Origin of the sequence: Flavobacterium sp. (genome assembly GCF_044369455.1) — a bacterium.
Taxonomy (GTDB): domain Bacteria; phylum Bacteroidota; class Bacteroidia; order Flavobacteriales; family Flavobacteriaceae; genus Flavobacterium.
Genome location: NZ_JBIPLW010000001.1, coordinates 230687 through 346029, shown reverse-complemented (window position 1 = coordinate 346029; position 115343 = coordinate 230687). Strand labels below are relative to the sequence as shown.

Below are 115343 nucleotides of genomic sequence, written 5' to 3'. Positions count from 1 at the left end.
TAAACCATATTGGTATTGTGCTCCGTTTTTTCTAATCCAAACTCTTGCATTAGTTGTTGCTCCAGTAGCATCAGTAAATACAGCAAAGTAAGTATTTGCTAAATCTGTTGTAACATTTGCTAAATCACTAGCCGTCACAATAAATGAAGCGTAGACATATCCTGTATTAGTGCTTGTGAATAAAGTTCGTGACTCAGCACCTTGTCCTACAAAAGTAATTGAATTTCCTGTTGCAGTAATTCCAGGGTATGACATACTGCCTGAAGCAATTAAAATATTATCACCTGTATTAACAGCAGTCCATTTTTGCTCTCCATTTAATGAGTTTCCTATTGTATAAGGAAAAGATTCACTGAAAGGTAATGGATTAACAGGTTTACAAACAGGAGCAGCTACAAGTTTTGTAAAACCACATGTGCCAGTAACCGTTAAAGTGACGTTTACACCTTCAGTAATACCAGAAATTGTAATATTTCCAGTGGCAGTTGTAGATGGGTTGTCTCCACCAACAGTTCCAAAATTAGAGGATAAATTATAAGTCCCTGTATTTCCACCTGTATAAGGTATTGTAGCAGTGTAAGTGTCAATTCCTAAAGTAATAGCATCACAAGCAACAGTCTCAGTATTTAAAGTTAGCGCACAAGGTGTAGCGCCAAACCAAGTTGAATATACCAAAATCCCATCAACTATGATATTTTGAGTAGCTGAGTATTGACGTAAATAAACGGCAGCAACGTTAGCAACTCCAGAAGCAGAAGTAGAATGTTCAGGTGCACCTGCTGCAGCTTCGGTTGCTGGAACTCCAGCCGATTTAACCCAAATGCTCGCAGCGCCAGTTGTCGAAACATCATATTTAACAATTATTAAATACGTTGTGTTTAAATCAAAATCTGTTGGAACAGTAGCATAAGAAGCTGTACCTGTATTAGAAATACCAAAATTAATTTTACCAGCGTTTGCGGATGGCTTTACAAAAACTCTTGCGGTAAAGTTTGTACCATTTCCTAAATGTGTAAAATATCCCGCATCTCCAGAAACTACATTTACTAAAAATGAATAATATAAAGTTCCTGTGGTTACTGGTGCTGTGAATAGTTTATTGACATCTTCTCCATTATTATCAAGTTGTGCAGCATTTCCAACAACAGCAGCTGAAACACCCGTTAATCCTGAATAGCCAGTATATGTTAATCCATTTGATGTTCCAACGTCAGGTGAATTAGAATTAGCTCCACTATGAGCAGTCCATCCATTTGCAGTTAAAAGTGAATTATCAGCATAATTTAAGTTATCGGAGAAAACTTGTCCAAAAGACACTGTAGTTAACGCCAAAAGTAATAAAGAGTAAATTTTTTTCATTTTTTTAAATTTAATTAGCGTACAAAGATAAGCACAAATTTCGGTTGCGAAAAAAAAGAATGTAAAAAAATGATTAATTGAAGATTAATTTTCAAAAAGTTTAACTATCTGACAATTAGTTTTCTAGTGGCGGTAGTATCGCCTTCGGTAATTTTGATGATGTATACTCCAGGAGGTATAGAAGCGATGTTTAGTTCTCGAGAAGAAATGGTTGTTTGTAATACTTTTTTACCCAACACATCAAATATCAACACTTCTTTGTCTAAGCTTGTTTTAGAGGTGATGTAAATTTTACCATTACTAACCGGGTTAGGATAAAACCCTAAACTTTCGCCTTGCGGTTTTCCGTCTTGGGCAAACCCAGTAAACGAAAAAGCAAGAAAAAATAGAATACTATAAAAGTAGTTTTTAGCCATGACTTCAATTTGGTTGTTACAAATATATAAAAAACATTTCAAATAGTATACCAAAAAAAAACTCCTTCTTTTTGAGAAGGAGTTTTTTGAGAATTATATTCAATTATTGAATAAGATTTACACCATCTACTGTTGCCCAAGCACCATTTGTAAGTGCTGCTCCAGTAGCAGCATTGCTTATAGTATAGTTTTCGGACATAAAGTTAACAACTACAGTACCAGCGCCAGCAGCTTGAGAAGTACCATCGTTTATTTTTACATTGAACAGTTTTATTTTTCCACCATTCACTTGGTTAGTATTCGTATTGTTATCTTGAATACGAACAGCTGTAGAATTTGCAGTAGTATAACCAGAGATTACGATATTAGTAAATTCACCATTACCTTCTTTTTTGAATTGAATAGCATCGTACTCAGCTGCAGAAGAACCACCTTCCGTTTGTGTTCCTGTATTTCTTTTTAAAGTAATATTTGAAACTTTAGGAAAATAAGCATTATTGTTATTTGATGACTCTATCTCCATACCGAAGTTTCCTGTACCTGTTTGAAAAGCATACCAGTTAGTATTGTTTTCACCTCTCCATCCGTCTTGCCAGTCAAAAGAGTCATCGAAATTACCATAAGAAATTAAGTTTCTAGCACTTACGGTTCCACCATAAAATTCATAACCATCATCAGCACCTTTATAAGACACTAAGTTTTCAAGTATGGTTCCTGAACCAACTGAGTAAAAAGAGAATCCATTCATCTCACTTGTACCGTCTGTAATTTTTTTACCTGCATACTCTACTCTAACATAGCGAAGTGTACCTCCATTGTGTGCAGGATTAGTTCCTCCGTAAGATAATGCTAATCCATCTTCAGAAGTCTTTGTTGCAACACCACCAGCTCCGTTAATTGGAGCGTCACCATACATAATAATTCCTCCCCAAGAACCTGGTACTTTTGAAGTTTCTGTAAATACCACAGGAGACGAAGAAGTTCCGTTTATAATTAGTTTACCACCATTTTTAACAACTAAAGCATCAACACCACTTGTTTGATTTGCGGTGATAGTAGATCCAGCATCAAATGTTACAGTTACACCACTTTCAATTGTAACAATTCCATTTAATGTGTAGTTTCCAAAAGCAAAAGTTCTATTAGTCGTAATTGAACCTGTAATTTCTCCTTCTACAGGTTGCAAAGTAGAATCATCATCACTTGAACAACCGGTAAATAATGTGCCTAAAAGTACAAGCGTACCAAAAATTTTTTTCATTTTGTTTAGTTTTAAATTTCTTGGACAAAAATACGTTTGTCAAATTTTGTAATGGTTATGACACTGTTAATATAGTGTTAGTAATTGATTATTAATTTGTAAACAAAAAGTTTACTAATTGTAAATAAAAAAACCAATCACAAGGATTGGTTTTAATTAGAACTTTTTATTTAAAAAGTGTATCCTATATTAAGTGAAAAACCAGTTCCTCGTCTAAATGTTAGTAAATCTAATGATGGCTCGTTTATCGCAATTTTACTTTCATCTCCAAGTGATCTTCTGTATAAAGGGTTTAAAATATTATCGATACCAAATTTCACATCCCATTTTTTTGCTATTTTACTACCCCAAACCAAATCTAGTTTATTAAAAGGTTTTTCGTAGATATGGTCAAGACCTGCTATTCCAACAGCATAAATTCTTTCGCCAAAAACGCTGTATACAAGTGTTACAGTATTTTTCCATTTTTCATTAAAATCAAATTCATATTTTAAATCCGAATTGATTAACCAATTGGAAGCACCTTGCAATTGTCTTTGTTCGAATGTGTCAAAATACCCTTGACGATTTTTATCCACTTTGGCATTGGTATACATTAATGACGTGTTGAATCCGAAAGAGAATCCATCTAGGTTTTCATTCAATCTAGAAAGCTGTAGCAATAACTCTAATTCCGCTCCAAATAAGGTAGCACTTTCATTATTGAAATAGGTAATTATTTGACCACTACCAGTAGCAGCAGCTTCAATAGTTCTTTCTATTGGTTTGTCAATAAACTTTGTAAATAGTGTTGCGGCAAATAATTCTTTGTTAGTTGGGAAAATCTCAAACTTAATATCAGCATTATAATTTTCAGAGTTTACTAAATTTTGATTTCCTCTTTCTGTAGTTCCATCAGCATTTACATATTGAATAGGAATTGCTTCCATCAAAACAGGTCTTGTGATTGTTTTTCCAACTGCCATTCTAATATTGCTTTTTTCACTCAACTTGTATTTGGCATTCACAGAAGGTAAGATATCTAATTTATTATATTCCTGTTTTCTGAAAGGAGAATTAATTGGGTCTGTAATAGGTCTGAATTTTAATTCGCGAATAGTGTTTTCAGTTCTGATACCAATGTTAGTTTCAAATTTTTCGCTTATTGGCAGAAAAAGATTGCTATAACCAGCTACTACATTTTGAAATATTTTTGTTTTATAATCGGCATTAGATTCTTCTCTAAATGAAAAAACATTGTTTGACAAGTCATTTTCAAGAGCTGTATCAATAAAATTTAAAGTTATGTTTTGAGGACTTGCTGAAGTGTTTGGTCTACCAAAAATGAAACGATAGGTAGTTGCCAAGTCTTCTGCATATCCATTAAAACCAATTGACAATTTGTTTTTTTGTTCTTTCTTTCCAAATTTAAGAGAATATTCTGCTAAACCAGATAAGAAGTAATTCCCTTCAACTTTTAAGAACTGACGAATTAAATGATTTCCACCATAACTAGTTTGTATGGTAGTATCGTTAATTAGCGTTCCATTAATAAATTTTCTATCAGGTTGCTCGAAAGTTGTTTTTGAAAATGAAATACCAGCCTTTACAGAATGTTTGTCGTCTGCAGTAATTTTGTAACTGCCATAAGTTTGAAAATTCAAATAATCAGATTGTTCATATTGGTTAAGTCTAATTATTTCATTCGGATTTTGAACATTTGTTCGCGTATAACCAACTTGGTCTTGAATTAAGTTTTCTGTAGAACGAAGAAACAAAGCATTTGAAGACAATTTTAAACGATCTGTTTTGTATTGTAATCCAATTAAAGTAGAACTCTGAGTTTGAAATTTATTTTGAGTTCTTTTCAAATCATTGTCATATATTCCTTGGTTTCCTTGTGTAAATATTCTATCAACACCTTCTCTAATTTGGTATCTATTTTCAAAATTAGAAGAAAAAATATAGTTTAATTTAGCATTGTTTTTTCCAATAGTAAATTTACCTGTATGGGTAATTCCAAAGCTAGTATTTAATGGAGCTGAATATTCGGTAACATTAAAATTTGAATTGAAATCATTATTTATTTGTCCTGTTGGTATATTTCCAAAAGCACTCGGTAAATCCCTATTGTTTCCTCCAAAGCCAAAGAAGTTTTTTGCATCCGACGCATCCGACGCCATTGCAAAGTTTGATAAATTATTGTTTGTAGTTAAACCTGTTCCAAAATTAATTTTGGTTTGACTTTGATTTCCTTGAGATGTATTGATATTAACTGTTCCACCAGCAAAATCTCCATAAATATCGGGATTAAATGTTTTGAAAACATCCATAAATCCAACAATGTCAGTTGGAAACAAATTTAATGGGATTATTTTTTTAAATGGACTGTTAGAAGGAATTGCCATGCCATTTAATAGTAAATTATTGTATCGATCTTCTAATCCACGAATAAATAATCCACGATCTTCTACTTTTGTAAATCCAGTGATTTTAGTTAATCCTTCTTCTACATCACTAACTCCTTTACGTGACATTTCCTGAGCACCAATACTTTGCTTAATTTCAACTGCGTTTTTTTGCTCCATTAAAAGTGCCGTTTCTTTTTCTCTACTTACTGTATTTTGAATAACCACATCTTTTAACTGATAGCTACCTGAGCCTAGCGCTTTATTAATAGTTACCGTTTCACCAGCTTTTACTTCCACTTTTTCCTCTATGTTTTCGTATCCTAAAAAGCTAAACTGAATAGTATAGGTTCCTGCTTCAACTGAAATAGAATATTTTCCTTTGTCGTCAGTAGTTACTCCAATAGTAGTACCTTTCAATACAACATTAGCAAAAGGTAAAGATTCATTGTTTAAATCTTTATCGGTTAAGGTTCCAGTAATTGTTCCTTTGTTTAGCTTCGCTCCGTTCGACTGCGTCTCGGGTTGAGCATAACCAAGAACCGTTAATAGTAAAAAAGTAACAATTAATTTAAGTTTCATTTTGTCTTGTTTAATTTTGGTGCAAAGGAACCAACACAATGTAAAGAGCATGTTACTTTAGTATTACCATTTCGTTCATTTAGCATTATCAAAATGTTAACAAATTAAATAACAGTTAAGTCCCGTTTAAAAAAACAATTCATTTTGTATTATCTTTACATTTACATTCACAAAATAATTGTGTCCGTTATGAAAAAAAAAGACATTAAAATTTTATTAGTTGATGATGAGCAAGATATCCTCGAAATCGTAGGGTATAATCTTTCTCAGGAAGGGTATCAAATTGTAACCGCTTCCAACGGTAAAGAGGCCATAGCAAAAGCCAAAAAAGAATTACCTCAACTCATCATTATGGATGTAATGATGCCCGAAATGGACGGAATGGAAGCTTGCGAAAACATTCGAAAACTGCCGGAATTAAGTAATGTTATCATTGCTTTTTTAACAGCAAGAAGTGAAGACTATTCACAAGTAGCTGGTTTTGATGCTGGTGCCGATGATTATATTACAAAACCCATCAAACCAAAATTATTAGTAAGCAAAGTAAAAGCCTTACTTCGTCGTTTGAAAAGTGACGAACATACATCGGAAACACTTAATGTTGGGGGCATTGAAATCAATAGAGAAGAATATAAAATCATCAAAGATAATCAAGCAATTGTTCTTCCACGCAAAGAGTTTGAGCTATTCTATCTCTTAGCTTCAAAGCCGGGAAAAGTTTTCAAACGAGAAGAGATTCTTGATAAAGTTTGGGGTAACGAAGTCATTGTTGGTGGTAGAACCATTGATGTGCACATCAGAAAACTTCGAGAAAAAATTGGAGATGATTTGTTTAAAACCATCAAAGGGGTAGGCTATAAATTAGAAGTATAAATGAAAATAAAATTTAAGAAAACCTATACGTTTGCTTTAGTTTCAACGGCTTATATTACTATTTTTTCCTCAGGTTTTCTTTCGATTTTGTTGTGGTTTTTTAATGAATTTTCTTTTCCAATTGTATTGGTTTTTGCAATTTGCAATGCTACCTTTTCATTCTTTGTTATTCAATATCGTGTAGAAAGATTCATTTATCGTAGAGTAAAAAAAATATACGATGATGTATCATTGCTCGAATCAACATCGTTTCGTAGTCAACCTATTACTACCGACATGGAAACGTTAACCAAACAGGTTAAAAAGTTCGCCACCGATAAAAAACTCGAAATAGAAACCCTAAAAGTCCGTGAAGAATACAGAAGAGAATTTCTTGGCAATGTTTCACACGAACTAAAAACACCCTTGTTTACAGTACAAGGCTATCTCTCTACACTAATTGATGGCGCCATTAATGACAAAAGTGTTCGTAAAAAATATTTGGAGCGCGCCGAAAAAGGCGTAGAACGATTGATTTATATTGTTGAAGATTTAGACATGATTTCCAAACTGGAAATGGGCGATGTGAATCTAGAACTGTCCAAATTCAATATTACTGAATTAATTCAAAGCGTTTTCGATTTACTAGAAATGACGGCCGACAAAAAGAATATAATCTTGATGTTTGACAGACGATATAGTAGACCAATATATGTTTTTGCCGATCAGGAAAAAATTCAGCAAGTACTTTCCAACCTCATAATGAATTCCATAAAATACGGAAAAGAAAATGGCACAACCGAAATCACTGTTGAGGATTTAGTAAACGATAAAATCATTGTTAGGATAAGAGATAATGGAGAAGGAATAGAAAGACAAAATATCCCTCGACTATTTGAACGCTTTTTTAGAGTGGACAAAAGTGGTTCAAGAAATGAAGGAGGTTCTGGGCTTGGATTATCTATAGTAAAGCACATTATTGAAGCTCACGGAGAAAAAATCTATATTGAAAGCGAATTCGGAAAAGGTTCTGAATTTTCATTCACCCTCGAAAAGAATGAATAATTGCTTCCAGTGAATTTCTTTTTTTAGTTGAGGCAAACCTTGGTATAATTTGGCATCTTTCAAATCTGCAATTTCAAAATTTTCCTGTTTAGCAAAAGGTGCAAAACCATTTCTTTTGAATCTTTTTGCCAAATATTCTTGCTCAAATTGTCCCGGTGTTGGTATAAAAAATGCTTTTTTTCCTAATTTCGCCAAATCCATTACGGTGGTGTATCCTGAACGACAAAGCACCATAGTGCTTTCATTAAATGCAGTTTCTATTTCATTTGATATCATGAAATTGTAATAAGTTACCTTACCTTCATGTTCTATTTTTTGCTCTGGTTCAATAATGCCTTTGATAAAAATTACGTTCCCTTGAAATTGTAGGACTTCTTTTTTAAGCTTTTCTTCTAATAAAGTTCTTTGTGGTTCAGGCCCTGATAGGACTACCATTAAATCATATTTTATCGGAAGGTTCTTTCGCTCCAATCGGCTTAATGGACCAATGTAGGTAAAGTTTAAATTATTTTTCTTCAAATGCCCTAGTTTGCCCGTAAGATTAGGCATTCTTTCAATATCGGGTATCCAGCATTCTGTAAATTTTTTGATAAAATATTGGTGTAGTTTACTCGAAATCCAAGTTGTTTTACCCGATAAAACATTCAATTGATGAGTAATAAAAACACTCGGAACTTTTTTGCTATAAACACCCAAACGATTGTCGGAAATGATACCATTTAAGTTATATTCTGTAATCCATTTTTTGACCATTTTCTTTTCGGTAAAAATGGCGTCGATCATTTTTGGACTATTTTTAATCAGTTTCCATTTGAAATCACTGCCATTTTTGGAGTACTCAATTTCATATGAAGGTAATGTTAACGATTGAAGATGCGGAAATTCTTTCTGAAGGATTTGCAAGGCAACACCATCAGATGCCAAAATTGGTGTGAACCCATTTTTCTCCAACTCCCGAATAATCGGAATACAACGAGTGGCGTGGCCCAAACCCCAATTTAAAGGAGCTACGAGAATATTTTTTGTTGAATTTTTCAAGAGTTGAAATTACGGTTTTATAATTGCAAAGTAAAAAAGATTTTGAATAGTGTATATTTCCTTAATTTTACCAAAAAATTAAGTTTGTGGGAAGTAAGAATAAATTAAAACGCTTTAAGGAAAACGAAACTTTTGAAAATGTTTTTCAACCAACAAGAGAAGAGGTTGTAGGTCGTGATTTTCCTTTGTTAGGAAAATGGAATAATGAATTTTTTAAAAATGATAATCCAATCATAATTGAACTAGGTTGTGGTAAAGGCGAATATTCCCTTGGGTTAGCCGAACGTTATCCTAACAAAAACTTTGTTGGTATTGATATCAAAGGGGCGAGATTTTGGCGTGGAGCTAAAACGGCAGTCGATTTAGAAATGAATAATGTAGCTTTTGTTCGAACTCAAATCGAATTGATTAATTTCATTTTTGCCGAAAACGAAGTAGATGAGATTTGGATTACGTTTCCTGATCCTCAAATCAAATACAAACGAACGAAGCATAGAATGACCAACTCAGAATTTCTAAAGCTTTATAAAAAAATATTGAAACCAAACGGTATTGTAAACCTGAAAACCGACAGTGAATTTATGCATGGATATACTTTAGGATTATTGCATGGTGAAGGCCACGAAGTGTTGTATGCCAATCATAATGTCTATAAAAATGAAGGCGCACCAAACGAGGTAACGGCAATTCAGACTTTTTACGAAAATCAATATTTGGAAATCAACAAAGCAATTACGTATATTCGCTTTAAAATCAAATAGATGTCTTATTTTTTGCCTCTTGTATTAGGTTTTTTCATAGCTTTTTTGGCGGTTATTCCTCCGGGTTTAATCAATATGACTGCAGCCAAAGTGAGTACACAAGATGGTAAAAATGAAGCGTTACGTTTTGTTTTCGGCGCTTCTATAATCATATTTTTTCAAACTTTTATCGCGGTACTATTTGCTCGATTTATAAGTAATCATGAGGAAATAGTAGCAACGCTCCAGGAAATAGGAATTTTTATCTTTACGCTTCTTAGTTTCTATTTTTTCTGGATTGCCGAAAAACCCAAAAAAATTAAAGCTGATGCGAAAGTTAAAGGTAAATCCAATCGCTTCTTATTAGGAATGCTTTTGTCAACACTGAATTTATTACCGATTCCGTTTTATGTATTTGCAAGCATGAGTTTACAAGCATCAGGTTATTTTAGTTTTGATAAAATTCCGGTGGCTGAATTTGTAATTGGTGTCGTTTTAGGGTCGTTTACGGTCTTCTACACCTACATTGTAGCATTTAAAAAGATTGAAAAAAAGACCGAATTCCTTATGAGAAATATAAATATCATCATTGGTTCGGTAACTTCTTTTATGGCGTTTGTGACCCTTTTTAAATTGCTGTATAACTAATGGAAACCAATTTTTTCGAAAGAGTGTATACTGTAGTTCGACAAATTCCAGAAGGAAAAGTAACGTCTTACGGCGCCATAGCCAAAGCATTAGGAACTGCACGTTCGGCTCGAATGGTAGGTTGGGCAATGAATGCCTCTCATAATATGGATAATGTTCCTGCGCACCGAGTGGTAAATAGGAAAGGATTGCTATCGGGCAAACATCATTTTGATGGTACCAACTTGATGCAACAGTTATTAGAAAATGAGGGAATCAAGGTTGTCAATAATCAAATCGTCGATTTTGAGAAACATTTTTGGCAGCCAGAGATTAGTGGTCAGTAGGTAGTTTGTAATTATTTCGTAATTTTTAAAAAATTTACAAATAACTATAAAAAATCATTCTTTTTTATTAACAAAACTTTTGGCTTTTGCCTTTTCACTATTAACTTTTTCAAAGTATCTTTGCAATCTATATTCAGTTTAAATAAAAGTAGTTTTGGTACAATAAACCATTAACTACAAACCACAAACAAAAAATGAAATTAGATAGAAAAGAAATTCTTTCAGCATTGGAAACCATCACCATTGCGGGCGAAGGAAAAAACATGGTGGAAAGCGGCGTAGTTAAAAACGTACTGATTTTTGGCAACGAAGTTACTGTAGATTTACTCATTGCTACACCAGCCATGCACATTAAAAAACGCGCTGAAGACGATATCAAAAAACTAATCCACTCCAACTTTTCACCTGATGTTGTTGTAAAAGTAAACATCAAAGTAGAAGCTCACGCCAATCCTAATGAAATCAAAGGGAAAGCCATTCCAGGAATTAGTAATATTATTGCTGTAGCTTCAGGAAAAGGTGGCGTTGGGAAATCGACAGTAACAGCAAACTTAGCGGTTACCTTAGCAAAAATGGGTTTCAAAGTCGGAATCCTAGATGCCGATATTTACGGTCCATCTATGCCCATTATGTTTGATGTCGAAAATGAAAAGCCAATTTCTGTTGAAGTTAATGGCAAATCTAAAATGAAACCGGTTGTAAGTTATGAAATCAAAATTCTGTCTATCGGATTTTTTACAGCTCCAAGTCAAGCTGTAATTTGGCGTGGACCAATGGCTTCCAAAGCATTGAACCAAATGATTTTTGATGCTGATTGGGGTGAATTGGATTTTATGTTAATTGATTTACCACCAGGAACAGGCGATATCCATTTATCCATCATGCAATCGTTACCAATAACAGGAGCAGTTGTAGTAAGTACGCCACAAGCGGTAGCTTTGGCCGATGCAAAAAAAGGTGTTTCCATGTTTTTATCAGATGCTATTAATGTTCCTGTTCTTGGAATTATAGAAAATATGGCATACTTCACTCCAGAAGAATTACCAAATAACAAATATTACATTTTCGGAAAAGAAGGGGCAAAAAATTTAGCTGAAGATTTACAAGTGCCGTTTTTAGGTGAAGTTCCATTAGTGCAAAGCATTCGCGAAGCTGGAGATTATGGTCGACCAGCAGCTTTGCAAACGGCATCGGTAATTGAAAAAGTATTTGAAGAAATTACTCGAAATGTGGTTCAAGAAACAGTAAACAGAAACGAAAGTTTACCACCAACAGAAGCAATCAAAATTACAACCATGGCAGGATGTTCCGCTGTGAAAAAATAGTATTCAGTTTACAGTGACAGTTTACAGTTTCCACTGTTTTCTGTGACTGAAAACTGCGACTGAAAACTAAAATAAAGATATGACAAACGAAGAATTAACTCTAAACATAGAAAAAGCATTGAGCGAAATCAGACCCTTTCTGAATTCTGATGGTGGAGATATTAGTTTGGTTTCTATAGAAGACGAAAAACATGTAAAAGTCCGTCTTCAAGGCGCCTGCACATCCTGTAGTTTGAGCATGAGTACGATGAAGGCAGGAGTTGAAACAACTATAAAAAGATACGCACCACAAATCGAAACGGTTGAGAATATTGCCTAATTTTATGATTTAAGAACTTTTAAACTCTTAAACCCTAAACCTTTAAACTTTTCTGAATGTTAGAAACAGATATACTAATAATCGGTGCCGGACCAACAGGACTTTTCACAGTTTTTGAAGCGGGATTATTAAAATTAAAATGCCACATCATAGATGCTTTGCCTCAGCCAGGTGGACAATTGTCGGAGCTCTATCCTAAAAAACCCATCTACGATATTCCGGGTCTTCCGGATGTTTTAGCAGGCGATTTGGTCAACAATTTAATGGAACAAATCAAGCAGTTTCAACCCGGTTTTACACTTTCTGAAACGGCTGAAACCATAGATAAGTTAGAGGACGGAACCTTTATAGTATCTACAAATAAAGGAACAAAACACCACGCCAAAGCCATTGCAATTGCCGGCGGACTGGGAACTTTTGAACCCAGAAAACCCGAAATTCCAAATATTGCTTTTTATGAAGAAAAAGGAGTTGAGTATTTTGTAAAAGATCCCGAATTTTTCAGAGATAAAAAAATAGTTATTGCTGGTGGCGGTGATTCCGCTTTGGATTGGAGTATTTTTTTAGCCGATGTAGCTTCAAAAGTTACCTTAATTCACAGAAGAAACGAATTTCGTGGCGCATTGGACTCAGTTGAAAAACTTCAGGAATATAAAAAATTAGGTTACGTAAATTTAATTACACCAGCAGAAGTTGTTTCGCTTCACGGGGAAGACCATTTGAATGCAATTACTATAAGCAAAGATGGTAATCAAGAAACCATTGAAACAGATTATTTTATTCCACTTTTTGGATTGACGCCTAAACTTGGTGCAATTGCAAATTGGGGTTTGGAAATTGAAAAAAATGCGATAAAAGTCAATAATGCATTAGATTACCAAACCAATATTCCGGGTATTTACGCCATTGGCGATGTAAATACTTATCCAGGAAAGTTGAAACTGATTTTGTGTGGTTTTCACGAAGCAACATTAATGTGTCAAAGTGTGTATCAACGATTAAACCCGGGAAAGAAATATGTGTTAAAATACACCACCGTTTCAGGAGTTGACGGCTTTGATGGTACAAGAAAAGAAGCGGAAAAAGCGGTAGTTAAATCGATAGAATAATGGTACAAGATATTACCATTAAAATTACAGACCGCGAGGGAGTAATTCACCAAGTTCAAGCACCAACCGACATGAACTTAAACCTCATGGAAGTTATTAGAATGTATGAATTAGCCGAAGAAGGAACCATCGGGATTTGCGGCGGAATGGCACTATGTGCTTCCTGCCAATGCTATGTGTTGAATGATGTTTTAAAAACGGAACGCAACGATGATGAAGAAGCGATGCTATCGGAAGCGTATCACGTTAAAGAAAATTCTCGCTTGGGTTGTCAAATTCCAATAACAACTGCAATTGATGGATTGGAAATTGAATTGGCACCAGAATAATGCATTAATTTGATTTGTTTTTTAATTAATTTTTTTTTAATAATTTGATAATCATAAAGTAATATAAAAAAATTATTGAATGAATACTTTAGCCAAAATAAATCAATTTCAGTGAAAATTTCATTTAATAATTTTCGTTATTTTAGGGTTCAAATATTTTTAGCGTTTTCAACAATCCTTGTGTTGATGATAATTTGGTTTATGGTTTATGCCTATATTGATGGTAGAATAGGCAGATTAAATGATTTTACTGATAAGACGTATAATGTATCCAAAGACTTCAGTACAAATATTAAAAACTTCCAGTCTTTTTTATTAACAGGATATAAAGAAAAAGACTTTTATATTGATAAAAACCAAAAAGATATTGACTTGTATATCAATAATTTAAGAAAACAAAAAGTAATAGTCACAGAAATTCTTAAAGAGTCGAGAATATTAAACATTGACATAAATCAACCAATGACAAAACTATCAACTGATATTGATAGTCTTTATAAAAGTGTAATTAAATTTAAAGAAATTGCATTAGTTCGAGGTTTCAAAGATTATGGATATGAAGGAAAAATGAGAGATAAGGCACACTTATTAGAAAACAAATCTTCATTAGACAAAATTATTTTACTTCAACTTCGTAGACATGAAAAAGATTACTTATTAAGAGCGGAGGAAATATATTTTCTTGATTTTGACAAACTCATAACAAATACCATTAAACAAAAACAAGACGACTCTTATACTAAACAACTACTTAATGATTATAATAATGATTTCAGAGAATTAGTAAAAAAGAGTTCAGAATTAGGACTAACTTCAAATGAAGGGTTATATGGTAAAATCAATTATTGGAATGTTTATGTTGAGGGTTGTTTTGTTCAAATAATTAATCTCTCGAAAAGTAAAGTAAATGAAGTGAAAAACACCTTATTTTATTTTCAAATTTTTCAAACTATTTTAATTGCAATTATTCTAATCTTTTTAAGTATTTATATTTCAAATTATTTCACAAAAGATATTGAATTGTTAACCACAGACATTTCAAATTATATTAAATCAAATTTTAAAGATAAGTCAATTAGTACTTCAAAAAAATCAACAATTAGGGAAGTAGACTTTCTTTTAAAAAGTTATATTGTTTTAAAAGAAAAATTGACTGATAATATTGAATTTCTTGAACAAGCTACAGATAGAGCAAACAAAAGTGCAACTTTTAAAACACAGTTTTTAGCAAACATGAGTCACGAAATAAGATCGCCACTTAATGGAGTTATTGGAATGTTAAATATGCTTAAAACCAAGTCGTTATCAAATAAACAATTAGAATATGTTGAAATTGCTGAACACAGTGCAGATCATCTTTTGGGGCTTGTAAATATGATTTTAGACCATTCTAAAATGGAAGCCGGAAAAATGAAATTAGAGCAATATCCAATAAATCTTAAAAAAGAGCTTAGCAAATTAATTAGACTATTTGAATATAGAATTAAGGATAAAAATATTGAATTGCATTTTATTTTTGATGATGGAATAGTAAGTAACGTATTGGCAGATAATTTGCGATTACAACAAGTCCTTATAAATCTATTAGACAATGCAATAAAGTTTACACCTAAAGGAGATGTTAGACTCGAAGTAAAATTATTGAATATTGTTGATGATGTTCAATATTTAGGTTTTAATGTAATGGACTCGGGTATAGGGATTGATGCAAATAAAACCGAGCAACTGCTATTAGCATTTGAACAAGAGGATTTGTCAATAACAAGAAAGTATGGAGGAACTGGATTAGGATTAACAATCTCTAACCAACTAATACAATTAATGGGAGGAACTAAGTTGAATATTATGACGTTAAAAAATGGTGGATCAAGTTTTAATTTTGAAATACCATTTATGTTAAATTTTAATGAAGTTTATCTTGAAAATGCTGAAAATAATATGGATAGCAAACAACATATAATCATTAGTAGAACTTTAATTGTTGAAGATAATATTATTAATCAAAAAGTTTTAAATAAACTTTTAGAAAAAATAAATATAAAATCAGATATCGCAAATAATGGTAAAGAAGCTGTTTTGCTTTATCAAGAAAATGATTATGATATGATTTTTATGGATTTGCACATGCCCGAAATGGATGGTTTTGAGGCCACAGCTAAAATAAAATCATCATTAAAATATCAAAAACTTTCAACTCCAATTATTGCTGTTACTGCTAGCGCATTTGATGAAGATAAAGTAAAAGCAATTTCAAATGGGATGGATGATTTTATTACAAAACCTATTGTATCAAAAAATCTTGAAGAGACTATAATAAAGCAACTAAACCTTAAAGCAATTCAATAAATTTCTAATTTCATTTTAGCCTTAGGCAAAATCCGTTCCACAAACTTTGTATAAGCAATGGTTGAAGGATGCAGACCATCTGAAGCGACTAAATATGGCTGTTGCAAACCCAATCGTGTAATATCGGTAATGTTGATAAAAGTTATATTGTTCGCAAGACAATAGTTTTGAGCAAATGCGTTATAATTATCTAATTGACTTGAAATAGTTGCATTTCCATTTCCAAAAGGCGTATACGCATAATCTGGAATCGATACTACAATGACATTTTCTTTTTTTCCTTTGGCTTTTTGAATGGCAATACTTACTAACTCAGGAAATTCTTGTTCATACACACTAAACGGTTGGTTTTGATACTGATTATTGACCCCAATTAAAAGGGTAACCAAATCAAAATCGTTTGTTGGATTTTGAGTGGCTATAGCCGTCTTCAAATGGGTAGTGGTCCAACCCGTTTGCGCAATAACTTGGGTTTGAAACGTATCGTTTGCAGTAATGTGTTTTTTTATACTATCCTGCAATTGTATCGGAAAGCGACAGGTTTGGCATACACTTTCTCCAATAGTGTAACTGTCTCCTAGAGCAAGGTATTTATAGTTTTTAGGCTGAATGATTTCAGTACCAGAATCGTTCTCTGAACTACAACTCACAACCAGCAAAGCAAAAAGAATAAAAGCTATTTTAAATAGAACTTTCATAGTTAAGCTAATGCTAAGCTAGCTTCGATTTTTTCTTCAATGGCATCCCAAAGTCCAATTCTTTTTTCGAGTGCTAAAATCGAAACTTCTTCAACATCACTCCATTTTTGAATATCGTCTTGACAAAGTTCGGTAATCATTTGCATCGCCATCGGACCATGTTCGTCTGCATCCAATTCGATGTGTCTTTCGAAATAATAAATTAATTTTGACAAATCCGTCTCCGGAAAGTTCTGCTGGAAATTCCTCAAAATTTCGGTAAACATATTCGGAATCAAATCTTCTCTTCCAAAAGTAAATGCCGCTGCAATTTTATGGGTTTTTCCTTCTTCGATAACTCGGAAAGTAAAGTCTAGGAATGCTTTTATTTTCGGATGTAAATTACTTTGTTTAATAGCAATAAAAATATTTTTCGTATCAATAACAGCGTGAAGAAAATCGTCTAATTCACGAGTTTGTGCTCCGCAACTTTCCATCGCTTCCACATACATTTCAAAATGGCTCAAACGCTTTCCGTCCAACGTCAAATCGCTTTCCTCTGCCAAAACAATTTCGTTTATTAAATATCTTGTTTCTGGATTTTTTGAGGCAAACCAAGGCGTCGTCGTGCAGGTCAATTTACTTTGCAATGCTTTCAATAAAGACATAAAATCCCAAACAGCATAGACATGGCATTCCAAAAATTGATGTAAGTCTTCAATGTTTTTTACTTTTTCGTAAAGTGTATGTTGAAGTAATTGTTCTTTTTGCGCTTGGATTTTGTGGTTGATGATGGAAATATTCATAGCGTGTTTTTTTTCTATATACGGTAAAAAAAATTTTAAAGATTTGAAACAGTGTAAAAGTAAAAATGCTTCCCTTAAATGAGAAGCATTTTGTATCAATTTTATCTATTGTTTAATCTTATTTAAAAGCGGGTATTCCAGTAATGTCAGCTCCAGTAATTAACAAATGAATATCGTGTGTGCCTTCATAGGTCAATACTGATTCTAAATTCATCATATGTCTCATGATTGAATACTCGCCTGTAATTCCCATTCCTCCCAGCATTTGACGTGCTTCGCGAGCAATTTCAACAGCCATCATTACATTGTTGCGTTTTGCCATCGAGATTTGAGCAGTAGTCGCTTTTCCTTCATTACGCAAAACTCCCAAACGCCATGTCAATAATTGCGCTTTGGTAATTTCCGTAATCATTTCGGCTAGTTTCTTTTGTTGTAATTGAAACGAAGCAATTGGTTTGTCAAACTGAATACGCTCTTTTGCATAACGCAAAGCAGTGTCATAACAATCCATCGCAGCACCAATTGCACCCCAAGCAATTCCATATCGAGCAGAGTCCAAACATTGCATTGGTGCGCCTAATCCCGATTTTCCTGGCATCAAATTTTCTTTGGGAACGTTCACGTTATTAAAAACTAATTCTCCAGTGGCCGAAGCACGAAGCGACCATTTATTATGGGTTTCTGGAGTAGTAAATCCATCCATTCCGCGCTCTACAATTAAACCGTGAATTCTTCCTTCTTCATTTTTTGCCCAAACCACGGCAACATCTGCGAAAGGCGCATTCGAAATCCACATTTTCGCACCATTCAACAAATAATGATCGCCCATATCTTTAAAGTTAGTAGTCATGCCGCCTGGATTAGAGCCATGATCGGGTTCGGTCAAACCAAAGCATCCCATGAATTCACCAGTGGCTAGTTTTGGCAAGTATTTTTTGCGTTGTTCTTCGGTTCCGAATTTCCAAATAGGATACATTACCAAAGAAGATTGAACAGAAGATGTTGAGCGAACACCCGAATCACCTCTTTCAATTTCTTGCATGATTAAACCATACGAAATTTGGTCTAAACCAGCTCCACCATATTCTTCTGGAATATAAGGGCCAAAACCACCAATTTCGCCCAAACCTTTGATGATTTGTTTCGGAAATTCAGCACGTTGTGCATAGTCTTCAATAATTGGAGAAACTTCACGTTTCACCCAAGCACGAGCCGAATCACGAACTAATTTGTGTTCTTCGGTTAGTAAATCATCTAAATTATAATAATCTGGAGCTTGAAATAAGTCTGGTTTCATAAGAATGTATAGTGTATAATGTAAACTGTATAGTGTTTTACGAAAACGTTTGCAAAGCTAAAGAATCTTAACCAAAATTCCCATGAACAATTGTTATTTTTATGTCAAACTGTCCCGAAGCTTCGGGAGTCGAAGTTTTGAAGCAATCTCCAGCTATTCGTTTCAATCTTTTTCTTTTTGAAAAAAAGAAAAAGGATTTTCTCTACTATCTGGGCTAGGGTTTTGGTTTAACTATTTCAGTTTGTCAAATTCTGTTTTTTTATTCAGTAAAAATTCAAGTACAGTTAGCTCATCATTGCTTTCGATTGCTGTTTTTGATTTGGGATCACTTTCACAATACGCAAGAAATCTAGAAGTTTCTTCAGGTTTTAACTTCAATGTTTTGGAAAAGAACGATGGATTAAAGTTGGTAAGAGCATATTCCTTAAATCCCATTGGTTCTTCTTTTGCATTTTTTTTCGAATTTTTGCCCTTAAATAATTTTCCAATCATTTTTCCAATTTGTATAAAATCCATTGCATTTACCATTTCGCCGGTATAAACACCATCAACCTTAGGTCTTGCGGCATCTTTTTGAATTTTAGCTATCTTCAAATTATTATAAGAGACATCTATACTTTTTATGGCATTAACCCGTTCAATGTCGACTTCCTCTAGTGCAATAGGTTTTTCGATTAATTTGATTGACACAACTTCTTTTTCAAAATCCTCTTGGGTGAGTTTGTATTTTTGATCTGCAAAGTTATCAGAGAGTAAAACAAGGACGTCATTAATTTTGGCTTCAATCTGAAATTCACCAACAGAATTGGTTTGCGTTATTTTTTTGGTTGTAAAATTAATTATCTCAACATTCCTCTGATAACTGTCAAGATAAGAGACTTTTCCATAAATGAGTCTTGAAGTTTGAGAATAGGAAAGATAGGAAAGGAATAAAAAAGTGACTAAAGTAAATTTCGACATAGGCGTCAGGTAACGTTAGATATTTAGAAATCTAAAAGTAAACAAACCTAGGAGCTTATAATCAGAAGAGATTGTTAAATGTTTTTATAAAATGTTAAGCCTACATCTTCAAATAAAAATCTTTGGTCAAAGCGATGTAATCGTCGGTATATTCCTGACGATTAATTTCGATCACCAGTTCGCTGGCTTCTAAAACTGACAATTCATAGCGTTTGAAAGCCAATAAACTTCGAACGATTGGAGTAGTTTTCGATCCTTTTACGCGAGTCACTTTCACAGGAAAAAGTTCCACTTCAGCACACAAATCAATTAAGCGCTTTTCTTCTTTAAAAGGAATAATCACAGCAAATATTCCGTTTTCTGAGAGAAGGAGTTGTGCTGCCTCCACCAATTCTTCAAAAGGCAAAGCGTCTTGAAATCGTGCTACATCGCGTTGTTTGTTTTCGGTTTTGAAATCTTCGGAATAAAACGGAGGGTTGGAAATAATCAAATCGTATTCTTCATCTTCCATTTCGTCAACAAATTCATCTAAAGCGGCATGATAACAATAGAGTCGGTCGCTCCATGGAGAACTTTCAAAATTCTCAACACATTGTTCAAAGGCATTTTCGTCAATTTCAATAGCGTCGATTTGTTCAGCATTACTTCGTTGTGCCAACATCAAAGACAAAATGCCAGTTCCAGCACCAATATCCAAAACCGAAAAAGGTCCCGAAGCTTCGGGATTATCAATTGGACACCAAGCACCAAGTAACAAACTATCGGTGCCAATTTTCATAGCGCAACGGTCTTGGTTGACGTTAAATTGTTTGAATTGAAATGTTGACAAAACAATATTTTTTAAATTTAAACCATTAAGAAATTAAGAAAATTAAGGATTCATGAACCTTAACTATCTTAATGGTTCAAAAAATAAATTTATAAATACATTTCAACAAGCCCTTCTGGCAAATCCATAATCACCTTTTTATTCTTTCGGTCTATTTCGACTAAGAAATGGTCAATCATTGGAATAAGCAGTTCGACATTTCCGTTTAAAACCTCAAATAGAGGTTGGGCAGTCGTGTCATTTATAGACACAATTTTTCCGAAAATCCCCAAACGCTTGTCTTCAATTTCAAAACCAATGACTTCATGAAAATAAAATTTGTTGCCCGTAAGTTTTGGCAACATGCTAAGCGGAAGGTAAACTTCGCAGTTCATGATGCTATCGGCTTCTTCTTCGGTGTCTACATCTTCAAATTGCACGCGAAGAAAATCATTTTTGTGCAGTGAACTAGTTGAAATAAAAAATGGAACCAGATTGTTGTTGAATTCAACAAATACTGATTCCATATTTTCATATAATTCGGGTTCGTCGGTATCTAAATAGAGCAGCACTTCCCCTTTGAAACTAAATTTTTTAGCAATTTTACCAAGATAGAAACAATCTTCCTTACGCATAATTGCTTGAAGTATTATGCTTCAGTTTGCGTTGCCTGTTCGCTATCGCTCGAGTCTTCGCTAGCTTCTTCAGCAGCAAGAGCTTCAGGAGCTTCTTCTGTTGCAACTTCAGCAACAACTTCTTCTGTAGCTACTTCAGCAGCAGTCTCTTCAACAGCTGGAGCTTCTTCAGCAACAACTTCTTCTGTAGCTACTTCACCTGCAGTCTCTTCAACAGTAACTTCAGCAACTTCAGCTACAGCTTCTGGAGCTTCATCAGCTACAGTTTCTTCAACAGCAACTTCTTCGTCTACTTTTGCAGCTTCAACAGCGGCAGCAGCACGTTTGTCATTAGCCGCTTTTTCAGCTTTTAAAGCTTTTACTTTAGCAGCTTCTTGCGCTTTTGACAAGCCTTCTTTTTTAGTGTCCACTTTTCCAGCTTTTTCTTCTAACCATTTAGCCAATTTTGCATCAGCTTGCTCTTGCGTTAAAGCTCCTTTACGAACGCCACCATCAAGGTGATGTTTCATCAAAGCACCTTTGTAAGAAAGGATAGCTCTTGCAGTATCTGTTGGTTGTGCTCCATTGTGCAACCATTGAACCGCTTGGTCTAGGTTTAAATCAATAGTGGCAGGATTGGTGTTTGGATTGTAAGTTCCTAATTTTTCAAGGTATCTACCATCTCTTTTTGATCTAGCATCTGCTGCTACGATCCAGTAAAAAGGTTTTTGTTTTTTACCGTGTCTTTGTAATCTAATTTTTACTGACATAATCTTTTTGATTAATTTGAGGTACTCGACCTCGATTATTTTAAGGGTGCAAAGATAGCTTTTTTTTGAAAAGAAACTAATCCAAATGAAAGTTTTTGATTATTAAACAGTTCTCCATTCATCGTTTTATATTAATTTTTTTATTTTTCATTGACTTTTTGTTTTAAAAAGTTATTTTTGTAAACAAATACGATTAAAAGATGAAAAGATTTTTGCCCCTACTACTACTTGTTTTAGCTTTTCCTTCTTGCCAAGAAGATGTGCGATTTAGTAATCCTGGTTTTCAAGCGCTTAAAGATGATGTTTTTTGGAGAGCCAATGATGCTAGAGCTTACATTTCCGAGACTGGTAAACTTACGATAGAAGCACTTACTGAATATGAGGTGCTTACGTTAAATACGGCTAGCGCTAATGTTGGAACTTATATCTTAGGAACCACCAACGCAAACAACACTGCATCCTATTCTTCAAACTTTGAAGGTGTAGAATTAGAATACGCAACAATTGCTGTTCCAGGTCCAGTTGCTGCTGTAGGTATTGTAAATGGAGGGACAGGCTATGTTAGCGCAAGTTCTGTTATAACAACTGGAGGTACAGGAAGCGGTTTAACAGTTAATATCACTGTTAATGTCTCTGGCGTTGTAACTGCAATTACACTCTCCTCAAAAGGGAGTGGTTATATGGCGGGTGATTTAATTACAGTTGCGGGTGGAAATGTTAACTGTAAATTTAGAGTGACTAATGTTCAAAACAGTAATGGGGAAATTCAAATAACCGAATATGACAATGTGAACTTTACGGTTTCAGGTAAATTTAAATTCAACGCAGCCAATGCAAATAACAGTCCTTTTGGTGGGCCAATTTTGAATTTCCAATATGGTGAATTTTATAAAATCCCAATATTTCCTTCAATATAATAACATAGATTTCAAAATACCTAAAGCCATCCTCGGATGGTTTTTTTGTTAACAATATAATAAAGTCCAAATTTATAACGGTTTACATTTTTTTTAACGTACATTTGTAGTCGAATTTTAAATAAATAATATGAACATTTTTGTTGGAAGTCTTCCGTTTAGTATTGACGACGCAGATTTAAGAGAGTCTTTTGAGGCTTATGGAACGGTTAATTCCGTAAAAATTATTACTGATAAATTTACTGGAAGAAGTAAAGGATTTGGTTTTGTAGAAATGGAAAATGACACAGAAGCTGAAAAAGCAATTCAGGAACTAAATGGTGCTACTGTTGAAGGTCGTACCATTGTGGTAAATAAATCTGAGCCAAAACCAGAAGGAGAAAGAAGAACGTATAATAACAACCGTTCAGGCGGTGGTGGTTATAACGGTGGTGGTAATTCTCGTGGTGGTGGAGATAGAGGAAGATACTAATCGGATAATCTAGATATACAATTTTAAAGCCATCTCAATTGAGGTGGCTTTTTCTTTTTTGTTGATAACTAAAGTTCATTTTCTGATGGCTAAAATGTAAATTTGGAAAATCCCAATAGTCAAATTCCAATCTCCAAATTGAGGTTCTGAAAATCCTTTCTTTTGGGATTTGGGATTTAATTTTTTGAAATTTTTAAAGTATGTATTTAATTTTTGATACCGAAACAACCGGATTGCCAAGAAATTGGGCAGCACCAATTACAGATACTACAAATTGGCCAAGATGTGTTCAAATCGCTTGGCAGTTGCACGATGCATTGGGAAATCTTATTGAGCATCAGGATTATTTAGTAAAACCAGAAGGATTTAACGTTCCGTATGATGCTGAAAGGATACATGGAATTTCTACCGAATTAGCTCAAGAACAAGGAATAGATTTACAAGAAGTTTTAGAAAAGTTCAATATTGCTTTGGCAAAAGCCAAATTCATTGTCGGTCAAAATGTTGGCTTTGATGTGAATATTATGGGTTGCGAGTTTCATAGAATGGGAATGCAATCTCCTATGAGTGCTATGCCTGTTTTAGACACCTGTACCGAAGTCACAGCATCTTTATTAAAACTGTCAGGGGGCCGTGGAGGAAAATTCAAATTGCCTACACTAACCGAATTACATCATTATCTTTTTGGTGTACCCTTTACAGAAGCACATAATGCCACTGCCGATGTTGAGGCAACGAGTCGTTGTTTTTTGGAATTAATTAATAGAGAAATTTTTACCAAGGAAGAATTAGATGTTACGGCTGATTATTTCAATAAATTTAGAGCGCATAATCCCCAAGAAATTCAACGTATTGGTCTGAAGCACATCAATCTTAAGAAAGCATCAGAAGAAATTAAGAAACAATTTCAAAAGAAAGAGGAAGTTGCAATTCCAACTCATGAAGAGAAACAAGTTCATCATACTTTAGCTGCTGTCGATTTTGTTCATCTACATAATCATACCCAATTTTCAGTATTGCAATCGACCATTAGCGTTGCCGATTTAGTGAAAGCGGCCGTTGCCAATAAAATGCCTGCAGTTGCCATGACCGATCATGCCAATTTGATGGGTGCCTTTCATTTTGTTCGCGATATTTTATACCATAATAAATCGGCTCAAGCCAAAAATAAAATAGCAGAAGAAAACGGAGAAACTCCAACAGAAACTATTATAAAACCTATTGTTGGCTGTGAGTTTTACGTTTGTGATGATTTAAAAGACAAATCAAGAAAGGACAATGGCTACCAAATTGTTTTTCTTGCCAAAACAAAAAAAGGCTATCATAATCTCGCTAAATTATCTTCCATTGCTTATACCGAAGGATTTTATTATGTGCCAAGAATTGATAAAAAAGCCATTCAGCAATATAAAGAAGACATCATTGTTTTGTCTGGTAATTTATACGGAGAAGTTCCAAGTAAAATTTTAAATATTGGTGAAATCCAAGCCGAAGAAGCGTTGCTTTGGTGGAAACAGGAATTTGGAACTGATTTTTATCTCGAGCTAATGCGACACAAGCAAGAAGATGAAAATAGAGTAAATGCTTCATTGATTTCATTGGCAAAAAAGCATCAAGTGAAAACCGTGGCAACCAATAATGTTTTCTACATCAATAAAGAAGATGCAAATGCTCATGATATTTTGTTGTGTGTGCGAGATGGCGAAAAACAAGCTACTCCAATAGGTCGCGGCCGAGGATATCGTTACGGATTGGATAATCAAGAGTATTATTTCAAGTCGGCAGATGACATGAAAAAATTATTTCACGACGTACCAGATGCCATAGCAAATACCGAAGAAATTGTCAATAAAATTGAAATTTTTGATTTGTCACGTGAAGTTTTGTTGCCAAAATTTGATATACCTTCTGAATTTTTAGATGCAGAAGACGAAGTTGATAAAGGAAAACGAGGCGAGAATGCTTTTTTAAAGTACCTAACGTATGAAGGAGCAAAGAGAAGATATGCTGAAATTACTACTGACCCGAGCGATAGCGAACGGGCGAAGCAAATTAGGGAACGAATCGATTTTGAGTTGCTTACAATAGAAAACTCAGGGTATCCAGGGTATTTTTTAATCGTTCAGGATTTCATTGCAGAGGCCCGAAAAATGGGAGTCTCTGTTGGTCCAGGACGTGGTTCTGCTGCGGGTTCAGTGGTGGCCTATTGCCTTGGGATTACCAACATAGACCCACTATTATACAATTTACTTTTTGAGCGTTTTCTAAATCCAGACAGGGTTTCTCTTCCTGATATCGATATCGATTTTGATGACGAAGGAAGAAGTAAAGTAATGGATTATGTAATTCAGAAATACGGTTCCAAACAAGTAGCACAAATCATCACATATGGAACCATGGCTACCAAATCGAGTATTCGTGACACGGCCAGAGTTATGGATTTGCCGCTTTTTGAAGCGGATAAAGTGGCTAAATTAATTCCGGGGTTAATGCCATCCAAATGGAATTTAGCCCGACTTTTATCCGAAGATGAAGCGATAATCAAAAAAGCATTACGTCCTGAGGAATTTGAAAGAGTAAAAGAATTAATTTCACTTTCAAAAGAAGGAAATTTATGTGCCGAAACTATAAATCAAGCAAAATTTTTAGAAGGAAATCTAAGAAACACTGGAATTCACGCCTGCGGTGTTATCATCACACCTAGTGATATTACCAATTTTGTCCCGGTTGCCACGGCCAAAGATTCCGATTTGTTTGTTACCCAATTTGACAACTCAGTCGTAGAAAGTGCCGGATTATTAAAAATGGATTTCTTAGGGTTAAAAACCCTAACATTAATAAAAGATACCGTAAAATTAGTAAAATACAGAACCGGAAAAGACCTCAATCCAGATGAATTTCCTTTAGATGATATAAAAACTTTTGAGCTTTTTCAGCGTGGCGAAACGGTCGGGATTTTTCAGTATGAAAGTGCTGGAATGCAGAAATATTTGAAAGAATTGAAGCCAACCGTTTTTGGCGATTTAATTGCCATGAATGCCTTATATCGTCCGGGACCAATTGCATATATTCCGAGTTTTATCAAACGGAAAAATGGAGAAGAAGCTATTACTTACGATATAGAAGCTTGCGAAGAATTGCTCAAAGAGACCTATGGAATTACGGTTTACCAAGAGCAGGTAATGCTTTTATCTCAAAAATTAGCTGATTTCTCCAAAGGTGATGCCGATGTTTTGCGCAAAGCGATGGGGAAAAAGCAGAAAGATGTTTTGGACAAAATGAAACCAAAATTCATTTCACAAGCAGAAGCCAAAGGACATGTAGCTGAAAAATTAGAAAAAATATGGAAAGACTGGGAAGCCTTCGCTGAGTATGCGTTTAACAAATCGCACTCCACATGCTACGCTTGGATTGCCTATCAAACCGCCTATTTAAAAGCCAATTATCCGGCAGAATATATGGCGGCAGTTTTATCAAACAACATGAGTGATATCAAACAAATTTCATTCTTTATGGAAGAATGCAAACGAATGGGATTAGAAGTTTTGGGTCCAGATGTGAATGAGTCATTTTATAAATTTACAGTAAATGATAACTATGCTGTTCGTTTCGGAATGGGCGCTGTTAAAGGTGTTGGAGCGAATGCAGTGGATACCATTGTTCAAAATAGAAATGACGAAAACTACAAATCGATATTTGATTTAGCTAAGAAAATTGATTTGCGTGCTGCCAATAAAAAAGCGTTTGAAAGTTTGGCATTGGCTGGTGGATTTGATTGTTTTCACAACACACATCGCGCACAATATTTCCACATTGAAGGTGAGGGAATTACGTTTTTAGAAAAAGCCATCCGTTATGGTTCTAAGTTTCAGGAGAATGAAAATTCTTCTCAAGTAAGTTTATTTGGCGATGCTAGTGAAGTTCAAATTGCCGAGCCAATTGTGCCTCCATGCGAAGAATGGAGCACGATGGAGAAATTAGCAAAAGAAAAAGAAGTGGTTGGTATTTATATTTCGGGTCATCCGTTAGACGATTACCGTTTTGAAATGAAATATTTCTGCAATAATAAATTAGAAAATCTCAAAAATCTCGAAAATTACATTGGGAAGACTCTAACTTTCGCCGGAATCGTAACCAATGTACAATACAGAACCGCTAAAAACGGAAAAGATTGGGCCATGTTCACTATAGAAGGCTATGATGAGAGTCATGAATTTCGAATTTTTGATGAAGAATATTTGAAATACCGACATTTTTTAATCAATAATCAATTTGTTTATTTTAAAGTGACCATAAAAGAGGGCTGGGTAAATCGGGAAACCGGAAAGAAATCAGATCCAAGAATTCAATTTGTAGATGTAAAACAATTGCAGGATGTGTTGCCTCAATTTGCCAAAAAGCTAAGTATTCAAATAGATATTAAAGAGTTGCATAAACAAAGTATTGAACTTCTGAATGCTGTTTTCCAGTCAAATAAAGGCGACAATACCGTAACTTTTGAAATTATGGAATACGATAAAATCGAAAAAAACCCCGAAATAGCAGTTCCAAAAATTGAAGATGTAGATTCGGAAAACTTTTATTTAGAAAGTCTTGAAGATGTTGAAATTGAAATTCCAGTTATAGAAATTGAAAAACAAACGATTACCAGAGTGACCCTTCCAAGCCGAAAACTAAAGATCAGTATTTCAAAAAACCTCCTCCAAGATTTGGAAAAAATGGGATTGAATTTTAAACTGAATTAATTTTGTCGTCTTTTTTAATGATTAAAAGAATCAATGCATAGATAAATGAAGGCGCTGCTACTCTCATTGCTGAATGGTTAATCGTCAGTATCCAAAAGACAAAAAAGCACACTTGGAAAACATTCTGATTGTTTTGGCCAAAGTTTTTTATGTTTTTTATGAATAAGATTACGGGCGTTATGATTACGATAAAAAGCAATATCATCCCTAAAATTCCCTGTTCGGCCAGTGTACGGGTTATTTCGCTATGAGAATTTATTGTTTTTCTTGATGCATGTCTTCTTATTTCCTTTCCTTTCCCTACGCCAACACCCAAAACCGGATTTTTTTCGAAAAGATAAATCTCGCTCCATGCAATGTCACTTCTGCCATTTATCTCTTCAGATTTTTGAAGTCCGTTAGGGTTTTGGTCCAGATACCGCATCCACAGAAGTCCATCAGTCTGAAAGGAAGTCAACCAAAAAACACTTATCAAAAGACATAAAAAGGCCGCTATTTTAACCTTGAATCCATTATATTGATGAAAGTTAATTAACAAGGCAAAAATAAAAATTAGGATAAGTGCCAGTCCCGTAATTGTTCCGCCTCTTGAAAAAGTAAGTAAGGTTCGATAGTAAATATAAATAAACAATAAGGTGTTTATAATTATAATTTTCCGTGAGGACTGAACCAAAAAAAGTCTTGTTGTAAAAACAAACATCCCCAATCCAAGTATGGTTGCAGTCTGATTTGGAGTATGGCCTCCTGATAAAATGTAATTGGATTCTGTAGAACCAATAATAAAATTATTCAGAGGGCATTTGAAAAAAAGATAAGCACTATACGAGATTACCGGCAGCCCAATACACAACAAAATAGTATTAATATTATTGAAAGTGATTTTCCTTTTATAAGTATATAATGAACATATCCCAAGGCATAATGAGCCTGAAATATTAAATAGGATGGTTGTTCGTATATTGAATTTTAAATTATCAATGGCAGTAATAACTCCGGGAACCAATAGCAAAAGATAAACCCAATAAGGGTTAGTCTTTTTTGGGATACGGTCATAAAGGAAGCCTATGATAATAAAAAACATTACAAAATATTTCCCATATTCATAGAACGGATTTCCGGCGGTGTTCCTCAAGAAAACTTCGCTTCCCAGAATGTAAGCTGCCGAAAACAATGCTTCGTTGTTTTTGTTTTTATTTGAAATGACAAAATACAAACCGACAACAACAATTACAACAGCATAAATTTTAGCAAAAAAAGGGAAAACAAAAATGAGGGCTCCAATGCCTAAATGTGCTATTATTATACTTATGTAATTTTTGTCGCGCATAAAAATAAGTAATGGACAAAAATAGAATTTAAAACAAAAGAAAGTTTTATTAATAGAAAATTAAATCAATAATCAGATTTTTAAATGAATGCATAGTCAAATCTGATTTTTTTTAACATAACCTTCTGAAATAAAATGCCTAATTTTGGCATCAAGTAAATACAATAATTTAAAAACATAAAATATGGCATTAGCAATTACCGATGCTACTTTTGATGAGGTAGTATTAAAATCAAATAAACCAGTAGTAGTAGATTTTTGGGCAGCTTGGTGTGGACCTTGCAGAATGGTTGGCCCGGTTATAGATGAAGTAGCAACTGAGTACGACGGAAAAGCCGTTGTTGGCAAAGTTGATGTAGATGCTAATCAAGAATTTGCGGCCAAATATGGTGTACGTAATATTCCAACAGTATTGATTTTCCAAAACGGAGAAGTCGTGGGGCGTCAAGTTGGCGTAGCTCCAAAGAAAACCTACACGGATGCAATCGATGCTTTGTTGTAATCAATAATCGCACAATACTTTAAAAGCCCAATCTCTTCATAAACGAGATTGGTTTTTTTTTAGGAGCAGCACATTTTCTTTTTTTAGGAAATCATCACCCGCTGTCCGCGCTACATGCCTGCCTGTTGGCAGTCAGGGTAGCTTGCTCCCATCGGGGCTAGATGACACCTTCATTTTTTTATAGATTTATATAAACTTCGTAAACCTTCAAAACTTTCTTTATATTTGGACTATGAAGATTGAAGAACAAAAAGAACTCGTTTCCGGATTTAAACATCTTGAATTGCTAGCCAATCAAGTGGTAGAAGGTTTTATTTCGGGCATGCACAAGTCTCCATTTCATGGATTTTCGGCAGAATTTGCCGAACACAAAATATACAATTCTGGCGAAAGCACCAAGCATATCGATTGGAAATTATATGCCAAAACGGATAGATTGTATTCCAAAAAATATGAAGAAGAAACCAATCTTCGATGTCATTTAATCATTGACAATTCCTCCTCAATGCATTATCCAAAACTACAAAGGGACGAACCTTTTTACCACAATAAAATTGGATTTTCGGTGTTGGCTTCTGCTGTTTTGATGAATTTATTAAAAAAACAACGCGATGCCGTTGGGTTAAGTATATATTCAGATATTTATGAGTATTATGCTCCCGAAAAAGGAAGCGACCGACATCATCGGATGATATTAAATAAACTGGAGGAACTTTTAGAAAAACCTAAAGTGTCTAAAAGTACCGATACAGTTACTTTTTTGCACCAAATAGCAGAGAAAATTCACCGCCGTTCCATGATTGTTTTGTTCACCGATATGTTTCATCCTGATGCTTCGGGAGGTAAAAATGAAGCGCTTTTTAACGCTTTACAACATCTAAAACACAACAAACACAAAGTGGTAGTGTTTCATGTTATTGATAAAAAAACCGAAATCAATTTCAATTTTGACAATGCGCCAAGAAAATTTATCGATTTAGAAACGGGTGAACAAATCAATATTTTTGCAGATACGATCAAAGAAGAGTATGAAAATAAGGTGAATGATTATTTCAAATCGTTAGCCATGACTTGTGCTCAAAACAAAATTAGGTATGTGCCAGTAGCCGTTGAAGACAGTTTTGAAACCATTTTGACTACCTATTTGGTTGAGAAACAAATGTTTGGTTAGAATTGTTTTTTAGACATTTATTTTTTAAAAAAATAGTTGCAGATTTCAAAAACGGTTGTATATTTGCAACCGCAATAACGCAGAGGTTTGGTAGTTCAGTTGGTTAGAATACATGCCTGTCACGCATGGGGTCGCGGGTTCGAGTCCCGTCCAGACCGCTTAATCCCGAAGCTTCGGGAGTGAAAAGGTTTTCAGAAATGAAAACCTTTTTTGCCCAAAATAAGAACTTAAAAAATTCTGTTTTTGGCTCCCAAAAAAGTATCAGAAATGCATTCAGTCAGGAAGTGAGTCATTCAAAATTAGTTGTGTTGTTTTGCTACGACTTTGTAACTCGTAGCGCGGTTTAGTAGTCTCGTCATAATGACGAGATGAAAAGCTAGGTTTAGTAGTTAGACCGATGAAAAGCTTTCTCGTTTTACAACGAGATGGCTTTTTTGCTTTTATGAGTCTTTATTTATAAAAATCTATGTTTTACACTTACATCATTTTTTCGGCAACCGTAAACGTTTATTACAAAGGATATACTTCAGATATTAAAAACCGAATAGAGTACCATAATTCTGGGAAAAGTCCATACACTTCTAAATCCAACGATTGGCACTTGGTTTTTTTTGTTGAATTTAAAACTAAGAAAGAAGCACTAATTGAAGAAAAGAGAATCAAGAAATTAAATAGAACTTCTCTCGAAAAACTTATTTCAGGATTTAAGACTTAATGTAGCACGGTTTAGTAGTCTCGTTCCAAAAGACGAGATGAAAAGCTTTCTCGTTTTACAACGAGATGGCTTTTTTGATTTAATTAGCTCATTACTCTTTCTAACATATTTAAAATTTGTACATTGCATTGCATTTTTGAAAGATAAAATCAAATTTGTACAACTGTCAATCAACCAAACCAATATTTAAAATGAATAAACTATTACTGTTTCTCGCTTTATTTTTTTCAACGTCTATTTTATTAGCTCAAAATTTTAATCAACCATCACAATTTAATAATGTTTGTGATGATAACAATGATGGATTTGCTTCCTTTTATTTAGATGGAGTTTCATTTGAAATTTTAGCTAATTTGAATTCTCAAAGTTATGTGATTACGCATCATGAAACACTAACTGAGGCACAAACTGGGACAAATGCATTATCTAGTTCTTATTTTAATATAATACCAACTACTCAAACTATTTTCGCTAGAATAGTTACTGTTGCTTCAGGACAAGTTACCATTATGCCTTATAATTTGAATGTAAATCCAATACCAGCAGCACCAACGCAAACAATTACAGCATGCTCAAACACTTTTCAATGTTGGGATTTAACCTCTGTTGTAGCTTCAATTACTCAAGGAATGACTGGATTGCCTGTCAGCTTTTATGAAACGGAATTTGATGCACAAGCAGGAATTAATCCAATTGTAAATCCGAGTTGTTATGCCAGTATTGCCTTACCAGCTAATCAACCACCTGTTTTTTATAGAGCAGAGAATGCCGTAACAGGTTGTTTTTCTATAGGAATTATAGAATTAATTACAATAGATTGCGGAGGTTCTACCTGTTCACCTCCAACAAATTTAACAACCTCCACTATAACTGAAACTACAGCTACTTTAGCTTGGACTAATTCAGATTCAATCACTCAATCTTCTATTTATATTGCTCCTGCTGGAAGTCCTCCACCGACAAACGATAATGCTGCCATTTTTGCACAAGGAAGTCCATATACTGTTGTTGGTTTGACCTGTGGTACGCAATATGATGTTTATATTCGAACGTATTGTAATTCTGTAAATTTAAGTTCATGGGTTCAAACTACTTTTTCCACAATGGCTTGTGTACCTCAAGCGGGTCAGCCAGTTGATTTAAGACAGTGTATAAATGAAAGTGGCTCAGCTTGTTTTGATATTTCTTCGAACACTGTTTTCATCATGAATACCTTAAATCCAACCGAATATACAATTACTTATCACAACTCGCAATCAGATGCTCAAAATGATGTTAATCCTATAACTCCTATAACGTCTTTCTGTGCTGCTACATCACAGGCAGTATTTGCCCGATTGGAAAATAATGCTACTCAAACTTTTCAAATATTGGGTTTCTCGCTTATTGTTGATACGTTTTCTAGTGTAGTAACCCCATTAAACAATATGCAGCAATGTGATGACAATAATGATGGTGTAGTTACTTTTGATTTAACCACTGTTCAGGCACAAATAAATACAACCAATACTTTAGAGTATTATCCGAGTTTGGCTAACGCTCAAAATCAAGTAGTGCCATTTAATAATCCTTCGGTTTTAAATATTGGAGTCCAAAATCAGTTCACAGCTGTTTTTGTTCGGGAAATTGTTCCTAATGGTTGTGACAATATTTATAGTTTCCAATTACAAGTTTTTGCCAATTGCAATATTGCATATACGTGTTCGCAAGCCAATTCCCTTTGTAATGCACTCGGAACAGTTTTTAATAATACTACAAATATACCGTCAACAGGAGCTTACGGTTGTTTGTTTACTACACCAAATCCAACGTGGTTTTACCTTCCAATAAGTCAGGCCGGAACGATAAATTTGTTAATTGAACAAGGGACAAGCCCAAATGTTAGCGCTCCTAATTTAGATGCTGATTTTGTGATTTTCGGACCGTTTACTGATCCAGTTACTCCGTGCAACGGACAATTAACAGCTAACAATATTATAGCCTGTAGTTATTCGGCTGCAGCTGTAGAAAATGCAATTATTACCAACGCACAACCCGGACAGTTTTATTTGTTAATGGTGACCAATTTTAGTAACCAATCGGGTTATATTAAAATATCAGAAGTATCTGGGTCTACCGGCGCAATTGATTGTTCTGGATTGAAATTGAATGCTTTTTTAGATGCCAATAGTAACGGAACACAAGACAACGGCGAGCAAAACTTCCCGTTAGGACAATTTACTTATGAAGTCAATAACAATGGAAATGTTCACAATATAGTTTCTCCAACCGGAATCTATACTATTTATGATACTAATGGTTCTAATTCTTATGATTTGAGTTATGCGATTGATCCAAATTACACCGCGTCGTATGGTATTACAACTCCCTCGTACAGCAATGTGAATGTAGTAATCGGCGGCGGAATACAACTCTATAATTTCCCAATAACCATAACACAACCGTATAACGATTTAGCCGTTAGTATTATTCCGGTAAATGCGCCAAGACCAGGATTCACTTATCAAAATAAAGTTGTGTATACTAATAACGGAAACCAAACCATAGCATCTGGAACAGTTACTTTTAATCATGATCCTTTGGTTTCAATCTTTGCGAATACACAAACCGGAACACTACCAATTACCAATGGATTTACCTACGGGTTTACAAATTTATTACCTTTTGAGTCAAGAGAAATGACGGTGTCTATGCAAATACCAACCATACCAACAGTAAACATTGGCGGATTGTTGACTAATACAGCGTCAATTGTTCCGCTTACTGGTGATGTAGTTCCGACAAATAATTCTACAAACAATACACAAATTATTATAGGAGCCTATGACCCGAATGATAAAATGGAAGCGCATGGAGGAAAAATTTTATATTCGACTTTTAACTCAAACGATTACTTAACATATACTATTCGTTTTGAAAATACAGGAACTGCTAATGCCGAAAATGTGAGAGTTAACGATGTATTAGATGCTGGTTTGGACAAGAGTACTATTAGAATGATAAGTGCCAGTCATCCTTATATAATGGATAGAGTGGACCGTGCAGTGAATTGGATTTTTAACGATATCCAGTTACCGCCATCAGTTTCAGATACAAACATCGGAAAAGGATACATAACTTTCCAAATAAAACCAATGCCAGGGTATGCTGTAGGTGATATTATACCTAATACCGCCTCAATTTATTTCGACTTTAATCCGCCAATTATTACCAATACGTTTACTACGGAATTTGTGCAACAATTGGGTGTAGGAGAATTCGAAAATGCCGATTTTGTTTTCTATCCGAATCCGGTTTCCGATATCGTAACGATTCAAGTGAAAAATGAGGGAACTATTGCCAATATTGCTGTTTACGATGTTTTGGGTAAAATGATTATGGCTCAAAAACCCTTCAATGCTTTATCAATCCAAACGCTCGATTTGTCTTCGGTTTCCAAAGGCATCTATCTTTTAGAAGTGACTACTGATACCAACCTGAAAGTAATGAAGAAATTGATAGTGGAATAAATTGAAAATTTTAAAATAACAAAGCCTTCTTCCGAGAAGGCTTTTCTTTTTTGGGCAAACTCTAGCTTCGTGAATATAATTTCTTATTTTTGAAACTATTAATTCGATTGAACCTTACATGAAAAAAGCGCTCGCTTTATTTTTACTAACCTTTTGTTTTTCCTGCCAATACTTGGAGAAGAAAGTACCTTCTGAACAAGAGTTACTCGACCAACAAATAAAAGAAATCAATTGGAATGAAGTTGATGAATATCCATCGGTTGCCGACTGTGAGAAACTGGCTGATGTTGCCCAACGCAAGCACTGTTTTTTCGAGTTTTTAACGGCAACGATTCAACAAAAATTGGCTGTGGATACACTTTCTTCCATGTTCCCAAAACTAGATACGATTGAAGTGAAAGTAACTGTTTTGCCAAATTCTGAAATGGAGTTTGAACCCCAATTCCCAAAAGATTCAGTAGCCTACGACACTATAAAAATAGATAGTATTCTTCATGCTCGCTTGGTGGATTTCCCAAAAGTGAATCCTGCGATTAAACGAGGTATTCCTGTAAAAACGCAATTTGTGTTGCCTGTTATTATTAAATCGGAGTAATTATTTTCTAAACGTTCTCCCTTTCCACCTAAAGCTTCCAAACAACGAATATATTCCAACCAAACTCGAGAATAAAGGATAAATAATGCTGCTTGAAATCGGCACAAAAAACTTTCCATTTCTTAAATATGAATTCGATTTATTAAGCAAAATATAATCAACAAGATATTTTACTAAAAAAATGATTAGGAACAGCCAATCAATATTCCCGCATAGTGTAAAACAAAAGCCAACAACCAAACTTATGTTCATCAGCAATACCATAACTGCCAAAAATTTAGCATAAGTACTACTGTAACTACTTGTTTTGCTAGCCCAACGAACACGCTGCATAAAGAGTTTAAACAAGTCGTTTTCGGGTTTTGTAGTAACGATGAAGTCATTATTTTTTAAATAGTGCACTTTTTCTAAATTGGCGCTAACTGCCTTTTGCAATAGCAAAACATCATCGCCGCTAGCTTTGTCATTAATTCCCCCAAAACCACCTATTTCAGCAAAGAAATTTTTGGTATAGGCAAAATTGGCACCATTACACATAAAGGGTTTTCCAATGCCAAAACTCCCAATAGTGGTTCCCTGCAAACTCATTAAATCCAACTGTTGAAAATGATGAAACCAATTGTTTTTAGTTTTATACATCACAGCACCGACAACCATTTCAGGATGGTTAGTCTGAATATAATTATCTAAAGTAAGCAACCAATTATTATTCACAATACAATCGGCATCCGTGGTAACAATCCAATCGTGTTTGGCTATGGGAATAGCTCTTGTCAAGGCATCTTTTTTAGGTGAATAGGAAAGATGAAGATTTTCTAAAAGTGTGGTGTCATATGACTCATGCGCCATTCGCCATTGGTTATAAACCCGAACAGAATTATCGTTAGAAAAATCATCCACCAACACAAATTGAATCAAATGTTTCGGATAGTGTAGTTGCGAAAGCGATGCTAAAAGTTTAGGCAAATCCTTTTCTTCATTTCTAAACGGAACTATAATCGTGAAAGCTGTTTTCGGTTGTGAATCAGTTACTTCAAAATAGTTTACTTTTTTAAAGCCCCAAATTAACTGGGCGATAAAAGCAGTATAAATAAATAAAATAACTACGAATACAATTGAAATTATTCCCATTTTGGTTTGAATTTAAGTACATAATAACTTCCAATAACAACTGGCAAAACCACATTTAAAAACCACATCAAGGTGGATATGAACACCACAATCCATTCGTTTACGCCTAATTTATCGAAGAAAAAAACCGCCACACTTCCTTTTACAGCAAAGTCTAAAAACTGAAAACTCGGCAAAGACGAAGCCAAAAAATAAACCGTCGCAATGGTTGCCATCATCGTTACATAAGGTAAATCTACATCAAAAGCGAGAAATAAAAAATAGTATTGATGCGAAAAAACCAAGTAACGGCAAACAGCTAGCAGATTATTTTTCTGATGAATTCGTTTGGGAATTTCGTTGATTTTGTGGATTAGTTTTTCTATAGAATATCCTTTTACTTTTATGTTTTTGGAGAGAAAAGAAAAAAGAATAATTAAAGTAGACAAACCGACAATAGCCAAAGCCCATTTCCAATAGCCATTAATAAAAAGGCCAATAGTTCCAAAAATGATAGTTAGAATCATTTGAATTCCGTTGCAGATGAGGTTCAAGAAAATGATTTTTTTAGTTTTCTTTTTATCGAAATACAATGCTTTTCCGGCGTATTCGCCTAACCCATTTGGCGTAAAAATCCCAGCCGTTAATGCTCCGAGAACTTGCTTCGTCGATTCGCCAAGTGAAATGGGTTTTAAAAAAGAAACCAGATTATGCCATTTTAAAATTTCTAAATACCGATTGGCAACACTGAAGGAAAGCAAAAATAAAGCTCCAGAAAACGATTGGTTATCATAAAGCAAACTGTGGAATTTTACCCAATCGAGTTTGTCATTATTGGCTAATTGATCGTAGATGAAATAAAAAGCAGCAGTTACAATCAAAAGTTTGATAATAAAAACGCCGAATTGCTTAGCTTTGTGTGAAATTGTAATCATTGTTGCAAAGAAACAAAACTTTGAACTTGAAACTCGAAACCTGAAACAAAAAACTTTTGGCAAACGAACGCATCATATTAGGAATTGACCCAGGAACCACCATTATGGGATTTGGGTTGATCAAGGTAGTCAACAAAAAAATGGAATTCATTCAGTTGAACGAATTGATTTTGAGTAAATATGATGACCATTACACCAAGCTTAAAGTTATTTTTGAACGTACGATTGAACTTATCGATACCCATCATCCTGACGAAATAGCTATTGAAGCACCATTTTTTGGGAAGAATGTACAATCAATGCTCAAACTTGGACGAGCACAAGGCGTGGCTATGGCAGCTGGTTTATCACGCCAAATTCCAATTACCGAATACGAACCTAAAAAAATAAAAATGGCAATCACCGGAAACGGAAATGCCAGCAAAGAACAAGTGGCAAAAATGCTCCAGCAGCTTTTAGGTTTGAAAGAATTACCAAAGAATTTAGATTCCACCGATGGTTTGGCAGCAGCAGTTTGTCATTTTTTCAATTCCGGTAAAACCGTTGGCGAAAAAAGTTATACGGGTTGGGATGCTTTTGTGAAACAGAATGAAGAGCGAATAAAGAAGTAGTGTTCAGTGCTCAGTTTTTTAGTGTTCAGTTTAAAAATTTACGTATGAGATTTCAAGATTTATTAGCTTATAAAAAAGGGTTTGAGGTTGCCATGGAAATTTTTGAACTAACTAAAAGTTTTCCAAAGGAAGAAACATATTCATTGACAGACCAAATTAGAAGAAGTTCAAGAAGCGTCACTATTACTATTTCTGAAGCTTATAGAAAAAGAGAATATCCAAAGTATTTTCATAGTAAGTTAACTGATGCCGATGCTGAAAACTCCGAAACACAAGGTTGGTTAGAATATTCTTTAGCATGCAATTATATTACAAATGAAATGTATCAACAAATAGTTGAAAAGTCTGAAGAAGTAGGTAGATTGATAAATTATATGATATTAAATCCTGAAAAATTTGGTTCTAAAAATCACTAATATCAAACTGAATACTAATAACTGAAAACTGAACACTTCAAAATGAGCGGCATCTATATCCACATCCCTTTCTGCAAGCAAGCCTGTCATTATTGCGACTTCCATTTTTCGACTTCATTAAAGAAAAAAGATGAGATGGTTTTGGCTTTGGCCAAAGAAATTGCGTTGCGTAAAAGTGAATTTCAAGATGATGCAGTTGAAACCATTTATTTTGGTGGCGGAACGCCATCGATATTGCAGATTGCAGATATTCGATTGTTGATTGATGAAGTGTATCGAAATTACAAAGTTGTTGATAATCCCGAAATAACCCTAGAAGCCAACCCCGATGATTTAACCCCAATCTTGTCATTCCGAGGAACGAGGAATCTCTTTAAAGAATTTAAAGCAATAGGCGTTAACCGTCTTTCTATCGGAATTCAATCTTTTTTTGAAGACGATTTAAAGCTGATGAACCGAGCACACAATTCAGAAGAGGCAAAGAGTTGTTTAGAAATCGCCTCACAATATTTTGATAATATTTCGATCGATTTGATATATGGTATACCCAATATGAGCAACGAAAAATGGCTGCACAATATTGAAACCGCTTTGTCTTTCAATATTCCACATATCTCCAGTTATGCCTTGACCGTAGAACCCAAAACAGCATTGCATACTTTTATCCAAAAAGGAATTATTCCGCAGCTGGATGATGAGGTGGCACAAGAACATTTTCATTTACTGGTGGATAAACTAGAAGAAAATGGGTTTATCCATTATGAATTGTCCAATTTTGGGAAAGAAAACTATTTTTCTAAAAACAATTCGAGTTATTGGTTGGGGAAAAAATACATCGGAATTGGTCCGTCAGCGCATAGCTATAGCGGAATTTCTAGAAGTTGGAATGTGTCAAATAATGTACTTTATTTGAAATCAATTTCTGAAAACACATTACCATCTGAAACAGAAACCTTAACTAAAACCGACCGTTATAACGAATATGTAATGACAGGTTTGCGCACTATTTGGGGTATTTCTTTAAACCGAATTGAAACCGAATTTGGGAAGACCTATTTGGATTATTTAAACCAACAGGCAGCAAAATACATCGAAGATCATTTGCTTTTTGTGGATGAAAACATTTTGAGGACAACCAAAAGTGGGAAGTTTTTGAGTGATGGAATTGCATCAGACTTATTTTTGTTAAATTTGGAATGATTTAACATTAAGAAGTTAAGATTAATTAAGGTTTTCATTAAGTCTTAACTAAGCTTAATGTGAATTTCTTAATTCCTTAATGGTTAAAATTTGAAAGCAATAATTAATAACATCGAAATCGACTTATCAAAACCTATTGATATATCCATTCCGTAAATGCTAAGTTTTTGAGTGATGGAATTGCATCAGACTTATTTTTGTTAAATTTGGAATGAAATAGGAACGCTGATAGAACGGATGCAAGCACCGCTGATAAAATCTGTTAAAATCCGCGTTATAATATCAGTAAAATCCGCGTTCAATTATGCTAGCTTTCATAGATAATAAATTCAAAATTGACTTATCAAAACCTCTTGATATTTCTATTCCATTAACAAATACTGATGCAAATCCGATTGCCTGGTATATAGAAAAACCTGAAATCGAGCCAGTAAAATTTGGAGATTGGATTGGAAAAGTATCCGAAGGAAGCTCGACCAATTTTAACAATATTTTCTTTAATCCTCATGGGCATGGAACGCATACAGAATGTTTGGGGCACATTACACGGGAATTTTATTCTATAAATCAATGTTTGAAACAGTTTTTCTTTTTCTCTGAATTGATTTCCATTACACCAGAAAACATAAATGGCGATTTAGTAATAACAAAAGATCAAATTCAACATCATTTTGTCATTTCGACGAAGGAGAAATCACATAATCAAATCCAAAATCCAGAAGCAATTATAATCCGAACACTACCAAATCTTGAAGAAAAAAAACATAAAAATTATTCTAAAACCAATCCTCCTTATTTGGCTGAAGCTGCTGCAATATTCATTCGAGAGATTGGAATTAAACATTTATTAATCGATTTGCCCAGTGTGGATAGGGAAGAAGACGAAGGGAAATTATTGGCACACAAAGCGTTTTGGAATGTGAAAGATGTAAATAATCTCAATACTGATGCTAGACTAGATTGCACGATTACCGAATTGATTTTTGTAGATGATACTATTCAAGACGGGAGTTATGTTTTAAACTTACAAATGGCGTCGTTTGAAAATGATGCTTCGCCTAGTAAACCAATTCTTTATAGTGTTCACTGTTCAGAAAATAGTGTTCAGTAAAATAGCTGACAACTTGAAACTTAACTTGAACTTGAAAACGTATTAACTGATTACTAAAAACTGACCACTGACCACTAATGATAACCGTTTCTACCGATAAAACCAAATTGGATGTTCCATTTATTCAAAACTTTTTGAAGGATATTTATTGGGCAGCGGGAAGAACAATGGATGAAGTACAAACCACCATTGACGCTTCATTTTGCTTCGGAATTTATTTAGATGACGAACAAATTGGTTTTGCCAGAGTAGTTACGGATTATGTGGTTTTTGCCTATTTGATGGATGTGTTTATTGATGAAAATCATCGCGGTAAAGGATATTCTTCTTTATTGATTAAAGCTATGATGAACGAACCCCAATTGCAACAAGTCAAAATTTGGCGTTTGGCAACATCAGATGCCCATTTTTTATATGAGAAATTCGGATTTACACCGTTAGCTCATCCTGAAAAAATGATGGAAAAAGTTATCAAAATTTCATAAATCAAAAATCGTTAATCAACAATCTTTAATTGTCATGAACATCCAACAACTTTATGAATTTTGTCTTTCCAAAAAAGCGGTGACCGAACATTTTCCGTTTGATGAAGACACTTTGGTCTTTAAAGTGGGTGGAAAAATGTTTTGTCTGACTTCAATTAAAGAATGGGAAAACGGAACACCGTCTTTAAATCTGAAATGCGACCCCGAAAGAGCAGAGGAATTACGTGCCCAATATGAAGCGATAAAACCGGGTTATCACATGAGTAAAATTCATTGGAATACAGTCGATTTTAAAAGTGATGTTCCCGATAAAATGATGTGTGAGTTAATCAATCATTCTTATGATATAGTATTTAAAAGTTTGACCAAAAAGTTACGAGACGAAATTAATAGATCAACAGATTAAACACGAAGACACAAAGGTTCTACACGAAGTTCACTAAGAAAAAGAAACTCAATACTTTATAATATTGGGTTTTCTTTGTGCTCATTGTGCCTTCTTTGTGTGCTTTGTGGTTAAAAAATCACATTGATTTTCGCTGCTTTTCTACAAAACCATCGGCCTGAAGTTTAAGTAATTCGGTGGCGCCTTTTTTCTTATAGTTGTATAACTCCTTATCATCTCTGATGTCAGCATAGACTTTATCATAAATTTCGGCATCGGTTTTCTTCTGCAATTCGCTTTGATACCGGTTTTGAGAAATCACATTTTTGATGCCCATTTCTAAATCTTCTTGCTTGAAATCATATTCTCCTTTTGGCGATAATAATTTGGCAATGATGGGTGAAGTTTCAATCGCTAAAAATAGCAACATTATAAATAAAGAAGGAAGCGATGGCAATTTCCCAAGCGCATTGATTCGCGCCATTAATCCATCAAAACCGTCAATAATAGGTTGGGTTTCGCTCACTTTTTTATCCAAATCGGTTTGCAACGTTTTGGCTCTTGCTTCTTTTTCGGCTATGATTTTGGTATTGTTTATTTTCAACGAATCCAGTTGTTTGACAGCCAAATCATGAGCCATTCGTTTCTCTTTATAAATCGGACCTTTCCCCATTTTTTTAGTTCCTGCCGATCCTTCCGCTTCGGTGATGTAAGATTGGTATAAATCGGCAACCTCTTTTTCTTTTTTAGCAATGCCCGATTTCAAACTGTCCATTTCCGCTTTGTTTTTATCGACATCCGTTTTGAAATAATTCGCCACCTGATTTTTATTGGCAATCGCCATTTCGTTTTTCACCTTTAGTAAAACCGTATTGATTTCTTTTTCAAAGATTTTAATCTCCAATGGTTTTGAAATTACAATTGCAATGATAACCGCCAAAACAATACGTGGAGATGCCTGAATCAATTCGTCTAGAAAACTGTCTCGTTTCTTTATGGTTGAAACGATAAATCGGTCTAAGTTGAAAATTAAAAATCCCCAAACTAATCCAAAAGCAATAGCAATATAGTGATTGTCAAAAACGGTATAAAGCGCATAACTACCAGCAATAAAAGCCATAACTGCTGTAAAAAACACAGTGGCGCCAATGCCAGCGTATTTGTTTTGTTCGCCGTTGGAACAAGAGTTCACAATGTCACTATCGGCACCAGAACAAAGGAGGAAAAAACGTTTTAACATGATGATTGATTTTTTTGATGATGATGATACAAATATAACGCCAAAAGATAAAGTTTATTGTAAGGTGTTCAAAATTAGTCTACTATAATTATTCTTTTGTTTTTAATTTACTTACCTTTGTATTATAAATTTTCCTTTATGAAACAATTATATTTTCTTATGCTGCTCGTTTTCACATTATTTGCCAACGGACAGATAATCAATTTTCCAGATCCTAATTTTAAAGCTAAATTGATGCAACCTTATGTGGCTGTTGACAATAATTATAATGATGTATATCTTGATGCCAATAACGATGGTGAAATTGAAGTGAGTGAAGTAATCAATGTGTGGCAATTGGATGTTTCCAATGCTAATATTTCTGATTTAACTGGAATTAATTACTTTGTAAGTTTAAAAAACTTATATTGTAACAATAATTTGTTGACGACCTTAACTCTTAGTCCTTCTATTACTTTAAATTCGCTCGATGTTAGCCATAATGACTTGACAACTATTGATGTATCATTTCAATTGAATGGAGATGGAAATATACTGGCATCCTACAACAATCTTACTTCGTTTATCATTCCTCCCGGGTATCATGAAAGTGTTGACCTAAGTCACAATCAATTGACCAATTTGACCTTTAATAACACTTATATGGATTTTCTTAATTTAAGCTATAACAATTTGTCATCTATGCAGGTAATTGGTAGCACAGGAGGATATTTTTATACAAACATCAGCAATAATCAATTTACCACTTTAGATCTTTCAAATTTTGGCAGTTTCGATACAAACAGCTCCGTGCTTAATATTTCAGGAAACAACAATCTGAATAGTATTGTTTTTGGTCCTTATCAGCCAATGGAAGTGTATTACTCAGCTTTAAACAGTACACATTTGGATTTGGGTAATTATAATAATTTACCTGATTGCGCGGGAATACGTCCGAGAGTAAGTATTAGTGGCTCACCCAATCTTACAAATATTCGTTTCAAGAATGGATTTAATTATTATGATGTTACTTGTGATGAAGGAGGATTTATATTCCAAATTTCGGGTTTGAATCTGAGTATAACGGGTTGCCCTGCTCTATCGCATCTATGTGTTGACGAAGGAGAGCGAGATTTCTTTCAGACACGGATCAATCAACTGGGGCTTCAAAATCAGGTACAAGTTAATTCTTATTGTAGCTTCACGCCAGGCGGTACATTTTATACAGTAAATGGGTCAACACAATTTGATTCTAACGGCAATGGTTGTGATGCTGGCGATTTTGCCATACCCAACCAACAATTCACTATAAGTAACGGAACGGAAACAGGCACCATCATTTCTGATGCTTCAGGAAATTATGTATTGAATGTTGGTCAAGGGACACATACCATTACACCGATTATTCAAAACCCTACAGGATTTATAGTTTCGCCATCTAATTCAGTGGTTAATTTCCCATCACAAAATAGCCCAATAACACAAAATTTTTGTATAGCAGCGGGAACACCATTGCATGATTTTGAAATCACATTAATTCCACTTAACCCGGCAGTTCCGGGTTTTGACTCAAATTATAAAATAGTATATAAGAATACCGGAAACACTATTGATAGCGGAACGATAATCCTGAATTTTCCCGATGCTGTTTTGGATTTTGTTTCAGCTTCAATATTGCCAATAACCAATTCAGGCGGAACTTTGAATTGGTCGTTTGACAATTTAATGCCTTTTGAAATCAGAACCATAATCCTCACATTTAATCTGAACCAACCAATGGAAACGCCACCGTTGAATGGTGGCGATGTGCTGCATTTTACAACATCAATTGCTGAAAGCGGAGTGGTTCAACCTTTTCCAAACAACCATTTATTGAATCAAACGTTGGTGAATTCCTTTGACCCGAATGATAAAATCTGTTTGGAAGGCGAAACATTAGGCACTGATTTTATTGGGGGTTATGTTTCCTATAAAATCCGATTTGAAAATACAGGAACATTTCCGGCACAAAATATTGTGGTAAAAGATATTATTGATATGAGTAAATTTGACATAACAACCTTAACAGCTGTCATCGGAAGTCATAATTTTTATACGAGAATCGCAGGAAATAAAGTGGAGTTCATTTTTGAAAATATAAATTTACCTTTTGATGATGCCAGCAATGATGGTTATGTTGTTTTCAAAATAAAACTATTACCATCTGTGACACAGGGAATAAATTTTTCAAATCAAGCGAGTATTTATTTTGATTATAATTTTCCAATCATCACTAATACTACCAATTCTGTAATTGAAAATCTAGGTGTTACTTATTTTGATTTTGAAAATCAATTCAAAATTTTCCCTGTGCCTACAACAAATGTATTACAATTAATATCAAAAGATAATTTAGAAATATCTGACATTGAATTATATAATAGCATGGGGCAAATTATTCAAAAGGCGATAGGTAATCAACAAAGTATTGATGTTTCTAATTTGTCTAAGGGGAGTTATTATTTGAAAATTAAAACAGAAAATTTGACTTTTGTTAAACAATTTTTAAAAGATTAGTCAATAAAAAAAGTCTAAAACTGAAAGGTTTTTATATTATTTGAGATAATTATTTTCTTGCGTTAGGGATTGAAGAGGAAATCCTGACATTGCGAATCAATTATGGCTAGATGGATTGCTTCGTTCCTCGCAATGACAGATTGAAACGGAAAGCCCGACCTCGTTGCTAATCATAACTTCTTTAAAGCAATATATTTGCGCAACGAGGGAACGCCCAAAAAAATCCGTTCACTCAATTAAGAATAAACGGATTTTGAGACTTTGCGACTTTGCAAGAATTTCTATTTACTCAACTCCACAAAATACTTATAGAACAACGGAATGGTTTCAATTCCTTTTAAGTAATTAAAAATTCCGAAATGTTCATTAGGTGAGTGAATGGCATCCGAATCCAAGCCAAATCCCATCAGAATAGTTTTTGATTTCAATTCTTTTTCGAACAACGCCACGATAGGAATACTTCCCCCAGAACGAACCGGAATAGCGGGAACTCCAAAAGTTTCGGTATATGCTTTATTTGCTGCTTTGTATCCAATACTATCAATTGGCGTTACATATCCTTGTCCGCCATGATGTGGTGTCACTTTTACTTTCACCGATTTTGGACCAATACTTTCAAAGTGTTTTTTAAACAATTCAGTAATTTCATTCCAATCTTGGTTTGGGACTAATCGCATCGAAATTTTTGCATACGCTTTGCTGGCAATGACGGTTTTGGCACCTTCGCCAGTATAACCGCCCCAAATTCCGTTGACGTCTAAAGTTGGACGAATAGCGTTTCTTTCATTGGTTACATAACCCGTTTCACCATAAACATCATCGATATCTAAGGCCTTTTTATAATGGTCTAAAGAAAAAGGTGCTTTGGCCATTTCGGCTCTTTCGGCAGCGGTTAATTCTTCTACTTTATCATAAAATCCGGGAATGGTAATGTGATTGTTTTCATCATGAAGGGAAGCAATCATCTTCGTCAACACATTGATTGGATTGGCAACGGCACCGCCATATAATCCGGAGTGTAAATCGCGATTGGGACCAGTAACTTCCACTTCAACATAGCTTAAACCACGCAAACCAGTGGTAATGCTTGGTTGTTGGTTGGATATCATTCCCGTATCGGAAATCAAAATCACATCACAGCTTAATTTTTCTTGATTGTTTTCTACAAACCAGCTCAAACTTTTGGAACCTACTTCTTCTTCGCCTTCAATCATGAATTTCACATTGCAAGGCAAGCAGTTGTTAGCAATCATATATTCAAAAGCTTTGACATGCATATACATTTGTCCTTTGTCATCGCAAGCACCACGTGCAAAAATGGCGCCTTCAGGATGAATTTCGGTAACTTTAATAACGGGTTCAAATGGTGGCGAAGTCCACAGTTCTAGTGGATCTGGCGGTTGCACGTCATAATGTCCGTAAACCAAAACAGTAGGCAGATTTTTGTCGATGATGTGCTCTCCAAACACAATTGGATAACCCGGTGTTTCGCATATTTCTACAACGCTACAGCCTGCTTTTTCTAAACTAGATTTTACGGCATCGGCGGTGTTAATTACATCTTGAGCATAAACGCTATCCGCACTTACGGAAGGAATTTTTAATAATTCGATTAATTCATTGATAAAACGTTCCTTATTTTGTTGAACGTAGTTTTTTATAGTGTCCATTGTAGTTGTTAATTAATACCGTCAAATATACGAATTGAAATTCCAATATTTAAAATTCCAAATTCCAATTTAAGATAGCTAAAGATGTTTTTTTGGAATTTGGGATTTGTCCTTTGGAATTTCAAAATAATAACTATATTTGCACTCACATTTGCTGGCGCCAGTTCGCTAGCGCTCGTGTTGCGGGTATGGTGAAATTGGTAGACATGCCAGACTTAGGATCTGGTGCCGCAAGGCGTGTAGGTTCGAGTCCTATTACCCGCACAAAAGTTTCAACATAAGTTGGAACTTTTTTTTTGTGTAGGTTCTCCCGAAGCTTCGGGAATGTCCCTACTACAGATACCTTTTCTGCATTACCATCCTAAAATTTACTCTAATTAGCACTAATCTATAATTTAAAAAAAAATCGAGGTTTATCAGGAAAAGTAAGGTTTCATCAGAAATTCAAATCAATATTTTGGACTAGATCCTATTTTTGATTCGTAATTTAAAAATAGTTCTTTATGAAAAACCTTAGTTTAATTTATTTTTTATTTTTGGCTTTTATCTCCTATGGCCAAAATAAGTTCAATGTTTCAGGATATGTTGGAGATGCGAAGACTGGTGAAAAATTATATGGTGTAAATGTATACACTGATAATAAAGCGTTTACGGTAACTAACGAGTATGGTTTTTATTCCTTTTCATTAGAAGAAGGTAAACATACAATTTATGTAAGTTATATTGGTTATAAAACTATTGAAAAAAAAATTGAAATAAAATCTAACATTAAAATTGATTTTAAATTAGAAGACGACTCATTTAGTCTAAATGAAGTAGTTGTAAAATCATCTAAAATTGACTACAAAGTAAAAAGTGCTGAAATGAGTGTTAATACACTGAAAGCGGCAACAATAAAAAAATTACCTGCAATTTTAGGAGAACCTGATGTACTTAAATCTATTCAATTACTTCCAGGGGTTTCAAGTGTCAACGAGGCATCATCAGGTTTTAATGTAAGAGGAGGAAGTGCAGATCAAAACTTAATTTTATTAGACGAAGCTACTATTTATAATGCCTCACATTTGTTTGGATTTTTTTCTGTTTTCAATTCAGATGCTATTAAAGATGTCAAACTATACAAAGGAGGAATTCCATCGAGTTATGGCGGTAGATTGTCATCCGTTTTAGATGTTAGACAAAAAGAAGGAAACAAAAATAAATTTAACGGAGAAGCGGGCATTGGGATAATAGCAAGTAGAGTGTTAGTAGAAGGTCCAATACAAAAAGACTCGCTTGGTGTTGGAAGAGGTTCTTACATGTTTGCTGGGAGAAGATCTTATGTTGACGCATTTACATTTTTAAGTTCAGAGTTTAGAGACAATAAACTGTTTTTTTATGATTTAAATTTGAAAGCTAATTATGACTTGAACGAGAATAACAAATTATTCCTATCTGGTTATTTTGGTAGAGATCGATTTGAATTACCTAAATTTTTAGGAACTTCTTGGGGAAATGTAATTAGTACTTTGAGATGGACAAATACTATTAATGAAAAGCTATTTTTTCAAACATCAGGTATTTTTTCAAACTATGTTTATGAATTGGACAATCTTAGATCGGGTTCAGAATTTAAATGGGAATCAGCCATTACAAACTTTAATTTAAAACCTAAATTAACTTGGTATGCGAGTTCAAAAGCAACATTTAAAACCGGTATTGATTTCACTTATTTTAAGTTTAACCCAGGTAAAATATCACCTCTAGATGGTTCCAATATTAACTCCGATAAGTTTCAAAATAATTTTGCATTAGAAAATGGTATCTATTTAGATTCAAATCTTGACTTGAATGAAAAAATAAATATTGAAGCAGGTATTCGATTTTCAAACTTTATGCGATTAGGTGCAGAAAATATTAGAATATATGAAACAGGCAAACCGTTAAGCTATGATACTGTTTTTAATGTGTTTACCGAGAATGATGTTATTGGAACTGAAAATTATAGTTCTGGAAAAGTTATTAAGCAGTTTAATAATCTAGAACCAAGATTTTCAATGCGCTATTTAATTAACGATAATAACTCATTAAAGACAAGTTATAACAGAATGTTTCAATATATTCATCTTGTAACGAATACAACATCTCCTACTCCCTTAGATGTTTGGACACCAAGTGGACCTTATATTAAACCACAGTTTTCAGATCAAGTAGCCATTGGCTATTTTTCTAAAATTAAAGAGAATAAATATGATTTTTCAATAGAGGCATATTATAAGAAACTATCAAATGTAACCGATTTTAAAGATGGAGCCGATTTGCTTTTCAGAGAAGACGTTGAAACACAAGTAATACAAGGAGTTGGAAGAGCATATGGTTTAGAGTTTTTGTTAAATAAAAATGAAGGAAAGTTGACAGGTTGGTTAAGTTATACGCTCTCAAGAAGTGAAAATAAAGTGAATGGAATTAATAATAATGAATATTATGCTAACAATGCAGATCAATTACACCGTTTGAATCTAGTAGGGTTTTATAAAACCAATTCAAGATGGGACTTTGGCGGCGTTTTCACTCTTAGTACTGGTAGACCTGTCACCTATCCAACAGGGCGATATGAACAAAATGGTTTAGTTGTTGCAGACTATAGTGAAAGAAACGGAAACAGACTTCCTATTTATCATCGATTGGATATTTCGGCTACTTTAAACCCAAAAAAAGGCACAAATAAAACAGGTAAATGGATTTTTAGTATCGCAAATTTATACAACAGACAAAATGCAGCTTCAATATATTTTAGAGAAGTAAGTGAAGTAAATGATGTTGAAACCGCAACAGGCAATACTGAGGCTATTAAATTATCATTCTTTGGAATTGTTCCAAGTGTAACTTATGAATTCAAATTTTAAATTCAAATCAATAATACTATTCTAAATTAAAAAATTTTAAAAATGGAAAATTTAAAAAACATATTTATTTTGGTCATTGCAATAACAGTATTTACATCGTGTGAAGAAGACGTTACCAATGATGTTACTCTAAATTCAATTGAAAGGTTAGTAATTGAAGGAGGAATTGAAAGGAATTCCAATAGCACCTTTCAAGCTATTAGATTGACAAAAACTTTGCCCTTCTTAACTAATACACCAAACCAAGGTGTTTTAGATGCTGTTGTTACTGTTTCAGATGGGGTTACAACGTGGAATTTTACTCACTCTGGTAATGGCAACTACAGTAATAACATCTTACTTCCAGAAATTGGGAAAACCTATACTATAACAATAATTTGGAATAATGAAACCTATGTAGGATCAGACACATTAAATCAAGTCCCTTTATTTGACAATTTTTATTATGAATTGGAAGAGGAAACCCTTTTTACAGATGAAGGGTTTTTTATAAAGTTTGACTCTACCGATCCAATAGGAGTTGAAAATTATTATTACTACAGAGTTTTTAAAAATAATGTTTTTACAATAGTCCCTGATCCGGGTAATAATCAAACACTTATTGTTTCAGATGAATTTTTTGATGGACAACAAAGAATTGGAGTTAACCCTAATGAAGAAGTTTCTTTTAAAATTGGTGATATAGCAAAGGCCCAGCAATTAGCAATTTCAAAAAAATATTATCAATTTCTTTTCGAATTGTTTACTCAAACAGGTAATCAAGGAATTTCATTTATTGGAAATCCGCCTCCAGCATCAATAAAAAGTAATATAATTAACATTAGTAATCCCAAAAATAGAATTTTAGGTTATTTTTATGCAGTAGATATTGTAGAGGATAGTATTTTGATTGAGTAATTTTAATTTAGGAATGAAGAATAGATTGATCTTGTATAGTATAATTTGCTTTATATTTAGTTTTTTGAATTTTTTAGAAGACTATAATGAAAGTTCTTTTTTTGAAGCTATACAAGATCAAATTTTTTTATTTCCCCTAAGTTTTACTTTTATCTTTCTAATTTATTTGATAAGGAAGAAGACAGTTGAAAGTAATTATTATAAAAGAATTGAATTATTCGAGAAAAGAACATTCCTTTTTTTCGTCAGTATTATTACAATTGTATTTTTTAGTTTTCTTTTGAGACTAATTTCCTTGGTATTATTTAATGATGACCAAGGTTTGATATTTTTTGACACGCTTTTTTTTGCCATTCTAATTATTGTAAGTAGTGTTGTTTTATTTATCTATTTATTTGAGATTTATTTGGAAAATGAATTTGAAAAAAAGGAATTAAAAATAAGGTTAAAAGAAAATGAGATTGAAAATCTTAATGATAAATATATGTCACTTAAGAATCAACTTAACCCTCATTTCCTTTTTAATTGTTTTAGTAGCATTACTAGTTTAATTGATAGTGAACCTGAAAAAGCGATAAAATTTGTTGAGGAATTATCCAATGTTTTTCGATACAGTCTCACTAATTCTGATGAAATTTTAGTTACTTTATCTGAAGAACTTACACTATTGAATTCTTATTTTGAACTTCAAATGATTCGCCATCAAGGATTAATAAAACTTGAGAGTTCTGTAGACGTTTCTAAATTGGATTATTTAATACCTCCTCTAACGCTTGAGATATTAATAGAAAATGCTTTAAAACATACAGTATTTGATAAACATAATCCTTTGTTAATTAGTATCTATACTAGAGAAGAGCAATTGATAATTGAGAATAATTTTAATCCCAAAATAAATTCTGTAAAAACTGAATCTTTTGGAATTGGAATGAAAAGTATTAAGAAACAATATGTTTTACTAAATTGTGGAGTACCTACTTTTAAAATTGAAAACAATGTTTTTAGAGTTGAAATCCCTTTAATTAAGTCGAGTTATGATTAAAGTAATTATTATCGAAGATGAAATATTGATAGCGGAGAGATTAAAGAAAATGATTGAGTCGATTGAACCTGAAATGAAGGTCATTGAAGTGATTGACTCAGTTAAAGAGGCTATTTCTTTTTTAAGCGATAGTATACCAGATCTAATTTTTTTGGACATTAATCTTTCTGATGATTATTGTTTTAAAATTTTTGAGGAAGTAAATGTTACTTGTCCTGTTATTTTTGTTACTGCCTATTCAGAATATGCAATTAAGGCATTTGAAGTAAATAGTATTGACTATCTTTTAAAGCCAATTTCAATATCAAATTTAAAAAAGAGTATAGATAAATATAAAAGTCTTACAACATTTCCTAATTATAGTAAAATGATGATGGATATGGAATCCAGATATCGAAATCGTTTTTTAGTTAAGTTGAATAATCAATTAAAGTCAATATCTATTGATAATATCGCTTATTTTTTTTCAGAAGATAAACTAACTTTTGCCTGCCTTTTTGATGGAAAAAAATTACCTCTAGAACAAAGTTTAAAGAAAATTGAAGAAGAAGTAAATCCAATCGATTTTTATAGAGTAAATAAAAAGTTTCTAATTTCTCTAAACGCTATTGTTGAAATGTATTATGTTTCAAAATCTAAAATCAAATTGACTTTAAAGCCTAGTTTCGATGGTGAGAATATTTTTGTTGCAATTGAAAAAGTGGGTGATTTTAAATCTTGGCTTTCCAAATAAAACACGAAACAAACTAAATAAAAGCCATTCTTGTTAGAAAGATTAAAGTGATAGAATTTTCTAGAAATTCGATATGATTTGCATTCTTAATTATCAACATCAAAAACGCTAATCTTTGGTAGCGTTTTTTTAGTGGTAACAGTAATGATCTTCATACTTAGTATTACTTTCAGATTAAAATCTAACATAAAAAAAACACATTTTTTGGACTTTTTTTATTACTTTTTCTTCCCTGTTGCAATCCAATTATTGATTTTCTTTTCTAATAGTGCTAATGGCATCACTCCAGATTCCAATACTTTTTGATGGAACACTTTGATGTCAAATTTAGCTCCCATTTTATCTTGTGCTTTTTGGCGTAATTCCAAGATTTTTAGTTGACCTATTTTGTATGATAATGCTTGACCAGGCCAAGCCATGTAGCGCTCTATTTCGGCAATAATACTGGCTTCACTCTCTGCTTCGTTGTCTAATGAATATTGTATGGCTTGCTCACGTGTCCAACCTTTTGAATGCATTCCTGTATCCACAACCAAACGAATGGCACGGTGAATTTCATTGCCTAACATCCCAAAATATTGATACGGATCAGTATACAATCCCAATTCTTTTCCTAAACTTTCGGTGTATAAAGCCCATCCTTCGCCGTAAGCACCAAACCAATTGTACTTTCTAAAATCGGGTAAAGCTGCGTTTTCTTGTTGCAAAGAAATTTGAAAATGATGACCCGGAATGGCCTCGTGCAAGAACAAATCTTCATCTCCATAGTAATTGTAAGTGGTTATATCTGGAATTGGAACATAAAAAGTTCCTGGTCTTGTTCCATCAGCTGAACCATTCACATACTCAGCACTAGCTGTTTTTTCCCTAAATGCTTCTGTTCTTTTTACCCTAAATGGCGTTTTGGGTTGTAATGAAAAAAGCTTGTCAACATTTGGTTTAATTGTTTCGTTGATTTTTTCAAAATTGGCAATTACTTCTTCTGGTTTTTTGAAAGGCATTAATTCTTTTCTGTTTCTAACATGATCAAAAAATTCCTTAATAGTGCCTTTAAAACCTACTTGAGCTTTCACTTTTTCCATTTCGGTTCTGATACGAGCTACTTCTTTTAATCCCAATTCATGAATTTCATTCGGCGTTTTATCCGTTGTTGTCCATTGTTTTACATATACTTTATACAATTCATTTCCGCCTTTAAGACTCCCGATACCGCTTGTTTCCCTTGAAGCTGGAAGATATTCCGTTTTCATAAAAGTTATAAATTTCTGAAACTTTGGAACAAGTTTTTCAGATATTGCCGTTGCATATTGTTTTGACAAAGTGCTTTTTTGTTCCTCAGTAAAATTGGATGGGAATTTTTTACAGCTCGAATAAAATAAATTGTCTTCTACTTTTGGAGTAATTAATTCTTCAAATTGGGGAATGAGTTTTACAGTCAATGCTTTTGGTAAAACTACTTTTTCTTGCATTCCTTTTTTCATATAAACCATCGTTGAATCTAACCAAACGGAATACAAATCTATTCTTTTCAAGAAATTTTTATAGTCTTTCTCGGTTTTGAAGGGTTGTGCACTTTCGGCACTTGCAAACTGACCTATCGTTAAATGTGTTCCGTCAAACTGTTGAATTGGGATTAAGTTAGCTTTTTGCTCCAAGAGAGACAATCCAATTTCTGTTTCCCATTTTATAATGTCGTAACTGTTTTTTTCTTCAATAGAAAGTTGCGTAGTGTCAATAGTTTTTATTTCGGTTGCGAATTTTTCAAAAAATGCTCTGCGCTTATTTCGGTAGGTTTCGGTCATTTCAAAAACCAATTGGTCGTTGTATTCGCTTTGTCCGTTAAGTGTTGCATCCAATGGATTTAACTCATTTTTACCATCAAAATAGGAATCGGTTATTGCTGTAAAATCTTGAGTTTTCTTTTCTGATTTACAGTTAATAAAAAGCAATGATAAAAAAATCATCATTGAAAAGTGATATATATTTTTCATAATTAGTTGTTTTTTGAATTACAAATATATTGTTTTTCAAACGTTTTTCAAATTGATAATTTCCTGTTCGGTCAAAAAACGCCAATTGCCACGTGGTAAATTCTTTTTGGTTAAACCTGCAAAAGCAACACGGTCAATTTTGATGACATCATAGTTGAAACTTTCAAAAATAGCACGAACTACTTTGACATTCGGCGTTCTAAGTTTCAAGCCGATTTCTGTTTTTGGCTCATTTTCGATATACGAGATTTCATCAACATAAAGCTTGTGACCATCAAGGGTAACGCCATTGGATATTTTTTCTAAATCCTCAAACTTCAAGTTTTTATCTAACGAAACCTGATAAATTTTTGCTGATTTTTGGTTGGGTAAACTAAATTTACGAACCATATCGGTATCATTTGTAAACAATAATAAGCCAGTGGTATTTTTATCCATTCTTCCAATGGGTTGAATATTCGCTTTGGTTGCACCACGAACCAACTCCAATACATTTCTGTGATCGGCATCATCTTCGTTGGAAGTAGTAAAGTTTTTTGGTTTGTTCAAAACAAGGTATTCTTTGCGTTCTGGTGTTAAAACCGAACCGTCGAAGTTCACCACATCGCCAGGTTTTACTTTGTACCCCATTTCGGTAATCACCACATTATTCACTTTTACATTTCCTGATTGAATGTAAATATCTGCATCACGTCGCGAGCAAACACCCGAGTTTGAAATGTATTTATTCAAACGAATATCGTCTGATTTCAATGGTTTTGAAACATTGTTTTGTATCGACTTTGCTGGTCTAGGAGCTCTTTTTGGCGCTTCAGCACCGCTGTGTTCGGCTTTGCCTCGAGTTTCTTTTTTTGGTGATTGAGCTCGTTTTGGCATACCACCAGGAGTTGGCTTTTTAGAACTTGATCTAGCACTAGTTGGTCTAGCACCTTCTCTTTTGTTATTGCCGTCCTTCTTATTCATAATTCTTTTATTTTGAATGCAAAGATACGTTTTTATGAAGTAAAAAGCTATGGATTGTTTTAACTCAGAATGAACAGAATTCTTAACTTAAGAATATATTGAAATCTGAAAAATGGTTTTACAATTGAACTGAAGTTGAGTTTCTATTTAACGATAATTTCTACAATTCTCTTTCCGCGAATAAGCACTTCTGGTTCGATGAGCACAATGCAAAATACACCCGAAACTACAAGAAATTTAAGGATATTATGAAGCATTAGATAATCCGTTTTAGTTTCGGATTTCCAAAGTTTTTGTATAAAAAAAATCAAAACAATCAAACTCACATAAAAGTAAATATCCATATAACCTACTTCAAAAATTTCAATCAAAAAATAAATAGGAATTATAGTAGAAACCGTAAGTACTGAAATTATTTTTTTTGAGAAGTTTTCCCCAAAAAGCACCGGGATGGTTTGATAATTATTGGCAACATCACCTTTTATGTTTTCTAAATCTTTAATCATTTCGCGAATCAATAACAATAAAAACAGGTATGTGGCATGTGCAAAAATTTGAGGATACAAGTTTTTGTAATACAACAAGATGGCAAAAAAGGGTAGAACGGCAAGAAACGATGCTGTCAAATTTCCAATAACTACTATTTTTTTGAGTTTATGAGAATAAAACCAAATCAGAAAAATATAAGTCGAAAAGAAAAAAACCGCTCTGATAGAAACAAAAAAAGCCAATAGAAAAACAATAAAATTTACTGCAAAATAAACTTGAAGCTTTGTTTTTTGACGCACTAATCGGTCTAACATGGACTTGTTGGGACGATTGATTAGGTCTTTTTTGCTGTCGTAAAAATTATTGATAATATAACCGGATGCGATTGTTAAACTTGATGCAATAACAATTATAAAAAGGTTAAAATCTAAAACTACATCAAGAGCTCTTTTGTTTGGAGCCAAAATAAAGATTGCAGATAAATATTGCGCTAAAGCAATAATGGGGATGTTATAGCCACGAATAACAGAAAACATGCTGGCGATTTTCAGCAGTAGCAATTTGGTTTTTCGGCTAAGCATTATAGAAAATTAAAATTGGTAAACCACTTCCAATTTATAGTCTTTCAACGATTTTTTAGCTTTTTCTAAATCTTGGGTAAAACCTAAAATATAACCACCACCACCAGAACCACAAAGTTTCAAGTAGTAATCGTTAGTGTCAATTCCGTGTTGCCAAACGCCGTGAAATTGTTCGGGAATCATAGGTTTAAAGTTGTTCAAAACCACTTTTGATAATTGCTTGGTATTGGCAAATAAGGATTTCATATCGCCACCCAAGAAATTTTCAACACAAGCATCGGTATATTTTATAAACTGCGATTTAAGCATTTTACGGAAACCTTCTTCTTTTAGTTTTTCCATGAAAATAGTAACCATTGGAGCAGTTTCGCCAACAATTCCTGAGTCTAACAAGAAGACAGCGCCTTTTCCAGTGGTACTTTGTGATGGAATTCCGGTTGCTTCAATATTATCTGTTGAATTTATTAAAATAGGAATGCTTAAATAACTATTCAAAGGGTCAAGACCTGAACTTTTTCCGTGGAAAAACGATTCCATTTGAGAGAAAACAACTTTTAATTGCAACAGCTTTTCACGCGTTAAGTTCTCTAAAACGGTGATTTTATTTTGGGCATATTTATCATAAATAGCAGCCACTAATGCGCCACTACTTCCCACACCATAACCTTGTGGAATACTAGAATCGAAATACATACCACGTTCCACATCGGTTTTTAGAACTTCCATATTGAAAGTTACTAGTTCGGGTTGTTCTTGTTGAAGATTTTCTAAATAAGTAACAAATCGTCTGAGACTTGCGTTGGATTGTATAGCTTCAACAGATGGATTTTCATCTACCTTCAACGCACCGTTGTAAAAATTATAGGGAATTGATAAACCTTTAGAATCTTTAATAATTCCGTATTCTCCAAAGAGTAGAATTTTTGAGTAAAATAAGGGTCCTTTCATGGGCAAGAAAATTATTTTATTTTATTAATTTTTAAAGGGTTTTGTCTTGTGTCGAAAACCGAAACGATGATAATTTGATTTTTTTCTATTTTATAAAAAATTGTTGTTTGTTTTGAAACAACACATTTCCTTAATTTGTTTTGCTGTATAGGTGGAAAAATTTCTGGATTGATTAGTAATAAATCAAAGTTGGATTTTAATTTATTCAAAAACATTAAATTTACTCTTATAGACCATTTTGCTGTAATAAACTCAGAAATGTTTTTTATTTCTTTGAGACTTCTTTCAGTAAAAATCAATTCTTTCAAAATATTCCTAACTGTTTTTTTACCTCTTCATAAGAAAAAGTTCTTCCATTTTCAAAATCATCCAACCCTTCATTTATAGCTTCTTTTTGAGCAGTACTTAATTCATCCCACCAATCTTCTTTTTGTGTATTAAAAATAGCTTTAACCTTTTTTAAAATTGTAACATCCTCTGTCTTAAGTAATAACTGCGCTAACGATATTTTTTCTGCTTGAATATCCATAGTTGTAACTAGGTTAAAATTTGACTTCCGTTTCCAATCGTGTCACAAATATAGTTACCATTTTGACAATAGCCAACTAATTCGTCCTTAATAAATTGCAAAACGTGCTCTCTAACGTTTTCGGGATACAAAATATGTACGTTTGCTCCCGCATCTAAGGTAAAACAAATTGGAATATTCGTTTCGTTTCTAAATTTCCAAATTGTATTAATGATTTCCAGTGTGTTAGGTTTCATTAAAATAAAATAAGGTAATGAAGTCATCATCATAGCGTGTAAAGTCAGTGCTTCACTTTCGACAATTTGAATAAACTCATCTAAATTTCCAGTTTCAAAAATGATTTTTATTTTAGCCAAATTATCATGAGCTTGGGCAAATCGTTGTTCGGCAAAGGGATGGTTATGCATTAAATCATGTCCAATTGTACTCGAAACTTGTTTTTCGCCTTTATCAACTAATAGTATGGTGTCTTGATAATTCTTGAAATTCTCATGAATTTTAGCTGGAAATTCCACACCAAATAAATCCGAACTGCCTTCAATTTCAGCATGTTTCCCCCAAACTACTATATTTCCTTTGATACTTCTACAAGCACTTCCTGAACCTAATCGTGCCAAGAAAGAAGCTTTTTGAAAAAAGAATTGATTTGTCATTGTTGGGTTTAGTGCTTTCTCCAAACTCATAATATTCATAGCCAAAGCCGCCATTCCAGAAGCAGAAGAAGCAATTCCCGAACTATGAGGAAACGTATTTTCGGTATCAATTGTAAAATGATAATCTTTCAGATAAGGGCAATAAACATCAATCCGTTCAAAAAATTTTTGAATTTTGGGTTTAAATTCTTCTTTGGGTTTGCCTTCAAAAAGCAAATCAAATGAAAACCTATTATTTGTCACACTGAGCTTGTCGAAGTGTTTTTTGGTAAAAGCCAAATTAGTTATCGTTTTACAATTGTTTAATGTAAAACTAATCGAAGGATTTGCCGGAATTTGGTTTTCTTTTTTACCCCAATATTTTACTAAGGCGATGTTACTTGGAGCACTCCATTGAAAAGTTCCTTTTTCAACTGAAGTTGTATTATCATTCACAATAAAATCCTGTTCAGAAAGCATAAAATTAAAATTTATTGCAAAGATACTTTTTTTATTAAACAACTGATTTTCGTTTCTTATATTTGAAATCATTAAAAAAAGTATGCAAAAGATAATAAAAATAGTTTTAATCGTTCTCGTATGTGTTAGCGTTGGTTACTTGTCCGGAACCGTAACGCGTGAAAGTATTACCACATGGTATCCAACTTTGGTTAAACCCGTTTTTAATCCACCCAATTGGATATTTGCTCCGGTTTGGACTTTGCTTTATATCATGATGGGAATAGCAGCAGGATTAGTTTGGACAAGTGAATTTGAACAGAAAACTGTAAAAAAAGCACTTGGATTTTTTGCTATTCAATTAGCATTAAATGCACTGTGGTCTTACCTTTTCTTTGGTTTACAAAATCCACTTTTAGCGTTGATTGAAATTGTTTTGCTTTGGTTACTGATATTCGAAACCTATAATCAATTTAAAAAGATTGATAAACTCGCAGGATTTTTATTGTTACCCTATTTGGCTTGGGTAAGTTTTGCCACAATTCTTAATGCCAGTATTTGGTGGTTGAATAAATAAAAAAAACCTCTAATATTTTTCTCAGAGGTTTTTTTAAGTTGATTGTTATTGGATGATTAATTTTTTGTTGATTTTCAAATTGTTCTCCGAAGTAATCTCTAGTAAATACATTCCTTTGGATACATCAGAAACATCAACTGATACACTAGAAGTAGTAGTTACAACAATTGTTTTTACTGCTTTTCCAAGCATATCATAAATGACAATTCTGTTAATTTGTTCATTTGTATTAATTAAATCTATTTGAACCAAATTACTTGTCGGATTTGGATACAATACCAAACTATTGTCATCAAAAGTTGTTATTCCCAACGGAACGGTAAACTTGCTGTTAAAAGTTGCTGTCACAACAGCTGGATTGGAATCAAAATAAATGGATGCATTATTCGGAATAATATCGCCCGCTTGAAATCCAGGTTTTAGTTTTACTTTAAACTGAACGTAACCTTTGCTTCCAGCATCATTAATAATTGAAGGTGATAGATATATATTTTTGAAATCCCAAACGAGTAAGTTGTTAATTCGCTTCATAGTATAGTTATGACTTGAACTTACCATCAAAACACTGGTTTCATCTATTTTGGCATTAAGAACATCCTCTATTCTTACATCAATAGCATCTGCCGTTCCAAGGTTTTGAAATCTAATGGTGTAAAAGAAGTAGTCATCTTGTGTAAATTGATTGAATGGAATTGTTTTTCCTCTGGATTCCATTTTGTCATTCGGATCGAATGAATTCACCACAATTTGGGAATTTGAATTTGAATTATTCGTCAAATTAATATCATTAGATGGAGCAGAAATAGTCACTGTAGCCGTTAGCAATTCATTTATATTGACTATGGGAACTAACGGGACTGTCATCGTAACATTGAAAGTTCTAGTTTCGTTGGGTAAAAGATTCGTGAAGTTATACGTAAAACCAGTGGTGTTTGTGGTGGTTCCGGCCTGACTCACTGTTAATGTAGTAATTTGTGGCGGTTTTATAAAAGTTATGGTTCCTCCTGTTGCGGCTACACCCAAGTTTTTGTATGTAATTTTATTTATATAGGTAAATCCAGGTCTTGGGACATTTATAGGTGCAATTGATACGGTCACATCATTAAAGGACTGCGTTAAAGTTACTGGGAAATATAAAAATTGAGCTCCACTTCCAACAGGTATGCTAATATTAGTATAGTTTGTTGTACCTGAATTATAATAAGCTGCATACTCTGGTTGAATTTGATAACTAAAATTATAAGTGTTAGCCGGATTGGTATCATACAGTGCAAATTGACCAGAAGGAGAATAGCCAATAATATCCGTAGTATTATTATTTTGTTGATATAAGAATGAACCATTAGGGAATAATGCATCTCCAGTGTCTTTAATGCCATTGTTATTTGCATCTACAAAAGCAACCAAAACAATTTTGTCCGCATCAGGTGCACAAAAAACATTGGCAACCCAACCTGCATTTTGAACCGAGCCATCACTTCTAAAAACAAATGTCAAACAACCAGTAGCATCTGAAGAGGTAAATGGTCCAGGAATAGTAGTTCCCCAATAGGAACCAGCAATACCTCCTGGTACGTTTGCAGCTGGATTAGCACTCGCAATAATGTTTGCTGGCACTACTGCATTACCGTTATAAACATAAAGTCCATCCCATGTAGCTTCCGTGTTAAATGAAGTAAAAGTAACTGTTACTACATCTCCTGGGGTAGTAGGACAAATAATGGTTGTTACATTAGAGTTGGCAGGATAAGCAGCGGCTGTTCCTCCCGCATCTACAAAGTTACCACCACAAACAGGCGGTGCAACAAGAGTTGTGATATTTGCAGCGCTTGCCCAAGTACTGCTGTCTGAAACACTACATATCGCTCTTATGTAGATAGCATAACATGTTGCAGGTGTTAAACCTGTAAGTGTAAATGGATTTGATGTTACGTTGTTAAAAATTACCCCTGTTGTTGGATTTCCAACTGGAGCAGGTGAACCACAGGGTAAAGCTACAACTTGCCATGCAGAAGCAACACTACTATCTGGGTTTGTTGGTTGTGTCCAGTTCAATATAACTGAATTCGATGTAAGGGTGTTTGTTGTTATTGTTGTAGGGTTTCTACAAGTAGGTGGCGGAGCACAGGTTACGTTGGCAACCCAGCCGGGATTGTTGACACTTCCATCACTTCTAAAAACAAAGGTTAAACAACCATCGGCTGCAGTTGAGGTAAATGGCCCAGGAATTGCAGTTCCCCAATAGGAACCAGCAATACCTCCTGGTACGTTTGCAGCGGGATTAGCACTCGCAATAATGTTTGCTGGCACTACTGCATTACCGTTATAAACATAAAGTCCATCCCATGTAGCTTCCGTGTTAAATGAAGTAAAAGTAACTGTTACTGAATCTCCCGGTGTAGTAGGACAAATAATAGTTGTTACATTAGAGTTGGCAGGATACGCTGCAGCTGTTCCTCCCGCATCTACAAAGTTACCACCACAAACAGGCGGAGCAGTTAAAGTGCAAAAATTAAATCCGCCTGACCAATTGCTTTTAAGTGTTTCAGAACAAATAGTTCTTACATAATAGGTATAGCAGGTGTTTGGCGATAGCGATGTAATATTAGTTGGAATTACTTGAGTAATAATTCCTATTGAATTAGCCGTTGGTACTGGTGAACCTGCAGGGAGTACTAGTGTTTCCCATTCTGTGGAAGAACCGCTACTTGTCCAATTTAAGGTAGCAGATGCTGGTGTAATGTTTGCTACTGATAAAGCTGTTGGTATTGCACAAACTTGAAGAGGTGGTGCACAAGTCACATTAGCCACCCAGCCGGGATTGTTGACACTTCCATCACTTCTGAATCGGAAAGTCAAACACCCATCAGCACTTGTTGAAGTAAATGGTCCAGGAATAGTGGTTCCCCAGTAACCTCCAGCCAATCCACCAGGCACATTTCCAGCAGGATTATTGCTAGGTATTTGGGTTGCATTTATCGTATTTCCATTAAATACATATAAAGCATCAAAATTAGCTTCGGTATTAAAAATTGTAAAAGTGACCGTTACCACTTCGCCTGGAGCATTGGGACAAAAAGTGACTATATAATCACTAGCGTTAGCATAATTAGCATTGGCTCCGGCAGGATCGGTAAATGTCGAGTCACATTGTTGCGATTGAGCTTTAGTTAAAATTCCTAAAAGAAAGAGGAATGATGAAAGGAATGTTTTCTTCATGGCTTGGTTTTAAAGAACCCAAATATAACTGATTTTGAGTAAACTACATTAATAAACTAAAAGAAAATTTAGGTAATGCTTTGTGCTACTATAAAGCCAGATGTCCAGGCATTTTGAAAATTAAACCCACCAGTAATCGCATCTATGTTTACGATTTCACCAGCAAAGAAAAGGTTTTGATGCAGTTTGCTTTCCATCGTTTTAAAGTTGATTTCCTTTAAATCAATGCCGCCAGCAGTAACAAATTCTTCTTTAAAAGTGCTTTTGCCATTGACCTGAAATTGTCCATTAGTGAGTTGATTAGCTAAATCCATCAATTGTTTTTTGGTCAAATCTGCCCATTTGGTTTCCTTTGTCTCACCGAGCGCAGTCGAGGTGTCAATACCAGCTGCCAAAACCAAACTTTCCCATAAGCGATTAGGCAACTCAAACGAAGATTTTTTGCTTACTACTTTCTTAGCGTGTTCTTGTTTTAGTTCTTTTAATTTTTCCATAGCTTCTTCAAAAGGGACTTCGTTGAGCCAATTGACTTCTATAACAAACTGATAGTTTTTATCATATAACTCGCGTGCACCCCAAGCCGATAATTTTAAAATTCCCGGACCCGACATTCCCCAATGCGTTATTAATAATGGCCCAGCAGCTTCTAACTTGCTGCCTTTTACTTTTACTTTGGCGAAAGCCGAAAGTCCCATTAAATCTTTTATGCGGTTGTCTTTGATGTTAAAAGTGAATAGGGAAGGAACAGGAGGAACTATCGTATGTCCAAGTGCAGCAAGCATTTCCCAAATTTTCGGATTGCTTCCCGTAGTCAAAATTAGTTTTTGGCAGGCAAAAGTTTCTTGATTTGTTTCTACTTTCCAATAATCTTCACCTTTGAAAATAGATTGTACACTTTGTCCAGTCAATATTTGAATTCCGAGTTTTTGGGTAGCCAACAGAAAGCAATCAATAATAGTTTGCGAACTATCAGAAGTTGGGAACATGCGTCCGTCATCTTCAATCTTCAATTCCACACCATGGCGTTCAAACCATTCAATCGTATCGCCCGAACAAAACTGATGAAACGGACCGCGCAACTCTTTTTCGCCACGGGGATAATTTTTCACTAAATCATATGGTACAAAGCAAGCATGGGTAACATTACACCTTCCGCCACCAGAAATTCTAACTTTTTCTAAAACCGTTTTGCCTCTTTCGAGAATAGCGACTTTTAGCTTGGGATTTTTTTCGACAATATTAATTGCCGTAAAAAAACCAGCTGCACCGCCGCCGCCAATGATTATATCGAAGTTTGAGTTCATTTAGTATTTAAACCATTAAGATCATTAAGATTTATTAAGATTAGTCATCTGCTAGTCTAAAAAAATATTCATTTACCAATGGTTTTGTAGATTTTGTAATATTTGTTGTATTGAAATTAATTAACAAACCTTGTGGAATACTTAATAATTTAATATAAGTCATTAATTTTGCTTCGTCTATTGGATGAAATTTATCAACCGTTTTTAATTCAACAATTATGCAATCATTTACAAGTAAATCAAGTTTTAAAGGATTTTCCAATTGTAAATCATAATAATCAACTTCAATATTTACTTGCTGTTTCACATGGTAACCATTTTGCTCATGTTCATATTTTAAACATTCCTCATAGATTCTTTCAATAATCCTGGCCCTAATTTTTTATGAACTCTAATTGCAAAACCGATTATTTTATAAGACAACTGAGTTATTTCTTTCTTTGTCATAATTGTTTGGATTAACTGATGCTTAACTGCCTTAATTATCTTAATGGTTTAAAAAATCAGAATCTATTTGGAAAATCAGAAATAATTCCGTTAACGTGTAACGATTTGACAAAGATAATGTCTTCGGGTTCATTTACCGTCCATGGATAGACTTTAAAATTTTTGGATTGCATTTGGACAACGTTTTCTTTCGTTAGCAAATGATGATAAGGATGAATAGAATACGCTTTTATGAATTTGGCGAAAGTCAATGCTAAATCTAAATCGGTATTGGTCAAAACGCCAATTTGTATTTTATTATTCAAAAAAGAAACTCGCTGCAAAGCATTCCAATCAAAGCTTGATACAATAACATCAGCATAGTCCCAATTTTTTTCAGAAACAAAATGTTCGATAAGTTCGGTTACTTTATCTGCGGTTTCAGAGGTTTTGAGTTCCACATTGATAAAACAATTTCGATTGACCAATTCAAAAACAGCGTCTAAAGTTGGAATTCCAAATGCTTTTAAGTCTGAAGAATAAAAGTCATTTACCAAACCTTTTCCGGATGTTGTTCGATCAATAGTATCGTCGTGAATTACCATCACTTTCTCATCCAAACTCAAATGCACATCCAATTCAATGCCGTCAACGCCCAGTTCCATCGCTTTTTGGAAAGAAGCCAAAGTGTTTTCAGCAACATGTCCTTTCGCTCCGCGATGCCCTATTTTGATCATAATTTTAACAGTAAGGAATTAAGCTTTTCATTAAGTTTAGTTAAGCGTCTTAATGAATTTCTTAATTCACTCTTAACTTCTTAATGGTAAAAAAAATTTGTCAATTATAATTTTTCCAATAAAACAACTCCAAAATCGGTGTTGAGGTTTACTTTTCCCATAACTACAGTAGAAGTTTCCCCCGAATAAGCATCCCTAACTTTGGTTCCGTTGGCGAAAATAGTGCCAACCGGAATACTTTTTTCTCCTTTTTCCAAATCCAAACCAACGACAACTTTATCTGAATAATTTCCTTTTATAAACGTTCTGCTGAAAACATAAGGAGAAGCCAAAATTTGACTATGAACGCCAGCTCCCACTGCAGGATGATTATTTCTAAACAATCCTAATTTCTGCCAATGAGCTAAAACTTCTTTGGTTTTACTTTCATTAGCAATGTCTTCCCAATTCATGTTGGAACGCAACGTAGCATCGCCTTGCGTACCTTCAATATCTAATGAACGGGCACTTTCATCGCCATAGTATACTTGTGAAATTCCTGGTGTTAATAATAATTTGGTGCCACTTTCAAACGTTTTTTCACGTTTTTTATCAAACGGATAACCATCGTCATGCGACGAAACATAGTTCATCACCGTGTTGCCTTTTAAATCATTTTGCAGGATGTTGGAATATCTGGAAAACAACTCTTCGTAGTTCATTTTGGCTTCGTTTCTAAAATCGAAGTTGATTAAACCCGTAAACCCATTTTCGAAATAATTTACTTTTTTATCGCCAAAATCATAGAATTTTTTACCGCCAATGTTATAACCATACACTTCTCCAACAGTGAAGAAAGCATTGTTATCTAACACTTTTTTGGGATTATTTTTTTTGTATTCGGCGAAAGCTTGGTCACATACTTTTTTAAAATCGGCCCAAACATCTTCGTTGGTATGTTTTACGGTATCTACTCGGTAACCATCAATTCCGAAATCGATAATATAATCCGAAAGCCATTTCATGATATAATATTTAGGAGCTCTTGGATAGCCTGTTTTTTTGAAGAACGCATCAAGTGAAGCCATTTCTTTGTCATACCGACCTTCTTTTTTCCATTTGTTGGCTAAAAATGATGGCAAGGCTGCATGCTCATTGCTTTCCGTTACTACATCAGGAAGGTTTTCTACTAGCGTACAATTGATATAAGTATCGTATGATTTATAGGTGCATTTTGGTGAAGTTCGCACCCAGTCATTAGGATAAACAGAATCTGCTGGAGTAACTGGACCAGTGTGATTAATTACTGCATCAAGCATAATTCGGATGCCTCGAGCGTGAGCCTTTTGAACTAATTCGGCTAGATCTTTTCGGGTTCCAAAACTCGGATCCATTGCGGTCCAATCTCTGGTCCAATAGCCATGAAAGCCATACGTAAATCCGGTGCCTTCATCAACGCCATCGCGAATCTGCTCCACAATTGGCGTCATCCAAATGACATTGATTCCAAGGTTGGTAAAGTATCCTTCATCCAGTTTTTGGATTATTCCACGAATATCGCCACCTTCAAAACCACGTAGTTTTCCCGTTGGTTTATTTCGATTATAGGTTTGGTCGTTGGTTTTGTCACCATTATTGAATCTGTCGGTAACAATAAAATATACATTGGCACTTTCCCAAACGAAAGAAGTTTTTGGAGTTGTTGATTTTTTTTGGGCGAAAGAAATTCCGCTAAATAATAACATGGCAATTAAAGCAATTCTCTTCATAATTTTAGTATTCAATTTTAATTTCGGACGTCGTTCCTTTAGTCATCGTAACATTTACTTGCAAAGGCTCTTGAAAAGTTTTGTAAATCTGTTCTTGTCCGTTAACAAAGATGCGTTTAGCTTTGATGTTGTGAATTAAAACAGAAATATTTTTATCTGTAGTGGTAACGTTTTTCCCTGTAACAGTTGCCATTTTAATAACAACTGTTTTGCCATTGGTATTGCTATTGAAATTAATTATTTCATATTGACCTTTTTCATAAGCATTGGGTGTGGTTCCATCATCGTTATATAATTTACCAGAAGAGTTTGAAACACTTCCATCAAAATAATAATGAAGATTGAAGTTGGATAACGAATATTTTGTTGTGTTTTGAATGGTTTCAATCATCGGAATAAAACTTCCGCCACGCACAAAAGTTGGAATATAATCTTCATTCGCTTTTATAGTTTCAGTGGTTCCCGCAGTGTGTTTTTCATCGGTATAAAAATCATACCAATTGCTGCTTTTTGGAAAGTATACTTCAGTTGATGTTGTACCTGGTTTAGTAATTGGTTTAATTAAAAAATCATTGCCCCAAAAATACGTTCCAGCAACAGTGGTTAAATCTGCATTATTGGGTTCTTCAAAAAATAACGGACGCATTAACGGTGTTCCTTTTTGATTATTATCAAAAGACAAAGTGTAATTGTAGGGCATCAATTGGTAACGCAGTTCTACAGATTTCTTTGCCTTTTCCATAGTTACAATATCTTTTCGAGCTACTTCTGAAGCTACTTCTTCTTGCGCATGCGGACGGAATATTGGGTTGAAAACGCCGTATTGCAACCAACGCAAATACAATTCGTTATCAAAATAATCGCCGGCAAATCCGCCGAGGTCCGAGTGTATGTACCCCAATCCTTGCATTCCCATTTGCAAGGCAATTTCCATCTGACTTTGCAATCCGCCCCAACTTCGGCTCACGTCGCCACTCCATGGAATCATACCAAAACGTTGAGAGCCTGAATAACCCGCACGCATTAAGATAAAGGGACGTTGCGTTGGAAAATCTTTTTTATAACCATCAGCTAGTAGTTTTGCCCAATTGTGTCCATAAATATTATGCACTTCATCTGCTTTTCCGCCAGCAGTCATTACTTTAGATGGAAAAACTTCGGGTTCACCCAAATCGCCCCACATGCCGCCAACTCCTTGATTGATTAATCTCTTGTACACATTCCAAAACCAGTCCTTACCTTCTGGCTTAAAAATATCTACCACACTGGTATTGCCAAAATAAAAATCCCATGTTGCGGGTTTGTTATATTTGTCTTTTACTAAAACATTTTTATCAACGGTTTCTTGCCATTTTGAAGAGGTTGTTAAAATAAAAGGTTCGGTAATCAAAACTGTTTTTACCCCTTTGGCATTCAAATCGGCTATCATTTTTTCTGGATTTGGGTAATTGTCTTTTTCCCAATCGAGATTTCCCATAGTACCTTTTATGGTTTTTCCGAACCAATACAAATCGAGGATAACGGCATCAACAGGAATTTGATTTTGTTCAAATTTTTTGATGGTATTTTCAACTTCATCTTGTGTGTGATACCCAAAACGACTTGAGAAATTACCCAAAGACCATCGTGGTATTAAAGGTTGTTTTCCGGTCAAATCAGTATAGTTTGAAATTAAATCCGTCCAATTATCGCCTACAATCACTTGATAGGTTTTACGACCAGAAATGGTTTCATATTCTAAGGTATTATTATTTTTACTATCTAAATCTAAATACCCAATAGCTGCATTATCAAAATGAACAGCGTATAATTTAGACGACATTACTAAAGGAATGCAAAAGTTCATCAGCTCGGCTTTGGTTTCATAACCATAATGTGCACGATTGTATAATTGCAAACGATTGCCTCTTCGGTTCATGCCCAACGCTCTGGCACCGCCGCCATACAGTGCTTCGGAATTGTCTATATTAAATTGTAAAACTTCGGTACTATCATTTCTTTTGATGTAACCGCTTTTTTCCGAAAGCATTACTTTTCCCTTGTTGGAATAGGTTATTTTGAAAGGCGATTTATTGATTACAACCATAATTTCTTTGGTAGTAAGCACTAATGAACTTTCTGTTTTTTTGAAAAAGGGTTTTATTTTTTCGGGTGTTTTTACAACTGCATGCGAATTTGGATTGAAAGGTTCTCCTTTTGGGATAAAGGATGTTTCAATAATTTTTTCGGAATAGGGCTTGATTTCATAATTCCCATCGGAGGTTTTAACTTCTAAAACAGTATTTTTCCATGTGTGTGAAATGTATTTTCTATCTGCATTTTGGGCAAATGAAATGGATGTAATTAATAATAGGAGTAATAGTTTTTTCATTTTATTTTAACATTAAGAAGTTAAGTTCCTGCATTAAGATTAGTTAAGAGGTAATGAAAATTAATTTATCTTAACTTCTTAACGGTAAATTTATTTCAATTCTAATACCAAAGCCGATTTTCCTTCAATTGTTATTTCATTGTTTAAATCGATTATTTTTCCACTAAAAATATCTTTTCCACCCAAATGATTTTGAATACTTTCGGAAAAACGATTGGTTTTGAATGTTTGTGAGTCAATGCTGTTATTGATAATAACCATAACACTTTCGGATTGGTTATAACGGAAATAGACATATACATTATTTACAGGTACATAATGTTTCATTTTGCCAAAATGAATGACCTCCTTTGATTTTCTCCAGTTTAATAATTTTGAAGTAAAGTCGAAGTATTTTTGTTGTTCTTCCGTTCTTCCGGCTTTGGAAAACGCATTATTCGTATCGCCATTCCATCCGCCCGGAAAATCTTGTCGAATATCGGCATCACCTTTGTCTTTGTTGCCTGCCATACCAATTTCGGAACCATAATATACTTGTGGAATACCTCTAATGGTTGCAATTAAGGTCATGGCCATTTGATATTTTCTAAAATCGGGATACAAATGATTGAATCGTTGTGTATCGTGATTTTCGATGAAGGTCAATAAATTATTTGGGTTTGGATATAAAAAGTCGTTGGTGAAATTTTCATAAACTTTGATTATTCCTTTGTCCCAGGATGATTGGTCTTCGTTAAAAACGGATCCAAAAGCATCGTGTAAAGTGAAATCCATAACACTTGGCAAGTTAGAGTTGAAGCTTTCTATAGCGCCAATTTTACTGTCTTTTTGCCAATATGACATTTGTGCTTGATCGTGCATCCATACTTCGCCTACAATATTAAAATTTGGGTATTCATCGGTAATAGATTTGGTCCATTTTGAAATGCCTTCTTTGTCGTTATAGGAATAGGTATCAACTCTTAATCCATCCAAATCGGCATATTCAATCCACCATATTGCATTTTGAATAAGATAATTTAAAACCAATGGATTGGATTGATTTAAATCGGGCATCGATTTCACAAACCATCCATCCATACAGTTTTTAGCATCAATGGCGGAGGCATTACTATCAAACTGAGTGGTCATTCGGTAATTGGATTGTGTAAACTCCGGAAATTGGTGTACCCAATCATACGTTGGTAAATCTTTATATATCCAATGCTGCCAACCCCAATGATTGGTTACATAATCCATAATGTTTTTCATGCCACGATTGTGCAATTCGGCACTTAGTCGCAAGTAATCTTCATTAGTTCCATACCGGGGATCTATTTTGTAAACGTCCGATTGTCCGTAGCCGTGATAAGAATACGTTGCATCATTGTCTTCGCAAAGTGGTGTAGGCCAAATAGCTGTAACCCCTAATTCTTTGAGGTAATCTAAATTTTTTATGATGCCATTTATATCACCTCCATGTCTTCCGCCTGGAAGTTGGCGATTTGATTTTTCGGTAACCGATTTTTCATTGTCGTTGTTTGGGTTGCCGTTGGCAAATCGGTCAGGCATTAAAAGATACATCACATCGGAACTGTCATATCCTTTGCGAAATTGAGAGTTTGGTCTTCTTTGTTTTAATTCGTATTTATGGGTAAAAGCTACTTTACCTTTACTATTAAAACTAAAAGTTAGTTCAGAAATCGGAGCGTTTTTTGTATTAATTGTAACAAAGACATAGTTTGGGTTCTCTGTTTTTTTGATGTTTTCGATGACTATTTTATTGGATACGGTTACATCATATTGGGCAATGTTTTTTCCGTAAAACATAATTTGAACACTTGACAAGTTCATTCCGGCATACCAAAAAGGTGGCTCGGTTTTGTCAATTTGCGCGGTTGCTGAAATTGAAATTAATAGTAAGAAAATAATTTTTGTCATTTTGTTGGATTTAATATTAAGAAGTTAAGATTTTGCATTAAGTTTCATTAAGGTTTTTGAATATTTGATTTACTAAGGGTTTTATAGACTTAGTAATGTTGTCTGTATAAAAATTTATTAATAAACCTTGAGGTTTTTCTAGTAAGCTCATATAAGTTAATAGTTGGGCTTCATGAACAGGTAGAATGTTTTCAATTGATTTTATTTCAACTATAATAACATCATTAACAAGTAAGTCTAGTCTTAACTCCGTTTCTATTTCAATACTTCTATATTTTAGTTTTACTTTTTTTTGAGTTTCAACTTTAAATCCTTGAAATTCTAATTCTTCTTTAAGACATTTTTCATAAACACTTTCCAATAAACCCGGACCAAGTATTTTGTGGACTGTTATTGCACAGCCAACGATATCATAACTTAATTGTGTTACTTCCTTTTTGGTCATTTTTTGGCTATAAAAAAGAAGTTAAAGTACTTCAAAAATCTTAATGAAAACCTTAACCTCTCTTAATTTCTTAATGTTAAATTAAACTGTAACCAAACTATTTGGTTCTACTAAAAATTCTTTGCCGTTAACAAAAACAGCAATTGTATTTTCACCTTCTAGAGTAAAATTAGTTTCATTTTGATGTACAGCAACTTTTAGTATTTGGTTTCTAAAATTGATTTTGAAGGAAAAGCCATTCCATTCTTTTGGAATCCTTGGCTCAAAATGTAAGGTGTTATTTTTTACACGCATTCCTCCAAAACCTTCCACAATGCTCATCCATGTACCTGCCATAGAAGTAATATGTAAACCTTCCTCAACTTCTTTATTATAATCATCTAAATCCAAACGAGACGTTCTCAAATAGAACGTATACGCTTGTTCCATTCTTCCTAATGTTGCCGCTTGAATAGAGTGTACGCACGGCGAAAGCGAACTTTCATGCACTGTAAATGGTTCGTAGAAATCGAAATGTTTTTCTAATTGCTCTTTACTGAAATGATCTTCAAAGAAATAGAAACCTTGTAACGTATCGGCTTGTTTTATATAAGGAGAACGTAAAATTCTATCCCAAGACCATTTTTGATTTATTGGTCGTTGCGATTTGTCTAAATCGTGCACTTTTACCAATTCTTTGTCCAAGAAACCATCTTGCTGCAAATACACATCGTGCTCTTCCGAAAAAGGGAAATACATATGGTCGGCTACTTTTTTCCAATGTAAAATCTCAGCGTTATCCAATTTGACTTTACTCATAATTCGAGCAAAATCTTTAAAGTATTCTTTTTCAACTCGATTGATTTGTTCCATAGTATAATCAATACACCATTTGGCTAAATAATTAGTATAGAAGTTATTGTTGACGTTGTTCTCGTATTCATTCGGACCAGTTACACCCAAGATCACAAACTGATTTTTTTGGGTAGAAAAAGTCGCTCTCTGATGCCAAAAACGGGCAATTCCTATTAAAACTTCTAATCCTTTTTCGGGTATATAACTATAGTCTCCTGTAAATCTGTAATAGTTAAAAATGGCAAAAGCGATGGCACCATTTCTGTGAATTTCTTCAAAGGTGATTTCCCATTCGTTGTGACATTCTTCGCCATTCATGGTTACCATTGGGTACAAAGCAGCACCGTTTGTAAAACCTAATTTTGTTGCATTTTCAATCGCTTTGTCTAATTGGTTGTAGCGATACGCTAGCAAATTTCGAGCTACTTGCTGGTCTTTGGTAGCCATATAAAACGGAATGCAATAGGCCTCAGTATCCCAATAGGTGGAACCTCCATATTTTTCGCCAGTAAATCCTTTAGGGCCAATATTTAAACGCGAATCTTTTCCTAAATAGGTTTGATTGAGATGGAAAATATTGAAACGAATTCCTTGTTGCGCTTTTACATCGCCATCAATAGTAATGTCGCTCATTTCCCAGATTTTTGCCCAGGCGTCGATTTGATTATTCAATAATTGGTCGTAGCCAAATGACAATGCTTCTGCAATAACATTTTGAGCCGCAACTTGAGTGTTTTCATGATTCATTGAAACGGTGTAACCGCCCAATTTTTGTATGGAAGCCGTTTGACCTTTTTCAACAGCAATTTGATAGGTAAACGCAACTTTATCTTTAGAAGTTTCAACATTTGATGGCGATACATTCTGATTTTTGCCATCTAACAAAATACTATTTTGCATGAAAGTTGTTGCCGTGAAATGCGTCTTGAATGTTCGTGCCGTAACAAAAGCTTGATTAACATTGTGTTCAATACTTATTGGTTCCCAAAATTTTTCTTCCCAGTTGGCATCTTCGTTGTGAACTCCAGCATCAACATAAGGTTTGAAAACTATTTTAACATCACAATTTAATGCTGTAATTTCATAATTTATCACACCAACTTCATCTAAATCTAAACATAGAAAACGACAAACTTTAACTTCAATTTCAGTATCATTTTGAAGAGTGGCATTGAAAGAACGGTAATAAATTCCTTCTTTCATATTCAATTCACGACGGAAGTTTGAAACCGATTTGCATGTTGCCAAATCAAGGTTTTCGCCATTGATTTCGATGTTAATTCCAATCCAGTTTGGAGCGTTCAGTACTTTAGCAAAATATTCTGGATACCCATTTTTCCACCAACCCACTTTGGTTTTATCGGGATAGTAAATTCCGGCAATATAACTTCCTTGAAATGTTTCACCCGAATACTGTTCTTCAAAATTGGCACGTTGTCCCATGGCACCGTTTCCGATACTGAATAGGCTTTCGGAGGATTTTACTTGCTCTGCGTCAAATCCTTCTTCTATAATCGACCAGTTATCTGGTTTGATATAATCTTGATTCATAAGCCCCTCTTTATCTCCCCAAAGGGGAGAAAACTAATAGTTAATAATTATGTTATTTTTAAGTCCTCTATAAAGCCCCTCATTAGGAGGGGTTGGGGAGGCATAATGCTTCAATAAATGAAGTATCCATAAAGGTAAAATCTTTAAAATTGTATTTTGCTTCATGTAGAATTCTTTCATCACCAATTCCGACGCTAGTCATTTTGGCACTATTAGCTGCCTGTATTCCTGCTACAGCATCCTCAAAAACAATTGAATTCTCGTTAGATACATTTAGTAATTTTGCACCCCTCACGAAAACTTCAGGATCAGGTTTAGCATTGGTTACATCATTTCCATCAACAATAGCATCGAACAAATGCAGTATTTTTACTTTTTCTAGTATAGGTCGGGCATTTTTACTTGCCGAACCTAATGCGATTAGCTGTTTTTTTTCTTTAATAAATTCTAAAATATTGAGTACACCAGATAGAATTTCGGATTCATCCATGTGTTCAATATAGGAGAGGTAATCCTCATTTTTTTGTTTTAGCCATTTGTTCTTGTTTTCTTCTGACGCTTCGATATTTCCAAGTTTCAAAATAATATCTAAGGAACGCACACGGCTAACGCCTTTTAATTCTTCGTTGTGTTCAGGGGTAAATTCGATACCTAAATCGCTAGCTATTTTTTGCCATGCTAAAAAATGATATTTTGCAGTGTCAACAATAACGCCATCTAGATCGAAGATGAATGCTTTTTTAGTCATTTATTTTTGTATTACGTCATCAACATCTTTTACTTTTACTACCAATGTAGCTGCAATCAGAAAACTAACACCGCTGGTAATGATGGCATAAATGGCATGGTCATTATATAAATATTTTACAATTGGGCCACCAATTAGAGCGTTAATGATTTGTGGAATTACGATAAAGAAATTAAATATTCCCATATAAACACCCATTTTCTTTGGCGAAATGGCTCCAGCTAGAATGGCATAAGGCATAGAAAGAATACTAGCCCAAGCAATACCAACTCCAATCATGGAAATTACAAGCATTTCTTTGTTAGGCATAAAATACATAGATAGCAAACCTAAACCACCTGCAATAAGTGAAATAGTGTGGGTTGTTTTTCTTCCGAATTTTTTGGCAAGCATTGGTAAAAAGAACAGAGCTACTAATGCTGAAACTAAGTTGTACACTCCGAATATTACGCCAACCCAATCTCCAGCTTCTTGAAACTTTGGACTGGTATGGTCTTCAACAGGTAATCCGTAAATATGCTGTGCTATGGCTGGTGTTGTAAATACCCACATTCCAAAAAGTGCAAACCAAGAAAAGAATTGCACCCAACTTAATTGTTTCATAGTGGTTGGCATCTTTCTGAAATCCTCAAAAATATCCATCAAACCTGATTCTTTTAATTCTCCGTCTTTTTCTAGAGCATGTAGATGCGCTTGTTCGTCTTCAAACTTGTTTAATTCTTCAGGAGAATATTCTTTGGTTGAAAAGAGCGTTACCAAAATAGAACCTACCAAAACAATAGCACCAATAATGAATGAAATTATTAAGTGATGTGGTATTTTTCCATCTTCGGCACTGTTTGAAACCCCGAACCAATTGGTTAGCACATAAGGCAACCAGGAACCGATAACGGCTCCAAATCCAATAAGTGCAGTTTGAATACTAAAGCCCAATGTTCTTTGGTCAGAACGTAAATTGTCTCCAACTAATGCTCTGAAAGGTTCCATTGCGATATTAAAGGAAGCGTCCATTACCATTAACATTCCAGCACCAACCCATAAGGCAGGCATAAATGCAATAAAAATATCAGCCTGCGGCATTAATATTAAGCCTACAGAAGCCAGTAAAGCACCCGCTAAAAAAAACGGTTTTCTTCTCCCAAATCTTCCCCAAGTATTATCGCTATAATGACCTATTATAGGTTGAACAATTAACCCCATTAAAGGAGCAATTATCCAAAACCAAGATAGTTCATGAACATCGGCGCCAAATGATTGAAGAATTCTGCTAGCGTTAGCATTTTGAAGGGCAAAACCCATTTGTATCCCCAAGAAACCGAAACTCATGTTCCAAATTTCCCAGAAACCTAATTTACGCTTTTCCATTATCGCAATTTAATGATTTATAATACGATAAGCGAAGTGCTTATCAAAACTTTAATTTAGTTCGAAGTAAAAGTATAAGCTTTGATAATTGTCGTAAAGATAACAAAGAATTTAAATTGAGTTAATTTTAGGTAAAAAAAATAACAGATTGCGGTTACGCAAACGTTTTTTTGTTGATAAAAATCTTTTAAATAGTAGAATCTCTTTCTATCAATTCGGTTTCAATAACTTCTGTGCTGTATTGCTCGTCTTGTTGTTCTTCTTCTTCAGATTCCAATCTGTCGATAAGCATTTTAGCTGCTTTCCCACCCATTTTTATTCCGTTTTGACTCACTGTTGAAATACTTGGGGTAGAATATTTTGAGATGATTCCGTCTGTAAAGCCAATAATAGAAAGTTCTTCTGGGACTTTAATATCATGTTTACGGGCTAATTTTATAGCGGTTACTGCAAATAGTTCGTTAACAGCAAAAATGGCATCTAATGAATTGTTTAGTAATAAATTTTCAATTGATGTTTCAAAATTTTCGGTGTCTTCAATTCTTAAAATGAGATTTTCATCCACTTTCAAATCATTGTTTTTTAAAGCTTTGACATAGCCTTCCGTTCTTAGTTTGCCAACACTTACATAGTCAACAGTCGTAATCAAGGCAATTTTTTTGAATCCTTTGTTAATAAGAAATTGAGTAGCATTGAATGCCGCTAAATTGTCATCGATAATTACTTTATCGCATAAAATATCATTTGTTACTCGGTCAAACATGACAACGGGCATTCCTTGATTAATGACCTCAATGATATGATGAAAATCTTTCTTTTGTTGCGTTTCTTTAGAAAGCGACATAATAAAACCATCGATACTACCATTGGCTAACATTTCCATGTTAATCACTTCTTTATCAAATGATTCGTCCGAAAGACAAACAAGAACATTGTACCCATTTTCATTAGCCACACTTTCTACACCACTAATTACCGTAGCAAAAAAATGATGAATAATTTCAGGAATAATAATACAAATTGTCTTTGTCTTTTTATTTTTTAAACTAAGCGCAATATTGTTCGGTTTGTAGTTATAAAGTTTGGCGAATGCTTGCACTTTTTGTCGGGTGTCTTCGCTAATTTCTAAGCTATTTTTTAATGATTTTGAAACGGTAGATATGGACACATCTAGTTCTTTGGCAATTTGTTTTAATGTTACTTTTTTTCTCATCATTGTGAATGTGATAAATATTAAATTCTGAATAAAGGTATAAGATATTTTTTATACCGTCAATTTTAACGTTAATATATTATAAAAAGCAAAAAGTTTTCAACACGAAAACGTTTTCGGTACACATTTAACGTATGTTTATTAGGTATATCCTAATTTTTACATATATTTAACACTCGAAGTAAAAGTACAAGCACAAAATTATTTTTTAACCTAAACAAAATGTATGAAAACAATTTACAAAAAGTTGTTATTTTTATTCCTAATGCTGCCTTTCAGCGTTCTTGCACAGAACACTTTAAGTGGTGTTGTTCTTGATGCAAAATCAAATCAACCCTTGCCAGGAGTAAACGTAGTAGTTCAAGGTGCTAATAGTAGCACATCAACAGATTTTGACGGAAAATTTAAAGTAGGAGGTCTAAAAAGCGGAGACAAAATCGTCTTTTCTTATGTAGGATATAACCCCAATACTTTGAATTATTCTGGACAAAATGAAGTAACAATTTCTTTAGAAGAAAGTGCCAACCAATTACAAGAAGTTGTAGTTCAGGTAGGGTATGGTACAGTTAAGAAAAAAGATGCGACGGGATCTGTTTCACTGTTATCTTCAAAAGATTTTAATAAAGGTGCTAACGTAACTGCGGAAAATTTACTTTCAGGACGAATTGCAGGAGTAACTATTAATACAGGTGGTGGTGCGCCAGGTAGTGGTAGCCAAATCAGAATTAGAGGGGGTTCTTCACTTAGTGCATCTAATGACCCATTAATTGTAATAGACGGTCTTCCAGTTACTAATGATTCTAATGTTGGAGCAACTTCTATATTAGCTTCCTTAAATCCAAATGATATCGAAAGTTTTAACGTTTTGAAAGATGCTTCTGCTTCTGCAATTTATGGAGCAAGAGCTGCTAATGGTGTAATTATTATTACTACAAAACGCGGTGGAAAAAAACTGTCAGTAGATTATAATTTTCAATATGGTTCAGGACGTATAATGAATAAGGTTGACGTTATGAATGCTCAACAGTATTCAAGTTTTTTACAACAAAATCATCCAACCAGAATTGGTGAATTGGGAATTATAAATCCTACTATTGTTGATAATCCTTCTACACCTCAAAATGAGGCACAACAATTATATAATACAGACTGGCAAGATGCTATCTACAGAAGAACAGACTTTGTAGATAATAACTTGTCTATTAGAGGTCAATTGTTCAATAGAATTCCAGCTAAGTTAACTATTAATAACACCTATCAAGAAGGACTTAGATTGACTAACGAATTTACTAGAAATAACGTTTCTATAGCTTTAAATCCAAGGTTCTTTGATGATCATTTAAAATTAAATGTTTCGGCATTCTACAGTAACGAACGTAATCGTTTTGCAAATGGGGTAGAAGGAACTGCTATTCGTTTTGACCCAACGAAACCAGTTTATAATCCTTTTAGTAATAACTTTAGTGGTTTTTTTGAATATGAAAACCCTAGTGACCCAACGGGATTAGCGGCACAATCGCCAAGAAATCCTGTTGCTGATTTGTTACAAACATACGATAAAGGTGTTAATAACAGGTTTTTAGGAAATTTCGAAATCGATTATAAATTTCATTTTTTCCCAGCTTTAAGAGCTGTAGTTAATTTAGGTTTTGATGAGTCTAATGGTGTTAGAAGAATTAACAAAGGAACCGTTGGTGTTGGTTCAAGTGAGATATTGAACAATGAATTTATTGGAACCAGTATTTATGATGAAGATACTAGACGAAATAAATTATTAGATGTCTATTTTGTGTATAATAAGAGGTTTGGTACTACGAGTGTAGAGGCGACCGCAGGATATTCATATCAAAAGTTTCAATATAGTGGATTTAGAAGTGGAAACAGAAATAATCCAACAACAGTTGAAAGCTTTCCTGCAAGTCCTGATGAAGTGTTAATAGGTTATTTCGCAAGAACAAATATTGGATTTAAAGATAAATATATAATTACTCTTGCCATGAGAAGAGATGGAACCTCCCGTTTTTCAGAAGAGAACCGTTGGGGTAATTTTCCATCAGCCGCTTTTGCATGGAAAATGAAAGAAGATTTTTTCAAAGATAGTAAGTTAATTTCTGATTTAAAACTTCGTATAGGTTGGGGTATTTCTGGACAACAAGCTATTCCTGTAGGAGATTTTTACTTACCAAGATATACTACTGGATTGCCAAATTCACAGTATAGTTTTGGAGGAGATTCCTTTTTAGTTGGAGTGCCACAAAGCTACAATCCAAATTTAAAATGGGAAGAAACTACTTCTTATAATATAGGTTTAGACTATGGATTGTTTAATGGAAAAATTTCTGGGGGGCTGGATGTTTTTTATAAGTTAACAGATGACTTGTTCTTTAACGAGACACCATATGCTGATGGTAGTAATTTCGGTAATCAAGGACCCGCAAATGGAGGTAGTTTTTCAACAAAAGGTATTGAACTAAACTTAAATGCGGATATTGTTAATAACGATAATTTTAATTGGAATGTTAATTTCAATGCAACTAAGTTTGAAAGAAGGATAGAATCTTTACCAGCTGGAGTAGATGAACAATTTACTGGATCTTCAGGTGCTGGATTTGGTGGGACTTCACAAATTAGAAGAGTTGGATTTACGCCAGATTCCTTTTTTGTATATAAACAATTATACAATACTGATGGTTCTCCTATAGATGGTGCCTTTGCAGATTTAAATGGAGATGGAATTGTTAATGAAAATGACCGTTATCTATATAAGAATGCCGATCCAGATGCTGTTTTTGGTTTTTCATCAAATATGAACTACAAAAATTTTGATTTTTCATTCTTCCTAAGAGCAAGTGTTGGGAACAGAGTACTTAATCAAGTAAATGCTACAAGAGCTTATTCTGATTATGCTGTCAATAATGATGGTCAGTTGGCAAACATACCAAATTCATTTAATGATACAGGATTTGTTGTTCCTACAGGAATAATAGCATTATCTGATATATATGTTGAAAACGCTTCTTTTTTAAGAATGGATAATATTACTTTAGGATATACTTTTCCTAAATGGTTAGAAGGCAAAGCGTCATTACGATTATTTACAGGAATTCAAAATGCATTTGTTATTACAAAATATTCTGGTTTAGATCCAGAGATTAACGGAGGATTAGATAATACTATATATCCTAGACAAAGACAATTTTTATTTGGGGCTAATTTAAAATTTTAAAAAAAAACTATGAAAAAAAGTAAGTTTAATTTTGTTTATATCCTTTTTGCCGCTATGATGTTTACATCATGTGAAAGTGATTTGGATATTACACCAGAAAATCCACAAGTTTTTCTTTCAGAAGAATTTTTTGCAACGGAAGACGCATATAAAAAAGGGTTGGCAGGTGTTTATGGTAATTTGGCTTTAACAGGTACCGACGGTCCAACCTCCTCTAACATAGGTGGAATTGACGCAGGTACAAGCCAATACGGACGTTGTTTGTGGTATATGCAAACGCTTACTACAGATGAGGCTATTTGGAGTTATGAAAATGATGGAGGTGTAAGAGATTTACAACGAAACATTTGGACTTCAGATAATGTAATTGTGAGAGGTATGTTCAGTAGAGCAATGTTTCATGTAGCATTGTGTAATGAATATTTAAGACAAACAACTTCTGATAAACTTTCATCAAGAGGTGTTACAAATGCTACACTTTTAAATGATATCGAAGATTATCGAAATGAAATAAAAGCAATGCGTTCTTTAGCGTATTATCACTTAATGGATTTGTTTGGAAAAGCAGCCTTTAACACCGAAGACCAACCTGTAGCAGTAGCAGGTGTTGAGTACAACAGACAACAATTATTTCAATACATCGAAAGTGAATTAACAGCTTTAATACCTGAATTAAAAGCTCCTCGCACGAATGAGTCTGGTCGTTTAGATCAAGCATTTGCTCGAATGATTTTGGCAAAAATTTATTTAAATGCTGAAGTGTATATTGGTCAAAACAGATATCAAGATTGTATGACACAATGCGATGCAATTATAGCCGGAGGTTATGCTCTAGAACTTAATTACTCAGATAACTTTAAAGCTGATAATGACACTTCTACTGAAATGATTTTTGCCATTCAGTCCGATGGTTTAGTAACTCAGAATTATGGGCCAACAACTGTTATGATAAATGGATCTGTTGGATCACTCGAACAAAATGGAATTTCTCTTGGCGTAGGTGCCGGAGGATGGGGAGGAGCTATCCGACTAAGAAAACAGTTTGTTGAAAAATTTAATGGTTCTGATTTTGATTTTGATGCCAGAAAGAACATATCAGGTGGCGGAAGTAGATCTCTTGATATCTTAGACATTAATAATAGAAATCAAGGTTATATTTTGGCTAAATATGCAAATGTTAGTTCAAATGGAATTCCTGGAGTAAATTCAACGTTCGTTGATACTGATTTTCCACTTTTCAGATTGGCCGATGCTTACTTAATGTATGCTGAAGCTCAAATGAGGAAAGATGGAGCTACTAATGGAAGTTCGCAAGCAAACGCTACTTCACAATCGTTGAGTTATATCAATGCTCTAAGAGAGCGAGCCAATGATGGAAATTTTGCTAATGTTGCTACGAATCAAGTTACGCTAGATTTTTTACTTGATGAAAGAGCAAGAGAATTACATTGGGAAGCTCATAGAAGACAAGATTTAGTTCGTTTTGGCAAATATTCTGGAGGGAACTATATCTGGGCATGGAAAGGAAATGCTGCGGGTGGTGTAGCAATATCATCAGATAGAAACTTATTTCCAATACCTCAATTAGCTTTAGTAGCAAATCCTAATTTAACACAAAATACAGGTTATTAATCAAAAAATATATAAAAATGAAAAAAATAGTAAAATCAATTTTTGTAATTGCAATTAGTGCTTTTCTTCTAACGTCATGTGAAGACGAACAAGATTTAAAGTTTATTACACCAGCACAATCATTTTCAATCATAACTCCATTAACTGGTGATTCTGTTATATTAAATGAAAACACTCCATCTAATCCAGGAATATCTATGACTTGGTCACAGCCTGATTTTTCAACACCTACTGAAATTCAATATTCAGTTGAGTTAGCACCTGTAGGATCTGACTTTTCTAATGCACAAGTTTTAGCGACTACTACAAGTGAGTTCATTACTGTTCAATCAGGACAACTTAACTTTGCCGCTTTAGTAGCAGGTGCAACACCTTTTGTTCAAAGCCCAGTAGATATTAGAATTAAAGCAACTGTTGGTTCAACAGACCCAGTTTATTCAAATACTATTACGTATTCAATTACTCCTTATGGTTGTTTAGGACAATTTGCTGTAGGTGCTGGAATACCTTCTGCAGGTTGGAATTGGGATAATCCTTTAAACCTTATTTGTGATGATAATGTTTTGACAGCAACAGTGACTTTTGCCAACGATACTTTTAGGTTTTTTACCGAAGAAACAAACTGGGGTTCTGGAAGAAACTTTCCTTATTATACTGGTTTAGGATTTAAAATTGGTTCAAATTTCGAGAATGCAAATGATGGAGATTCTAACTTTAGATTTGTTGGTACTCCTGGTGTTCATCGTTTAAAAATTGATGAAAATTCAAAGACAATTACTGCTTTTCAAGGTGCTACGTCAGCTAATTCGTATTGGTTAGTAGGCCAAGCTACTCCTGGAGGTTGGTCTTGGAATGGTAATAACGAGTCTGAATTAGGATTAATTGCACCAGGTGTTTATGAGGCTATTATAAGATTTAAGCCAGATGGTGATGCTAATTTTAGAGTTTGGTTAGCAAATGATGGAACTAATGCTAGTTGGGGTTCACCTAACAGAAACTTCCCTTCTTTTGCAAATGATGGATACACTATAGATTCTGAATTAGTTAACGCTAATGATGGTGATTCTAATTTTAAATATATTGGACCAGACGCAGTAAGAAAATTTACTGTTAACACTATTACAAAAGTAATTTCTGTAGATTAATCAATTAATAAATTTAATTATAAATGGACTGAGAATATTTTCTCAGTCCATTTTATATCTTAAAACTATGAAAAAGAATTTTTTAATTTTAATATTTTTGTCGCTGTTTTCAGTTTTTTCTTTTGGACAAGTAACCACTTCGCCGTCACCTGTGATTGCTGATCAAGCGGCTACTCTTACATTTAATAAAACTGGAACAGAATTAGCTCCTTACACTGGAATTATTTATGCTTATATAGGTGTTACGGTAAATGGCGTTCGATTTCAAAATATTAAAGGAAGTCCTGTTTTTGTCAGTCCATTGCATCCGCAAATGACACAAGTGGGGACTTCTTCAAATTACACCTTAACAATATCACCAGATTTATATACGTACTTCGGAGTTCCGACAAATAGTTCCATCACTGAGATTTGTGCTGTTTTTCGATCAGCGGATGGGGCTTTGCAATCTAGACCCGATTATTTCATTCCAGTTGGTGCATTCCAATATAATTTGACGTCACCAGCTTTAAATAGTAGTAATATTATAGCAAGTGGTTCTAATGTTGCGATTACAGCAAATAATACTAACGGAGTTGCAACCTATCAATTGTTTGTTAATGGTTCGTCAACAGCACTAAATTCTCAAACAACTGCTACATATTCTTATACAGATACTAATGTCACTGTAAATAAAAATTATGTTTTAAGAATTACCCAAGGAAATACAACTTTCACTCCTAAATTTTCCGTTATTATAAATCCTGGTTCTCTAACAGGTGCATTACCCTCTGGTTTAGTTGACGGAATAAATTACAACCCTACAGATCCCACCAAGGCAACTTTAGTAGTAAATGTCCCTTTTAAAAGTTTTGTATATGTTGCAGGAAGTTTCAACAACTGGCAACCCACGGCCGCATTTGCAATGAAGAGAGATAGCGCGGCTGGTTCTACCAAATATTGGCTAGAATTAACAGGTTTAGTTCCTGGGCAAATATATGCTTACCAATATTGGGTTTGTGATGTGGTTAATTTACCTGCTGGTTCACCAGCAATTGTTAAAACTGCCGATCCTTTTTCAACCTTGGTATTATCACCTTTTGACGATCCAGAAATTATAACTTTAGGTGCTTTTCCTGGACTTCCTGATTATGCAACTATTGCACCGGGACAAGAACGTGAGGTTACTGTTTTACAAACGGGTCCAAATACGTTGTTTTCATACAATTGGAGTAGTGCGACAACCAATTTTGTAAAACCAAAAAAGAAAGATTTGGTTTTTTACGAAATTCTAGTTAGAGATTTCGATGCAAATAGAACCTATCAAGATTTAATTAATAGATTTGACTATTTTAAAAATCTTAAAATAAATGCCATCAAAATAATGCCAGTAATGGAATTTGAAGGTAACATGAGTTGGGGTTATAATACCGCTTTTCATATGGCATTAGACAAAAGATATGGTCCGCCAACCAAGCTTAAAGAATTTATTGACTTATGCCATCAAAACGGAATTGCAGTAGTTTTAGATTTAGCATTAAACCACGTTTTTGGCCGTTCACCTCTTGAAAGAATGTGGATGCTTGATCCAGATAACGATGGCTGGGCAAATACAAACGCAAATGGGGAAAGAACAACCTCCGAAAACCCTTATATTAATTTAACACCGAAACATTCTTATAACGTTGGTAGTGATATAAATCATTTTAGAGAAACAGGACCAGGTGGGAATTTAGCAAATACCTATTCAATAAGAACTATTCAATATTGGATTAATGAATTTAAAATTGATGGATACCGTTGGGATTTAACAAAAGGGTTTACCAACGCCTGTTCAAGTTCTGATGAAGGTTGCACAAACAACTACCAGTCAGATAGAGTTGCTAAAATGAAATGGTATGCTGACAATCAATGGGCTGCAGATCCAAATTCATTGGTCATATTCGAACATTTAGGAACTGGTGGTTCAGCAACAGAAGAAGTTGAATGGGCAAATTATTTAAGAAGTGGGGATGCAAAAGGAATTATGCAATGGCGTAAAATGACCGATCCGTATGCCAATTTATTAAAAGGTAATTTTGCCGATTTAAACGGTGTAACTGATCCGTCTGATAGAATGATTGGATATGCCGAAAGCCATGACGAAGAGCGCGTGGTTTATAAGGCATTAAATGAAGCGGGTCAAACTCAAGGAAATTTATTTAAAGTGCATCAAAGACTTCCTGCCATGGGTGCTGTACTGTTTTTAGTGCCAGGGCCAAAAATGATGTGGCATTTTGGTGATTTAGGTTGGGATAGATCATTGTGGACATGCAACAATGGAAACGTTTCTTTTTCAAATCCAGATTGTAAATTAGATACTAAACCACAACCACAATGGACTGAAAATTGGTTACAAGATGCGAATAGAAGTGCTATTTATAATGTTTGGGCAAAAATGATAGATTTAAAGAAAACAGAACCTGTTTTTGAAAATGGTCAATTTAGTTGGAATCTATCTCAAACAGGCAGTCCGAGATTAGATGTTTACACAAGCACGACCCAAACTGCCGCTTTAAGCTATGTTTTTGTAAGAACTAATTTTTCTGATAATACATTAAATACGTCTGGGTTTTTCCCTTTTACAGGAACTTGGTATAATTTAATAGATAATACTTCAATTAATGTAACATCTACGACTCAAAATATTTCTATTGAGCCAGGTGGATACAGAGTTTATGGCAATAGACCATCATCATTAAGTTCTCAGGAATTTGATAGTATCAATAATCTAAGTATTTATCCAAATCCAACAACTGGAACATTTAGTATAAATCATGTAGTTACTAAGGTCGAAATATACTCAATAACAGGACAATTAGTAAAATCATTTGATACCATTTTATCAGAGAATGATCTATTTGATGTAAATGATTTGTCTAATGGAGTTTATATGGTAAAAGCGATTGATCAAAACAATAGTTCAAAAACCATGAAGTTAATAAAACAATAATAAGGTTAGAATTAGTACTAAGTAGTTTGTTTAAAAGCCACGTTTTTTTAAACGTGGCTTTTTTATTAGTAAAATAACTGCCATATGTTTTTTTGTTTGATTAATGAATATTATTTTTACCAAATGAAAAAGCCGTCTAAGTCTATTGTTATTAGAATTTTAAAAATCAGCGGAATAACAGTTGGAATAGTTCTATTGTTGCTCTTTTTGATTCCAATACTTTTTCCTGGGAAAATTGCCGAAGAAGTAAAATCTTTTGCCAATCAAAAACTAAATGGCGAACTAAATTTTAAACAAGCAAATCTATCTTTTTTTAATCATTTTCCTTTACTAACAGTAACCCTTACCGATTTTTCACTAAAAGGTTCTGCACCTTACCAAAAAGAAACGTTGCTTTCTGCAAACGAAGTGTCTTTTGGAATTAATATCAAATCATTATTATTTGATAAAAAAGTAAACATCGATAAGATTTATGTTTCAGATGCTTTAGTTAATGTTAAAGTAAATGCAAAAGGACAAGCCAACTATAATGTCTATAATTCAGATACTAAAACAACAGATAAAGAGACTTCAGATTCCTCGTTACGCCTCGAAAAAATAGCTATAGAAAACACCCATTTTATTTATGATGATAAGTCTACAAAAATCCTAATTGACGCCAAAGGCTTAAATTATATTGGCAATGGCGATTTAGACAAAGCTGTTTTTGATTTATATACAGAAGCGCATATAAATGATTTCGATTTTACTTATGATGGTCAGCAATATCTAAAAAATAAAAAAGTAAATGCCGATTTGATTACCAAAATCAATACCAATTCCTTAGCATTTGTCTTTGAAGAAAATAATTTAAAAATCAACAAACTTCCTGTTGAATTCATAGGGAAGTTTGCTTTCTTAAGCAATGGTTATGCAATGGATTTTAATATCAAATCAGAAGACAGTAAACTCAACGATTTTTTTACTGCCTTGCCACCTCATTTTGTAACTTGGCTTGATAAATCAAAAGTAAAAGGAAACACTGACTTGCTGTTAACCCTCAAAGGAAAATACATCGCCTCTAAAAATCTTAAGCCTGATTTGGCTTTCAATATGAAAATTCGTGATGGCTACATCAATTATAACGATGCACCATTTCCGGCCTCAAATGTCTTTTTAAATTTTGACACCAAATTACCGTCGCTGGACACGGAGAAATTGAGAGTCAACATAGATTCTATTTTCTTTAATGTTGATCAAGATTATTTCAAAGCTATATTGAAAACAGAAGGATTATCAAAACCCAAAATTGCAGCTCGAATCCAAACTAAAATAAATTTAGCCAAAATGGATCGAGCGCTTGGAATTGAGAATATGGATTTGCGCGGGGTTTTGAATATAGACATAAAATCAAACGGAATTTACGATAAGAAGAACAATCAAATCCCAGTGACTAATGGTCAGATTTCATTAATTACAGGCTATGTGAAAAGTATTTACTATCCCGAACCAATAAAGAATATAAATGTCTTTGCCACGATTTTAGATAAAGAAGGAACTGTCAAAGATTTAAATGTAAACATCCATAAAGCATCTTTAGATTTTGAAGGAAATCCAATTTTTGTCAAAGCATTATTGAATAATTTTGAAAATATTAGGTACGATATAAAAGCGAAAGGAGAATTAAATTTGGCTCGAATTTATAAAGTCTTTTCCCGTAAAGGACTTGATTTAGAAGGGTATATTTTTGCTGATGTGGCTTTTAAAGGTTCACAGGAAGATGCTATGAAAGGGAATTATAAAAACCTTCACAATAGCGGCACCTTGCGCCTGCGTAATATCAAAACGACGTCCGAATTTTTACCAAAACCCTTTGTTATTAATCAAGGAACCTTTGTATTTAACCAAGACAAAATGAATTTCCATTTATTCTCGGCAACCTATGGGCAATCCGATTTCAAAATGTCGGGCTATTTGCAAAATGTAATCGATTTTGCCTTGACCGATAAAGCGGTTTTAAAAGGAAATTTTACGCTTAAGTCAGATTATATTAATGTGGATGAATTTATGTCGAATGCAACTGTTACATCTTCCTCTGAAACAGATACTCCAGTTAAAGCACCTGAAACTACAGGTGTTGTAGTTATTCCACCAAATTTTGATATTCAATTTGATGCCACTGCTGCCAAAGTCAATTTTGAAGATTTAATTCTCGAAAAATTAAACGGAAGCATGGTTATTAGTGAAGGTAAACTTATGCTAAGAAATAGTAGCATTGACATTATTGGTTGTACTGTGAAAACGGACGTCGTTTATCAAAGTGAATCTCCTAATAGAGCCAATTTCGATTTCAAGATTTCTGCTAAAAATTTTGATGTACAACGTGCCTATAAAGAGGTAAAACTTTTTCGTGACATGGCTTCCGCTGCCGAAAATGCCGAAGGAATTATTTCTTTAGATTATAAAGTGGTAGGAATACTTGATGAAAACATGCAACCCATTTTTCCATCGCTTACGGGTGGAGGAACTCTTTCTGTAAAGAATGTAAAAATGAAAGGCTTTAAATTGTTTGGTGCCGTAAGCAAAAAAACAGGGAAAGACGCTATTAACAACCCTGATTTGTCTAAAGTCGATATCAACACAACCATCAAAAATAATATCATAAATATTGAACGTTTCAAATTCAAAGTAGCAGGTTTCCGCCCAAGAATAGAAGGGCAATCTAGTTTTGATGGCGCTTTAAACATCAAAATGCGACTGGGGTTACCACCATTGGGTATCATTGGAATCCCGATGAAGATTACCGGAACGAAAGATGATCCGAAAGTAAGTCTTGGAAGGCAATCCGAAGATTTGAAAGAAACCGAATATGAGGAAGGACAGGCTCCAACACCAGAAGCAACGCCTCAACCACAAACCACAACCACTCAACCATGAATACCGCAGTCGCAGGGTTTTCAAAACTAACCAAAGAAGAAAAAATAAATTGGATTGCAAAGGAATATTTTTTCAATCCAGAAGAAGGAATTTCAACTATTAAACAATATTGGAATAGCGATACAAAACTCCAACAACTTCATGACGACTTTGTTGAAAACACCATATCCAATTTCTATTTACCTATGGGAATTGCACCAAATTTTCTAATTAACGGAAAGTACTATTCGGTTCCAATGGTTATTGAAGAAAGTTCGGTTGTAGCGGCAGCCGCAAAATCGGCTAAGTATTGGTCTACTCGCGGCGGATTCAAAGCCACCGTTTTAAATACCGAAAAAATAGGGCAGGTGCATTTTATGTTTTTTGGAGAAGCTCTTAAACTAGAACATTTTTTCAATAAGATTAAACCAATGCTGATTGCTTCTACAGAAAGTATTACGGCAAACATGCAAAAACGTGGTGGCGGAATCACCTCTTTAGAGCTTCGAAATAAAACAAGCGAACTTGACAATTACTTTCAATTGCATGCCACTTTTGAAACCAAAGACAGCATGGGCGCTAATTTTATTAATTCGTGTTTAGAACAATTGGCAAAAACAGTAAAAGAAGAAGCGTATAATTATCCAGATTTTAATGAAGTTGAAAAAAACATCACCATTGTGATGAGCATTCTTTCAAATTATGTTCCCAATTGTGTGGTTCGTGCCGAAGTTTCTTGCAAGGTAGATGAACTTGCCGAAAACCTGCCTACGAGCCGGCAGGGAAGAATCGAAAATCCATCAGAGTTTGCAGAAAAATTAGTTCAGGCGGTTCGCATTGCTGAGATAGAACCTTTTCGAGCCGTAACGCATAATAAAGGAATAATGAATGGTGTTGATGCCGTAGTTTTAGCAACCGGAAATGATTTTCGTGCCGTAGAAGCGGGAGTTCATGCTTATGCATCTCGAAACGGAACCTATGCGAGTTTGTCACATGCCAATATCGATAACGGAATCTTCACTTTTTGGATGGAAATTCCACTGGCATTAGGAACCGTTGGCGGATTAACGTCTTTGCATCCTTTGGTTAAAATAGCCTTAGAAATTTTAGAAAAACCATCTGCGCAAGAGTTGATGCAAATTGTAGCCGTAACCGGATTAGCACAAAATTTTGCAGCGCTACGCTCGCTTACAACTACGGGTATTCAAGAAGGACACATGAAAATGCACATCAATAATATCCTAAATCAATATCAAACCACTGTCGATGAACGAAAAATGATTAAAAATCATTTTGAAAACAACACGATTTCTCATTCGGCTGTAGTTACATTTATTGAAAATTTAAGAAAATAACCCTTGACTAAAACATTTTACAGCAACGGGAAACTCCTCATTACAGGAGAATATGTAGTGCTAGATGGCGCTAAAGCCTTTGCGTTGCCGACTAAATTTGGTCAAAATCTAATCATTGAAGAAGGCGATGGCGAACTCTTTCAATGGAAAAGTTTTGATAGCGATCGTAGTATTTGGTTTGAAGACATAATCTCATTTTCTTCAGTTATCCAAAAAGAACACTTTGAAGACGCAGAAACTATTAAAAATACCTTAATCGAGATTTTGCACGAGGCTTATTTGATGAATTCAGATTTTATTACAAAAGCAAAAGGATATTCCATCTCAACCGAGTTGACCTTTCCCAAATCTTGGGGTTTAGGAACCTCTTCAACATTAATCAACAATATTGCCCAATGGTTACAAATTGATGCGTTTGAGCTTCTTAAAAGAAGTTTTGGAGGTAGTGGTTACGACATTGCCTGTGCTCAAAATAATGCTCCAATAGTGTTTCAGTTAGTAAATCAAAAACCACTTGTTGAAAACGTAATCTTTAAACCAGATTTTGCCAATAAAATCTATTTTGTTTACCTCAATCAAAAGCAAAATAGCAAAGCAGCAATAGCAGCTTATTATGGAAAAAACGGAGTTATTGACAAAAGCATATCAAAAATCAATGACATCACCCATGCCGTTATTGAAGCTAGTTCGGCAAATGAATTTGCTATCGCTTTGCAAAAACACGAAATAGAAATGAGTAATATTCTTGAACTCACAACGGTTAAAGAAGCGTTATTTCCCGATTTCGATGGTGTAATCAAAAGTCTCGGCGCATGGGGAGGCGATTTTGTGCTCAGTATTTCAAAAGAAAATCCAACCAACTATTTCAAAAGCAAAGGATATTCTATCGTAATTCCGTATTCGGAGATGATACTATAGATAAGGAGCAGCACTTTTGTTTTTTCTCTCACTCTTCTTCCCGCCATCCGCTCCGCACGGCGGATTGCTACTGTCGGGGCTAGTTAAGCAATAGGTCTTTCTATCAACTCATACAAATAAACTAGCCATTAATAATCAAAATACCAATTAAAGATATCACAACGCAATCCTACAGAGAACCAAGTAGTAGTTTCCTTAAAAGCGGTATCCGTTTCAGTAGTTGGATTAAAGTCTCTATAGATTAAACTGGCGAATAGCTTCATATTGGTGGAAGGATTGATAAGATAACCCGCTTGTAAATCACCAATAAAAATGTTGGTTTTGTTTCCTTGTCCAATAGTCACACCAGAATCAAAAGGGCGATTGTCGCTATAACTTAAATAAATGTTGCTTCCGTAATTAAAGTTGTCTGTAGCCGTCTTAAAATCCAACCCTCGAGTACCAAAAGTAACTTTAGCATCGGCAAAATAACGTCCTTTGTGATAACGAGCAATGGCAATAAACTCCTTGAAATTTCCACCCCAGTTGTGTCCCAAACTCTGGTTGTTGTGACCATAGTTGGTAATCGCTTCGCTATGTGCATAAACATATGGTCGCACATGATTGTATTCTACCTGCAACAATAAATTTTTGATGTTGAATGCATTATAATATTTGACACCTAACTGGTAACCGTATTTGTTTTTCCAGCTTTTATTCCCCGCTTTCATATCGTTCAACGAAAATTCATCTAACAAAAACTGTCCGTAAATATTAATTTGATTGCTTATCTTGTATTTTGAAGTTAATCCCAATAAGGCATTCCCGCTTCGTGCAGAAGATGCAAATTCAACCGTACGGTAAAAAATAATCGGATTAACGAAACTCATATCAAAACCACGGTTATTTCTATTGGTCCAAACTACTGATTCAAACAAACCAATATTCCATCGGTTGGTAACATTCAAACTTAAATAATGACTGGCCGCAAACTTGGTTGCATACGTTCGGTCTTCGGTAACTTCGGTCCGAACATCTTTAAGCCATGTATAAATGTTGGTATATTTTATCTTCCAAAAGGTAGTATTCAGTTTAAAAAAAGGATACGGACTAGCACCATCACCCAAAAGCAACGAACGATAACCATCACCAATAAAATTTTTACCATAACCCAAGTTCAAGTTAATAAATTTACTAGGAGTGTACGATAAATTAGCTTCTGCCATCGGGAAATCATAGGCATCGGTTTTGAATTCCTTAGCAATACCAATTCCTGGAATAATCGCTGGATTTCCTCCATCTGGAGCTATAGATTCTGCATAGCGATTAAAATAATCAGCAAATCTTCCTTGGCTTTCATAAATAGTAGTTGTGAAATTCAGATCTTTTCCCAAACCACCACTAAATTGAATACCACGTGTGTTGATAAAGGTGCTTACGTCAAAAGTTGAACTACTTCTACCGAGCTGTATGTCTACTATTGGGTTTAAAGTAAACCAATAATCTTCACCTTGAATTTCGACGAAATTTTCGTTCCATAATTTTTTCCCCCACCAAGTACGTTTGTTTTTAGCCAAATCTTTTTTAGCATTTTCTAAATTGTAATATTTATTTACTTCTGCAAAAGCAAAGGGCTTGGAGCCTGTATGATTGTTAGCGCCAATTTGATTCATCTCATCATCAAATTGTGCATAATAACTGTGTGAAAATGGGATGTTAATATGACTTTCGAATTGAGGATTTTCAAATTTTTTATATGGAATACTATCCAATTCCGTTAAATGAGTATCATTAGGTTTGAAAGTATTTGATTTTTTTTCGGCTGTAGCTTTAGCTTCTTTTTGTGCCTGCATTTCGGCTAGGCTTTGCAACGGAATACCAATTTTAATCGTAAACCTTGTATAGGTAGGATTTCCGTTATAGGTAGCCGGAGTGATTTTAGGCATTTTACCAAAAACTCTTTTGCTTTCGGTTACTAATGATTCGTCTACCGCATCAACGTAAATCACTTTAAAATTCCCAGTTTCATTTACCTCAAAAAGCACAATGATGGTACCTTTAAAATTATTTTGTTTCAGGTTTTCGGGCACTTTATAATTGTTGTATACAAAATCTTGAACCTCATTATAAAAACAAGTTTCTAACGCTTGAAACTGCAATCCTTCACAAGATGGAAAAATTGGAAATTTTTCGGTTTCTTTATTTGAAACTTGTGCATTAGAAAAACCAGTTAAGATAAGAAGTGTAAAATGGAGTATTTTTTTCATTTTTATTAAATATATCTATTTTAGATATTGTTTGGTGTTAATGCGGTAAAAGTAAATAAAATCCCGACTCGTGACTATTGCTAAACGATACTATTTTTAGTATCTAAAGTTGGTTTGTTTTTTCTTTTTGAGTAGAATAAATACTGCTAATGCCGACAATGTTCCTGTAAAATTTGCTAAAACATCCAATATATCAGCATTTCGTGTTGTAGTAGTTGTTTCCTGTAAAATCTCAATTACAATTCCATAGAGAATAGATAACATAACAACACGAAGTATTTTGGGTATTTTTATTTCATTTTGCTTTAGTGAAATATAAGATCCCCAAAAAAGGGTAAAAACAAAATGTAATGTTGCATGAACATATTTGTCGACACCTGAAACCCCTAAAGAAGGCAACTTACTAAAGGTAACCAAACATAAAAAAGCAATAAGAAGTGTCCAGCTAATAGCTAAACCAAACAGTGTTTTTTTAAGCACCTATAAGTTGTTTATAATCATCGCTCGAAAGTAGTTCTTCTATTTCAGAAGCATTGGCGATTTTTACTTTAACCATCCAGCCCTTTCCATATGGATCTGAATTCACATCTTCAGGACTCACTTCTAAAGCATCATTAAATTCGATTATTTCTCCCGACAAGGGTAAGAATAAATCAGAAACAGTTTTCACAGCCTCAACAGTTCCAAAAACTTCTTCTTTATCAAGACTTTGGTCTAAAGTTTCAACTTCAACATACACGATGTCGCCCAATTCTTTTTGTGCAAAATCAGTGATACCAATGGTTGCAGTATCACCATCAATTAGAACCCATTCGTGGTCTTTAGTATATTTTAAATTGCTTGGTATATTCATTTGATATTAATTTTAGACTGTAAAGATATGATTTGATATTGACTTTTTTTATTGAAATATGGGTTAGTTTCCAAAATTGTATCTCATGGTAAATCCAGCTCTAATATTCGTTAATGGAAACGAAGTAGAAATCACAGGTTTTGAGAAGGAATGGTCATAAAAGAAAATAGCAGTCAAGTTTTTACTCAGTGAGTAATCTGCTGTTAGTTTTGCTGACCAAATATTTTGTCCACCTCCAATTTGGTTATTATCATAATCTAAATAACGTACAATGGTTTTATTGTTTCTGTATGAGAAGTCAATTCTCATATTAATATCACTTTTAATAATTCCGGTTGGGTTATCTGCTAAAGTTGAAGAGAAGATAACATCTTTGAATCGATAGCCGACACCAACTATGAATTCCTTGCCTTGAACTTCGGTTAATAAATTATTATCAAAACTCAACGATAAGCTTCGGTCTTTTTTAATCTCAGCTAAGATTTTAAAGGCATTTTTCATTTCAAAATCGAGACGTATTAATGGATTAAATTGTTCCACTAAGTTGACATTTCCTATGATGTCTTTGTTAACGAAGTTTCCAAATCCTCCATTGTCTTGTGCAGGAGTTGTTGGGTTATAATCAAGATTGGATCGAAAAGAGTTAATAGTATAAGAAGCTCTATAAGCATGTTGAATAGAGAACCGTTTGAATCGCTCTTTAAAGAAACTATAACGCATTAATCCACTATATTTAATGGTCCAGTTTGGAATAGGGATGTCACGTAAAGCACTTAAAGAAACACCTCCAGCAGAACTTCCTGAATAAGCAGCTAAAAATGCTGGAATTAAAACTTCTTGATTATTTTTTCCAAAACCAATTGGATAACCAGAATTAGCATTATAAAAATTATATTTTGGGTCATTAGGGTCAGTCGGAATTGGATTCGCAATATCACCATATCTTGGAATACCTGTCCCATAATATTGACTTGCCAGTCTGTCTGCAACAATTAATCGGTTATTTCTAAAATCATCAAAGGCAGCCGAACCAGTTTCATCACTTTTACTAAAAGCCGTTTTGATTAATACTGTTGAAATAGAAAAATTTCCGAAATTGTATGGCGATTGTGGTTGATAATAATTACCGTCTGCATCTGGGGTTTCAGTTGCATTATATTGCTCTGAGAAATTATTAGCATAAGTTCTATCTGCTGCCAAATCAATTTTGAAGTCAGGAAATAAATCAACGTTAGCCGTTAAGTTGAGCGTAGTGGTAATAACATTGGTGTAATTCTGATTAAAGTCAGGTGATGTTGTTAACCAACCATTTTTGGCTGCTTCATACCGTACATCATCTTGCGCTCCAAAAACAAATCCTAAAGTAGGTCTTGCGGTTCCGAAAAACCCTAAACTTGGTAAATATCCAGGAAGCATTGTCCCTTCATTTCTGGTATAATTTATCTGTACATTTTTCACACTCGTCAAAACCCCTTTTAATCCGTCTAAAAAGACATTAGTTGATTTTGCTGGTTGCGCTTTAGTATTCGTGATTTTTTCACCAGGTTTAGGTAATGCTGCTGGTTTTGCTGGAGCAACTGCTGGTTTCTTTCCTAAACCAATATATTTATAAAAAGTTTCCATATTCAAAACCGTGTTCAAACGATGTGAACTTGCATTTTGAATGGTGTTACCTAAATCAAAAAACACTCCAGGATCTGTTGATGATTCCACTCGAGAAAACCCTAACGGCGCTCTTTGCCAACTGTAATCTCCAGTGTAAGTATAGGTTGATTTAACAAATGCTAAAAAAGGTATTTTATTAATAGGTATTTCATAATTCACAACAATTTGCTGATTGTGCTGATCGGGTAAACCAATATTCCAAAAATCTGTCCAAATCGTGTTGCTGTTATCAGGAACATTATTTTCGTCCATATAGGTACGAACAATATTATGTGTAGAAGCGGTGAAGTTGATTTTTAATGCTTTGGTTAGATTGTAATTAAATCCGTACTGATAATTGAATAAATAATTTCTTCTGTACAAAGGGTCTAAAGCAATTCCAGCAACATCAACTTGTCGGAATTGTTGTCTGTTGTATTGTCGGATGATATTACTACTAAACGAAATACTAGCAGGTAGGTAATTAAAGTTAAAATCACTAAGTAGTTTCCAGTAGGAACTTTTCTTCATGAATTTACTTTTCTTGAAAGGCTCTACTAGTTTATTTTGGAAAGCATACGTATAATCTACAGTGGTATTTACTTGCTGGTCTATAAAATTCTCAATTTCGTAATTGTGTTTTTCAATTTGATTATAAGAATACGAAAGTGTTAAGTTTTCTGGGTCATAAACATGCTGTTTTTGTTCTGGCGCCCTTTCTTTTTTTACACCAATAAAGTTGATACTTTTTCTTTTGGTATAATCGATGGCTCTATTTCTAATATTTTCTCTTTCGGCTGCATTACTTGTATTGTCTAACAATTGTTCTAATCGAATGTCTTGGTTGAATGGGTCGTATTCTGGAGTAATTATTTCTTCACCCACAGCATAATTGAAGGGCAAATTGATTCCCCATTTTTTAGGCAATAGTTTTCCTAAACTAAAGTTCGTTACAATATTATATTGTTGCATATCTTCTCGGCTTCTTTCTTGCGGACTTTGTTCAATAGCACCAAAACCAATAGTACTCATTCTTCCTGTTGCCGAAATTGTAGCAAAATCTGCTAAGTTGGTATCAATATTTAATACGGCTGCAGAACCACCTTTGTTGTTCATATCTGCGAGTCGTAATTCATTAAACCATACTTCACCTTTAACTCTATCGGTATGATTGTTTTTTATTCCCACCATTAAGGTTCTAACCAATCCAAAATTTGGATTTCCTTTAACACCAATTCGTAGCGGACCACGGCCAACAATTCCTGCTAATGATGGGTCTAATTCAAAATCATCTTTATATAAAACGCCATCAACAAAATCTCCTGGAGGAGCACTCATGGCTAGTATTTTTAATTTAGTTAATAATGAAGTTGGTAAATCTATTTCATTCAGTTCAGGCCAAATGGCTTCAGCGGTTGTTTCGCCTTCGGCAGTTACTTTTAACGGAATTTCAACTTGATAATAATTATTAGTAAAATCATTACCAAATCGAATAAATGCTTTCATTTGATCATTTTGTAGTGGTGTTGGGTCGGTTGGAGAAGGTAAGGCTTCAGCATGTAAAAACATTTTGATTTTGTTATACTGACGCATATCAACATCTACGTTTTTAAAAACAGCTCTTGAATCACCAACTTCCAATCCTTGCCCAGAAACTCTTAATGAAAGTGATTGTTCATTTTGATTTAGTATTTGTTGTCCTTGACCTATTGCCTCTCTTATTACACCTGGAGGAGTTACATAAGGTATCGGCGAACGTTGTGCATTTTCCTCAATGTTAACGGCTAAGACTTCAAAATTAGTATTGTCATCATCTGGATCTGCATCAGTGGTTTGCAGCGTATTTTCATAACGTCTCCATTCGCCACGTACTAAATCTAAAGCACCAAAACGAAGGGTAACAGGCTTGCTAAATCCAGTCATAAACATTCTCATAAAACGGATGGAACGGAAATCAGATATACTACCGATTACACTTGTTGGTTGTGAAACGGGTATTTTAAATTGAATCCATCTTGCCTCAGTTGCTATTCCGTTGGGAACTGCCGTTCCATCAATAACGGTTGAAACAATATCTGTAATATAATTGGAACCAACAGTCATCCCAGGCTTCATTTCTATTTTATATTCATAATACGCATTGGCTTCATTCATCGTATTATCTCTATTAATATCTTCTACGTCAGGAACTGTGGTAGATCCTCTGTTAGTATCTGAAACACCAACGGGAGAGTTGCCTTCGGTACCATTATATTTTTTATAACGTTCAAATACGGTTGAGCCAGTTGCATTTAAAAAGTATTGGTAATTATCAGCAGCAGGGTCTTCTAAAGCGGCAAAACCGGGGTCTATATTGGCCAATGCTCTTTCTCCTTGATCATTTACACCATCAAATCCAATATCTTGAGAAGCTCTATTGGCACCATCTACATCAAACGCATAGATTAGCGATTGTGACGACGGAACCCTTCCCCAAACCGTAGGATTGGTTGTGTTTGTTATAGTAGTATTAGTAGGTAATCCATTCTCATATTGTTTACGAGAATCTTTTAGTACGTCCTCGGATATTTCTCCAAGATTAAAATATACACTTCCAATATTTGTTTGGTCTGCCGAAGATGTTGGATTTCCTGGGTCAAAATAAGGGTCCAATACCCAAAATTGGATATACTCTACATTACTTTGTTCAAAATTGGTAGAGTTAATCGAACGCATAATTCCACCAAAATTTTTCGTAGGATCAGCAAAACCTCCTGGACTTAATGCTTGTGGGTTGTAATTATAGGGTCCTCTTTCTTCTGGATAATAAGATAAATCCAAAGTATTAATAACTTGAGACTGTCCAATTTGGATATTAGTAAGCGGGAATAATTCTCTATTAAAGATTCTTCTGGTGCTATTTGATGAAATTCCATCCTGACCAATATCTCCGGGAGTTTGTACATAAATGGTTGGGTCAATGCTATACCAGTTTAATCGGGCTCTTTTGTGACCATAGCTCAGGTCAATTGCGGCTGAGCCAAAATCATCGTAATCAGCTACAGCAGGTCTTTTTGGTACAGACGAAAGACTCCAAGATAATGCTGAACGCATATCAATAGTGGTTTGAGAGCCTTCAAAATCATCTACATAAACGGTAGCTTCTCCTTCAAACTGATCATTTTTAGAGGCAGCAGGTTTTAAAAATGCCATTTCTCCACGTAACGAGAAATTCGATGGAACATCGGTGTCAATATTCGGCAATTTATTAACCATACGGGTTAAGAAAGGAACTTCAGTTGAATAGGTGGTATTAAAACCAAAAATGGTATTGTTAACCGACTCTTGACCGTAATTTGACTTGTTGGTAAGCGGTCTTTCGGTCATTTTAATTAAGGTAGCTCCAAGTAACAATTTATCAGAGAACTTGTGTTCTACATTGATTCCCATGAATCTTCTGGTTTGTTGCCCAAATGTAGCATTGTTTTCTACCGAAACCTGAATTGGAGTATTTGATGCTTGCAAAGAAGGATCCAAAATTTGAACTCTACCTGCTTGATAGTTGACACTATAATCGATACCTTCTTGTAGCACTCTTCCTCCTGCGGTTACTACAACGGAACCTCTAGGAACATTGTATGCGCCAATTGGAATTCCATCTCCCCCAGAAGATTTAAACCTTCCTTTTAATTGAAACTTATTTTTTTCGGCATCTTGTAAAGCAGCAGCTTGTGTACTGGCATACATGCTTCTGAAAACATATTTTGCTTGGTTACCGTTATACGTATTTGTATCAAAATAATTACTGGCGTCTGAAGGTAATTTTAGTTTATCAAAAATTAATTTACCAAATGGCTCAACAGATGTAAAAATAATTCGACCATTTTGTTGGTCAACTGTTAAACCTGGCACGAAATCAAAAAAACCATCTCCACCCGTTTGTGGGTCATTATTAAAATTAAGTTTGTCAACATTCAATACTTTTAATAGTGGTGTTTCAGAAACTTCATTTCCTGGAGGCACTGTTGTAATAGTGTCAGGGAAAGGTGTTCCAGGAACTGGATTGATATAGTTTATTGGTGATGGATCGGTATATAAAATATTAAACCTGAAATCTTCTTGCTGTAATTGGTACCCTCCTTGAATTTGATAAATATTCTTCATCATCAAGTTCCAAATAGGTTTTTGAACATTAGTCAAATTGCTTTTCAGCATTTTTAACACCAAACTTTGAGAGGATATCGTTTGAGATGCTGTTCCTCCATCAGTAATTACTGTTGCATCTACACCATCAGTTCCAAATTCACCAACCTGATACACGTCATCACCAATGGTATATTGATAAGCAACCGCTAATACTTCATCATTAGATAATCGTTGTTGTAAAGAGATATATCCCAATTGTGGGTTGAATGTATATTCGTTAGCAGCTAATTTTCGAGCATTTTCTAATTTAGAATAATCGGTTCCCTCATCTACAGGGTTTATATTATTAAAACCAGCACTAGCAGTTACAATATCTCTAATGTTTCCGTTCAATAATCCACCTCCGGTTGTTATTAATTTTGGATCGTATCCGTTATTTCCATTGTTAGAAGGAGAATCTACTGGAGCTATAAAAAAAGTAGGATACTGCGCAGCGTCAACCGCTACGATTTGTGGATCATTTAAACCAGTTAGTCTTGCTTCTCCCAAATCCTGTAACGCAATAATGTTTCTTAAGTTGTTATTGGTTGTGCTTACACGATTTTGTCTGTTGGTTACCCAAACTTCAATTCTTGTAATTTGAACTCTAGAATTGATAAAAGGATAGTTTTGTAACGCCTGGTCGTATCTGTTTCTGAAATACTGCGACAAGAAAAAGTGTCTGTCCGTATCATAATCTAATGCAAATAATTCAAAATCTTGAATAGTGCCTCCGCCTTGAGCCGTAACTGATCTTGTTTGTGATTTTTGTTCAGAGAAAACTCCTGTTACTGTAGTTCTTCCGAATTGCAGTTGCGCTTTGACCCCAAATAAACTTTGGGCACCACGAATTAAAGAATTTGACAAAGGCATACTAACGTTTCCAACTTCAATTTTCTGTATAATTGAATCTTCCCCGCCACCTGCAGTCGGGTCAAATTCTAATTTAATTAGATTTTGAAAAGCAAAAGTTGATTCGGTGTCATAGTTTGCATTTACATTCAATCGTGTTCCCACTTTTCCGTTTAAACTCATGCTGATTCTTTGGTCAAAATCGAAATTGGTTTGGGCTCTATTTCGAGGAGAAAAAGCAGGATTGTCTTGTTTTGTATAGCGAACTCCCAAATCCATTTCGACTGACCCCGTTGGTTTTACGTCGATAGTATTTGAGCCAAAAATAGTTGCGAAGAAACCAGAGTTTACGTAATACCGTGGAAGTAAATCTTTTTTGGCAGCATCACTTCCGTCTTTTTTTCCTTCTATAGCATCCGATTTTTGCTTGAAATACTCTCGCATTGATTCACGAAGTACTAACTCTTCATATTCTTGCGGTGTTAAAATAATGGGGTAATTAATATTAAAGCCATCAACACTACTCGTATAAATATATCGGTTAGTGGCAGCATCATAAGTGTAGGCGTTAACAATGCTGTTTGGATTTTGAATTTCAACTTTACCTGTAGAATATCCTTTAGGTTCTTCTTCGGCTGGTTTTGGCTCTGTTGGAGTAACTTGAGAAAAAACGGAAGTACTAAAAAGCAAAATAAAAGCTAAGCGTACTTTTAATATTTTAATAAATGGATTAATAAAGTATAGTGTTTTCAAGAATTATAAATTTTTTAATGCTTGTTTAATTATGGTCTCAACTCCAGCTTCTGGGTTTTCTAGGATGATTTTATCCACCACTTTTTCGGCATTTTTTCTAATATAACCCAAAACCTCTAAAGCAGATAACGATTCTTCTCTGGAAATATTGTGTTGTGCCATTGAAATTTCATTTAAATCATATATTTTCAATACTTTTTCTTTCAAATCTAAAATCACACGTTGTGCCGTTTTACTTCCAATTCCTTTAATAGATTGAATCGTAACAACATCACCATTACCAATAGCGTGAATTATTTGCTTTGGATCTAATGAAGACAACATTGTTCTAGCAATACTTGCCCCAATTCCTGAAACTGAAAGTAATAATTTAAACAATTCTCTTTCTGATTTTTCCATAAAACCAAACAAAGAATGGGCATCTTCTTTTATTTGAAGATGTGTAAATAATTTAATAAAATCGGTATTGGGAAGAAGTGAGTAAGTATGCAAGGAAATGTTAATGTGATACCCTACACCATTACAGTCTATTACAACTTCAGTAGGTGACTTTTCAACTAATTTCCCTTGAATGTGTGCAATCATTTTTACTAAAATCTAATTTCAAATATAGCAAAATTCTTCAATTGGAAAAATTTGTGCGCAATATCTGAATAATAATATTATAATTATTTGGCTGACATTTTTTTTCTCTTCTCTTTTTCTTGTGCATCAACAACCGAAACGGCAACCATATTGACCATTTCTTCCACACTTGCGCCTAATTGGAAAATATGTACCGCTTTTTCCATTCCTAGCATGATTGGTCCGATAGAATCTACTTTGTACAATTCTTTCAAAAGCTTGTAGGTAATATTTGCGGCTTCTAAATTTGGGAAAATTAAAGTGTTTACTTTTTTTCCAGCTAATTTTGAAAATGGAAATTTAGCTTTCAGCATCTCAGCATTTAAAGCAAAATCGGTTTGAATTTCTCCGTCGACAATTAAATCGGGATAATATTTATGTAAATAAGCAACAGCTTCTCTCACTTTATTAGCACTTTCATGTGAAGATGAACCAAAATTAGAGAATGATACCATGGCAATTACGGGTTCCATTCCAAACATTCTTACAGTCTTTGCCGTCATCAAAGCAATTTTTGCCAATTCATCAGAAGTTGGGTTTGGATTGATTGCTGTATCCGATAAAAACATAGGGCCGCGATTGGTCATCATCATATTGGTTGTAGCAATCAAAGTAATACCTGGAGCTTTCCCTATCAATTGCATTAATGGTTTTACGGTTGATGGATAACTTCTGGAATATCCCGAAACCATAGCGTCTGCATCACCTTCATTCACCATCATGGCGGCAAAATAGTTTCGTTCACGCATCCATTTTTGGGCATCGAGTAACGAAATTCCTCTACGTTGTCTAGACTTCCAATAAATATCAGCATATTTTAATCGACGTTTATCTTCTTCTTTTGTTTTTGGATCAAAAATTGCCACATCGGCATCAAACCCCAATTCTTCTTTGAGTTCCAAAATCACTTCTTTATTTCCTAGCAAAATTGGAATGGCAATGCCTTCTTCATAAGCAATTTGTGCCGCTTTTAAAACATCTAAATGATCGGCTTCTGCAAATACAACACGTTTCGGGTCTGTTTTTGCTCGGTTAGTTAACAATCGAACCATTTTGTTATCTGAACCCAAACGTTCAAGTAATTCTTCCTCATACTTTCCCCAATCGGTAATTGGATGCAATGCCACTCCCGATTCCATTGCTGCTTTTGCTACAGCAGGTGGAATTTTAGCAATCAACCTTGGGTCGAATGGTTTTGGAATAATATAGTCTTTACCAAAATTAAGTTTGGTTTCACCATAAGCTATATTCACTTGTTCAGGAACTGATTCTTTAGCCAATTCTGCCAAAGCAATTACAGCAGCTTTTTTCATTTCCTCATTAATTTTAGTAGCTCTAACATCTAAAGCACCTCTAAAAATATAGGGAAACCCAAGTACATTATTTACTTGATTTGGATGATCTGAACGACCGGTTGCCATAATGATGTCTCTTCTGGTTTTTATGGCCAAATCATATTTTATTTCTGGATTTGGATTAGCCATTGCAAAAACGATTGGATTTTTTGCCATTCCTAATAGCATTTCAGGAGTAACAATATCGCCTGTCGATAATCCAACAAAGACATCGGTTCCAACCATGGCTTCAAGTAGGGAAATGACTTTATCCGAGGCATATTTTTTTTGATTTTCTGAAATTTTTGGGTCATTTTTTTGAAGAGCTCCTTTGCTATTAAACATTAGGATATTTTCTTGTTTTACCCCAAAAGAAACATAAAGATTGGCACAAGCTATTGCTGCAGAACCCGCTCCCGAAATCACCATTTTTATTTCATCCATTTTCTTTTCGGCCAATTCGACAGCGTTTAATAAGGCTGCTGCCGAAATTATAGCAGTACCATGCTGGTCATCGTGCATTACAGGGATATTCAGTTCTTCTACCAAACGCCTTTCGATTTCAAAAGATTCAGGCGCTTTAATATCTTCTAGATTGATTCCCCCAAAAGTGGGCGCAATATTTTTAACCGTTTCAATAAATGCATCTACATCTTTGGTGTCTACTTCAATATCAAAAACATCAATATCAGCAAAGATTTTGAAAAGCAATGCTTTCCCTTCCATAACGGGTTTTGAGGCTTCCGGACCAATATCTCCCAATCCTAATACGGCTGTTCCATTACTAATTACAGCTACTAAATTTCCTTTGGAAGTATATTTATAAACATTGTTTACGTCTTTTGCTATTTCCAAACAAGGTTCGGCAACACCTGGTGAATAGGCTAAGGATAAATCTCTTTGTGTAGCATATTTTTTGGTTGGCACCACTTGAATTTTCCCTGGAGTAGGTTTGGCGTGGTATAAAAGCGCTTCCCGTCGTTTACTGTCTTTGTGCATGGTGGTTGTTTTGATCGCTACAAAGGTAGAAGACTGTATGTAAAAAGGAAATTTTTAGGGGTTTCTTTTTTAGAAATGTTACTTTAAATTATAAACAAAAACCTCTTTGAAAACGAACGAGGTTTTTGTTTATTTCGCCGGCGGTGTTGAAGTTTCCGCTTTCTTAGTCTCTTCTTTTTTCTTTTTGTTGAACAAACCATTGAGTAAATCTTTAGCCGTATTTTTCACATTAGTACTTGTGTTGGTTTTAGTACTATCTGTTTTTGGTTTTGTAGCGTTTGAAATAATGCTGTTTAAAGCATCTCTTCCGCCGCTTATTAATTTTTCTTTTTGTTGTTTTACCAAATTAGTGGCTAAATTGGTTGTAGCTTGTTTAATGTCGGTTGTTATTTTCGGATTAGTAAAATTCCCTGTTAAGAATGCATTTACAGGGACACTTTCTACCCTTTTTGCATCGGCTGGGGTTAATTTACCTATCAAATTATTAATTTCTGTACCTAAATATTTTGCTGGAACATCAAATTTAAGATTGTAATTCATTGTCTGATCAAAACCATGTGTTCCACCAATTGTTGCTTTTATATCCTGATATATGATGTCAAAAGGTTTTACATTTACTTTACCGTCTTTAAAAGTTAGCGCTGCTTTTAAATCATTCAAATTTAATTTCTTTAAATCGATAAAGTTTAATTGATTATCTAAAGCACTTAATAACTCAGAATTACTCGAATTTACAGTTGTTGACAACAATTGTCCTAATAAATCTCCTGAAATGCTATTCAAGTCAGGCGTCATTTCTTTATCTTTTAAATTTCCAGAAAGTTTGATTTTAGAATTCAATTTTCCGTTGATTACTCCGGCAATTGGCGCAATTTTTTTCATCATATCCAATTGAGAAAATGTTTGTGAAATATCAACGCTATTCAACCCTAAATCCATATTAAATTTAGATATTTTTTCTTTAGTAGAAACGTCTCCATTAAACGAAATTGATCCACCAAAAATATCGGTTTTACCATTTTCTAAGGTTGCTTTTTGGTCTTTGATGATGACTTTTCCAGATACATTTTTTAAAACTAAATTATCATACAAAACTGTATTGGCTTTTGCCGTTAATGAGCAATTCAAAAATGCTGGAATCTTTATTGCTTCCGATGGTTTGGTAGTTTTTTTTGCATCCGATTCGGAAGTCATAAAATCGCTAACGGCCAATTGATTCGAGAACAGATTGAAATTTCCTTTCAATTCCTGATTTTTGAATACCAAACCGTAGAAATTTTCTAGAACACCATTTACAGCTAAATCAGTTTTTCCGGTAACGGCATTAAACTGTTTCAAGTTTACGCGACTTGGGTCAAATGATAGTAAGGCTCTACTGATTTTCATGGTTTTGCCATCTTCATCGGTGTAATTGAATCCAGTCAAATCGATGGTTCCTGCATTTTTAATTCGGGCATAATCACTTTTTTCAACCGATTGCATATCGAATACTGTAGTAACATCGGCTTTTAGAATTCCGGTTAACGGTTTGTCCAATTTTATAGGATAGGCTTTCGTAAGATTAGCCAAATTAATGGTTCCTTTTAGAGCGGCGTCTACTAAAGCATTTTCGGCAATGTTTTTAATAGTAGCTTTCGCATTGAAAACATCTTGGTCTATTTGAAAAGATAATTTTTCTAAATTAACATACGTATCATTCAGTACACCAGTTTCGTTGATGATTTTGGTGTCGATGATAATATTGCGAACCGATTTCGGCAAATTTGGATATTGGAACGAAGCATTATTGGATGCGATATCAATGTTAAATTTTGGTACTGTAGTAGCTGAAAGTAATCCTTTGGCAAAGCCTGCAACGGTGAAATCACCATCCGTTTTTACGTCTTTCAAATTACTCGAATAGTGAGTTGGAATTAATCCCAAAAAGTTTTTAAATGATGAGGTTGGCGTTTTAAATTTCAAATCATATTCTTGTCCAGCTTCAACCATTTGAATAAAACCATCAAATTCTAAAGGCAATTCGTTGATTTTAGCTTTATTTTCTTTGAGTGTATATTTACTGTTGTCCAAATCAATTCCGAGTGTCGCATCAAGCGAAAGTGCAACATTTTTCATGTAATTCACTTTGTCCATGTCGAGTGAAATTTTGGTAGTAGTTTTAGTTACTAAATCCAATTTTGATGCAGCAAAATCGCCTGTTCCTTCGTGATTAATACTGTCTAAAACCATTCTTATTTTTGATTTTTCATCATAATATTTGAACTTGAAATTCGCAACGGAATACTCTTTTATTTTTAATGAAAGTGGTTTACTTTTGACATTGTCGCCATTTTTATCCTCTTTTAAAGCGATGTCATAATTTCCTAAACCGTCTTTATTGAAAATGATGTTGATTAAACCATTTTTGGAGGATATTCCATCAATATCCATTGGTTCGTTGTCACCATTAAATAATTCTTTAACGGACATTTTCAGATTTAATTCTTCACATGAAACTAAAGTATCTCCTTCAAAAGGTGCTTTGTTGATGATGGATAATTTTTCTATCGAAACACTCGCGCTGGGAAAATTTCGGAACAAACTCAAATCGGCATCAGCGAAAGCTACTTTGGCATCGACTTTTTCATTGATTGCAGTTAAAATTCGGGCTTTAATTTGATCTTTAAAGAAATACGGAATAGCAAATGCTGAAATCACGAACAACAATAAAATTATTCCAACAATTTTTAAGATTTTCTTATGCATAAGATGATAGATTACTTTAAATTACTACCAACAAAAATAATCTCTTTTAACCAGAAGCGCGTTATATTTAGGGAAGTTTTGTGATTTTAATTGTCGAGAAAATGTTATTAACAGTCGGTTGTTTTTTGTAATTATTCTAAAATAGTTTTAGTTAATTTGTGCTTCCATGAAAAAGCAGCATCAAGTCATTTTATCTATCGGTACAAATCAAGGCAATCGCCTTAAAAACATTGTGTCTTGCATTGATGGTCTGCATAATGAAATAGGAACATTAATTAGAGTTTCTAAGCTTTATGAAACACCTTCTTGGGGTTTTGAAAGTGAAAAATTTTACAATTGTGCTGTGGTGATGCATACTCATAAAACAGCGCACCAATTATTAGATGAATGTTTGTTACTTGAAGAAGCTTTAGGAAGAATGCGCTCGGAGGCAGAAGGATATCAATCTCGAATAATTGATATCGATGTAATTGCTTTTGATGAAGAAATCATTACTTCAGATAAGCTTCAAGTGCCACATCCTGAAATGCAAAACCGGTTGTTTGTTTTATTGCCGATGAAGGATTTGAATCTGGATTGGCGACATCCCATCTTACAAATGTATTTACACGAACTGCTTATAATTTCGGAAGATAAAAGCAATTGCACCTACATTCAAAACCTAGATATACCCATAGCTAAATTAAAACTAGATCATTTTAATTACATCGCTATCGAGGGAAATATTGGAGCAGGCAAAACCACATTGACAAATAAACTTGCAGAAGATTTCAATGCTAAATCAGTTTTAGAACGATTTGCGGACAATCCTTTTTTGCCAAAATTCTACGAAGATCAAAGTCGTTATGCTTTTCCGTTGGAAATGTCATTTTTGGCCGATAGGTACCAACAGATTTCAGATGATTTGGCGCAGTTTGATTTGTTTAAAGATTTTATCGTTGCGGATTATCACATTTTCAAATCTTTAATATTTGCAAAAGTTACGCTTGCGGAAGATGAATTCCGTTTGTATAAAACGATGTTTGATATTATTTATAAAGAGATGCCCAAGCCCGATTTGTATATTTATCTCTATCAAAGTACGGAACGACTTTTAATTAATATTAAGGAACGAGGGAGAAGTTACGAACAAGAAATTCCGGCAGCGTATTTGGATAAAATCAATAATGGTTATTTAGATTATATCAAATCACAAAAGAATTTAAATGTATTAATCATTGATGTTACTGATAGAGATTTTCAAAGCAATCAGGAAGATTATGTATTTATATTAAATGAAATTCAGAATAAAATTTCAGGTCAATAGTTCATTTTCTGAAATAAATCCCACACCACAATTCCAGCACTTACAGAAATATTCAAAGAATGTTTTGTGCCTAATTGAGGAATTTCAATTGATCCGTCACAAAGTTCAATTGCTTTTTGAGAAACACCATACACTTCATTGCCAAAAACTAAAGCATATTTTTTGCCTTTTTCTGTTGTAAAATCTTGAAGAAAAATAGCGTTTTCAACTTGTTCTATAGCAAACACGGCAACAGTTTCTTTTTTTAGTTTTTCAATCACACTTAAAACATCTTTTTGATATTCCCAATTCACTGTTTCGGTGGCGCCAAGAGCGGTTTTGTGAATTTCTTTGTTGGGTGGAATTGCAGTTATACCACACAGATAAATTTTTTCAATCAAAAAAGCATCTGAAGTCCTAAATACAGAACCAATATTATGTAAGCTTCTGATATCGTCGAGCACGAGTATCAAAGGAGTTTTTATGGCTTCTTTAAAATCTTCAACCGATTTCCTTTCTAATTCTGTGTTTTCTAGCTTTCGCATTTTTTTATATCGATAATTTAACTTTTGGTTTCGACTAGCAAAGATATTCAAAAAAAAACTCGTCTTGTTTTTTAAACGAGACGAGTTTTTAGAATTATAATTAAGTAATTTTAGCTTTTTGTCGGAGCAGCAGCATCAGTTGGAGGAGCAGGTAGAACAGTTCCTTTTATTGTAAGTACTTTTGTTTCTTGTCCTGTTGCGTTCGATTTTACAGTAACTGTTTTTGTAAACGCTCCGGCTCTGGTAGTGTCATATTTTACACCGATTGTACCCTTTCCACCCGGAAGAATATCACCTTCTGGTTTTGTAGGTACAGTACAGCCACATGAACCTTGTGTACTTTCTATTTTTAATGGTTTATTACCGTTGTTTACAAATACAAATTCTCTGTTACCATCTGCATTGTGAGGAATTGTACCATAATCAATGGTTTCATTTTCGAAAACCAATCCTGCGCCATCAACTTTTGGAGTTTCTACTTTAGTAGCAGTAGTTTCTTTTTTTACAACTTTTTTTGCTGTTTGTGCACTTGTTGTTGCAACACCGAAAACAGTAATTGCAGCTAATAGTATTAATTTTTTCATTTTTAAAAGTTTTTATGTTTCTGATACAAATCTATTTAAAAAAGAAAGTGGTATCATTTTTTTTATCTTAATATTAAATTAATTTTTTTTAAGAGTTCTAATCATTCTAAAATATTTAAATTCGCTACCACGTAATTAATTTCAAATTCATTGGCAGCCAAAGATACTTCTTCGAAAGAAACTCCTTTAATGAAACAATACAACGAGATAAAAAGAAAATATCCCGATGCTTGTTTGTTGTTTAGAGTAGGGGATTTTTATGAAACATTTGGAGAAGATGCCATTAGAGCATCAAAGATACTAGGAATTGTTTTAACCAAACGCGGAGCTGGAAGCGAAACCGAAACTGCCTTAGCCGGATTTCCGCACCATTCTTTAAACACTTATTTACCAAAATTGGTTAAAGCCGGACTTCGAGTTGCTATTTGTGACCAATTGGAAGATCCAAAAATGACAAAGACCATTGTTAAGCGAGGCGTAACCGAATTAGTGACTCCGGGAGTTTCTATGAATGATGAGGTTTTGCAATCAAAATCAAATAATTTTTTGGCATCTGTTTATTTTGGAAAAAAACAATTAGGAGTTTCTTTTTTGGATGTTTCTACAGGAGAATTTTTAACATCTCAAGGCAACGAAGAGTACATTGACAAACTGTTACAAAATTTTAGTCCAAGTGAAATTCTGATACAAAAAAATAATCGCAATCAGTTCAAAGAAATATTTGGAGATAGATTCAATGTATTTTTCCTGGAAGATTGGGTTTATAAAGAAGATTATGCTACGGAAACATTAAAAAACCATTTTCAAACCAATTCATTAAAGGGCTATGGTATAGAAGAAATGCTAGATGGAATTATTGCATCTGGAGCTATTTTGTATTATTTGTCCGAAACACAGCATAATAAAGTTCAGCATATTAACAGTATTCAGCGAATTGCTGAAGATGCCTATATTTGGATGGATCGTTTTACGATTCGAAATTTAGAATTGTATCACAGTCATTCTCAAAATGCAGTTACTTTACTTGATGTAATCGACAAAACACTCTCGCCAATGGGTTCGCGATTATTGAAACGTTGGTTGGCCTTGCCTTTAAAAGACATCCATAAAATAAGAAGCCGTCATGAAGTGGTTTCTTTTTTGAAAGAGAATGAGGAAGTTTTTCAAAAAATGCAATACCAAATCAAACAGATTTCTGATCTAGAACGTTTAATTTCTAAAGTAGCGACCGGGAAAATTTCACCAAGAGAAGTTATTTATTTAAAAGAATCATTAGATGCTATTATTCCGATTAAAATGATTGCTTTAGAAAGTAAACAGGAAGCAGTTCGAATCATTGGGGATAGTTTACATGCATGCGATTTGCTTCGCGAAAAAATAAAAACCACCTTAAATCAAGATGCTCCTGTAGCTATTGCAAAAGGAAATGCCATTGCAATTGGAGTGCATTCAGAATTGGATGAATTAAGAAGCATCGCTTTTTCTGGAAAAGAGTTTCTAGAGGGAATTGAAAAGCGAGAATCTGAAATTACGGGAATTTCCTCTCTAAAAATTTCTTTTAATAATGTTTTTGGATATTATATCGAAGTTAGAAACACTCATAAAGACAAAGTTCCGGCTGAATGGATCAGAAAGCAAACCTTGGTGAATGCGGAACGCTATATTACCGAAGAATTAAAAGAATACGAAACCAAAATTTTAGGTGCTGAAGAGAAAATTCATCAAATCGAAAGTCATTTGTTTGAACAATTGGTTAGCTGGATTTCTACTTATATAAAACAAGTGCAGTTGAATGCTACTTTAATTGCACAATTGGATTGTCTAATTTCCTTTGCTCAATTGGCTATCGAAAATGATTATGTGTGTCCAATTTTGGATGATTCTTTTGAATTAGAAATTATTAATGGTCGTCATCCGGTTATTGAAAAACAACTTCCAGTCGGCGTTCCGTATGTGCCGAATGATGTTTTTCTGGATAGAGAATCACAACAAGTCATTATGATTACGGGTCCAAATATGTCTGGAAAATCCGCTATTTTAAGACAAACTGCGTTGATTGTTTTATTGGCCCAAATGGGAAGCTTTGTTCCTGCTGAGAAAGTTAGGATGGGAATTGTAGATAAAATTTTCACCAGAGTAGGAGCTAGTGATAATATTTCGATGGGCGAATCTACTTTTATGGTAGAAATGAATGAAACCGCCTCAATATTAAATAATATCTCCGAAAGAAGTTTGGTTTTGCTTGACGAAATCGGACGAGGAACCAGTACTTATGATGGAATTTCAATTGCATGGGCAATCGCTGAATTTCTTCATGAAAATCCCGCTAGACCAAAAACATTATTTGCGACTCACTATCACGAGTTAAATGAAATGAGTGAATTGTTGCCGAGAATCCAGAATTATAATGTTTCGGTAAAAGAATTAAAAGAAACCGTACTTTTTATAAGAAAGTTAGTAAAAGGTGGAAGTGCTCATAGTTTTGGTATTCATGTGGCAAAAATGGCGGGAATGCCGCAAACGGTTATACAAAAAGCACAAAAACTTCTAAAGAAATTAGAAAAAAATCACTCCAGTGATGCACTTAATACGATTAAATCTTCTAAAGAGGATATGCAACTCAATATTTTTAATTTAGACGATCCTTTATTAGAAGAAATCAGAGAAGATATTTTGAGTTTAGATATTAATACTTTGACTCCAGTTGAAGCATTGATGAAGCTAAATGAGTTGAAAAAGATTTTGTTAAAAAAGTAAACTACTACGGGAGTTTTTGCTAATCAACGGATTAAATTTTCTAGTTGTTTTTTCAAAAAAAGGTTTGTATAATTCAATTTTAGTATTACATTTGCATCCGCAATACGCTACAAGCATTGCAGTTCTAACAAATATTGTATATGCGAAAATAGCTCAGTTGGTAGAGCGCGACCTTGCCAAGGTCGAGGTCGCGGGTTCGAGCCCCGTTTTTCGCTCAAAATAACGTTATGATGGATTCGTTTTTAAAATGAAATCTTTATAACGTATAAATCTTGGATGGTGAGTGTATTTAATTAATTTTTTTTAAAAATTAAACCATCAAAAATTTTAACGCTCGGATGGTGAGTGTATTTAATTAATTTTTTTTAAAAATTAAACCATCAAAAATTTTAACGCTCGGATGGTGAGTGTATTTAAATTAATTTTTTTTAAAAATTAAACTATCAAAAATTTTAACGCTCGGATGGTGAAATTGGTAGACACGCTGGACTTAAAATCCAGTGAACAGCAATGTTCGTGCGGGTTCAAGTCCCGCTCTGAGTACAAAAGCCTCTAACTTTAGTTAGAGGCTTTTTTGTTTTATAAATTTTTTTATTAATTAATTTAAAAAAGAAAGCCACGCATGGCGTGGCTTTAAATCTTTTAAAACAATTAGTGTTTTCTAATTATTTTTTTACTTCTTCAACAGCAGCTTCAACTTTTGCAGCAACTGAATCAACAGGAGCAACAACTGAATCAACAACAGGAGCAACAACTGAATCAACAGCTTCAACAGCAGTTGAATCGGTAGCAGCTTCAGCGTTAGCATCAGCTTGTTTACAAGATACTACAGTTAATGCAGCGATAACAGCTAAACTTAAAAATACTTTTTTCATCTTACTTAATTATAAAAGGTTAATTATTAATTCGAGGCAAAGATATAAATTTTTTAATAGGTTAAAATAAATTTTTAATATTTTTTAAAAAACCCACATTTTACTTCAACAATTTCTTTACAACAATCATGCCAAACCCTAATTTCGCCTTAATTTTTTATTTTTTTCTCTGAAGAAATGATTTTTAATTCTTTGATTAAGTTTTCAGCTCCAGCAAACTTATCAATGATGAACAATACATAACGTATATCAACCATAATATTTCGACAAATTTCAGGAGAATAGTATATATCACTCATAGTTCCTTCCCAAACCCTATCAAAATTCAAACCAATTAAATTACCTTTTGAATCTAATGCAGGGCTTCCAGAATTTCCTCCTGTCGTATGGTTTGTAGCTATAAAATCTAGTGGCATTTTACCTTTTACACCATAAATTCCGTAATCTTTTTTATTATATAGGTCGATTAGTTTTTTGGAAACATCATATTCATAATCGCCAGGAATGTATTTTTCCATGACACCATCAAGATAGGTAAATGGTTCATAAACTACTGCATCACTCGGTTTGTATCCTTTTATTTTTCCGTAGGTTACTCGAAGTGTACTATTTGCATCTGGAAAAATCCTATTATTGGGGAACAGTTCCA

General features: G+C 34.1%; 85 protein-coding genes, 4 tRNA genes and 1 pseudogene (2 of these 90 running past the window's edge). 43 read left to right on the top strand and 47 right to left on the bottom strand.

The features are described 5' to 3' along the window. The 4 genes from ACIQ2L_RS01475 to ACIQ2L_RS01460 form a co-directional block, all read right to left on the bottom strand. Window positions 1-1359, bottom strand: partial view of a T9SS type A sorting domain-containing protein gene (locus ACIQ2L_RS01475; RefSeq protein WP_396155720.1) — the 5' portion only. The gene continues 522 nt to the left of window position 1, outside the view; only the first 1359 of its 1881 coding nucleotides appear in the window; its start codon is at window positions 1357-1359; the stop codon falls past the left edge of the window. Window positions 1360-1463: 104 nt separating this feature from the next. Next, window positions 1464-1775, bottom strand: a complete 312-nt coding sequence (locus ACIQ2L_RS01470; RefSeq protein WP_396155718.1) for a T9SS type A sorting domain-containing protein — start codon at window positions 1773-1775, stop codon at window positions 1464-1466. A 103-nt stretch (window positions 1776-1878) separates the two neighbouring features. Then, window positions 1879-3036 (bottom strand): RICIN domain-containing protein, encoded by a 1158-nt coding sequence (locus tag ACIQ2L_RS01465; protein ID WP_396155716.1) that lies wholly within the window; start codon window positions 3034-3036, stop codon window positions 1879-1881. Window positions 3037-3206: 170 nt separating this feature from the next. Then, a complete protein-coding gene (locus ACIQ2L_RS01460) occupies window positions 3207-6005 on the bottom strand; it encodes a carboxypeptidase-like regulatory domain-containing protein (RefSeq protein ID WP_396155714.1) in 2799 nt (932 codons plus the stop codon). A 189-nt stretch (window positions 6006-6194) separates the two neighbouring features. On the opposite strand from ACIQ2L_RS01460, the gene ACIQ2L_RS01455 reads away from it, so the two are divergent. Further along, window positions 6195-6878, top strand: a complete 684-nt coding sequence (locus ACIQ2L_RS01455; protein ID WP_396155712.1) for a response regulator transcription factor — start codon at window positions 6195-6197, stop codon at window positions 6876-6878. After that, complete coding sequence (locus ACIQ2L_RS01450) at window positions 6879-7922, top strand: sensor histidine kinase (protein ID WP_396155710.1); 1044 nt, start codon at window positions 6879-6881, stop codon at window positions 7920-7922. It begins immediately after the preceding gene. Here ACIQ2L_RS01450 and ACIQ2L_RS01445 read toward each other — a convergent pair. Then, window positions 7896-8960: a glycosyltransferase gene (locus ACIQ2L_RS01445; protein ID WP_396155708.1), complete on the bottom strand. Its 1065-nt coding sequence runs from the start codon at window positions 8958-8960 to the stop codon at window positions 7896-7898. The genes ACIQ2L_RS01450 and ACIQ2L_RS01445 overlap by 27 nt on opposite strands. 86 nt (window positions 8961-9046) lie before the next feature. Here ACIQ2L_RS01445 and trmB point away from each other — a divergent pair, with 86 nt between their 5' ends. The 8 genes from trmB to ACIQ2L_RS01405 all read left to right on the top strand — a co-directional run bounded on the left by trmB (window position 9047) and on the right by ACIQ2L_RS01405 (window position 16102). After that, window positions 9047-9721 (top strand): tRNA (guanosine(46)-N7)-methyltransferase TrmB, encoded by a 675-nt coding sequence (gene trmB, locus ACIQ2L_RS01440; protein WP_396155706.1) that lies wholly within the window; start codon window positions 9047-9049, stop codon window positions 9719-9721. Then, window positions 9722-10348 (top strand): LysE family transporter, encoded by a 627-nt coding sequence (locus ACIQ2L_RS01435; RefSeq protein WP_396155704.1) that lies wholly within the window; start codon window positions 9722-9724, stop codon window positions 10346-10348. Continuing rightward, a complete protein-coding gene (locus ACIQ2L_RS01430) occupies window positions 10348-10674 on the top strand; it encodes an MGMT family protein (RefSeq protein ID WP_396155702.1) in 327 nt (108 codons plus the stop codon). Before ACIQ2L_RS01435 ends, ACIQ2L_RS01430 begins: the two co-directional genes overlap by 1 nt. 194 nt (window positions 10675-10868) lie before the next feature. Next, window positions 10869-11999 carry a P-loop NTPase gene (locus tag ACIQ2L_RS01425; RefSeq protein ID WP_396155700.1) on the top strand — a complete coding sequence of 377 codons (1131 nt, stop codon included), beginning with the start codon at window positions 10869-10871 and terminating at the stop codon, window positions 11997-11999. Window positions 12000-12078: 79 nt separating this feature from the next. Further along, complete coding sequence (locus ACIQ2L_RS01420; protein WP_396155698.1) at window positions 12079-12318, top strand: NifU family protein; 240 nt, start codon at window positions 12079-12081, stop codon at window positions 12316-12318. Window positions 12319-12374: 56 nt separating this feature from the next. Next, window positions 12375-13427 carry an NAD(P)/FAD-dependent oxidoreductase gene (locus tag ACIQ2L_RS01415; protein WP_396155696.1) on the top strand — a complete coding sequence of 351 codons (1053 nt, stop codon included), beginning with the start codon at window positions 12375-12377 and terminating at the stop codon, window positions 13425-13427. Beyond that, complete coding sequence (locus ACIQ2L_RS01410) at window positions 13427-13756, top strand: 2Fe-2S iron-sulfur cluster-binding protein (RefSeq protein WP_396155694.1); 330 nt, start codon at window positions 13427-13429, stop codon at window positions 13754-13756. Before ACIQ2L_RS01415 ends, ACIQ2L_RS01410 begins: the two co-directional genes overlap by 1 nt. 111 nt (window positions 13757-13867) lie before the next feature. Then, window positions 13868-16102, top strand: a complete 2235-nt coding sequence (locus ACIQ2L_RS01405) for a response regulator (RefSeq protein WP_396155692.1) — start codon at window positions 13868-13870, stop codon at window positions 16100-16102. Here the strand turns inward: ACIQ2L_RS01405 and ACIQ2L_RS01400 are convergent. From ACIQ2L_RS01400 to ACIQ2L_RS01370, 7 genes and pseudogenes are all read right to left on the bottom strand, one after another. Beyond that, entirely contained in the window at window positions 16096-16800 is a 705-nt protein-coding gene (locus tag ACIQ2L_RS01400) for an SGNH/GDSL hydrolase family protein (protein WP_396155690.1), read from the bottom strand. The genes ACIQ2L_RS01405 and ACIQ2L_RS01400 overlap by 7 nt on opposite strands. A 2-nt stretch (window positions 16801-16802) precedes the next feature. Continuing rightward, a complete protein-coding gene (locus ACIQ2L_RS01395; RefSeq protein WP_396155688.1) occupies window positions 16803-17585 on the bottom strand; it encodes a DUF3050 domain-containing protein in 783 nt (260 codons plus the stop codon). A gap of 118 nt (window positions 17586-17703) precedes the next feature. Continuing rightward, window positions 17704-18882 carry an acyl-CoA dehydrogenase family protein gene (locus ACIQ2L_RS01390; RefSeq protein ID WP_396155686.1) on the bottom strand — a complete coding sequence of 393 codons (1179 nt, stop codon included), beginning with the start codon at window positions 18880-18882 and terminating at the stop codon, window positions 17704-17706. A gap of 231 nt (window positions 18883-19113) precedes the next feature. After that, a complete protein-coding gene (locus tag ACIQ2L_RS01385) occupies window positions 19114-19842 on the bottom strand; it encodes a hypothetical protein (RefSeq protein ID WP_396155684.1) in 729 nt (242 codons plus the stop codon). Window positions 19843-19942: 100 nt separating this feature from the next. Then, a complete protein-coding gene (locus tag ACIQ2L_RS01380; protein ID WP_396155965.1) occupies window positions 19943-20620 on the bottom strand; it encodes a tRNA1(Val) (adenine(37)-N6)-methyltransferase in 678 nt (225 codons plus the stop codon). A 140-nt stretch (window positions 20621-20760) separates the two neighbouring features. After that, on the bottom strand, window positions 20761-21285 hold the full coding sequence (gene rimM / locus ACIQ2L_RS01375) for a ribosome maturation factor RimM (protein WP_396155682.1): 525 nt from the start codon (window positions 21283-21285) through the stop codon (window positions 20761-20763). A gap of 197 nt (window positions 21286-21482) precedes the next feature. Beyond that, window positions 21483-22034 (bottom strand): annotated as a pseudogene (locus ACIQ2L_RS01370) (30S ribosomal protein S16); the annotation flags it as partial. Window positions 22035-22234: 200 nt separating this feature from the next. On the opposite strand from ACIQ2L_RS01370, the gene ACIQ2L_RS01365 reads away from it, so the two are divergent. From ACIQ2L_RS01365 to dnaE, 3 genes are all read left to right on the top strand, one after another. Beyond that, window positions 22235-22951, top strand: coding sequence for a DUF6252 family protein (locus ACIQ2L_RS01365; protein WP_396155680.1), 717 nt, complete (start codon window positions 22235-22237; stop codon window positions 22949-22951). Window positions 22952-23081: 130 nt separating this feature from the next. Then, window positions 23082-23423, top strand: coding sequence for an RNA recognition motif domain-containing protein (locus ACIQ2L_RS01360; protein WP_396155679.1), 342 nt, complete (start codon window positions 23082-23084; stop codon window positions 23421-23423). Between the two features lie 200 nt (window positions 23424-23623). Continuing rightward, window positions 23624-28168, top strand: coding sequence for a DNA polymerase III subunit alpha (dnaE, locus tag ACIQ2L_RS01355; protein WP_396155678.1), 4545 nt, complete (start codon window positions 23624-23626; stop codon window positions 28166-28168). Here dnaE and ACIQ2L_RS01350 read toward each other — a convergent pair. Further along, on the bottom strand, window positions 28155-29495 hold the full coding sequence (locus ACIQ2L_RS01350) for an O-antigen ligase family protein (RefSeq protein WP_396155676.1): 1341 nt from the start codon (window positions 29493-29495) through the stop codon (window positions 28155-28157). The two genes, dnaE and ACIQ2L_RS01350, sit on opposite strands and share 14 nt — an antisense overlap. 184 nt (window positions 29496-29679) lie before the next feature. Between ACIQ2L_RS01350 and trxA the strand changes: the two genes are divergently transcribed. From trxA to ACIQ2L_RS01320, 6 genes are all read left to right on the top strand, one after another. Then, on the top strand, window positions 29680-29997 hold the full coding sequence (gene trxA, locus ACIQ2L_RS01345; RefSeq protein WP_396155674.1) for a thioredoxin: 318 nt from the start codon (window positions 29680-29682) through the stop codon (window positions 29995-29997). A gap of 232 nt (window positions 29998-30229) precedes the next feature. Next, window positions 30230-31168, top strand: a complete 939-nt coding sequence (locus ACIQ2L_RS01340) for a DUF58 domain-containing protein (protein ID WP_396155672.1) — start codon at window positions 30230-30232, stop codon at window positions 31166-31168. A gap of 84 nt (window positions 31169-31252) precedes the next feature. After that, window positions 31253-31326 (top strand) — tRNA-Asp (locus tag ACIQ2L_RS01335). 308 nt (window positions 31327-31634) lie between these two features. Continuing rightward, window positions 31635-31883: a GIY-YIG nuclease family protein gene (locus ACIQ2L_RS01330; RefSeq protein ID WP_396155670.1), complete on the top strand. Its 249-nt coding sequence runs from the start codon at window positions 31635-31637 to the stop codon at window positions 31881-31883. A gap of 191 nt (window positions 31884-32074) precedes the next feature. After that, window positions 32075-35392 carry a T9SS type A sorting domain-containing protein gene (locus ACIQ2L_RS01325; RefSeq protein WP_396155668.1) on the top strand — a complete coding sequence of 1106 codons (3318 nt, stop codon included), beginning with the start codon at window positions 32075-32077 and terminating at the stop codon, window positions 35390-35392. 118 nt (window positions 35393-35510) lie between these two features. After that, complete coding sequence (locus tag ACIQ2L_RS01320; RefSeq protein WP_396155666.1) at window positions 35511-35987, top strand: hypothetical protein; 477 nt, start codon at window positions 35511-35513, stop codon at window positions 35985-35987. On the opposite strand, the gene ACIQ2L_RS01315 is transcribed toward ACIQ2L_RS01320, so the two are convergent. Next, window positions 35988-37118 (bottom strand): glycosyltransferase, encoded by a 1131-nt coding sequence (locus tag ACIQ2L_RS01315; protein ID WP_396155664.1) that lies wholly within the window; start codon window positions 37116-37118, stop codon window positions 35988-35990. Beyond that, complete coding sequence (locus tag ACIQ2L_RS01310; RefSeq protein WP_396155662.1) at window positions 37109-38032, bottom strand: hypothetical protein; 924 nt, start codon at window positions 38030-38032, stop codon at window positions 37109-37111. The genes ACIQ2L_RS01315 and ACIQ2L_RS01310 overlap by 10 nt, the downstream gene beginning before the upstream one ends. Before the next feature lie 56 nt (window positions 38033-38088). Here ACIQ2L_RS01310 and ruvC point away from each other — a divergent pair, with 56 nt between their 5' ends. The 6 genes from ruvC (at window position 38089) to ACIQ2L_RS01280 (ending at window position 42261) form a co-directional block, all read left to right on the top strand. Beyond that, a complete protein-coding gene (ruvC, locus tag ACIQ2L_RS01305; RefSeq protein WP_396155660.1) occupies window positions 38089-38643 on the top strand; it encodes a crossover junction endodeoxyribonuclease RuvC in 555 nt (184 codons plus the stop codon). Between the two features lie 44 nt (window positions 38644-38687). After that, window positions 38688-39059: a four helix bundle protein gene (locus ACIQ2L_RS01300; RefSeq protein ID WP_396155658.1), complete on the top strand. Its 372-nt coding sequence runs from the start codon at window positions 38688-38690 to the stop codon at window positions 39057-39059. 42 nt (window positions 39060-39101) lie between these two features. Next, window positions 39102-40259: a radical SAM family heme chaperone HemW gene (gene hemW, locus ACIQ2L_RS01295; RefSeq protein WP_396155656.1), complete on the top strand. Its 1158-nt coding sequence runs from the start codon at window positions 39102-39104 to the stop codon at window positions 40257-40259. A 304-nt stretch (window positions 40260-40563) separates the two neighbouring features. Further along, window positions 40564-41370, top strand: coding sequence for a cyclase family protein (locus tag ACIQ2L_RS01290; protein WP_396155654.1), 807 nt, complete (start codon window positions 40564-40566; stop codon window positions 41368-41370). 77 nt (window positions 41371-41447) lie between these two features. After that, window positions 41448-41855, top strand: coding sequence for a GNAT family N-acetyltransferase (locus ACIQ2L_RS01285; RefSeq protein WP_396155653.1), 408 nt, complete (start codon window positions 41448-41450; stop codon window positions 41853-41855). A gap of 34 nt (window positions 41856-41889) precedes the next feature. Further along, window positions 41890-42261, top strand: coding sequence for an MmcQ/YjbR family DNA-binding protein (locus ACIQ2L_RS01280; RefSeq protein WP_396155651.1), 372 nt, complete (start codon window positions 41890-41892; stop codon window positions 42259-42261). Window positions 42262-42379: 118 nt separating this feature from the next. On the opposite strand, the gene ACIQ2L_RS01275 is transcribed toward ACIQ2L_RS01280, so the two are convergent. Beyond that, a complete protein-coding gene (locus ACIQ2L_RS01275) occupies window positions 42380-43480 on the bottom strand; it encodes a DUF4407 domain-containing protein (RefSeq protein ID WP_396155649.1) in 1101 nt (366 codons plus the stop codon). Between the two features lie 138 nt (window positions 43481-43618). On the opposite strand from ACIQ2L_RS01275, the gene ACIQ2L_RS01270 reads away from it, so the two are divergent. Beyond that, on the top strand, window positions 43619-46015 hold the full coding sequence (locus ACIQ2L_RS01270; RefSeq protein WP_396155648.1) for a T9SS type A sorting domain-containing protein: 2397 nt from the start codon (window positions 43619-43621) through the stop codon (window positions 46013-46015). Window positions 46016-46296: 281 nt separating this feature from the next. Here the strand turns inward: ACIQ2L_RS01270 and ACIQ2L_RS01265 are convergent, their stop codons facing one another. Further along, complete coding sequence (locus ACIQ2L_RS01265) at window positions 46297-47685, bottom strand: dipeptidase (protein WP_396155646.1); 1389 nt, start codon at window positions 47683-47685, stop codon at window positions 46297-46299. A 182-nt stretch (window positions 47686-47867) separates the two neighbouring features. On the opposite strand from ACIQ2L_RS01265, the gene ACIQ2L_RS01260 reads away from it, so the two are divergent. The 5 genes from ACIQ2L_RS01260 (at window position 47868) to ACIQ2L_RS01240 (ending at window position 53242) form a co-directional block, all read left to right on the top strand. Further along, window positions 47868-47949 (top strand) — tRNA-Leu (locus ACIQ2L_RS01260). A 239-nt stretch (window positions 47950-48188) separates the two neighbouring features. After that, window positions 48189-50570, top strand: a complete 2382-nt coding sequence (locus tag ACIQ2L_RS01255) for a TonB-dependent receptor domain-containing protein (RefSeq protein ID WP_396155644.1) — start codon at window positions 48189-48191, stop codon at window positions 50568-50570. A 42-nt stretch (window positions 50571-50612) separates the two neighbouring features. After that, window positions 50613-51467, top strand: coding sequence for a DUF4249 domain-containing protein (locus tag ACIQ2L_RS01250; RefSeq protein WP_396155642.1), 855 nt, complete (start codon window positions 50613-50615; stop codon window positions 51465-51467). Between the two features lie 64 nt (window positions 51468-51531). After that, window positions 51532-52509, top strand: a complete 978-nt coding sequence (locus ACIQ2L_RS01245; protein WP_396155641.1) for a sensor histidine kinase — start codon at window positions 51532-51534, stop codon at window positions 52507-52509. Further along, window positions 52502-53242, top strand: coding sequence for a LytR/AlgR family response regulator transcription factor (locus ACIQ2L_RS01240; RefSeq protein ID WP_396155639.1), 741 nt, complete (start codon window positions 52502-52504; stop codon window positions 53240-53242). The genes ACIQ2L_RS01245 and ACIQ2L_RS01240 overlap by 8 nt, the downstream gene beginning before the upstream one ends. Before the next feature lie 218 nt (window positions 53243-53460). Here ACIQ2L_RS01240 and ACIQ2L_RS01235 read toward each other — a convergent pair whose 3' ends face one another. From ACIQ2L_RS01235 to ACIQ2L_RS01205, 7 genes are all read right to left on the bottom strand, one after another. After that, on the bottom strand, window positions 53461-55233 hold the full coding sequence (locus tag ACIQ2L_RS01235; RefSeq protein ID WP_396155638.1) for a DUF885 domain-containing protein: 1773 nt from the start codon (window positions 55231-55233) through the stop codon (window positions 53461-53463). Between the two features lie 36 nt (window positions 55234-55269). After that, window positions 55270-56196, bottom strand: a complete 927-nt coding sequence (locus ACIQ2L_RS01230) for a pseudouridine synthase (RefSeq protein WP_396155636.1) — start codon at window positions 56194-56196, stop codon at window positions 55270-55272. A gap of 143 nt (window positions 56197-56339) precedes the next feature. Beyond that, window positions 56340-57266: a geranylgeranylglycerol-phosphate geranylgeranyltransferase gene (locus ACIQ2L_RS01225; RefSeq protein WP_396155634.1), complete on the bottom strand. Its 927-nt coding sequence runs from the start codon at window positions 57264-57266 to the stop codon at window positions 56340-56342. A gap of 9 nt (window positions 57267-57275) precedes the next feature. Beyond that, window positions 57276-58214 (bottom strand): mevalonate kinase, encoded by a 939-nt coding sequence (locus tag ACIQ2L_RS01220; protein ID WP_396155633.1) that lies wholly within the window; start codon window positions 58212-58214, stop codon window positions 57276-57278. Between the two features lie 11 nt (window positions 58215-58225). After that, a complete protein-coding gene (locus ACIQ2L_RS01215) occupies window positions 58226-58522 on the bottom strand; it encodes a type II toxin-antitoxin system RelE/ParE family toxin (protein ID WP_396155631.1) in 297 nt (98 codons plus the stop codon). Beyond that, on the bottom strand, window positions 58519-58743 hold the full coding sequence (locus tag ACIQ2L_RS01210) for a hypothetical protein (RefSeq protein WP_396155629.1): 225 nt from the start codon (window positions 58741-58743) through the stop codon (window positions 58519-58521). Before ACIQ2L_RS01210 ends, ACIQ2L_RS01215 begins: the two co-directional genes overlap by 4 nt. An 8-nt stretch (window positions 58744-58751) precedes the next feature. Next, window positions 58752-59855: a diphosphomevalonate/mevalonate 3,5-bisphosphate decarboxylase family protein gene (locus tag ACIQ2L_RS01205; RefSeq protein WP_396155627.1), complete on the bottom strand. Its 1104-nt coding sequence runs from the start codon at window positions 59853-59855 to the stop codon at window positions 58752-58754. 82 nt (window positions 59856-59937) lie between these two features. Between ACIQ2L_RS01205 and ACIQ2L_RS01200 the strand changes: the two genes are divergently transcribed. Beyond that, on the top strand, window positions 59938-60411 hold the full coding sequence (locus ACIQ2L_RS01200; protein ID WP_396155626.1) for a TspO/MBR family protein: 474 nt from the start codon (window positions 59938-59940) through the stop codon (window positions 60409-60411). 45 nt (window positions 60412-60456) lie between these two features. On the opposite strand, the gene ACIQ2L_RS01195 is transcribed toward ACIQ2L_RS01200, so the two are convergent. From ACIQ2L_RS01195 to ACIQ2L_RS01140, 12 genes are all read right to left on the bottom strand, one after another. After that, the gene (locus ACIQ2L_RS01195; RefSeq protein ID WP_396155625.1) at window positions 60457-63630 is read right to left on the bottom strand and encodes a T9SS type A sorting domain-containing protein; all 3174 of its coding nucleotides are present in this window, start codon (window positions 63628-63630) and stop codon (window positions 60457-60459) included. A gap of 68 nt (window positions 63631-63698) precedes the next feature. Beyond that, entirely contained in the window at window positions 63699-64934 is a 1236-nt protein-coding gene (locus tag ACIQ2L_RS01190) for an NAD(P)/FAD-dependent oxidoreductase (RefSeq protein ID WP_396155623.1), read from the bottom strand. Window positions 64935-64974: 40 nt separating this feature from the next. Beyond that, window positions 64975-65241 carry a GxxExxY protein gene (locus ACIQ2L_RS01185; protein ID WP_396155622.1) on the bottom strand — a complete coding sequence of 89 codons (267 nt, stop codon included), beginning with the start codon at window positions 65239-65241 and terminating at the stop codon, window positions 64975-64977. Window positions 65242-65437: 196 nt separating this feature from the next. Further along, window positions 65438-66097 (bottom strand): glycerophosphodiester phosphodiesterase, encoded by a 660-nt coding sequence (locus ACIQ2L_RS01180; RefSeq protein WP_396155620.1) that lies wholly within the window; start codon window positions 66095-66097, stop codon window positions 65438-65440. A 104-nt stretch (window positions 66098-66201) separates the two neighbouring features. After that, a complete protein-coding gene (locus ACIQ2L_RS01175) occupies window positions 66202-67845 on the bottom strand; it encodes an alpha-amylase family glycosyl hydrolase (RefSeq protein WP_396155618.1) in 1644 nt (547 codons plus the stop codon). 4 nt (window positions 67846-67849) lie between these two features. Then, window positions 67850-70216 (bottom strand): TIM-barrel domain-containing protein, encoded by a 2367-nt coding sequence (locus tag ACIQ2L_RS01170; RefSeq protein WP_396155616.1) that lies wholly within the window; start codon window positions 70214-70216, stop codon window positions 67850-67852. A gap of 90 nt (window positions 70217-70306) precedes the next feature. After that, complete coding sequence (locus ACIQ2L_RS01165) at window positions 70307-72136, bottom strand: glycoside hydrolase family 13 protein (RefSeq protein ID WP_396155614.1); 1830 nt, start codon at window positions 72134-72136, stop codon at window positions 70307-70309. 37 nt (window positions 72137-72173) lie between these two features. Then, a complete protein-coding gene (locus ACIQ2L_RS01160; protein WP_396155612.1) occupies window positions 72174-72581 on the bottom strand; it encodes a GxxExxY protein in 408 nt (135 codons plus the stop codon). 81 nt (window positions 72582-72662) lie between these two features. Beyond that, entirely contained in the window at window positions 72663-74966 is a 2304-nt protein-coding gene (locus tag ACIQ2L_RS01155; protein WP_396155610.1) for a glycoside hydrolase family 65 protein, read from the bottom strand. Window positions 74967-75048: 82 nt separating this feature from the next. Then, the gene (gene pgmB / locus ACIQ2L_RS01150) at window positions 75049-75714 is read right to left on the bottom strand and encodes a beta-phosphoglucomutase (protein ID WP_396155608.1); all 666 of its coding nucleotides are present in this window, start codon (window positions 75712-75714) and stop codon (window positions 75049-75051) included. Continuing rightward, the gene (locus ACIQ2L_RS01145; RefSeq protein WP_396155606.1) at window positions 75715-77079 is read right to left on the bottom strand and encodes an MFS transporter; all 1365 of its coding nucleotides are present in this window, start codon (window positions 77077-77079) and stop codon (window positions 75715-75717) included. 187 nt (window positions 77080-77266) lie between these two features. Beyond that, window positions 77267-78292: a LacI family DNA-binding transcriptional regulator gene (locus ACIQ2L_RS01140; RefSeq protein ID WP_396155964.1), complete on the bottom strand. Its 1026-nt coding sequence runs from the start codon at window positions 78290-78292 to the stop codon at window positions 77267-77269. A 226-nt stretch (window positions 78293-78518) separates the two neighbouring features. Here ACIQ2L_RS01140 and ACIQ2L_RS01135 point away from each other — a divergent pair, with 226 nt between their 5' ends. From ACIQ2L_RS01135 to ACIQ2L_RS01105, 7 genes are all read left to right on the top strand, one after another. Beyond that, a complete protein-coding gene (locus ACIQ2L_RS01135) occupies window positions 78519-81518 on the top strand; it encodes a SusC/RagA family TonB-linked outer membrane protein (RefSeq protein ID WP_396155604.1) in 3000 nt (999 codons plus the stop codon). Between the two features lie 9 nt (window positions 81519-81527). After that, window positions 81528-83150: a RagB/SusD family nutrient uptake outer membrane protein gene (locus ACIQ2L_RS01130; RefSeq protein WP_396155602.1), complete on the top strand. Its 1623-nt coding sequence runs from the start codon at window positions 81528-81530 to the stop codon at window positions 83148-83150. A 17-nt stretch (window positions 83151-83167) separates the two neighbouring features. Next, the gene (locus ACIQ2L_RS01125) at window positions 83168-84295 is read left to right on the top strand and encodes a SusE domain-containing protein (RefSeq protein WP_396155600.1); all 1128 of its coding nucleotides are present in this window, start codon (window positions 83168-83170) and stop codon (window positions 84293-84295) included. 67 nt (window positions 84296-84362) lie between these two features. Then, complete coding sequence (locus tag ACIQ2L_RS01120; protein ID WP_396155598.1) at window positions 84363-87266, top strand: alpha-amylase family glycosyl hydrolase; 2904 nt, start codon at window positions 84363-84365, stop codon at window positions 87264-87266. A gap of 123 nt (window positions 87267-87389) precedes the next feature. Continuing rightward, on the top strand, window positions 87390-90182 hold the full coding sequence (locus tag ACIQ2L_RS01115; protein ID WP_396155596.1) for an AsmA-like C-terminal region-containing protein: 2793 nt from the start codon (window positions 87390-87392) through the stop codon (window positions 90180-90182). Then, entirely contained in the window at window positions 90179-91516 is a 1338-nt protein-coding gene (locus tag ACIQ2L_RS01110; protein ID WP_396155594.1) for a hydroxymethylglutaryl-CoA reductase, degradative, read from the top strand. Before ACIQ2L_RS01115 ends, ACIQ2L_RS01110 begins: the two co-directional genes overlap by 4 nt. A gap of 3 nt (window positions 91517-91519) precedes the next feature. Further along, the gene (locus tag ACIQ2L_RS01105) at window positions 91520-92434 is read left to right on the top strand and encodes a GYDIA family GHMP kinase (protein ID WP_396155592.1); all 915 of its coding nucleotides are present in this window, start codon (window positions 91520-91522) and stop codon (window positions 92432-92434) included. 128 nt (window positions 92435-92562) lie between these two features. On the opposite strand, the gene ACIQ2L_RS01100 is transcribed toward ACIQ2L_RS01105, so the two are convergent. The 7 genes from ACIQ2L_RS01100 to ACIQ2L_RS01070 all read right to left on the bottom strand — a co-directional run bounded on the left by ACIQ2L_RS01100 (window position 92563) and on the right by ACIQ2L_RS01070 (window position 108648). Next, window positions 92563-94680, bottom strand: a complete 2118-nt coding sequence (locus ACIQ2L_RS01100; RefSeq protein WP_396155590.1) for a gliding motility protein RemB — start codon at window positions 94678-94680, stop codon at window positions 92563-92565. A gap of 96 nt (window positions 94681-94776) precedes the next feature. Next, window positions 94777-95160 (bottom strand): VanZ family protein, encoded by a 384-nt coding sequence (locus tag ACIQ2L_RS01095; protein ID WP_396155589.1) that lies wholly within the window; start codon window positions 95158-95160, stop codon window positions 94777-94779. Beyond that, the gene (gcvH, locus tag ACIQ2L_RS01090; protein ID WP_396155587.1) at window positions 95153-95533 is read right to left on the bottom strand and encodes a glycine cleavage system protein GcvH; all 381 of its coding nucleotides are present in this window, start codon (window positions 95531-95533) and stop codon (window positions 95153-95155) included. The genes ACIQ2L_RS01095 and gcvH overlap by 8 nt, the downstream gene beginning before the upstream one ends. A 63-nt stretch (window positions 95534-95596) precedes the next feature. Beyond that, on the bottom strand, window positions 95597-102946 hold the full coding sequence (sprA, locus tag ACIQ2L_RS01085; protein ID WP_396155585.1) for a cell surface protein SprA: 7350 nt from the start codon (window positions 102944-102946) through the stop codon (window positions 95597-95599). A 3-nt stretch (window positions 102947-102949) separates the two neighbouring features. Further along, window positions 102950-103531, bottom strand: coding sequence for a Holliday junction branch migration protein RuvA (ruvA, locus tag ACIQ2L_RS01080; protein WP_396155583.1), 582 nt, complete (start codon window positions 103529-103531; stop codon window positions 102950-102952). A gap of 83 nt (window positions 103532-103614) precedes the next feature. Next, on the bottom strand, window positions 103615-105903 hold the full coding sequence (locus ACIQ2L_RS01075) for an NADP-dependent malic enzyme (RefSeq protein ID WP_396155581.1): 2289 nt from the start codon (window positions 105901-105903) through the stop codon (window positions 103615-103617). A gap of 129 nt (window positions 105904-106032) precedes the next feature. Next, on the bottom strand, window positions 106033-108648 hold the full coding sequence (locus ACIQ2L_RS01070) for an AsmA-like C-terminal region-containing protein (RefSeq protein WP_396155579.1): 2616 nt from the start codon (window positions 108646-108648) through the stop codon (window positions 106033-106035). 166 nt (window positions 108649-108814) lie between these two features. Between ACIQ2L_RS01070 and folK the strand changes: the two genes are divergently transcribed. Next, the gene (folK, locus tag ACIQ2L_RS01065) at window positions 108815-109954 is read left to right on the top strand and encodes a 2-amino-4-hydroxy-6-hydroxymethyldihydropteridine diphosphokinase (RefSeq protein ID WP_396155578.1); all 1140 of its coding nucleotides are present in this window, start codon (window positions 108815-108817) and stop codon (window positions 109952-109954) included. On the opposite strand, the gene ACIQ2L_RS01060 is transcribed toward folK, so the two are convergent. After that, a complete protein-coding gene (locus ACIQ2L_RS01060; RefSeq protein ID WP_396155576.1) occupies window positions 109948-110478 on the bottom strand; it encodes an RNA methyltransferase in 531 nt (176 codons plus the stop codon). The genes folK and ACIQ2L_RS01060 overlap by 7 nt on opposite strands. Before the next feature lie 110 nt (window positions 110479-110588). Then, window positions 110589-111062 carry a DUF1573 domain-containing protein gene (locus ACIQ2L_RS01055; protein WP_396155574.1) on the bottom strand — a complete coding sequence of 158 codons (474 nt, stop codon included), beginning with the start codon at window positions 111060-111062 and terminating at the stop codon, window positions 110589-110591. A 189-nt stretch (window positions 111063-111251) separates the two neighbouring features. On the opposite strand from ACIQ2L_RS01055, the gene mutS reads away from it, so the two are divergent. The 3 genes from mutS (at window position 111252) to ACIQ2L_RS01040 (ending at window position 114362) form a co-directional block, all read left to right on the top strand. Continuing rightward, window positions 111252-113819 carry a DNA mismatch repair protein MutS gene (gene mutS / locus ACIQ2L_RS01050; protein ID WP_396155572.1) on the top strand — a complete coding sequence of 856 codons (2568 nt, stop codon included), beginning with the start codon at window positions 111252-111254 and terminating at the stop codon, window positions 113817-113819. Between the two features lie 142 nt (window positions 113820-113961). Continuing rightward, window positions 113962-114034, top strand: a tRNA-Gly gene (locus ACIQ2L_RS01045). A gap of 242 nt (window positions 114035-114276) precedes the next feature. After that, window positions 114277-114362: transfer RNA gene (locus ACIQ2L_RS01040), tRNA-Leu, on the top strand. A gap of 122 nt (window positions 114363-114484) precedes the next feature. Here the strand turns inward: ACIQ2L_RS01040 and ACIQ2L_RS01035 are convergent. Both ACIQ2L_RS01035 and ACIQ2L_RS01030 read right to left on the bottom strand, forming a co-directional pair. Further along, window positions 114485-114694, bottom strand: a complete 210-nt coding sequence (locus ACIQ2L_RS01035; protein ID WP_396155570.1) for a hypothetical protein — start codon at window positions 114692-114694, stop codon at window positions 114485-114487. A gap of 149 nt (window positions 114695-114843) precedes the next feature. Beyond that, window positions 114844-115343 carry the final stretch of a S46 family peptidase gene (locus tag ACIQ2L_RS01030; RefSeq protein WP_396155568.1) on the bottom strand. The gene runs 1648 nt beyond the window's last position, so 500 of the gene's 2148 nt are visible here — the last part of the coding sequence; its start codon lies beyond the right edge, outside the window — the gene reads right to left on this strand; the stop codon is at window positions 114844-114846.

Coding starts and splice junctions, on each gene's coding strand:
- ACIQ2L_RS01470 (WP_396155718.1), bottom strand. CDS start 1,775: ATGGCTAAAAACTACTTTTATAGTATTCTATTTTTTCTTGCTTTTTCG.
- ACIQ2L_RS01465 (WP_396155716.1), bottom strand. CDS start 3,036: ATGAAAAAAATTTTTGGTACGCTTGTACTTTTAGGCACATTATTTACC.
- ACIQ2L_RS01460 (WP_396155714.1), bottom strand. CDS start 6,005: ATGAAACTTAAATTAATTGTTACTTTTTTACTATTAACGGTTCTTGGT.
- ACIQ2L_RS01455 (WP_396155712.1), top strand. CDS start 6,195: ATGAAAAAAAAAGACATTAAAATTTTATTAGTTGATGATGAGCAAGAT.
- ACIQ2L_RS01450 (WP_396155710.1), top strand. CDS start 6,879: ATGAAAATAAAATTTAAGAAAACCTATACGTTTGCTTTAGTTTCAACG.
- ACIQ2L_RS01435 (WP_396155704.1), top strand. CDS start 9,722: ATGTCTTATTTTTTGCCTCTTGTATTAGGTTTTTTCATAGCTTTTTTG.
- ACIQ2L_RS01430 (WP_396155702.1), top strand. CDS start 10,348: ATGGAAACCAATTTTTTCGAAAGAGTGTATACTGTAGTTCGACAAATT.
- ACIQ2L_RS01425 (WP_396155700.1), top strand. CDS start 10,869: ATGAAATTAGATAGAAAAGAAATTCTTTCAGCATTGGAAACCATCACC.
- ACIQ2L_RS01420 (WP_396155698.1), top strand. CDS start 12,079: ATGACAAACGAAGAATTAACTCTAAACATAGAAAAAGCATTGAGCGAA.
- ACIQ2L_RS01415 (WP_396155696.1), top strand. CDS start 12,375: ATGTTAGAAACAGATATACTAATAATCGGTGCCGGACCAACAGGACTT.
- ACIQ2L_RS01410 (WP_396155694.1), top strand. CDS start 13,427: ATGGTACAAGATATTACCATTAAAATTACAGACCGCGAGGGAGTAATT.
- ACIQ2L_RS01400 (WP_396155690.1), bottom strand. CDS start 16,800: ATGAAAGTTCTATTTAAAATAGCTTTTATTCTTTTTGCTTTGCTGGTT.
- ACIQ2L_RS01395 (WP_396155688.1), bottom strand. CDS start 17,585: ATGAATATTTCCATCATCAACCACAAAATCCAAGCGCAAAAAGAACAA.
- ACIQ2L_RS01390 (WP_396155686.1), bottom strand. CDS start 18,882: ATGAAACCAGACTTATTTCAAGCTCCAGATTATTATAATTTAGATGAT.
- ACIQ2L_RS01385 (WP_396155684.1), bottom strand. CDS start 19,842: ATGTCGAAATTTACTTTAGTCACTTTTTTATTCCTTTCCTATCTTTCC.
- ACIQ2L_RS01380 (WP_396155965.1), bottom strand. CDS start 20,620: ATGAAAATTGGCACCGATAGTTTGTTACTTGGTGCTTGGTGTCCAATT.
- rimM (WP_396155682.1), bottom strand. CDS start 21,285: ATGCGTAAGGAAGATTGTTTCTATCTTGGTAAAATTGCTAAAAAATTT.
- ACIQ2L_RS01365 (WP_396155680.1), top strand. CDS start 22,235: ATGAAAAGATTTTTGCCCCTACTACTACTTGTTTTAGCTTTTCCTTCT.
- ACIQ2L_RS01360 (WP_396155679.1), top strand. CDS start 23,082: ATGAACATTTTTGTTGGAAGTCTTCCGTTTAGTATTGACGACGCAGAT.
- dnaE (WP_396155678.1), top strand. CDS start 23,624: ATGTATTTAATTTTTGATACCGAAACAACCGGATTGCCAAGAAATTGG.
- ACIQ2L_RS01350 (WP_396155676.1), bottom strand. CDS start 29,495: ATGCGCGACAAAAATTACATAAGTATAATAATAGCACATTTAGGCATT.
- trxA (WP_396155674.1), top strand. CDS start 29,680: ATGGCATTAGCAATTACCGATGCTACTTTTGATGAGGTAGTATTAAAA.
- ACIQ2L_RS01340 (WP_396155672.1), top strand. CDS start 30,230: ATGAAGATTGAAGAACAAAAAGAACTCGTTTCCGGATTTAAACATCTT.
- ACIQ2L_RS01330 (WP_396155670.1), top strand. CDS start 31,635: ATGTTTTACACTTACATCATTTTTTCGGCAACCGTAAACGTTTATTAC.
- ACIQ2L_RS01325 (WP_396155668.1), top strand. CDS start 32,075: ATGAATAAACTATTACTGTTTCTCGCTTTATTTTTTTCAACGTCTATT.
- ACIQ2L_RS01320 (WP_396155666.1), top strand. CDS start 35,511: ATGAAAAAAGCGCTCGCTTTATTTTTACTAACCTTTTGTTTTTCCTGC.
- ACIQ2L_RS01315 (WP_396155664.1), bottom strand. CDS start 37,118: ATGGGAATAATTTCAATTGTATTCGTAGTTATTTTATTTATTTATACT.
- ACIQ2L_RS01310 (WP_396155662.1), bottom strand. CDS start 38,032: ATGATTACAATTTCACACAAAGCTAAGCAATTCGGCGTTTTTATTATC.
- ACIQ2L_RS01300 (WP_396155658.1), top strand. CDS start 38,688: ATGAGATTTCAAGATTTATTAGCTTATAAAAAAGGGTTTGAGGTTGCC.
- hemW (WP_396155656.1), top strand. CDS start 39,102: ATGAGCGGCATCTATATCCACATCCCTTTCTGCAAGCAAGCCTGTCAT.
- ACIQ2L_RS01290 (WP_396155654.1), top strand. CDS start 40,564: ATGCTAGCTTTCATAGATAATAAATTCAAAATTGACTTATCAAAACCT.
- ACIQ2L_RS01285 (WP_396155653.1), top strand. CDS start 41,448: ATGATAACCGTTTCTACCGATAAAACCAAATTGGATGTTCCATTTATT.
- ACIQ2L_RS01280 (WP_396155651.1), top strand. CDS start 41,890: ATGAACATCCAACAACTTTATGAATTTTGTCTTTCCAAAAAAGCGGTG.
- ACIQ2L_RS01275 (WP_396155649.1), bottom strand. CDS start 43,480: ATGTTAAAACGTTTTTTCCTCCTTTGTTCTGGTGCCGATAGTGACATT.
- ACIQ2L_RS01270 (WP_396155648.1), top strand. CDS start 43,619: ATGAAACAATTATATTTTCTTATGCTGCTCGTTTTCACATTATTTGCC.
- ACIQ2L_RS01265 (WP_396155646.1), bottom strand. CDS start 47,685: ATGGACACTATAAAAAACTACGTTCAACAAAATAAGGAACGTTTTATC.
- ACIQ2L_RS01255 (WP_396155644.1), top strand. CDS start 48,189: ATGAAAAACCTTAGTTTAATTTATTTTTTATTTTTGGCTTTTATCTCC.
- ACIQ2L_RS01250 (WP_396155642.1), top strand. CDS start 50,613: ATGGAAAATTTAAAAAACATATTTATTTTGGTCATTGCAATAACAGTA.
- ACIQ2L_RS01240 (WP_396155639.1), top strand. CDS start 52,502: ATGATTAAAGTAATTATTATCGAAGATGAAATATTGATAGCGGAGAGA.
- ACIQ2L_RS01235 (WP_396155638.1), bottom strand. CDS start 55,233: ATGAAAAATATATATCACTTTTCAATGATGATTTTTTTATCATTGCTT.
- ACIQ2L_RS01230 (WP_396155636.1), bottom strand. CDS start 56,196: ATGAATAAGAAGGACGGCAATAACAAAAGAGAAGGTGCTAGACCAACT.
- ACIQ2L_RS01225 (WP_396155634.1), bottom strand. CDS start 57,266: ATGCTTAGCCGAAAAACCAAATTGCTACTGCTGAAAATCGCCAGCATG.
- ACIQ2L_RS01220 (WP_396155633.1), bottom strand. CDS start 58,214: ATGAAAGGACCCTTATTTTACTCAAAAATTCTACTCTTTGGAGAATAC.
- ACIQ2L_RS01210 (WP_396155629.1), bottom strand. CDS start 58,743: ATGGATATTCAAGCAGAAAAAATATCGTTAGCGCAGTTATTACTTAAG.
- ACIQ2L_RS01205 (WP_396155627.1), bottom strand. CDS start 59,855: ATGCTTTCTGAACAGGATTTTATTGTGAATGATAATACAACTTCAGTT.
- ACIQ2L_RS01200 (WP_396155626.1), top strand. CDS start 59,938: ATGCAAAAGATAATAAAAATAGTTTTAATCGTTCTCGTATGTGTTAGC.
- ACIQ2L_RS01195 (WP_396155625.1), bottom strand. CDS start 63,630: ATGAAGAAAACATTCCTTTCATCATTCCTCTTTCTTTTAGGAATTTTA.
- ACIQ2L_RS01190 (WP_396155623.1), bottom strand. CDS start 64,934: ATGAACTCAAACTTCGATATAATCATTGGCGGCGGCGGTGCAGCTGGT.
- ACIQ2L_RS01180 (WP_396155620.1), bottom strand. CDS start 66,097: ATGATCAAAATAGGGCATCGCGGAGCGAAAGGACATGTTGCTGAAAAC.
- ACIQ2L_RS01175 (WP_396155618.1), bottom strand. CDS start 67,845: ATGAAGAGAATTGCTTTAATTGCCATGTTATTATTTAGCGGAATTTCT.
- ACIQ2L_RS01170 (WP_396155616.1), bottom strand. CDS start 70,216: ATGAAAAAACTATTACTCCTATTATTAATTACATCCATTTCATTTGCC.
- ACIQ2L_RS01165 (WP_396155614.1), bottom strand. CDS start 72,136: ATGACAAAAATTATTTTCTTACTATTAATTTCAATTTCAGCAACCGCG.
- ACIQ2L_RS01160 (WP_396155612.1), bottom strand. CDS start 72,581: ATGACCAAAAAGGAAGTAACACAATTAAGTTATGATATCGTTGGCTGT.
- ACIQ2L_RS01155 (WP_396155610.1), bottom strand. CDS start 74,966: ATGAATCAAGATTATATCAAACCAGATAACTGGTCGATTATAGAAGAA.
- pgmB (WP_396155608.1), bottom strand. CDS start 75,714: ATGACTAAAAAAGCATTCATCTTCGATCTAGATGGCGTTATTGTTGAC.
- ACIQ2L_RS01145 (WP_396155606.1), bottom strand. CDS start 77,079: ATGGAAAAGCGTAAATTAGGTTTCTGGGAAATTTGGAACATGAGTTTC.
- ACIQ2L_RS01140 (WP_396155964.1), bottom strand. CDS start 78,292: ATGAGAAAAAAAGTAACATTAAAACAAATTGCCAAAGAACTAGATGTG.
- ACIQ2L_RS01135 (WP_396155604.1), top strand. CDS start 78,519: ATGAAAACAATTTACAAAAAGTTGTTATTTTTATTCCTAATGCTGCCT.
- ACIQ2L_RS01130 (WP_396155602.1), top strand. CDS start 81,528: ATGAAAAAAAGTAAGTTTAATTTTGTTTATATCCTTTTTGCCGCTATG.
- ACIQ2L_RS01125 (WP_396155600.1), top strand. CDS start 83,168: ATGAAAAAAATAGTAAAATCAATTTTTGTAATTGCAATTAGTGCTTTT.
- ACIQ2L_RS01120 (WP_396155598.1), top strand. CDS start 84,363: ATGAAAAAGAATTTTTTAATTTTAATATTTTTGTCGCTGTTTTCAGTT.
- ACIQ2L_RS01115 (WP_396155596.1), top strand. CDS start 87,390: ATGAAAAAGCCGTCTAAGTCTATTGTTATTAGAATTTTAAAAATCAGC.
- ACIQ2L_RS01110 (WP_396155594.1), top strand. CDS start 90,179: ATGAATACCGCAGTCGCAGGGTTTTCAAAACTAACCAAAGAAGAAAAA.
- ACIQ2L_RS01100 (WP_396155590.1), bottom strand. CDS start 94,680: ATGAAAAAAATACTCCATTTTACACTTCTTATCTTAACTGGTTTTTCT.
- gcvH (WP_396155587.1), bottom strand. CDS start 95,533: ATGAATATACCAAGCAATTTAAAATATACTAAAGACCACGAATGGGTT.
- ruvA (WP_396155583.1), bottom strand. CDS start 103,531: ATGATTGCACACATTCAAGGGAAATTAGTTGAAAAGTCACCTACTGAA.
- ACIQ2L_RS01075 (WP_396155581.1), bottom strand. CDS start 105,903: ATGCACAAAGACAGTAAACGACGGGAAGCGCTTTTATACCACGCCAAA.
- ACIQ2L_RS01070 (WP_396155579.1), bottom strand. CDS start 108,648: ATGCATAAGAAAATCTTAAAAATTGTTGGAATAATTTTATTGTTGTTC.
- folK (WP_396155578.1), top strand. CDS start 108,815: ATGAAAAAGCAGCATCAAGTCATTTTATCTATCGGTACAAATCAAGGC.
- ACIQ2L_RS01060 (WP_396155576.1), bottom strand. CDS start 110,478: ATGCGAAAGCTAGAAAACACAGAATTAGAAAGGAAATCGGTTGAAGAT.
- ACIQ2L_RS01055 (WP_396155574.1), bottom strand. CDS start 111,062: ATGAAAAAATTAATACTATTAGCTGCAATTACTGTTTTCGGTGTTGCA.
- mutS (WP_396155572.1), top strand. CDS start 111,252: ATGAAACAATACAACGAGATAAAAAGAAAATATCCCGATGCTTGTTTG.
- ACIQ2L_RS01035 (WP_396155570.1), bottom strand. CDS start 114,694: ATGAAAAAAGTATTTTTAAGTTTAGCTGTTATCGCTGCATTAACTGTA.